Annotated in this window: 105 protein-coding genes, 16 tRNA genes, 2 rRNA genes and 3 pseudogenes (1 of these 126 only partly in view); 16 read left to right on the forward strand and 110 right to left on the reverse strand. The window is 40.5% G+C overall.

The window, feature by feature from the left end; translation table 11 throughout:
* The first annotated feature begins 1,340 nt into the window (after positions 1-1,340).
* The gene (locus tag NSS82_RS30310; RefSeq protein WP_218641936.1) at positions 1,341-3,344 is read left to right on the forward strand and encodes a hypothetical protein; all 2,004 of its coding nucleotides are present in this window, start codon (positions 1,341-1,343) and stop codon (positions 3,342-3,344) included.
* Positions 3,341-4,642 carry an HNH endonuclease domain-containing protein gene (locus tag NSS82_RS30315; RefSeq protein ID WP_076272296.1) on the forward strand — a complete coding sequence of 434 codons (1,302 nt, stop codon included), beginning with the start codon at positions 3,341-3,343 and terminating at the stop codon, positions 4,640-4,642. The genes NSS82_RS30310 and NSS82_RS30315 overlap by 4 nt, the downstream gene beginning before the upstream one ends.
* Positions 4,643-4,705: 63 nt before the next feature.
* On the opposite strand, the gene NSS82_RS30320 is transcribed toward NSS82_RS30315, so the two are convergent.
* Both NSS82_RS30320 and NSS82_RS30325 read right to left on the reverse strand, forming a co-directional pair.
* Positions 4,706-4,903: a hypothetical protein gene (locus tag NSS82_RS30320; RefSeq protein WP_178944185.1), complete on the reverse strand. Its 198-nt coding sequence runs from the start codon at positions 4,901-4,903 to the stop codon at positions 4,706-4,708.
* 656 nt (positions 4,904-5,559) lie between these two features.
* Positions 5,560-5,919 carry a hypothetical protein gene (locus tag NSS82_RS30325; RefSeq protein ID WP_076272295.1) on the reverse strand — a complete coding sequence of 120 codons (360 nt, stop codon included), beginning with the start codon at positions 5,917-5,919 and terminating at the stop codon, positions 5,560-5,562.
* Positions 5,920-6,331: 412 nt separating this feature from the next.
* Between NSS82_RS30325 and NSS82_RS32760 the strand changes: the two genes are divergently transcribed.
* Complete coding sequence (locus NSS82_RS32760; protein WP_076272308.1) at positions 6,332-6,415, forward strand: IS3 family transposase; 84 nt, start codon at positions 6,332-6,334, stop codon at positions 6,413-6,415.
* A gap of 194 nt (positions 6,416-6,609) precedes the next feature.
* Here NSS82_RS32760 and NSS82_RS30330 read toward each other — a convergent pair whose 3' ends face one another.
* On the reverse strand, positions 6,610-8,313 hold the full coding sequence (locus NSS82_RS30330) for a pentapeptide repeat-containing protein (RefSeq protein WP_076272294.1): 1,704 nt from the start codon (positions 8,311-8,313) through the stop codon (positions 6,610-6,612).
* Positions 8,294-9,061, reverse strand: coding sequence for a TnsA endonuclease N-terminal domain-containing protein (locus NSS82_RS30335; protein WP_076272293.1), 768 nt, complete (start codon positions 9,059-9,061; stop codon positions 8,294-8,296). Before NSS82_RS30335 ends, NSS82_RS30330 begins: the two co-directional genes overlap by 20 nt.
* A 375-nt stretch (positions 9,062-9,436) precedes the next feature.
* Between NSS82_RS30335 and NSS82_RS30340 the strand changes: the two genes are divergently transcribed.
* Positions 9,437-9,946, forward strand: coding sequence for a helix-turn-helix domain-containing protein (locus NSS82_RS30340; RefSeq protein WP_076272292.1), 510 nt, complete (start codon positions 9,437-9,439; stop codon positions 9,944-9,946).
* 337 nt (positions 9,947-10,283) lie between these two features.
* Here the strand turns inward: NSS82_RS30340 and NSS82_RS30345 are convergent, their stop codons facing one another.
* From NSS82_RS30345 to NSS82_RS30390, 10 genes are all read right to left on the reverse strand, one after another.
* A complete protein-coding gene (locus tag NSS82_RS30345; RefSeq protein ID WP_178944184.1) occupies positions 10,284-12,059 on the reverse strand; it encodes a TniQ family protein in 1,776 nt (591 codons plus the stop codon).
* 526 nt (positions 12,060-12,585) lie between these two features.
* Positions 12,586-12,840 carry a hypothetical protein gene (locus NSS82_RS30350; RefSeq protein WP_178944183.1) on the reverse strand — a complete coding sequence of 85 codons (255 nt, stop codon included), beginning with the start codon at positions 12,838-12,840 and terminating at the stop codon, positions 12,586-12,588.
* Positions 12,841-13,170: 330 nt separating this feature from the next.
* Positions 13,171-14,280, reverse strand: a complete 1,110-nt coding sequence (locus NSS82_RS30355) for a hypothetical protein (protein WP_076272288.1) — start codon at positions 14,278-14,280, stop codon at positions 13,171-13,173.
* Positions 14,281-14,694: 414 nt separating this feature from the next.
* On the reverse strand, positions 14,695-15,234 hold the full coding sequence (locus tag NSS82_RS30360) for a hypothetical protein (RefSeq protein WP_076272287.1): 540 nt from the start codon (positions 15,232-15,234) through the stop codon (positions 14,695-14,697).
* Positions 15,227-15,442: a hypothetical protein gene (locus NSS82_RS30365; RefSeq protein ID WP_178944182.1), complete on the reverse strand. Its 216-nt coding sequence runs from the start codon at positions 15,440-15,442 to the stop codon at positions 15,227-15,229. Before NSS82_RS30365 ends, NSS82_RS30360 begins: the two co-directional genes overlap by 8 nt.
* A 174-nt stretch (positions 15,443-15,616) precedes the next feature.
* A complete protein-coding gene (locus tag NSS82_RS30370; RefSeq protein WP_340961272.1) occupies positions 15,617-16,048 on the reverse strand; it encodes a tyrosine-type recombinase/integrase in 432 nt (143 codons plus the stop codon).
* Complete coding sequence (locus NSS82_RS30375; protein WP_256718392.1) at positions 16,033-16,431, reverse strand: tyrosine-type recombinase/integrase; 399 nt, start codon at positions 16,429-16,431, stop codon at positions 16,033-16,035. The genes NSS82_RS30370 and NSS82_RS30375 overlap by 16 nt, the downstream gene beginning before the upstream one ends.
* A gap of 231 nt (positions 16,432-16,662) precedes the next feature.
* A complete protein-coding gene (locus tag NSS82_RS30380) occupies positions 16,663-17,463 on the reverse strand; it encodes a hypothetical protein (RefSeq protein ID WP_076272285.1) in 801 nt (266 codons plus the stop codon).
* A gap of 350 nt (positions 17,464-17,813) precedes the next feature.
* A complete protein-coding gene (locus tag NSS82_RS30385; RefSeq protein ID WP_076272284.1) occupies positions 17,814-18,386 on the reverse strand; it encodes a hypothetical protein in 573 nt (190 codons plus the stop codon).
* Positions 18,387-19,030: 644 nt separating this feature from the next.
* Positions 19,031-20,947: a carbamoyltransferase C-terminal domain-containing protein gene (locus NSS82_RS30390; protein ID WP_076272282.1), complete on the reverse strand. Its 1,917-nt coding sequence runs from the start codon at positions 20,945-20,947 to the stop codon at positions 19,031-19,033.
* A 255-nt stretch (positions 20,948-21,202) separates the two neighbouring features.
* Between NSS82_RS30390 and NSS82_RS30395 the strand changes: the two are divergent.
* Positions 21,203-22,554, forward strand: a pseudogene (locus NSS82_RS30395) (IS4 family transposase).
* Here NSS82_RS30395 and NSS82_RS30400 read toward each other — a convergent pair.
* The 28 genes and pseudogenes from NSS82_RS30400 to NSS82_RS30530 form a co-directional block, all read right to left on the reverse strand.
* A complete protein-coding gene (locus tag NSS82_RS30400) occupies positions 22,512-23,591 on the reverse strand; it encodes a BtrH N-terminal domain-containing protein (protein WP_076272281.1) in 1,080 nt (359 codons plus the stop codon). The pseudogene NSS82_RS30395 and the gene NSS82_RS30400 sit on opposite strands and share 43 nt — an antisense overlap.
* A gap of 29 nt (positions 23,592-23,620) precedes the next feature.
* Positions 23,621-23,863 carry a phosphopantetheine-binding protein gene (locus NSS82_RS30405; protein WP_076272280.1) on the reverse strand — a complete coding sequence of 81 codons (243 nt, stop codon included), beginning with the start codon at positions 23,861-23,863 and terminating at the stop codon, positions 23,621-23,623.
* Positions 23,847-24,977: a hypothetical protein gene (locus NSS82_RS30410; RefSeq protein WP_076272279.1), complete on the reverse strand. Its 1,131-nt coding sequence runs from the start codon at positions 24,975-24,977 to the stop codon at positions 23,847-23,849. The genes NSS82_RS30405 and NSS82_RS30410 overlap by 17 nt, the downstream gene beginning before the upstream one ends.
* 2 nt (positions 24,978-24,979) lie before the next feature.
* Positions 24,980-26,032: a nucleotidyltransferase family protein gene (locus NSS82_RS30415; protein WP_076272278.1), complete on the reverse strand. Its 1,053-nt coding sequence runs from the start codon at positions 26,030-26,032 to the stop codon at positions 24,980-24,982.
* Positions 26,033-26,128: 96 nt separating this feature from the next.
* Complete coding sequence (locus NSS82_RS30420) at positions 26,129-26,389, reverse strand: phosphopantetheine-binding protein (protein ID WP_081386562.1); 261 nt, start codon at positions 26,387-26,389, stop codon at positions 26,129-26,131.
* Positions 26,389-27,588, reverse strand: a complete 1,200-nt coding sequence (locus NSS82_RS30425) for a hypothetical protein (RefSeq protein WP_076272277.1) — start codon at positions 27,586-27,588, stop codon at positions 26,389-26,391. Before NSS82_RS30425 ends, NSS82_RS30420 begins: the two co-directional genes overlap by 1 nt.
* Positions 27,589-27,626: 38 nt before the next feature.
* Positions 27,627-28,760 carry a hypothetical protein gene (locus tag NSS82_RS30430; protein WP_076272276.1) on the reverse strand — a complete coding sequence of 378 codons (1,134 nt, stop codon included), beginning with the start codon at positions 28,758-28,760 and terminating at the stop codon, positions 27,627-27,629.
* 95 nt (positions 28,761-28,855) lie between these two features.
* On the reverse strand, positions 28,856-30,778 hold the full coding sequence (locus NSS82_RS30435) for an alpha-amylase family glycosyl hydrolase (protein ID WP_081386561.1): 1,923 nt from the start codon (positions 30,776-30,778) through the stop codon (positions 28,856-28,858).
* Complete coding sequence (locus NSS82_RS30440) at positions 30,762-31,418, reverse strand: D-sedoheptulose-7-phosphate isomerase (RefSeq protein WP_076272275.1); 657 nt, start codon at positions 31,416-31,418, stop codon at positions 30,762-30,764. Before NSS82_RS30440 ends, NSS82_RS30435 begins: the two co-directional genes overlap by 17 nt.
* A 38-nt stretch (positions 31,419-31,456) precedes the next feature.
* The gene (locus NSS82_RS30445) at positions 31,457-32,059 is read right to left on the reverse strand and encodes a D-glycero-alpha-D-manno-heptose-1,7-bisphosphate 7-phosphatase (protein ID WP_076272274.1); all 603 of its coding nucleotides are present in this window, start codon (positions 32,057-32,059) and stop codon (positions 31,457-31,459) included.
* 483 nt (positions 32,060-32,542) lie between these two features.
* Positions 32,543-33,010 (reverse strand): annotated as a pseudogene (locus NSS82_RS30450) (ATP-binding protein).
* Positions 33,011-33,102: 92 nt separating this feature from the next.
* On the reverse strand, positions 33,103-33,315 hold the full coding sequence (locus tag NSS82_RS32765) for an ATP-binding protein (RefSeq protein ID WP_370511301.1): 213 nt from the start codon (positions 33,313-33,315) through the stop codon (positions 33,103-33,105).
* Between the two features lie 76 nt (positions 33,316-33,391).
* Positions 33,392-33,529 carry a hypothetical protein gene (locus NSS82_RS30455; RefSeq protein ID WP_178944181.1) on the reverse strand — a complete coding sequence of 46 codons (138 nt, stop codon included), beginning with the start codon at positions 33,527-33,529 and terminating at the stop codon, positions 33,392-33,394.
* A gap of 396 nt (positions 33,530-33,925) precedes the next feature.
* Entirely contained in the window at positions 33,926-34,729 is an 804-nt protein-coding gene (locus NSS82_RS30460; RefSeq protein ID WP_143761238.1) for an ABC transporter permease, read from the reverse strand.
* A 4-nt stretch (positions 34,730-34,733) separates the two neighbouring features.
* Complete coding sequence (locus NSS82_RS30465; protein WP_076272269.1) at positions 34,734-35,522, reverse strand: ABC transporter permease; 789 nt, start codon at positions 35,520-35,522, stop codon at positions 34,734-34,736.
* 5 nt (positions 35,523-35,527) lie between these two features.
* Positions 35,528-36,505 carry an ABC transporter ATP-binding protein gene (locus NSS82_RS30470; RefSeq protein WP_076272268.1) on the reverse strand — a complete coding sequence of 326 codons (978 nt, stop codon included), beginning with the start codon at positions 36,503-36,505 and terminating at the stop codon, positions 35,528-35,530.
* Positions 36,506-36,596: 91 nt separating this feature from the next.
* Positions 36,597-37,070 carry an NUDIX hydrolase gene (locus NSS82_RS30475; protein WP_340961224.1) on the reverse strand — a complete coding sequence of 158 codons (474 nt, stop codon included), beginning with the start codon at positions 37,068-37,070 and terminating at the stop codon, positions 36,597-36,599.
* Positions 37,071-37,098: 28 nt separating this feature from the next.
* Positions 37,099-37,830, reverse strand: a complete 732-nt coding sequence (locus NSS82_RS30480) for an SDR family oxidoreductase (RefSeq protein WP_178944180.1) — start codon at positions 37,828-37,830, stop codon at positions 37,099-37,101.
* Between the two features lie 20 nt (positions 37,831-37,850).
* On the reverse strand, positions 37,851-38,915 hold the full coding sequence (locus NSS82_RS30485; protein WP_076272265.1) for a hypothetical protein: 1,065 nt from the start codon (positions 38,913-38,915) through the stop codon (positions 37,851-37,853).
* A complete protein-coding gene (locus NSS82_RS30490; RefSeq protein WP_076272264.1) occupies positions 38,902-39,447 on the reverse strand; it encodes an AAA family ATPase in 546 nt (181 codons plus the stop codon). The genes NSS82_RS30485 and NSS82_RS30490 overlap by 14 nt, the downstream gene beginning before the upstream one ends.
* Positions 39,444-40,466 (reverse strand): hypothetical protein, encoded by a 1,023-nt coding sequence (locus NSS82_RS30495; RefSeq protein WP_076272263.1) that lies wholly within the window; start codon positions 40,464-40,466, stop codon positions 39,444-39,446. Before NSS82_RS30495 ends, NSS82_RS30490 begins: the two co-directional genes overlap by 4 nt.
* A gap of 3 nt (positions 40,467-40,469) precedes the next feature.
* Positions 40,470-41,435 carry a phosphotransferase gene (locus NSS82_RS30500; RefSeq protein ID WP_076272262.1) on the reverse strand — a complete coding sequence of 322 codons (966 nt, stop codon included), beginning with the start codon at positions 41,433-41,435 and terminating at the stop codon, positions 40,470-40,472.
* 12 nt (positions 41,436-41,447) lie between these two features.
* The gene (locus NSS82_RS30505; RefSeq protein ID WP_076272261.1) at positions 41,448-42,227 is read right to left on the reverse strand and encodes an SDR family NAD(P)-dependent oxidoreductase; all 780 of its coding nucleotides are present in this window, start codon (positions 42,225-42,227) and stop codon (positions 41,448-41,450) included.
* 1 nt (position 42,228) lies between these two features.
* Positions 42,229-43,515: a DegT/DnrJ/EryC1/StrS family aminotransferase gene (locus tag NSS82_RS30510; protein ID WP_081386558.1), complete on the reverse strand. Its 1,287-nt coding sequence runs from the start codon at positions 43,513-43,515 to the stop codon at positions 42,229-42,231.
* 402 nt (positions 43,516-43,917) lie between these two features.
* Positions 43,918-45,212: pseudogene (locus NSS82_RS30515) on the reverse strand (IS110 family transposase).
* 213 nt (positions 45,213-45,425) lie between these two features.
* Positions 45,426-46,247 (reverse strand): HAD hydrolase family protein, encoded by an 822-nt coding sequence (locus NSS82_RS30520; protein WP_076272260.1) that lies wholly within the window; start codon positions 46,245-46,247, stop codon positions 45,426-45,428.
* A gap of 8 nt (positions 46,248-46,255) precedes the next feature.
* Positions 46,256-47,467 carry a methionine adenosyltransferase gene (locus tag NSS82_RS30525; protein WP_076272259.1) on the reverse strand — a complete coding sequence of 404 codons (1,212 nt, stop codon included), beginning with the start codon at positions 47,465-47,467 and terminating at the stop codon, positions 46,256-46,258.
* 36 nt (positions 47,468-47,503) lie between these two features.
* On the reverse strand, positions 47,504-48,568 hold the full coding sequence (locus NSS82_RS30530) for an inositol-3-phosphate synthase (protein ID WP_076272258.1): 1,065 nt from the start codon (positions 48,566-48,568) through the stop codon (positions 47,504-47,506).
* Positions 48,569-49,052: 484 nt separating this feature from the next.
* Here NSS82_RS30530 and NSS82_RS30535 point away from each other — a divergent pair, with 484 nt between their 5' ends.
* The gene (locus NSS82_RS30535) at positions 49,053-49,787 is read left to right on the forward strand and encodes a helix-turn-helix domain-containing protein (protein WP_076272257.1); all 735 of its coding nucleotides are present in this window, start codon (positions 49,053-49,055) and stop codon (positions 49,785-49,787) included.
* A gap of 323 nt (positions 49,788-50,110) precedes the next feature.
* Here the strand turns inward: NSS82_RS30535 and NSS82_RS30540 are convergent, their stop codons facing one another.
* From NSS82_RS30540 to NSS82_RS30555, 4 genes are all read right to left on the reverse strand, one after another.
* Positions 50,111-50,899, reverse strand: coding sequence for a Shedu anti-phage system protein SduA domain-containing protein (locus NSS82_RS30540; RefSeq protein WP_076272255.1), 789 nt, complete (start codon positions 50,897-50,899; stop codon positions 50,111-50,113).
* A gap of 157 nt (positions 50,900-51,056) precedes the next feature.
* Positions 51,057-51,407 (reverse strand): helix-turn-helix domain-containing protein, encoded by a 351-nt coding sequence (locus tag NSS82_RS30545; protein ID WP_076272254.1) that lies wholly within the window; start codon positions 51,405-51,407, stop codon positions 51,057-51,059.
* Positions 51,408-51,663: 256 nt separating this feature from the next.
* Positions 51,664-52,449: a TrmH family RNA methyltransferase gene (locus NSS82_RS30550; protein ID WP_076104864.1), complete on the reverse strand. Its 786-nt coding sequence runs from the start codon at positions 52,447-52,449 to the stop codon at positions 51,664-51,666.
* A 41-nt stretch (positions 52,450-52,490) separates the two neighbouring features.
* Positions 52,491-53,150, reverse strand: a complete 660-nt coding sequence (locus NSS82_RS30555; RefSeq protein WP_036685517.1) for a potassium channel family protein — start codon at positions 53,148-53,150, stop codon at positions 52,491-52,493.
* 235 nt (positions 53,151-53,385) lie between these two features.
* On the opposite strand from NSS82_RS30555, the gene NSS82_RS30560 reads away from it, so the two are divergent.
* Positions 53,386-53,622, forward strand: a complete 237-nt coding sequence (locus NSS82_RS30560; protein ID WP_036685520.1) for a small acid-soluble spore protein SspI — start codon at positions 53,386-53,388, stop codon at positions 53,620-53,622.
* Between the two features lie 100 nt (positions 53,623-53,722).
* On the opposite strand, the gene NSS82_RS30565 is transcribed toward NSS82_RS30560, so the two are convergent.
* From NSS82_RS30565 to NSS82_RS30610, 10 genes are all read right to left on the reverse strand, one after another.
* Positions 53,723-55,321, reverse strand: coding sequence for a peptide chain release factor 3 (locus tag NSS82_RS30565; RefSeq protein WP_036685523.1), 1,599 nt, complete (start codon positions 55,319-55,321; stop codon positions 53,723-53,725).
* A 556-nt stretch (positions 55,322-55,877) separates the two neighbouring features.
* Positions 55,878-57,428 carry a glucose-6-phosphate dehydrogenase gene (zwf, locus tag NSS82_RS30570; RefSeq protein ID WP_076272253.1) on the reverse strand — a complete coding sequence of 517 codons (1,551 nt, stop codon included), beginning with the start codon at positions 57,426-57,428 and terminating at the stop codon, positions 55,878-55,880.
* Positions 57,429-57,633: 205 nt separating this feature from the next.
* Positions 57,634-58,449, reverse strand: coding sequence for a YwmB family TATA-box binding protein (locus NSS82_RS30575; protein WP_076272252.1), 816 nt, complete (start codon positions 58,447-58,449; stop codon positions 57,634-57,636).
* Positions 58,450-58,641: 192 nt separating this feature from the next.
* Positions 58,642-59,295: a response regulator gene (locus NSS82_RS30580; protein ID WP_036685532.1), complete on the reverse strand. Its 654-nt coding sequence runs from the start codon at positions 59,293-59,295 to the stop codon at positions 58,642-58,644.
* 18 nt (positions 59,296-59,313) lie between these two features.
* On the reverse strand, positions 59,314-60,348 hold the full coding sequence (locus tag NSS82_RS30585; RefSeq protein ID WP_036685535.1) for a sensor histidine kinase: 1,035 nt from the start codon (positions 60,346-60,348) through the stop codon (positions 59,314-59,316).
* 30 nt (positions 60,349-60,378) lie between these two features.
* Complete coding sequence (gene liaF, locus NSS82_RS30590) at positions 60,379-61,026, reverse strand: cell wall-active antibiotics response protein LiaF (protein WP_036685537.1); 648 nt, start codon at positions 61,024-61,026, stop codon at positions 60,379-60,381.
* 194 nt (positions 61,027-61,220) lie between these two features.
* A complete protein-coding gene (locus tag NSS82_RS30595; protein WP_036685540.1) occupies positions 61,221-61,925 on the reverse strand; it encodes a PspA/IM30 family protein in 705 nt (234 codons plus the stop codon).
* A gap of 3 nt (positions 61,926-61,928) precedes the next feature.
* Positions 61,929-62,396, reverse strand: coding sequence for a PspC domain-containing protein (locus NSS82_RS30600; RefSeq protein ID WP_036685653.1), 468 nt, complete (start codon positions 62,394-62,396; stop codon positions 61,929-61,931).
* Positions 62,397-62,400: 4 nt separating this feature from the next.
* Positions 62,401-63,078, reverse strand: coding sequence for a PspA/IM30 family protein (locus NSS82_RS30605; RefSeq protein WP_036685541.1), 678 nt, complete (start codon positions 63,076-63,078; stop codon positions 62,401-62,403).
* 44 nt (positions 63,079-63,122) lie between these two features.
* Positions 63,123-63,428: a LiaF transmembrane domain-containing protein gene (locus NSS82_RS30610; protein WP_036685544.1), complete on the reverse strand. Its 306-nt coding sequence runs from the start codon at positions 63,426-63,428 to the stop codon at positions 63,123-63,125.
* 417 nt (positions 63,429-63,845) lie between these two features.
* On the opposite strand from NSS82_RS30610, the gene NSS82_RS30615 reads away from it, so the two are divergent.
* The 5 genes from NSS82_RS30615 to NSS82_RS30635 all read left to right on the forward strand — a co-directional run bounded on the left by NSS82_RS30615 (position 63,846) and on the right by NSS82_RS30635 (position 68,900).
* Positions 63,846-64,529 carry a response regulator transcription factor gene (locus tag NSS82_RS30615; RefSeq protein ID WP_076272251.1) on the forward strand — a complete coding sequence of 228 codons (684 nt, stop codon included), beginning with the start codon at positions 63,846-63,848 and terminating at the stop codon, positions 64,527-64,529.
* Positions 64,526-64,999 carry a hypothetical protein gene (locus tag NSS82_RS30620; protein ID WP_256718388.1) on the forward strand — a complete coding sequence of 158 codons (474 nt, stop codon included), beginning with the start codon at positions 64,526-64,528 and terminating at the stop codon, positions 64,997-64,999. The genes NSS82_RS30615 and NSS82_RS30620 overlap by 4 nt, the downstream gene beginning before the upstream one ends.
* The gene (locus NSS82_RS30625; RefSeq protein WP_256718387.1) at positions 64,960-65,568 is read left to right on the forward strand and encodes a sensor histidine kinase; all 609 of its coding nucleotides are present in this window, start codon (positions 64,960-64,962) and stop codon (positions 65,566-65,568) included. Before NSS82_RS30620 ends, NSS82_RS30625 begins: the two co-directional genes overlap by 40 nt.
* 102 nt (positions 65,569-65,670) lie before the next feature.
* On the forward strand, positions 65,671-66,369 hold the full coding sequence (locus tag NSS82_RS30630; protein ID WP_036685550.1) for an ABC transporter ATP-binding protein: 699 nt from the start codon (positions 65,671-65,673) through the stop codon (positions 66,367-66,369).
* A complete protein-coding gene (locus tag NSS82_RS30635) occupies positions 66,366-68,900 on the forward strand; it encodes an ABC transporter permease (RefSeq protein WP_076272250.1) in 2,535 nt (844 codons plus the stop codon). Before NSS82_RS30630 ends, NSS82_RS30635 begins: the two co-directional genes overlap by 4 nt.
* Positions 68,901-68,989: 89 nt before the next feature.
* Here the strand turns inward: NSS82_RS30635 and NSS82_RS30640 are convergent, their stop codons facing one another.
* The 9 genes from NSS82_RS30640 to NSS82_RS30680 form a co-directional block, all read right to left on the reverse strand.
* On the reverse strand, positions 68,990-69,820 hold the full coding sequence (locus NSS82_RS30640; RefSeq protein WP_036685556.1) for a MetQ/NlpA family ABC transporter substrate-binding protein: 831 nt from the start codon (positions 69,818-69,820) through the stop codon (positions 68,990-68,992).
* A 42-nt stretch (positions 69,821-69,862) separates the two neighbouring features.
* The gene (locus NSS82_RS30645) at positions 69,863-70,525 is read right to left on the reverse strand and encodes a methionine ABC transporter permease (RefSeq protein WP_036685560.1); all 663 of its coding nucleotides are present in this window, start codon (positions 70,523-70,525) and stop codon (positions 69,863-69,865) included.
* Positions 70,518-71,279 carry a methionine ABC transporter ATP-binding protein gene (locus NSS82_RS30650; RefSeq protein WP_081386567.1) on the reverse strand — a complete coding sequence of 254 codons (762 nt, stop codon included), beginning with the start codon at positions 71,277-71,279 and terminating at the stop codon, positions 70,518-70,520. Before NSS82_RS30650 ends, NSS82_RS30645 begins: the two co-directional genes overlap by 8 nt.
* Before the next feature lie 486 nt (positions 71,280-71,765).
* Positions 71,766-73,163, reverse strand: coding sequence for an ADP-ribosylglycohydrolase family protein (locus NSS82_RS30655; RefSeq protein WP_076272249.1), 1,398 nt, complete (start codon positions 73,161-73,163; stop codon positions 71,766-71,768).
* Between the two features lie 3 nt (positions 73,164-73,166).
* Positions 73,167-74,123 (reverse strand): nucleoside hydrolase, encoded by a 957-nt coding sequence (locus tag NSS82_RS30660; protein WP_076272248.1) that lies wholly within the window; start codon positions 74,121-74,123, stop codon positions 73,167-73,169.
* A 40-nt stretch (positions 74,124-74,163) separates the two neighbouring features.
* The gene (locus tag NSS82_RS30665) at positions 74,164-75,102 is read right to left on the reverse strand and encodes an ABC transporter permease (protein ID WP_036685567.1); all 939 of its coding nucleotides are present in this window, start codon (positions 75,100-75,102) and stop codon (positions 74,164-74,166) included.
* Complete coding sequence (locus tag NSS82_RS30670) at positions 75,099-76,145, reverse strand: ABC transporter permease (protein WP_076272247.1); 1,047 nt, start codon at positions 76,143-76,145, stop codon at positions 75,099-75,101. The genes NSS82_RS30665 and NSS82_RS30670 overlap by 4 nt, the downstream gene beginning before the upstream one ends.
* Complete coding sequence (locus NSS82_RS30675) at positions 76,138-77,700, reverse strand: ABC transporter ATP-binding protein (RefSeq protein ID WP_036685571.1); 1,563 nt, start codon at positions 77,698-77,700, stop codon at positions 76,138-76,140. The genes NSS82_RS30670 and NSS82_RS30675 overlap by 8 nt, the downstream gene beginning before the upstream one ends.
* A 117-nt stretch (positions 77,701-77,817) precedes the next feature.
* Positions 77,818-78,957, reverse strand: a complete 1,140-nt coding sequence (locus tag NSS82_RS30680) for a BMP family ABC transporter substrate-binding protein (protein ID WP_076272246.1) — start codon at positions 78,955-78,957, stop codon at positions 77,818-77,820.
* A gap of 329 nt (positions 78,958-79,286) precedes the next feature.
* Here NSS82_RS30680 and NSS82_RS30685 point away from each other — a divergent pair, with 329 nt between their 5' ends.
* The gene (locus NSS82_RS30685; protein WP_076220078.1) at positions 79,287-80,042 is read left to right on the forward strand and encodes an AraC family transcriptional regulator; all 756 of its coding nucleotides are present in this window, start codon (positions 79,287-79,289) and stop codon (positions 80,040-80,042) included.
* 137 nt (positions 80,043-80,179) lie between these two features.
* On the opposite strand, the gene NSS82_RS30690 is transcribed toward NSS82_RS30685, so the two are convergent.
* The 19 genes from NSS82_RS30690 to NSS82_RS30780 form a co-directional block, all read right to left on the reverse strand.
* Positions 80,180-80,258 (reverse strand) — tRNA-Leu (locus tag NSS82_RS30690).
* Positions 80,259-80,272: 14 nt separating this feature from the next.
* Positions 80,273-80,346 (reverse strand) — tRNA-Cys (locus tag NSS82_RS30695).
* A gap of 10 nt (positions 80,347-80,356) precedes the next feature.
* Positions 80,357-80,431 (reverse strand) — tRNA-Gly (locus NSS82_RS30700).
* A 6-nt stretch (positions 80,432-80,437) separates the two neighbouring features.
* Positions 80,438-80,512: transfer RNA gene (locus NSS82_RS30705), tRNA-Gln, on the reverse strand.
* 19 nt (positions 80,513-80,531) lie between these two features.
* Positions 80,532-80,607: transfer RNA gene (locus NSS82_RS30710), tRNA-His, on the reverse strand.
* A 43-nt stretch (positions 80,608-80,650) separates the two neighbouring features.
* A tRNA-His gene (locus NSS82_RS30715) sits at positions 80,651-80,726 on the reverse strand.
* A gap of 23 nt (positions 80,727-80,749) precedes the next feature.
* Positions 80,750-80,823, reverse strand: a tRNA-Trp gene (locus NSS82_RS30720).
* A 6-nt stretch (positions 80,824-80,829) separates the two neighbouring features.
* Positions 80,830-80,915, reverse strand: a tRNA-Tyr gene (locus tag NSS82_RS30725).
* A gap of 5 nt (positions 80,916-80,920) precedes the next feature.
* A tRNA-Thr gene (locus tag NSS82_RS30730) sits at positions 80,921-80,996 on the reverse strand.
* 28 nt (positions 80,997-81,024) lie between these two features.
* Positions 81,025-81,100, reverse strand: a tRNA-Phe gene (locus NSS82_RS30735).
* A gap of 10 nt (positions 81,101-81,110) precedes the next feature.
* A tRNA-Asp gene (locus NSS82_RS30740) sits at positions 81,111-81,188 on the reverse strand.
* 25 nt (positions 81,189-81,213) lie between these two features.
* Positions 81,214-81,290 (reverse strand) — tRNA-Met (locus NSS82_RS30745).
* Positions 81,291-81,306: 16 nt separating this feature from the next.
* Positions 81,307-81,382, reverse strand: a tRNA-Val gene (locus NSS82_RS30750).
* 55 nt (positions 81,383-81,437) lie between these two features.
* Positions 81,438-81,512, reverse strand: a tRNA-Glu gene (locus tag NSS82_RS30755).
* A gap of 18 nt (positions 81,513-81,530) precedes the next feature.
* Positions 81,531-81,623, reverse strand: a tRNA-Ser gene (locus tag NSS82_RS30760).
* A 3-nt stretch (positions 81,624-81,626) separates the two neighbouring features.
* Positions 81,627-81,702, reverse strand: a tRNA-Asn gene (locus NSS82_RS30765).
* A 61-nt stretch (positions 81,703-81,763) separates the two neighbouring features.
* Positions 81,764-84,690, reverse strand: a 23S ribosomal RNA gene (locus NSS82_RS30770).
* Positions 84,691-84,953: 263 nt separating this feature from the next.
* Positions 84,954-86,511, reverse strand: a 16S ribosomal RNA gene (locus NSS82_RS30775).
* Together the 16S and 23S rRNA genes with 16 tRNA genes alongside form the textbook arrangement of a ribosomal RNA operon.
* 426 nt (positions 86,512-86,937) lie before the next feature.
* Entirely contained in the window at positions 86,938-87,816 is an 879-nt protein-coding gene (locus NSS82_RS30780; RefSeq protein WP_036680149.1) for a nucleotidyltransferase-like protein, read from the reverse strand.
* A gap of 127 nt (positions 87,817-87,943) precedes the next feature.
* Here NSS82_RS30780 and NSS82_RS30785 point away from each other — a divergent pair, with 127 nt between their 5' ends.
* Entirely contained in the window at positions 87,944-88,309 is a 366-nt protein-coding gene (locus tag NSS82_RS30785; protein WP_036680151.1) for a DUF2614 family zinc ribbon-containing protein, read from the forward strand.
* A gap of 117 nt (positions 88,310-88,426) precedes the next feature.
* Here NSS82_RS30785 and NSS82_RS30790 read toward each other — a convergent pair whose 3' ends face one another.
* From NSS82_RS30790 to NSS82_RS30885, 20 genes are all read right to left on the reverse strand, one after another.
* Positions 88,427-90,148 carry a glycosyl hydrolase family 18 protein gene (locus tag NSS82_RS30790; RefSeq protein ID WP_076273600.1) on the reverse strand — a complete coding sequence of 574 codons (1,722 nt, stop codon included), beginning with the start codon at positions 90,146-90,148 and terminating at the stop codon, positions 88,427-88,429.
* A 210-nt stretch (positions 90,149-90,358) separates the two neighbouring features.
* Positions 90,359-90,790: a peroxide-responsive transcriptional repressor PerR gene (perR, locus tag NSS82_RS30795; protein ID WP_036680160.1), complete on the reverse strand. Its 432-nt coding sequence runs from the start codon at positions 90,788-90,790 to the stop codon at positions 90,359-90,361.
* A gap of 126 nt (positions 90,791-90,916) precedes the next feature.
* The gene (locus NSS82_RS30800) at positions 90,917-92,818 is read right to left on the reverse strand and encodes a DUF4097 family beta strand repeat-containing protein (protein ID WP_256718587.1); all 1,902 of its coding nucleotides are present in this window, start codon (positions 92,816-92,818) and stop codon (positions 90,917-90,919) included.
* A gap of 45 nt (positions 92,819-92,863) precedes the next feature.
* On the reverse strand, positions 92,864-93,334 hold the full coding sequence (locus tag NSS82_RS30805; protein ID WP_076136940.1) for a GNAT family N-acetyltransferase: 471 nt from the start codon (positions 93,332-93,334) through the stop codon (positions 92,864-92,866).
* A gap of 122 nt (positions 93,335-93,456) precedes the next feature.
* Positions 93,457-94,902 (reverse strand): Asp-tRNA(Asn)/Glu-tRNA(Gln) amidotransferase subunit GatB, encoded by a 1,446-nt coding sequence (gatB, locus tag NSS82_RS30810; RefSeq protein ID WP_036680163.1) that lies wholly within the window; start codon positions 94,900-94,902, stop codon positions 93,457-93,459.
* An 11-nt stretch (positions 94,903-94,913) separates the two neighbouring features.
* Positions 94,914-96,371 (reverse strand): Asp-tRNA(Asn)/Glu-tRNA(Gln) amidotransferase subunit GatA, encoded by a 1,458-nt coding sequence (gene gatA / locus NSS82_RS30815; RefSeq protein ID WP_076273601.1) that lies wholly within the window; start codon positions 96,369-96,371, stop codon positions 94,914-94,916.
* Positions 96,372-96,398: 27 nt separating this feature from the next.
* Positions 96,399-96,686: an Asp-tRNA(Asn)/Glu-tRNA(Gln) amidotransferase subunit GatC gene (gene gatC / locus NSS82_RS30820; RefSeq protein WP_036680166.1), complete on the reverse strand. Its 288-nt coding sequence runs from the start codon at positions 96,684-96,686 to the stop codon at positions 96,399-96,401.
* Positions 96,687-96,842: 156 nt separating this feature from the next.
* Positions 96,843-98,015, reverse strand: a complete 1,173-nt coding sequence (locus tag NSS82_RS30825) for a DUF4179 domain-containing protein (protein WP_076273602.1) — start codon at positions 98,013-98,015, stop codon at positions 96,843-96,845.
* A gap of 24 nt (positions 98,016-98,039) precedes the next feature.
* A complete protein-coding gene (locus tag NSS82_RS30830) occupies positions 98,040-98,537 on the reverse strand; it encodes a sigma-70 family RNA polymerase sigma factor (protein WP_036680329.1) in 498 nt (165 codons plus the stop codon).
* Between the two features lie 256 nt (positions 98,538-98,793).
* On the reverse strand, positions 98,794-99,177 hold the full coding sequence (locus tag NSS82_RS30835) for a hypothetical protein (RefSeq protein WP_036680170.1): 384 nt from the start codon (positions 99,175-99,177) through the stop codon (positions 98,794-98,796).
* Positions 99,178-99,324: 147 nt separating this feature from the next.
* Positions 99,325-100,095 (reverse strand): ABC transporter permease subunit, encoded by a 771-nt coding sequence (locus NSS82_RS30840; protein WP_076104199.1) that lies wholly within the window; start codon positions 100,093-100,095, stop codon positions 99,325-99,327.
* Positions 100,092-100,988, reverse strand: coding sequence for an ABC transporter ATP-binding protein (locus tag NSS82_RS30845; protein WP_256718588.1), 897 nt, complete (start codon positions 100,986-100,988; stop codon positions 100,092-100,094). Before NSS82_RS30845 ends, NSS82_RS30840 begins: the two co-directional genes overlap by 4 nt.
* Positions 100,989-101,005: 17 nt before the next feature.
* The gene (locus tag NSS82_RS30850) at positions 101,006-101,197 is read right to left on the reverse strand and encodes a PLDc N-terminal domain-containing protein (protein WP_036680175.1); all 192 of its coding nucleotides are present in this window, start codon (positions 101,195-101,197) and stop codon (positions 101,006-101,008) included.
* Between the two features lie 52 nt (positions 101,198-101,249).
* Positions 101,250-101,465 carry a hypothetical protein gene (locus NSS82_RS30855; RefSeq protein WP_036680176.1) on the reverse strand — a complete coding sequence of 72 codons (216 nt, stop codon included), beginning with the start codon at positions 101,463-101,465 and terminating at the stop codon, positions 101,250-101,252.
* Positions 101,462-101,791, reverse strand: a complete 330-nt coding sequence (locus tag NSS82_RS30860; RefSeq protein WP_036680177.1) for a YxlC family protein — start codon at positions 101,789-101,791, stop codon at positions 101,462-101,464. Before NSS82_RS30860 ends, NSS82_RS30855 begins: the two co-directional genes overlap by 4 nt.
* Positions 101,778-102,323, reverse strand: coding sequence for an RNA polymerase sigma factor SigY (gene sigY / locus NSS82_RS30865; RefSeq protein WP_076273604.1), 546 nt, complete (start codon positions 102,321-102,323; stop codon positions 101,778-101,780). The genes NSS82_RS30860 and sigY overlap by 14 nt, the downstream gene beginning before the upstream one ends.
* A gap of 545 nt (positions 102,324-102,868) precedes the next feature.
* A complete protein-coding gene (locus tag NSS82_RS30870; protein WP_076100951.1) occupies positions 102,869-103,498 on the reverse strand; it encodes an MBL fold metallo-hydrolase in 630 nt (209 codons plus the stop codon).
* A 4-nt stretch (positions 103,499-103,502) separates the two neighbouring features.
* A complete protein-coding gene (locus NSS82_RS30875; protein ID WP_038573311.1) occupies positions 103,503-104,069 on the reverse strand; it encodes a thioredoxin family protein in 567 nt (188 codons plus the stop codon).
* Complete coding sequence (locus NSS82_RS30880; RefSeq protein ID WP_036680184.1) at positions 104,066-104,680, reverse strand: DedA family protein; 615 nt, start codon at positions 104,678-104,680, stop codon at positions 104,066-104,068. Before NSS82_RS30880 ends, NSS82_RS30875 begins: the two co-directional genes overlap by 4 nt.
* Before the next feature lie 350 nt (positions 104,681-105,030).
* Positions 105,031-105,789, reverse strand: a complete 759-nt coding sequence (locus NSS82_RS30885; RefSeq protein ID WP_076100948.1) for a glucose 1-dehydrogenase — start codon at positions 105,787-105,789, stop codon at positions 105,031-105,033.
* 216 nt (positions 105,790-106,005) lie between these two features.
* Here NSS82_RS30885 and NSS82_RS30890 point away from each other — a divergent pair, with 216 nt between their 5' ends.
* Positions 106,006-106,344: an autorepressor SdpR family transcription factor gene (locus NSS82_RS30890; RefSeq protein WP_051491108.1), complete on the forward strand. Its 339-nt coding sequence runs from the start codon at positions 106,006-106,008 to the stop codon at positions 106,342-106,344.
* Positions 106,344-107,000, forward strand: coding sequence for an SdpI family protein (locus NSS82_RS30895; protein ID WP_076104198.1), 657 nt, complete (start codon positions 106,344-106,346; stop codon positions 106,998-107,000). The genes NSS82_RS30890 and NSS82_RS30895 overlap by 1 nt, the downstream gene beginning before the upstream one ends.
* Here the strand turns inward: NSS82_RS30895 and NSS82_RS30900 are convergent.
* The 6 genes from NSS82_RS30900 to yyaC form a co-directional block, all read right to left on the reverse strand.
* On the reverse strand, positions 106,989-109,589 hold the full coding sequence (locus NSS82_RS30900; protein WP_076273605.1) for an O-antigen ligase family protein: 2,601 nt from the start codon (positions 109,587-109,589) through the stop codon (positions 106,989-106,991). The genes NSS82_RS30895 and NSS82_RS30900 overlap by 12 nt on opposite strands.
* 1,851 nt (positions 109,590-111,440) lie before the next feature.
* Entirely contained in the window at positions 111,441-112,631 is a 1,191-nt protein-coding gene (locus NSS82_RS30905) for a class I SAM-dependent methyltransferase (protein ID WP_081386663.1), read from the reverse strand.
* A gap of 88 nt (positions 112,632-112,719) precedes the next feature.
* Entirely contained in the window at positions 112,720-113,580 is an 861-nt protein-coding gene (locus NSS82_RS30910) for a PhzF family phenazine biosynthesis protein (protein WP_235219441.1), read from the reverse strand.
* Positions 113,538-114,209: a DUF6483 family protein gene (locus tag NSS82_RS30915; protein WP_036680197.1), complete on the reverse strand. Its 672-nt coding sequence runs from the start codon at positions 114,207-114,209 to the stop codon at positions 113,538-113,540. Before NSS82_RS30915 ends, NSS82_RS30910 begins: the two co-directional genes overlap by 43 nt.
* A gap of 194 nt (positions 114,210-114,403) precedes the next feature.
* A complete protein-coding gene (locus tag NSS82_RS30920) occupies positions 114,404-115,210 on the reverse strand; it encodes an alpha/beta fold hydrolase (RefSeq protein ID WP_036680199.1) in 807 nt (268 codons plus the stop codon).
* A 108-nt stretch (positions 115,211-115,318) separates the two neighbouring features.
* Positions 115,319-115,343, reverse strand: partial view of a spore protease YyaC gene (gene yyaC, locus NSS82_RS30925; RefSeq protein WP_036680201.1) — the 3' end only. It continues 500 nt past the right edge of the window; the window shows 25 of its 525 coding nt (coding positions 501-525); its start codon lies off the right edge, out of view — the gene reads right to left on this strand; its stop codon occupies positions 115,319-115,321.

Consider the following 115,343-nt stretch of genomic DNA (forward strand, 5'->3'; position numbering starts at 1 on the left):
TACTGTGAAAAACTACTGTGAGTTGTAATTCATCTTGGCACAAAAAGAGCTTGTTTTCAGCGTATTTGTAACGAAATTTTGGCATAGGTTGTAATGACCTCTGACACAAACTGTAGATTCCTGTACTGTCAATTGACATATATCGTTTTAAAATATCCAGTAATTTTTTATTAGAGTTATTTTTATTTCTTTTTCTTTACAGTTTTAAAATATGCATTTCCAAGCTTATATATATTGTTCAATATACCTATCGTTCATAGGAATTTTATCATCAAATTTAGTCTCATAATCAAATACCTTTATTTGTTATTTTCTTGTATCAATAACTTTATACATTTCTCCCTCTCCGAACGTATATGTTTTAATATAATATGATTTTTACTCTTCTAGCTATACATTGCTTAGAGACAATAGATATTAAAATAAAACAGGGAAGACCCTTAAGGAGAAATATAGACTCACCATTTCTGATAAAAACAAAACCCAAGAGAGAATGGGCTCACTCTTGGGCTTTGTTCCATACTTTTCTACCTCAGCACATCTGCAGATACCTTAACAAGATATCGCACCCTAGGCTCCATCTAGGGACCTCTTCGATGCGTGCCATGACTTTAGCTGTTATGGTCCAGCTTTTTGCGAATCTCCCTCGCACATGACAAAAGATTATCTGTTCTGAGGAACAGGGAAGATCAAAAAGTGGGACATATGTTCCACTCTCCTCCCCCTATGGGATGCTTTAATTGTATCATATTTCCAGATGTGTATCACCAGAAAAATTATAAATTCAACCTTGCTCATTAATAAAACGAATCATTTGAACTCTCGCATTTTGTCCAATCGATATGGTGTTTCTTCTTTCACAGTGCCCGCACTTCAATGTTAAGCTCCTAATTACGGATCACCAGAAGCCTCACACGCCCATTGTACAGTCCGCTTATTTTTCCTAAAATCTATATTGAGCAATAATTATAATTACAGGTATTTACATGGTCTTATGGATCTACCGAAACAGATATTTTCCTCCCAGGAGGTATACATCCAACAGAGTAAGATTCACTCCTCCTGCTTCACCCGTTGCAATTCTCTATGTTCGTCCTAGGTAAGCATGATAGTACACAGTTCATTTAGTGTAATATCTTCAGTTCAACGAACTCGCCAGATACTTCTCATCTTCGATTAAAACTATCTTGTTCATAGTTATCCTTTTCGCTTCCTATTCATAAATTCTTCTATTTCTTAAGCAGTATGTTTAGTCCACCTGCTGGTTATTAAAAATATATTAAATACTTGTTTACATTAAAACTGGAAAATTCGATAATGTAATATATTCCATCAAAAATATGGAGGTTAAAAAAATTATGGAGTTACTCTATTTCTGGATAAAAAACTACGGCAATTTCCAAAAAGCTGAATTTCATTTTCAAGATACGTATCAATTTAGGTATTACCCTGACATTTCCAACTTGCAAATAAAAATAAAGGGAAACGCTGGGCTCCCAGAACATTTTTTCGGCAAAAAAATAACGAATTTAAGCATGATTGTCGGGGATAATGGATCAGGTAAAACAACACTTTTGAGGATGATTATAGATTGTCTTTCACACGAATATAATTCGACTCCTTTTATCGCAGCGTTCTTTGATCAGGCCAAAAAGAAAGTCATGATCTATGAAAAAGAACTACATCTTACGCATGATACACATAATGAAATATCTGTAGGCTTTTTAACCGATCTAAATGATTGGCTTAAACAAACGAAACTTATTTATATAAGTAATACGCTGGATATTTATGACTATATGTATAAGAAAAAGGGAACCGTACATGATCTTTCTATCGGAGGACTCCTTAGGAACGATTTTTCAAACGGGATAGAAAATCATCATATTCAGCATGGAAGTAACCTTATACATCAATTTTTTAATAATGAAGTTTACAGGACACTTAATTTCTTATATAGTTCCACAACACAAGAATCCACTAAAACTTTATTTCATATGGTAAATGAACTTCAGATCAAGATAGTTGACAATAATTGGAATCGCGAATCACTTTACAAGTCGATCGAAAAACAAACGAAAAGACCTGCCTCAGATTCGCTTTCACTAGAACTATCTGAAGCGTTACTAAATGCTCAATTTCAGGAAGTGCTTACCTTAATATCTACCTCCTTCCCTTCCGACCATTCCAAAAATATATGGGAATTTCATTTAGCAGATCACTTGATCATCAATGCAATTAAGGACACAGGGGAATCCGTTACATCAGCAGAATATCGACTAAAAGAATTGGGTTGTCTTTGGAAAGTTTATAATTCATACGATAAAACCCTAATAGAAGATGATGTATTTATTTATGGAATGTTTTTTTTGGAAAAGTATAGGGAAGAATTGGTTTCATTTGATTCCTATTATTTTTCCCGCCTTAACCCCTACATCGCCTTCCTGGATTGGTTGTCAAAAAACAGGGAGCCATTTGAAGAAGCCGTTAATGTATGGCCGACAATCATCGGGATTAACTTGAAGAATAATTCAAAAAATTGGTTTAAAGATTTTTTCACTCATTATAATCGCACATGTTACATCTATCCTTACTTGAATTTCTCCTGGGGATTAAGTACAGGCGAACATAATCTGCTAAGTTTTTATTCCAGACTTCACTCTGTATTGGCATTGGATCCAAACGGCGGACAAAGCAATAAGGTTATTAACCATACGATAGAGGGGGATATCGTTTGCACCAGTGTGTTGCTCCTCATTGATGAAGCTGATTTATCATATCATCCCAAATGGCAGATTGGGTATGTGCAACGGTTGTTGCATATGCTGAATACCATCTTTAAATCTTGCAATGTGCAGGTTGTTATGACCTCCCATTCACCCATACTACTCTCAGATATTCCGAAGAGTAACGTTATTTATCTCAAAAAAGGCAACAATGATCAGACGGGTAATCACGCGGAAACATTCGGACAGAATATACATACCTTGTTCAACGATGCTTTCTTTGTTCATCAAACCATTGGTGAGTTTTCTAATCAGATTATTAAAAAAAACATAGAAGAACTTAACAATCTGGAGCAATCCATTAAAAACAATAAAAATAACCTTGATTTAAAAAACGAGGAATATATGGTTTTAGAGAAATATGAGCTTATTGCAAGCATCATTGGCGAACCGGTAATTAAGAAGTCATTTGAGAGTAAACTTCAGGGACTTAAAGAGCATTATCAAACAGAGACTCTCCAAAATGCAATCAGTGTTTATGATAATTTGTCTCCGAAAGATCGTGAACGGTTGATTGATCATATCATTAAAGCTAATCAAGAGGACGATAATCTATGAGAAGAATCCAACTTTCCACTGATACTGTACAAGCTCATGAAACGTATTTCTACAAGAAAATTGTCCCTTCTTTAGAGGAAGCACAAAGAAGACCCGCGCACCCTCTTACATCAGAAATATTACATTCAATGAAGCTGAAGTTGGCACTGCATGTACATGAGAACAGAATTCAAAAAGAATTTTCAAGGCAACACCGAAACTTTTTCAGTTTTGTAATGAAACGCTATAGCACCTTTGCAACGGGAAATTTGAACGAATTAGAAGCATTGCATGCTTCGATCCAGCAGAAGTTCCCTTTAGTTTATGAATTAATTCACCATGGTGATTATAAGTACCATTCCAATGATTCTTACGCTAATTATCTGAATGGTGTATTTGGGTATAGCAAGTTTAAGGTTAAAGATTTTTTTTATTATATTAAAAAAAAATCTTGCGATGAACTAAACAAAAACCATTACTCTCTCGATGTACAAAATAAAATAGTGGACATTCTTATATCCAACTTTCCTAAACTAAGTAAAGAAATTAATGCTTGTCTCGGCTCTAGGCCACTCAATGTCACGGAGTGCGAGAAAGGGTTTCGAACATTAAAGCGACTAAATATCACCATGGATAATTTTAAACAGCTTGATATATTTCAAAAGGAGTGGAATGATTATAGGTTCGTCATGGAAAGCGGCATACGGGTATGTCCGTATTGCAATCGCCAGTATATTACCCCTGTCCTTTCGGATAATGGAAAGATGAGATCCGATATTGACCACTTCCTTCCCAAATGTGACTATCCTTATTTCTCCATGTCGCTATACAATTTAGTTCCAGTCTGCAAGTCATGTAATCAATCTTTAAAAGGAGAGAGGAAGTTCACCTTCGCCAGCATCAGTCCTTATGAAGATCACATTGGAGATTATTTCCGATTTGAAACAGATGTTTTGACGAATGAAATATCAACCGTAACTAAAAATAGCCGGGATGCTATTGTAAGGCATCTTGATGTTTTCAAAATTGAATGTTTATACAACTACCATCAAAATCAAGCTGCGGAACTGATTAAGAAAAGAATCGCCTATCCAGATGATTATATTCACCGTTTATACGAGGAAAACAAAACGTTATTTAACAGCAAATTCGAAGTGAAGCAACAGATTGTAGGTTTTATTGATGATGAAGATAGGCTTAATGAAGAAGCTTTCCTGAAATTTAGGAGGGATCTTGCCGAGCAGCTTGGTTTTCTAGGAAGTGGTAACCGCTTGAGGATTGAAGCACTGAAGAAGATCGTTGAAAAATCGAAATCGTAGACAATTACTTAAAAAAACAAGAAAAGGATAGTTACCAGAAGAAAATAAATTTCAAGACTACCGCTATTTTATTGAGCTAACGTTTCCCGTTAATTGAATAAACTTACCGCTACGAATTTCTTTAACGATGATAACTTTCTGACGAATCGGTATATTGTTCTGATGGATTCGAATCTGGGTTTGTTCGACTGATTCGGTAACCAGAATATATAAAGCTGGCAAAGGTTTCAGAAAAATCATTTGAACATTCCGCTTCTTCAACCCGAGAGACGTAAGTCGTATAGTCGTCTCGAAAAAGATTATAGACAGATTGCATCGTCATTAACTTTAAATAAGTATTGGTAAATTCACAATTTTCGAAGTAAGGTCTAACTTTATGTTAAATCTTGAAACTGATTAGTCGATAAAACCAAATAAAAAACATACTATCTGGCCAAGCGTTCTCAATAGTTATGTCCTTCTATTTAAATCTCGCTTAATATTTGCAATTTCTATTAATTCAATAAAATTACTAAGGTTAATTTCTCTAACAATCTGCACTATTTCAGTTATTGCGGGAATTAATTCTACTTGTGCCAAACTACGTTCCAAACGGTGTCAAATTGAATATGAGTTGTAAGTCACTTTGGCACTTAAAAGACTTGATTCAGGCGTTTCTTTAAACATATTTTAGCATCTTCTGTAATAACATTGCATAAATCATTATTTTCTGTAATGATCATTGACATAATGATTACAAATAGAATTATACATTTAGTATAAGGTACCAATCAGAGTAAGCTATCACTGTATCCACTACTATATAAAGATTTTTTATTTTCAATCTTAAGCTCCTTAAGTGGCTTTTCAATCACGCATGACTTAATATATTCTCATCAAGATCTCCAAGGGTGCTGCGCATTCTTTAAAACGTCCTCTTACTTTAAGTAAAGAGAGTAAATCTCGAGTACGCTATCCAAACCATCCAGCAATTCTTTAACTTTTGGACTCCTCTCTGAACCAGCAACATAACCTGAGTAAGTATAAGTTGTTGGAGTTATAGAAACGAGAGAGGTTATGAAATAGTTATCTGGCAGATCAAATGTTTTATTAATCTTATCTATTTGCTCATTATATTGTGTAGAGCTCAGCCCTTCACCTTCAATGATCCGGTCAACGGTGGCTCGTGAAATGTTAGATAGTTTAGAGAAAGATAATTTTGAATAACCTCTCAACCGAAGAAATGCAACCAATTCCCTGGAAATTATTTCACGGTGATCGAAAAAATTCAAGCTCATGTTATTACACCTCTTTACTCACATAATTTAGTTATATTTAAAAAGCGATAATAGTCATAAAATTTATATTAACAAAATGCAAAAAAAAATATATGTTTACTATTTGGCGTTAAAACTAATAATTCAACATCATTCTTATTACATGTCTTCTTCATGCTAACGTTGATGGCAGATGACATCATCATAGTTGGGCCAAAACATCTAATACTTATTGTATAGCTCCAATACATCTTCAAAGTATCTTCAGCTTTCGACGAAGATCAATAGTCAATGTTTAAAACCTAATAAATACAATTTGATCCCATAACCCTGATTACTTCATGAGCTATATAATTTCCCCATGCAGTACCGAAGTACTCTATCTTTATGATATACGAAGTATTAATGAGGCACAAAGTATTTTGAGGAATATATACATCTTTATAACGAAGACAGAGCACAACAAAAAATAAACAAGCTGACTTCTGTTGAGTACAGGAGTCAGCTTGTATCCTAGATCTTTTTTTATGTCTACTAAATGGGGACATGATCAGGTATAACCATATGTAAGCTCTTTTATAATTAATTGATCTCATACCATATACTTATATAACATATGCATCCTTTTTTTTATAATTAATCCATTTATACGAAGTGCAAATTCATCTTTTAAACAATAAAGTATTAACAATTATTATACATAATTATCAATTAGTAAGGTTCGATAAACTGCATCTTTTTATAATTTAAACCTTTCTTTAACTGATCTATATAAAGATCATAATCGTATTTATAGATTTTTGTTTCGTTTAGAATGGTACCGTGAAAGTTAACACCAGTTAATATTGAACCACATAAATTTGCAGAAGTTAAGTCTGCATTCCTAAAAGAAGTATTTGATAGATTACATTTGTAAAAATCGACCTTTTGTAAAGAGCTATTCACAAAATTCCCTTTAAGTAAACGACGATTTTTAAAAAGAGTAACACTATTCATATTACAGTTATCAAACACAACATTACCTAGACCAACGTGATCAAAATTAGCCCCTTCAAAATTAACTAGATGAAAATAGGAGTCCCTAAAATTCGCATAAGATAAATTTGAAAATCTCAAATCTACGCTGTTTATTCTTGATTTTAATAATTCCACCTTATTCAAATTAGCATTGATCATAGTGCAATCTTCAAAATAGGCTGCATGTAATCTGCACTTAGTCATATTAATCATGTCTAAATTACATTCAATGAATTCCGAATTATTCAGAATTGATACAGTTAGATCCATTGATTTAAGAATGCTGTTTCTGTACTTTGTAAATGAGAGTTGTGCATTACTTAAATTCAAGCCAAGAGCTTGTCTGACTTTATTCGCCGAAGGAGGTTCAAAGGAGACATCCATGCACCATACCATCCGGCTGAACACATCAATCCCAAGGGTTATCCAGGGTCTCCCGATAACGTATCCGGACTTTTCATCCAACACATCAATATCCAATTCTGTGTGATCAATCTCTACAATATGTAACGGAAACATTGCCTCTTTATTAGAATATCCTCGGTCAACTTCGTTGTATGTTTCGTCTCCTTTTTTCCCTTCCCTCATTCGTGAGCGAATTTCGGGGCTTAGTCTCTTTAATATTTTATATACCGTGTCGTAAATAGGAGGCTCAATTTCTTGTTTACCGCATTTAGCTTCAATTGATTCAAATACGGATGTAGGAGTATCCTTCCTTAGAGTTAGATACTCTTTCTCAATCACTTCTTTAATGACCGGAAGTACCTCGTCAGGTAACCTAACCCGTATAGTATCAAGGACTAGATCAGGCTTTTTGGGGTGACATATCTCTAAGACTTTACAATCTTTTCGATTAAAATTTTGTTTAAATACTTTAGGTATTAATCCTTCCTTACCTTGATTAGGAAGCGAAGACTCTTCTTTTCGATATTCTGTAAGCCTACGTTTTATCGTTCGTTTGGAGGTATTATACACTTCGGACACCAGCTCAATTAACCGTTCTTGTGACATTTCGGCGATTGTCTTCTGCTTAAAGTAATGACCGTATATACTTTTAAGTCTAGTTGATGCTCGAACATCCCCATTTTTCGCTTTTTCCAACAACAAAATCGGTTCAATTAAATCAAAGCGATCCTGAACTACTTTTTGTTGTTCATCTTCTAATGTGTCGAGTATAGAAACATACTTTTTCCCCTCTCTTTGTTGAAATGCTTTATCAATCAAGGTATCAACCGAATAAAATGTGGATTGATTAACAAGATCGAAATAGTTAAATACTACTTCCTCAATAGTTCCTGTAGCCACAGCAAACACTTTCGGCGGATCGATCTCAGTCACCCTATATCTGATTCCTTCTAATTGAAACTCCATATTCTCCTTAAAGCTGTGTAACTTCATCCAGATAACCTCCTGTCCGAAAAGCTTGCTCAAAAGGATTCATTACATTACCTACTGAAAATGTACTTTGTTCTGAAACTTTTTCGAGAATATTAGTCCCTAACTTTCCGTTCGCTATAAGATGGTAGATCATCGGTAGAATAATGCGAAAGTCTGTTAATCCAGAAAAACTTAAGGCTAGCTCAATAATACTAGCACCCTCTAAATAACCCGCTTTATTCATCACCTGATCAATCCATTGTTTATAATATTCCCGGGATTTTCGGAATTGGGATAAGAATTTAAGGTTTATTAACACCTTGTCTGGAAGAGTCTTTGGATAAATCACCACATACTTCCACCCTTCCCTTTCAGCATGTAATGAACATGCTCGATTACATCGCAAAAAAGTTTTAGTTTGTTCATCAGGTGATTCTTTAATTTGTACAAGCAGAGGAATTTGATTTTGCCGAAAAACAAGGGTATCTGGTACATGCATCCAACTTTTCTCTTGTCCTTCAGAATCAAGATGCTTAATTGCTATTTCTACAGGTTGAACATAGTATCGAATAACTCCCGGATCAAGCTCAAGTAAATAGTAGAACAATCGCTCATTTAAGGAATGATACTCCACATCTCGTTCTTCCATTTTGGTACTGATAATAGAACCAATAATATGTGGCCTTTGCCAACTAATCTTATTATCTATGCGTCTCTTCGGGTAATAGAGCTGATCTTCCAAAACCCAATTATTTTGTGTCCAGTCCATATTTCACCACCTTTCATTTTTGAACAAATCAATTTTCTAATACCTTCTTGATTATTTTCTTACTTGTAACTACAAGCGATATTGCTGTAAAGATACAACCTTCGTTATCTCTCGCAATTGTTCCCCATAGTCATAAAGCTTCAAATTGACCGTTACTATTCTCTGTTTCAAAAAATCAAATAGTGTGGAATCAATATCGATATTAAATTGACCTTCAATTTCAAAAAAACTCGTAATTCGTTACTTTTTAAAATAATTAAAACATTTCGTTACTAGGATTATTATTCAAAATACTTTTTTTGTCAACAAAAACTACACAATCCCGTTAATTCGTGTTAGTATTGATAAAAAGTAACGGGAGAAGGACACAAGATTATGAATGTTACGGGTGATCGAATACGTAATTTAAGAAAAAGAAATAACTTGAAACAGCGGCAGCTTGGGGATTTAATTGGTGTATCACCTCAAGTTATTTCTAATTGGGAACGCGGCTATAGCCCTCCAGATAATGAGAATATTGCTAAATTAGCCGAAGCATTAAATACATCAACAGATTATCTGCTTGGTCGCCTAGATGATATTTTCAGCGATGATTTAAGTATGTCAACTCGTCTGGAAATTATCGCAGATCAGAAGCAAGAGTTTTTATCAAGCTTGCACAAAGATCAAGTCACTTTTGACCTGATAAAACTTCTCAGCTCCTCCTATGGGATTGTTGTAAATGATCAATTACTCACCCGGTTAGAGAGGGAGTTATTGATTAAGACCATAATTAATGAAATTGCTTCAGTAAAATCTATAAAACAAGACCTATTGGATCAAGTGGAAGATGAATCTAATATTTGTTTTTTCTTAAGTGCAGACGGAAGTATATTCCGCAGGTAAGATGTTCTTTTGAACCTATGCGTATTACTTAGTCAGCAAATATGTTTTGAAATCTATCACTCTCCTCTTCTATTCTTAAAAGCAGTATATCCCTATATATATATTTTTATAACTATTCGGATAATTTTTAATTAGGACTTTTCTCTCATCGATTTATACCTTTATGATATTTTTGAATTTATTGAATAACTAAAAATAACCATGAATAGGATCGTTTCTCGATCTTTTCATGGTTATTCGTATTGATATCTATAAAATACACGGACTTATACACTGCAATTTATGGTTTAAAATCAACCAGCTTATCGGCCCTCATCTAAATCACTACCGATAAAACTCACGCTCGTTTTCTAGCATATCTGATCTGATTAATTAAATGCGGTGTGTACCTTCTAATTAAGTTATAGTCTGTATGGGTAACAGTATAGAGATCTTTCATTGATACTTTCTCGCCATCATGTTCTTCTAGGTATCTCGAGACCCTCTGTTCTATCTCTATGATGATTTTTTCACGTTTAATTTTGATTTGCTTGTTTCTATAAAGTTCCACTATGTCTGAACAGCCTTTGTTTCTAATTGTTGTGGCAGAAGTCCCCCGTGCTTTTGCAACCGCCGGTAGATTTATGGTAGTACCACGGTTTAAAAGTTCCCTGCAAGTATTTTTAATATTGCTTTTAAAGATTGGAGCACTGCCTTGTATTTTTGGCTCTGTGTACGATTTAAACAATGCTTCAACGACCTGAGGGTGATATCGATGCATTAAGAAATGGTCATAGTTAATCCACTCATTCCAAACACGAATCTCTGCTAAATCTATTCCTTCATCAAGTTTCCGAACAAACTCCCCTAACAACTTCTCATTGACGCTTAACTTTATATTATCATCCAGTTCAAATACATTACGGATCTGAAAGTATGCCAGCACACGCTGAATGCGTCCTCGCTTTAGCCCCATAACCTTTACTTTCTCTGTCCATGTAAGTTTGCTGATATTTCGAATGGATAAGATCTCATACGCCTTAATAAAATAGGAACGCTCTACAAGATGGTTATTATCGTCTAAGGCATACTCACATCCACAAGAAAGACAGACCATGCAATAAGATAAGGCTTTTCCGTCTTTTTTGCTTTGAAAAATCCCTGTCGAAACTAAATTCCCTTTTACTCCATACTGTTTACACCAGGGGGCTGCGCAGGCAGTATCCGCGGCAATCTCTCCTTTACTTTTTTCATGAAGAGATTGTAGGAAACCCTCAGATACATACGATTCAAAGAAATCTCGAATATGCAAATCTGCTATATAAAGTACGAAAAACAGTAATGTCATATGTACTGCGCATTTTTGAGATAATGTTCCTCGGGCACATTGAATTAAATGTTCCAGACATCCGGGATATCGACTATTCCGTATCAATGCTTTATTATAGTGATCTTGTCGTTCATTCAATATATATACCATTCTAGTTGCAATTTCTGATGGAGTGAAACTTCGACCAGAATACTCAATTAGATATTTCCAGTTATCAATTAACCATACTTGTTGTTTTACAATACTCTGATCTATTATCTCTTTGCTATCTTTAACGTTGGATAGATACCCGCTACAGTAAGGACATCTGTTGATGACTCGGATATCTTTATACAAAATAGAGCAATGACAGTATTCACACTTATTCATGAGATACTTATTATGTTCCGCACAGACATCCACACCGATTAATTTCCAATGTAAAGATATAGAGTTCGTGTGTGAAATACACTCAGGACAATAATATAGTTCCTCACGTAACATTCCCTCTAAAACTTTACTCTTCTCACCTTTATCAGAGTCTGTAAAACCCCTAATCAAATTAGTATAGCTGCTTCTGTTCACATCAACTCTCGTTAAACCTGTAATCTCACAAAGCTTATCAATATTTAACATACTCGATGGAAAGTAATCAATGCGTTTTAAATCTCCAGAATGAAGCCGATAGTTCTCGTTTTGCTTAACCATTTCAAGCAAACGTACAATATCTCTTCCGTTTGCCTCAGCTAATCTCGTTAGATAGCTAGACAGCGATTCGCATTCAACTAATTTTCTACGGATTGTAAACCGTTTAATTATATTCACCCCTAACAAAATGAGGATCTCGTTACTTACTCTGAGACATTAAAATATTCTTTAGAACACCACTTTATTTGCTCCTTTCTACTCTTTTCATGAAGGATAACTAACTGATTCAAGACAAAGATCTTTTGAACGATATCTTGGGTAAAAAAGTATTGTCGCTTGTAAAAATTGATCTCCTGTTGATAAGGACTTGAAGAATTCCTATTTTTCTCGTAGATTGAAAGTAATTGCACATGAAGGTCGAAAATCTCTTTATATGACAATCAAATCCCTCCATCAAACTTTAGATATTAAATAAAACTTTTAACATTATCTACTGTTGAAATTAAAAGTATACTTGCCTAACAAAAAAAGCAGGCTATTACTCAAAATGAGTATAGCCTGCTTATAGCAGCAACTTTTAAACATATGTTTTTCATAATGGTTTCTGAGTTCACTTACTAAACATCCGTTAATGTCTAGCTTCAATTCATAGAATCCACTATACCTCCTGGCGCACTACGCAAACTGATTTCTAGATTGAGCCTCATTTTTTTGATTTTAACCGGCTTTTCAAATGACCTATGAAGATCTGATTAGAGTCAGAAGAATCGAAATCTCGATTTACAGCTTTATGAAGATAATCAATTTCCTTTGCAAAATCATAAGCATTCGGTTCAAAACCACAGCTTCTCTTTAACGGCCTATAATATTTGATTAAAATTTCTTTAGCTCGATGATCTTCATACCCCATATGTTTAAGTTCACAAATAACATCTCTAATATAGGGTTTGTTCATCATGTGTCTGACATTCGATTTAATCATGGAACTATCACCCGCCCCCTGAATTAACTTATATCTTTGATTCAGATCCACGTCTACTCTATAGTATCATTTTAATTACACTATTTGATCCCCACAAGAAACATTTGGCTTCAGTTGATAATATAATTATGACGGAGCCTAGCGATATGACAATTCGAAATGTAGATGGAATAAAGACATTTCATTAATAAGTTTACGGATTATAGATATTAAATAACGAAATTAAAGACTAAATGAAGTTCTAGACTGTCCCTTAGTAATTGAACAAACGTTCCTCGTTAGTGGAATGCTTTAATGTATTATTTCTTAAAAATCACCATATTTTATATGTGTCCGCTCCCGTTCTCCAATCCAAAAATTCTCCCATCTAAGGCCATAGCTATTTATATTTTCAACGAATTTATTAACTTCAAAAGCACATGTTATACAAGAAACATGACTCTCATAAGCATACGGAATTCTTAATGATGTATAACCACCATGACCATATATTTCATCAAAGTCGTAATCAAATTTGTTACAATTTAAAAGGGTCTTTTCATTACATACTGGACATTGTTTTATATCATTTATATATCCTTCTTCAATAGCAAGTCTTAACTCAACTTCATCATTACTCTTCAAATAGTAATCAGAATATTGTATTCTTCCAATCTCCTTTAATAAAGCTACTTTAGATAAATCACTTTTACCCCTTAACTCATCGAATTCATTAATTAGTTCAGTTATAATATCAAGATGTAGTTCATTTCCCGTTTGATACTTCCATACTTTTTCGTATCCTGAAAATATAGGTAATTCCAAAAACAGGGACACTAAAGGTAGTATATACCTGCAAATATATTCATCAAGTGCATGATATCTCAACAGAAACATTCCTTTGTGCCACATACGGTTTCTAAATCCATTTAAAGATTTTAGTATATTATAATGTTCTCTAATGAAAGTGTACGAATCATTTAAACGTTTATTTCTTATTAATTCATTGATTGTATTTAATGCATCACTAAACTCAATTGAAAATAGACTCTCATACTCCTCTGCAGTTATCTTTTCTTTATTAAGTAATTTATGAAAAATTACAGGTTTAGTATTTGCTCTTACTGCAAGAAGTGGATGCTCATTTTCAAGAATTTGTTTAATAAAAAGTTCAAAACAATGTTGAAAATGGATGATCGTCTTGAAGCAAAGAACACAGTAATCGTGACTGTGTGTAATAGTATCTAAATTAGCTTTCTTAATAGCATACATCTTCTCAATAACCAACTCATTTTTCATAGCTTTATATGTAGATAGATAACTTTCAATCGCTGTTCTTAATGAAAAAAAACCAACATTCTTCAGATCATTATCTATATCATTAAAATAAAAGCTATTTCTTTCTTCTGAGAATTCACTTATTAGATCCTTTGTCATTATGTTGCCCCCTAGATACATTACATCTTTTTTCTATATTTAATACTTTCATCAGATGAAAACGTTAGCTCTTCCGTATTACATTTCCAATCAAAAAAGTCATTAAGTCGCTTATAAGCCTTTGTATAAGTATCCTGAAGCTCGATTAATCATTAATTGAATAAATTTAGCCTTCTCAAAACATCTTCAGAAGGCACAATTCTATTTACAACTGCTGTAGTTGATATTATTAATTTTTTTCTTATTTTGTTTCTTTCTCCTATTTGAAAAGAATTAAATAATATATGTATAATCGATGTTTGAACAAAGTATCCTGCCCGTTAAAAGATACCGAAGCACCTACTCATTAATGTGTCATTCAACTATCGTGTCCCATTAGTTTAATGACCTATTTAGATCGTGAAATTTAGAAACTTAGGAAGGCTTCGGATGAATTCTTTTCTGAACTACCCCTTTTATCTTACCTAACAATGTTTTTTCTACCTGAGCATCCGCCGGCAAAACTAAGAGATAATCTTTTATAGATATCAATAATTCAGTGTATTTGGGTTTTAATAGTAAATAATCATATTCTCTATCTGATTCTTCGTGCTTTATTGTGAGAGTACTATCTATAGCTAAATAATTTATTCTTTCTGCATCTTCAGCGCAGGATTCAATCTTTTTATACCATATTCTTGGATATGCTTCGTTTTTTTCATATTTTAAAATAAATAATGAGCTTTCAAATATCAATTCCCACATTCGAACATGTTGTTTTTTCATCTCTTCAAGTACTTCATTTGAATATTGATCATTTTTAATGATCTTATTTAAATCTGCTAAAGCAATGTTCTTTATTTCTGCTGCAGAATTAATATCAGGTATAAAACGACTTATGAGATTGCTATCAAATAAATCATTAATCTTATTAACATTTTTTTGATAAGCAGGTCCAAAATTACTTTCATGCACTTCTTAATGACGTTAGATCTCTAATTTTTTTCATGTCTTCAAGGTTTGTATCTTTTATTTTTTGAAGTATATTAATTTCATCATAATCCACGGTATTATTTTCAACTATTTCAATAGCCTTCTTAAAGTCAAAACCACAACTGTGACAATAATTGGCGTTATTGTAACGTTTCTCACTACAGTTAGGACAAAATTTCATAAGAGCCACCCTTTATTTTTTATTAATATCCACAATTTGGTTATTAGTAACAATATACATAGAGTTGGTTTAAATATGCAGTTAAATCAATTATAAGAGAAGTGATAGATAGTTCAAGATAAACTATCCTGCCCTTTAGCTAAATAGCGACGGATTCTAAAGCCGATCCGTCGCCATTACAAACTAAAAGTATCGTCGATAAAGTTCTCTCCTACGTTCGCCGCGGATTTGTGCGTAGATTTGAGTGGTCGATGTCTTCTCATGACCGAGCATTCCTTGAATGAAGTCCAAGGGAGCACCATTATCAAGGAGTTGGCATACATAAGTATGTCGAAAGCGATGCGGGTACACGTTCACTCCAAGTTCTCCCCTATCAGCAAGCCGTTTTATTGCCCACCTAATCGTAGGTATAGCCATGCGTTTTGTTGGATGCGTACCGGTAACAAATAATGCTTTACAGGAATCCTCACGGCCAGCCAGGTACTTCTTTAACCATACTTTGCACTCTGTCGTAAAGTAAACTTCTCTTTGCTTCGATCCCTTGCCATTTACGATTGCTGAGCAGTTCTCCCAGTTTAGATCTTCGATGTTGATCTTTTCTACCTCCCCAACCAGCCGGTACTGTAGAGAAACTCAAGCAATGCTCTTTCCCTGAGGGACTGACATGAGATTTTCAAGTGTATGACGTCTTCCTCAATCAAAAACTTAGGAATACGCTTATCTAATTTGGGTTCTCTCAATTTTAGAGAAGGATTTGAAGTCAGATATGTCTCTTCATAAGCATAGCGAAAAAGAGAACGAACAAAACGAATTCGATGACCAAGACTGTTTGACTTCAAACGAACTGCTTGTTTTGCCAAGTACTCCTTCAGTGTGGTTAACGTTACCTCTGTGACATCGCGATTGCCTAGCTCCATCACTAACATCTTGTGCTGTAAGGCATATGCTTTTAATGTTTTTGGACTGAATCCTTGAATGCGTTTGTCAGCCTCATACAAACTTACAACTCATTTAAGTTCATGACAAAACCTCCCTTTAGAAACTATTAAGTCTAGTTTGCTTCTAAAGAGAGGTTTTAATCGCCTGCTGTATTAAACTAGCGTTACCCATTAGCGCAATGATCTTAAGTGACCGAAGGGAACAGCCGCGATGCGGTTAGGGAGTGGAGGGTTGTCCGCCTGGTTCCTCTTCCTTGAGAACAATCGGGCGGCCGCAGAGTGAAAGTGGTGTTATGCGATCGAATCTGTGGAAGCAACCAACTCACTTCCCAATATCATAGAAACCAATAGAGCAAATTTATTAATCTCATTATCTGGAATCGCAGAGACTAACTCCTTAAAACTATCTTTTGCCATCTCTAGATTTTCTGATATAGGTAATAATCTAATATTACGCATTAACAGTTCCATATCATCATTAAGTAATTCTGCTTCCTCTCTAGAAATCAAATTATCACTATAACTTCTTTCTATAACCTGAAAGCACTCATTGTTTTGACCATTCTTCAAGTATGCCATTGTTAGCTTTCTTATAACTAAGTATGATTTATCATATTCTAAATATTTATTCAGTATTTGTATTCGATATTTAGGTGGTAATACACTTAATATTGTTGGCGCCCATTTACTTGGTCCATTATTATGAAAACCATATACTTTGAAATATGATACGAACATCTCCACTGAGAAATTCGATACAGCCTCTAATGAAAACTCAATATTATTTTCAGTAATATTGGCTTCCGAACCTTCATGAGCACCCATATTTCCAATTTTCTTTGCATCAATTAGGTCTGATACAACTTTGTTATCGAGAAACTCTTTGGCCATCAATAACTTTTTATGTAACGTATATCCATTCCATTTCTCTTTAATATCTGACGCAACAAATTCATATATCATCGAATCAGCAATTCTCTCAAGACATAATCTAATATCTATAGTTCTATAATACAAATCATTTTGTGAATTCATCGCCTTTTTAAAATAACTTGCTGCAATGGGTACGATTAGTGGTATCTCTTTATTCATTATATTTCCTCCATTATTATCCTTTAGAATTCCCCTATTATACTAATAGATTCTTTCACTGTACAATGACACAAAGTTGCCTACATAAATGACACAAAGTTACCTACATAAATATAAATGATCATCCCTCCCTACAATGTTAACAAAAAATCTGATCTTCAACAAAATCACTTTCTTCAAGAGTTCTATTGGGTATTTAATTCGGACTTAAAAAGGCCATCTCCATTAGGAAATAGCCTTCGCTTTTAAATGCTTTCTTCTTCTCATTTCTTTTGAAATAACTTATTTCATTGGAATTCAGACTACAGTGTTTGGTCAATATACGCCCTACGGTTATTGAGCAGAGTTGATCATCTAATCGTCGTGAGGATTGTCAGTCTCTGTAAGTATCTTTCAGCTGCTTTCTTCTCTTCACTCATACCTTTTGACATCGCCAACCGCATGGGAAGATAAGAAATCTCTTCAGGATCGAAATTAGGTTTGCTTTCGTAAGGACAATGGTTGGTAATAAAAACTGTTTCATTATTGGTATGTTTTATAATTTTATCCTTATTTAATTTAAACAAGATTAGTGTGTCAGTTTCTTTGTATGAGGTATCAATTTGAGGCCTAATCTGTAATTTGGCATACTGAGTAGCGATTGTTACCCATTTATTAAAATGCGTATTTGCTACTTCCCATAATAAGTGATTTAATAGCCAAGTCATCATCCGATAATCACTGCGATTAAAGACCATCAATAGCTCTTTAAAGTCTTCTTCAAAACAATAAAAAGGAAGATCAAAAGGTTTTATATTTTTATGACTAAATCTCTTCCCCTCATCTACAAAAGGGTAGATCCGGTACATGCTTTCCTTCCAGAACACGTAAGCATACGCATAGGGACAAATAGGTGGGAACCCTTCTTTACTTCTCTTGTACATGCCAACAAATCTCTTTATACAGTGCTGATGTTCTTTTAAGTTAGAACAAAAAAGGTGTCTTGGGACTCATTTGTCCCGCCGAAGTCACTGAGCATTAACCTAGTTCCAAGAATATGCATCTCCGCGTGTATGACGAATTTTTCAGGATCTTTTTGAGTATCATACATAATTGAATCAGTTTCGGTTCTAAAGGTTTTTTTATAAAGTTCGATTGCGTCAGAACAAGCGCCATTCAAATAAAGCTGTGGTACTAACTTAGCTCCACTCCCTTTGAAATCAATTGATTTTTTAAACAAAAGAAAATGTATACCGACATAATCTACCATATGTGCAAAAATAGGACTACATAATTGGGCAATGAATTAAGAACAGTTTCTGAACTATCCTGTTCGTTATGCAGCGTAAGCGCCGCATCTTGAGAATATCCTACTATTTGTTAGCGCGTGAAGAAATGTATGTGGATCTAGGCGAAGGATGGCTTAATCCTGAAAAAATCAGTCAGGCAATAACCGAAAATAAATGAACTTCTTAACTTACATATTCTGAAGATTCGCGACAACTTGTTTGACAACTATCGGCCTGCTGAATTTCTTATACTCACCAAAACCCACGATTAATAAAATATCCATACATCTAAATACCTGTTATATATCAAATAACAGGTATTTTTCAGCTGTTTTTGCGTAAAGATTCAAGTGACGTACTGCTTCTTCATTCATAATATTAAATTTCGTTTGCAACTCTGGTCTCCAATAATAAAATTTTAGACTTTTCCTTGAAACATTCCAGGGATTTAGTTTCTTTAACAACTCTTTCTTCTCTTCTTCATTAATATCGAAAGTTAAATATCTCTTTAAAGGTTCCTTAACATCATAATCTTTATGGTTTTGCAACTCTATGCGATTTCCGTTAAAGTAAATCACCTTAATTTCTTTCCTAATCGCAAAATTTAAAGCCCCTGTTAAAGAATCTATAATAGGTTCTTCATTATCATTTAGAGATGTATTACATATTATCGGAATACCTGTTTCTTCTTTGAATTCTTTTATTAAATTATATAGAATTGGTTCAGCACCTTCCGTAATAGTTTGTAGTCTCGCGGAGTTATCTAAATGGAGTATTGCTGGAACAATATCTTTTTTTTCAGATTTTATATGTAATGCATGTAACATAAATGGTGATGCATAAGCACATTCAAACCACTCATTAACATTTTCCATTAATATAATAGGTGCCACAGGGCGCCACCATTGTCGTTTTTTTATAATGTTCAATTTATCTTTAGCCAGATTAGTCCGTGGATCTGCTATAATACTTCTATGACCTAAAGCCCGTGGACCGATTTCAGCTCTTCCCTCAAACCAAACGATCGGTGATTCTTGAATATCTAATACAGCTTGTTTAATATCAAATTTAGTGATTCCCTTTATAAATTTATTATATTTAAACATATCATCATTATCACATACAGTGATATCTTGATTATCCGCATTACCGAAGTATGCGTTATTAAATCTAAAGTTAAATTTAGCTGCTTTTTTAAAAAATGCAAAAAGAGCAATTCCGAGAGATTGTCCTGAATCACTTATACACGGTGGGGCAATGAATCCCTTAAATCTATATTTTTGCATTAAATAAGTATTAGTAGGGCAATTTAGAGCATACCCTCCCGATAAAGCTAAGTAAGTAGTAGATGTATCAATATTATATTCATGTATAATTAAATCTAAGTTCTCTTCCATTATTCTAATTGAGATCTTTTGTATCTCTTTCATAACCATACTTATTTCATTTTCCTCTTTGGTAAATCTATTGTCATATCCATTAAACAGTATACCAATATCTTTTTCATCTAGGCTTTCTACCATATCTGCAATCTTATTAACGCATTCAAAAGCTTTATGCATTTGACTTGCACTATCAACAAGAACTAAGGTTTCATTACTGTTTAATAGTTCACTTTTTGAGGCACTTGCTATTGCCATTAAGGTACCTTCTCTAAGTTTAAATCTCCTTCTTGCAAATGTCCAAAGTAAGCCAGGGGAATAAACTGGAAAAGTCTCGACTTCTCCTTTTTTCGAAACACATCCGGAATAGTATTTTTTTTTATGTAAGTTAGGATCCATAACAATATCGGGAGCACCATCTACAGCTAACCCGATTATATCTTCGGTATAAAATAAATCTGTATCAAGCAATATAGATGAGAATAAGTGAGAGATACTATGGTATGAAAGATCTTTATATTCATCTAAAGAATGGTAATCGTCACATGTTTGTAATTGGGGAGTACCCCAAACTTCTTTCATATCATCAATTGTTAGATTATACTCCTCTAAAAGCACATTAATGAATTCCATTGCCTGCTCTTTACTATAGAATGACTTTTTGTGCCCTTTTTTCCCCGTAATACGTTCAAGTTCCCAATAATGTATCAGTTTAATATTATTGTTTTCTTTTTTCCATAATGAAACATTTTGGTCATGCCTTAAATTTATGTTCATTAGATGTGCCAGTTCATCTATATTTAAATATGTCGAAAGATAGTATCCATTATCCATATACTTTCACCTCATAATAAAATATTAAATTGCATGATGAATTTATATTCTTGTTACGAACGTTAGCTCATTTGACGCAACCTCACTTCTAGTCATAAATAATAACTCAACTTTCGCAGCTGGAAAATCGACTTAACCCGTTGAGGGCGTAAGAAGAATTCGAAACATTTACTCGTATTGACAAAAAACACCTCACTTGTTTGGTATCATGGAAGAGTCGAATCAACCATGCGAACAAGAAAGGTGCGTAATCCTATGTTACAACAACATTCCCTGTCTGAACAGTCTTGCTTTTCCAAAATATTCGCTACTCTCCGCATCGGAAAAGCCTTACGGCACGCGGGTATTTCTAAATCCTTTGGTCTTTCGAGCCTAGCGGTTTTTCAAATCGTTTTCTCTTTGATCTTCGAAGTAAAGAACTGGTTTCGACTGCTGGAATGTGACCGTGGAGCGGATCTTCCCGGCAAAAATGTCATCTATCGATTCTTGAATCAACCTTCTTTTGCTTGGCGGCGCTTTTTGCAGACTCTAAGTCTTCGCATCGTACAGGATTTCGAATCGCTTATTTCCTCTACTCGTGTACGAGTGTTCATCATTGACGGTTCCGTTTTGAGCAGAAACCGGAGCAAAAAGCAGAGTTACTGGCACGAGTCTTTGACCATTTCACGGGCAAATTCACTAAAGGTTACACCATGCCTTACTCTGGGCTGGTCGGACGGTTTTAGTTTTGCTCCGCTTGACTTTGTCATGCTTTCTTCAGCCAAGCTGGCCAATCGGCTGTGCGAAATGGCTTCGAATCTTCTAAACGTAGCAATGGATACAAACGTCGAATGGAGGCCTTTTCTCGGAAGCCGGACGCGGTCGTTACCTTGCTGGAACGGGCTTTGCGTGCAGGATTCACCGCTGACTACGTACTTATGGGTAGCTGGTTTACGCAAGCTCCACTCCTTCGACAGCTTAGCGAAAAAGGTCTTCCCGTGATTGGCATGGTGAAAGAGATAAAGCAGCACCATCTGGTTCAAGGAAGGCGAATGACACTGCGCGAAGTCTTTCAAAGCCTTTCCCCATCGCAGGACAAAGATATCAAAGGCTCCGCCATCGTACACACTGCCTGAGGTTCGCCCGTAAAGCTTATTTTTGTCCGCAACCGGAATAAAAAACGCGAATGGCTAGCGATTTTGAGTACAGACGTCAAACTGGATGCTGCTGAAATCGTACGAATCTACGGCATGCGCTGGAGTATTGAAACCTTTTTCAAAGTCACCAAAAGCTATTGGAAATTAGGAACGGAATTTCAAGGACGCTCTTTTGACCAATTGATTAGCCATACCACGTTTGTGTTCAGTCGTTATTTGGCGATGGAATACGAACGGCGTCAACCGAGTGATGATCGGACACTGGGAGGACTCTTTTTTCTATTTGCTGATGAAGTCCGAGATCTGGATTTCCAGACTGCACTTCAGCAGCTCATGAGTTTGTTTCTCGAAATGTCAAAGGCCAAAACCAAGAAGAACAAAACAGCATTTTTTTGTCAACTACAGGGGTGGATCTCTAGTTTACCCAGCTATATCAAGGGTTTATTTGGAGATTTGAGCTGCGAAAGTTGAGTAATAACAAATTCATTATAAAGTTTTAATATTTTATTCCCAAGTTGAGTTTCCTCTCCAATTACTGTTTTCATATTAATTATTATTTTATTTCTTGTTTTATTCGAATTAACAAAACTTGCCTTTAAAAATAGAGCCAATATCGTATCCCATCTATCGATAATGTTATCTAGCAACAATATTAATTCTGAAAGACTATCATTACTTATATAACTTTGTGCAATTTCAATATATTGTCTAAAAAGTTTATGTCGCTTTAAGGCAATATACATTTTCCCATGTAAATCCTTGAAAACTTTTAATACTGACTCGCATAGACTATAGCTAACAGCTTCAATATTATCTACAAGGTTATTTAATGCATTTAATCCAGTATCCTTTCCCTCAGCACAAAAATATTGGTCTAAGGTTAATTTGAAAGTCATAATCAACAAATCTTCTACCGATGTTTTGCACCACTGAGTTATATCTATTTCAGCCCAATTATTTAGAATTTGCGATCCACTATAAATACTTCCATCATTTGGACAATCAGAATTTCTAGCAAGAAAAAAATCTTGAAGAGGAATGGTCCCTTTAAAAAACCACGGTTCGTACCAGTCCACAATATAAACTAAATCATTTACTTCTGAATAACCACATAGAACAAGTGTATGTTTGGCATGATTTTTTTGATAATATGGTGTATAAGGTAAATAAAAAACATCAACTCCAACAATAATAGGTGAAAATTGTTCCTCAATCCGCTTAATATTTTGTGCAAAAATTTCTATAACATCATCATCTGTATTGCAATAGTATCTTTTCACATTATCAGAGAATACAGGTAAAAGATTCCTTGCATTCTTAGGTTGACTAAAAACAAACTCACCTTCATTAGGCTTAATATCAATAATTAAGCCTAATGAAGAATTAATATATAATAGTGCATTTGGTATATTATTCGCTTCCAATACTAATCTAAGACAGTTTTGATAACAAAATGATTCAAATCCGCTATAATATTCTTTGTCTGTATTGAAGAAATCTAACACCATAAACAATAATCACCCAAACCTTAAATTAATTATATTTTTTCTATTGTGCTTACTACTTCTCTAAACGTCTTACACTTTCTAATCTCTCTTAATTTGTCATCGAGTTCAATATCTAGTTCTTCTTCAAGCAACATAACAAATTCCACTATCCCAAGAGAATCAATACCAGTCTCCGATCCAATTTGATTATCTAAGCTAGGTTGCATATCTATATTCGCTTTCTTTAATAATTCCTCATGGCACATTAATACTACATCAACTATATTTTTCATTATCAAATTCCCCCCTAATTTTTTGAGGCCAGTTGTTTACTTCAAGGCCATATTGACACATAAAAGCAAGTACCCATCTTTCTATTCCGTATCCTACACAACCAGTAACAGTTTCACCGCATCCTTTGACTTCAATATTGAAGGGATGTGAGAAACTCGTACCATGTAAATTAAAAGATGTACAAGATAACTGCTCATCTTTTGAATAATTTAGACGCAACTCTAATTTACTAGATTCTTGATGTTGTAATTTCTTATATTTTTGCATTTTCGGAAGTATAAAAGGATCAGAAGCTATTGAAATGCTACTAGATAATTCTAAATCCTCTAAAATACTTATGGTTTCATTAAGTATTTTTGTTCTCATCTCAACTACAAAATCATCCGATCCGATACAGACTATCTCTCTCACATGGTAATCTTTAAGTCTACCAAATCCCCCCCAATTAAACCTACCTTCATTTCGAAATACATTCTGATTAAATGTATACACACTTGGCGCTTGCAAGTCAGAATTCATTAATTCCAAATAAGTATGAAAACAAGCTGCCGGTGATAACACTTCACGAGGTTGCTTTAACTTATAATTATTATCAGATGAGGATAAATAAAGAAGTTCATTGACATCCTCATAAAAAGAACAACAAAACATTGAATATTGAGGAGAGGTCTTTAAGTAACCTGTTTTTTCATACCCGTCTAAAGGTAACAATACTGGATATAATTTCTCCACTGCATTAATGGAAAGAGCAATCCGTTTAAACCTATTATCAAAATATCTAAACAAAAATACAGCTTTTTCACTTAATCCAAGCAAACCAAAACCAAATTCATGTATTAAATGTGAATTTAATACATTTGAAATACTAATATATTTTTTTTTAATTTCCTTCTGATATATTATTTCTTCTGTCCCATTAAAACTAAGATATTCTCTAATTAATAATTTTGCATTACATAATATACTTTCTTCATTTGCATCATCATCCACATATAAAATCAGTTTGGAATCTTTTACTTCATAATTTTGTACTTTTTCAGAAATGAAGCTAACAAGTTTTTTCAACTCATTGACGTCTATATTACTCTGCAAAGGATAATGTACAACTCTCATATTTAGCCCCTTTGACGAATATGGTTAAAAGCACTTTCCAAAAAACTTTCCGTCCTTTTAATAACTCTATTCTCACCTTCAACCGTTATATCATCTAAAAATGATATATCTTCAGGTCTTAATGCACTCTCAATGTAATTAACAATAGGATCATCATAAAATTGATTTAGAATATAAAAAGTATAATAGCACTTATCTTGAAGGTTTAATTTTGTAATTATATCAATCCAATCATCTGCAACCAATTCTTCTCTATGAAACCTTATGCAATTCATAATATCTACAACTTTATATAAAGCAACATCTCTGTTATATTTTGTCCATATAGTATTTGTCGCTTCTCTGAAGAAATGCACACATAAATGAGCAAGATTAGTATACAGTGGCAACCCTCTTACAGAATAATAACTACCATTATATATAACCGTACCATGATTAAATATTTCTTCATCTATAACATTATTTTTAGTATCAAATAGGAAATTAATATCAATCGCAACTTTTCCCCACTCAGTTTTCTTTACATATTTTATCAAATCGTGATAGTTCATACGTTGAATTAGTTTTTCTTTCTTTGTAGCCTCTCTAAGTTCATTGTTTGTAATGTATCCTTGAGTGTATCCAAATTGTCTTAATATATTGTCTACCTTAGAAATATCTTCTTCATAAACCAATAGATCTATATCGTTAGAACGACGAGATCCTAGTTCGTAAAAATCAGCATTGTACATCAATCCTTTTAACCCTGCGTATCTAACGTTTGATTCCTCAAGAGAAATTAAAAGTGGTCTAATATCATCAATAGTTCTTTCCATTTCATACTTTTGAGCAACAACCAACAATCTTAATGCCCCATTCAGTTCTTTCGGAATTTTCCTTTGTTGCTCATATGATAAATTATGGTAAAAATAACCTCCCAATCGATGATTAAACAATTGACCTGCAATTTCAAACCAATCTAAATCTTCAGATAAAAAGTCATTAATCATATCAATCTCACTATCTGTCTTGTTTACTAACATTGCATTTAGTAAAAATCGATACTCTTTCCTCATAATTTTGCCCACATCCCTCTTAATATTTTTTTATAACCACTAATATTTCGGTGTAAATTAAGTATCAATTTCTTTTTTTATATAAAAAATTAATGATTAACATTGTTGAACACCATATTTTCCCGTGAGTAAAGAACAAATTTTACTAATTGATAAGAAATTATCAATAACTAAATCTTTATCATCAAATTCTATATCAAATTCAACTTCGAGGTTAACAATTAACTCTATTGTCTTTATGGAGTCTAAACCTTGATTCCTTAAATCAGCATCAACAGTATCTTGAATTTCTCTATTTAACAGTTCATTAAGCTTCTTAATAATTGAATTCTCCAAAGAGGATACTTTTTGTATCATCAAAGTGATATCCCCTTTCTAACATTTAACTCAGCCAATTTTTTAAAATCACATCCATGAATATCTTTAAACGCTTCTTTCCATCTATCAATTCCAAATGCAACACAACCAGAATGCAATGCGACCTCATTATGATCATTTATCTCATATTTAGAACAAAGCATATCTTGGCAATAATTGAAGGAAGCAATAGAAACTTTTTTCCCACTTAATGTTGAAACTATCAATTCATATTTAGCATTGCTCATCATTTGATAGGTTCCTTTTGTTTTTAGATCCTGACTAAAGAAAAATGGATCTTTTGCTGTTGTAATTTCTCCCTTTAGGCCAACTGACTCAAATAAATTCCATACGTCTTCCATTATCCTGTTTCGAGTTTCTCGCACCCATTCCTCTCTTCCTATAAATACAATTTCTCGCATCGTAAACTCACTTCGCCTGAAGTTATCCTTTCTCCATTCAATTTCATGACGAAAACATTTACCTTTTGCAGTAAGCGTTATTCCATCTGAAAGAACTTTCCCTTGCAATTCTTCATAGCAGTGATAGCATATACAAGGCTGTAGTATATCACCTTGAAATAAAAGCGAATCATCATAAGACTCAGCAATAGCCTTCTCACGAAACCTATTTATAGATTTGAAATTATGTGCCACTGAAGCAACACCATATATATTCTGTGGAAAATGGATATGATATTGATTTCGAAGAATATTGCTTTTACTCAAGATAGATGAATATTCTCTTAATTCTGTACCATGCTTTCGGGCTATTTCTAAAAACTCCTTATCCAATTGTTCGATTATTTTAATATCTGTCTCGAACATGTATGGCGAAGGAGATATATTATCCTCATTTTCATTTTTAATTAATAGGTTATTATTTACGTCTAGATTACTTTTTACAATGCGCTCTTTAATAACACGAGTATTTTCAAGACTCTTACAAAGATCTTCGTAATATTGTTTTAGTTCAACAATTAGAGCTGCATTTTGATCAGACTCATTAACAGTTAAGTTAACAACCTTATCTGTTTTGTTATAGGACACTCCTACTACTATTTCTGATAGATACGGAATTCTATCCAACAAAATATCAATATTATCGTTAAGTTTATGAGGTACATTCAAGGAAATAACCATTAAATAAAAACCCCTTTTTATTATTAATGAATTAATAAGGGTGTTAATAACAATCATTCAAGTCCCCTTGCTAGACCATTAAAACTTACCCTTATTTAGGTATTATTACTTTGTTGTTTCTTTTTTAGAACTGTGACTTGTGATAATTTAGTATTTATTTCATTGAATAATTTATTATCCCTTGACTCTATCTCGGAGAGTTTTAAAGCAAACTCGTTTAAGGAAACGGAGAGATTAGCATTTTTTCTTGTCATTTTAATTAGTAAGGTATTTAATGACAATTCAAGCATCCTAATAGTTTCCAATAAATAATCAATAATATTCAAATCGATAGATTCCAAAATTTCAGAATGTTCTAATAAAAGATCTTTGAAGAAATATTTCCCAAATTTCATTTCGAATAGAAACCTGTAATAAAACAATTCAAAGGTTTTTTTATCCATTCCGGTTTCCATTGCATTTTGTATTCTTTCAAAAATTTTTTTGTAAAACGACTTTCCAAAATAATACGAATTATCAATAACTTCACCTTGTAAAAACTCTACAGATAAGGTTTTTAATAATTTTAAAAACAGCTCATTGATTTCCGATTCATTCATTGGTTCTCGCAATTTATCAATAGACGCTTGTCCCATAACAAGTAAAGATTGAGTTAGATCTTTATCCAAATGTTCAACATAACTATCACCTTTCCAAAAACGCCCAAAATCTTCTATCTTAATTTTATCCATAAATTTCCACGGCTTAGGATCATAAATATATACATAATCATTTTCTAACCCATATACCCCTAAAAAATGATTTCTTGCACCCAAAATCGGGTGATTCAAAGACTCCTTATAACTTTCACTTAGATAATCTGTTGAGTAAGGAAGATAATAAGTTGTTCCTGAGGCTATAAAGACGTTACCTTGATTAAGAGTTTCATTTATCAGCTCTAACCCAGATTCGAAAGATGAACTCTCTTGGATATTCACTTTAACACCTAGGTAACTGTATTCATCATAATAACCCAATACATCTGATGCCCATAGCACAGTCTTATTAACTTGACTTCTATCATGATTACTCACGTAAACACAAGGAAGAGCCGACAACCTTAAGTTCATTAGCAAACTTAACTTGCTAGGAATATGTAATATTTTTAATTGTTCATGAATAGGCGGATACAAACAAGGCATATAGTATGGCAAGTCCATCGTTGCACTAAAATCTTTTATAGTAACCATTAGATTCCCCTAATATAAATTAATATTCCACTACGCTTTTATCCTATTTTCATCGTTTACTTAATAACGCAGTTTATTTCAACTCTTTAAGTGAATTATCTGCTCTGAAAATCGATCAACCAAATTACCTCATAAGATTGAAGAGTTATTTTCCGACTATCTAAATTTACCGTCTGATTATTTAATATATTGCATACACTACCGACAAGACCAATGTCATTCAATTCGCTATTTTGAACGTCTTGACTTCTACCTGAAAAGTTACATAACACTAGTAAATTTTCTGAATTGTTTTTTTTATAAAATCCAATTACACTATTATTTCCTGTATCAAAAAAAGTGGATTTTTGCTCAGAACTAAATATTTTATACTTTTTTCTCAGTTCAATCATAAATTTCAAACCTTGAAATATTTGTCCCTCAACTGCTTCAACCTGTTTTCTTCTTTCCGCTTTTGTCCAATCAAAATGTACTCGATGAAGCCATCTACTGTCATCCGCTTTATTCGAGTCATACTTATAAGATAAATCATTAAACATTCCGATCTCATCCCCACCATAGATCATGGGGATTCCCTCATATGAAAGAATAAAACTATGCAATAGTAAAATTTTCTTAATAGCTAAATCTATTTGAAATTTGTTATGTTCCTCTACTGCTCTTTCTAAGCCACATAATGACGCTACAGTTCCTGATGTTTTCCTCCCTTCTTTCGCATTTTTGTCAAATTTTTTAGATTCTCCTTTCGAAAAACTTTCCGGAATATTCCCTATGTAATATTCTTTTATATATTCTGTATGAGAATCATAATCAATTCCGAGCGATTTCATAATATCTTTATCAAGGTCCCAAGCAATATCATCATGAGATCTTATGTAATTTATAAAACATCTTTTATTTTGAAAATCATTCAATTTACTAAGTGAAATTTTCATTTCTCTGACATCTTCAGAAACAAGTGCATTCCATAAACTCACACTAAGAGGGAAATTGTACATTAAACTACAACCCTTAAACTGCTCACCAAAAAAATCCATAATGATCTCTGTACTACCTATAGCTTCACCTTTAAACAACGAGCCAGGTGCTACCATATTAACTATGATATTTAACATGGTCAAAATATCATGGACCTGAGGTAAATTAAAACAATCCGTGCCCATTTCCTTCCAAATATGAGGCAAAGCATCTAATCGAAGTATATCTACTCCCCTGTTTAACAAAAACAACATGCTTTCAACAATATGATTGAATAATATTGGATTCTTGTAATTTAAATCCCACTGATAGTCATAAAAAATCGAAAATATCCACTTATCAATTTCATTTGAATAAATAAAATTTTGCTGTGAAACTTCTGGGAAGATTAGTGGAAGACTTTTTTCGAATTCCTTAGGAATATCATCTGAATCATACATGTAATACATATTTTGATATTTTTCTTCTCCATTTACAGCTTTAACAGCCCAATCATGTTCCTTAGCAGTGTGATTTAATACAAAATCAATACAAGTGACAATACCTTCTTCCCTTAATGCATCTACCAGTTTTTCAAACTGATCCATCGTTCCAAGTTTGCGATTAATTTCTTTGTAACTTGACACTGCAAAGCCACCATCATCTTTTTCACCTCTCGTTTTTAATATAGGCATAAAATGTATGTATGTAATACCAAGCTCTTTAAAATAACTTATTTTATCCTTCACACCAATAAGATTATCTGCAAACAAATCAACATATATGGAAATCCCTATCATTCTTTCGTCCATATACCAATCAAGATTTTGCCCTCTATTCCTATCACACACTTTTAAATCATCTTTTCTATTGCCATAGGCTTCTTTTATTACACCTACCAATTGCTCATAGTGTTCATCGCATTTTCCATAGAGTGAAATGAATTTTTCATAGAGTAACCCTGAATTCTGCTGTAATCTTTGCTCGAACAATTCATCCAATGATTTTTGCATAATACGCATTCCTTTCTCGCTGTTATATTTTTTATAACTGCTCTTCAACTAAGTCTTTAACAGTTTTTTCTTCGAATGCCGTCATACTATATTGCAACCACACCGATACCAAATGACCAATAATTAAATGTAAATCCTCTACAGGTCCATAATCATTCTTAGGGGAATCTATATTAATTGAAATATCACTCAATTCTCTCAATCTCCCCCCATCAAATCCAGTTAGACCAATAACCACCCCATTATTTTTCTTCCCCCATTCCACAGCGTCAATAATATTTCTTGAGTTTCCACTAGCTGAAATAGCTATTAGTACATCCCCTTTTTTAAAGTAAAGAATTAACTGCTTTAAGAAAACGCTCTCAAAACTTTCATCATTTGAGATAGCAGTTATAACAGATATATTATCTGTAAGTGAAATCACTCTGAGTGGTTTGTTGATTTTAGATTTCCTATAAATACCAATACCGAGATCATTTGCCAAATGAGAAGCAGTAGATGCTGATCCTCCATTCCCTATTATAAAAATGGTTTGGTCATTTTTATGTGCACGTTCTAATTCATTAATAAATAAACTAATTGCATGGATATCTACCGTGTCAAACAAATGTTTTAAATATGAAAAGTATCCCTTACTGAATTGCATTACATTTGAAGATTGCGAGTATAAATTTTCAAGATTATTCATAACTTACACCTCTTTTTATAAAAATAAGATCTACCTATTTATGTAGTTACACCCAAATCATTTCTAATAATATTTGCCGCTTCTAATAAATTTTCAGCTATAAAATTAGGTTTCTCTATAGTTCGATACCATTTATTAAAAAATTGACCTGTTTTAATAAGTATAGTCTTACATCCTGCACTATTTCCCGCTACTATATCTGTCAAACGATCCCCTACCATATAACTGCTATTCAAATCTATACTAAAATCTTTTACTGCTTCAAGTAACATTCCAGTTAAAGGTTTTGAGCATGTACACATATCAATATTTTTTGGTATATTCTTACTTTCGAAATGTGGACAATAATAAAAAGCATCAATGCGTCCATTCTTTTCATTTATTCGTCTTCTTAATTCATTATTAAAATTAGACATTTGTTCAGTGGTGTAAAATCCAAGCGCAATCCCCCCCTGATTAGAAACAACTATAATATCTAATGGCATTGATGAAAATAACTCCATTCCCTCTGCTGCACTCGGTAATAATATTAAATCATCTATTTTATGAGGATAATGTGTATCTTTGTTGATAGTCCCATCTCTATCAAGAAATATCGCTCTTTTATTACGAAATACTGGTTTAGATGGATATTCTCTCAAACTGATCCCTCTATTCTATTCTATTTAATTGCATATACTAGTTTGAAATCAATCTAATAGATACTGATGTTTGTAAAGTTTGATCTATTTTAAAAATTACTAAGGAACAATTTCAAAGCAAACGATTGCACAAACTAATAATACCACTAATTTGATTACTTGTAAATATATTGCTTTAAATTTATGGAAATGTATGTGTTTATTCTCAATATGAATTTATGATATGGTTCCAATAAAAAAATCCGAACCATCCAATCGAGTAGGAGGCTTCCCATTAGTTGAGTAGACGACCTCCCACACCACCATACGTAAGTTTGTGTAATTGTCAATCAAAAAGTTGACCACCCCGACGGAAAAAATGGGCACCCAAAGGTGCCGGTGTTGGAGTGAAACTCAAGCGTTGAGGAGCATGTTAAATATCAATACGAGTGAGCTCATGGTAAAGAGCTAGATTGCCGACTTTCAGAACATCGCGTACCTTTGTTAGTTGCTGAATTTCCTCCCGAAGGTGTTCACTGCTTCCATCTCTGCGATGCCTTCACGTAATTGCTTAGCCTTGTGCATACCATACATAATCTCCTTTCCTTGAACTTCCATGATCTGCCGGAGACGGTAGGAGTCGCCGTCAAACAGAAGGATATGAGAGTGGTGGGTAAGTCGATCAAGTAATGCTGTGGTGAGCGCAGGATCTCCAAATACATCCACCTACCTAGAAAACTCCAAATTGGAGGTGATGATCAGACTGCCTTTTTCGTAACGCTGGGAGATGAATTGAAATAAGAGCTTTCCGCCTTCGCCAAGAGGAACGTTACCAAGCTCATCTAGAATGACGAGATCGTATTTATTCCAGCTCTTAAGATATCGGGGTAAGCGGTACTCGGACTCCGCTAATTGCAGTTCCTGAATAAATTGCATGACCGGTATGAACCGGACGCGATGTCCTTCGAGCATTGCCCCATCCCAATTGCAGTTGCAATATGACTCATCCCAGTTCCGGGTCTACCAAGGCATAAGATGCTCTCATGCCTTGGTATGAACGCGCCCTAAGCGAGTTGCTCAATCTTCATCTTTGGCAATTTCGTGATTTGCGTAAAGTCGAATCCCTGCAGTGTTTTCGGTCTAGGGAACTTTGCTGGACGAAGCAGATAATCTTGCCTTTGTTTCTGTTTTTTCAGCACTTCATGGTCGAGGCAAGAAGCCAAGAAGTGAAGGTGATCGACTTCTGCTCTAACGCATCGCGCAGCAAATTGGGATATTGCTAAAGCAACCCGGCATGCGAAGCTCCCCGCATGCGATCTCGATTCGTGCCTCTATTAAACTACCGGATGACATTTATCCCACCTCCTGTAGAAGTAGATCGTACTGTGATGCATGGTCGACCGTAGTCACAACTTCCGCCACTCTAATGACTGCTTCAGGCAGAGCTAAGCGTTGCCTCAATGCAGCCGCCGTGACAGAGGCGACATCCATTGTCTCGAGTACCGAGGTAACATCGGTCAGGGCGAACTCCCGCAGGAGAAGAAGTACAGCTAAAAAATCCTAGACCATATCCCTGGTATGCTGATTAGATGTCAGCGGCCAGGGGGAAAGGGAATGTATGCAATGGCAGATAAAGAATATGTTCGTAACGGCTAACGCCGTTTTTGTGTTGGTGGGTTTTCGCGGAATGTCAATACACAATGCAAAGCTGGGGGCAGGGCAGTCATATACTTCAAAGAAGTATATAACCTACTCTGACGCTTTCCGCTTTGCGGCAAAGTGTCCGGTTGGCTCTCCGAAGGGGAACGCCGCCTGCGGGCGGGTTCCGACCTGCCGGAAACGGTTTTGCTCCCGCAATCCCATTTCCAAAAGATGACAACAAACCTGCTAATTTCCTGCACTTGAGTATCTTTTTAAACTAAATCTCCAAAAAAACAACATGCTCACAAGCATAATAAGCGCGATAATTGGTGTAATATAAACGTATCCGGTCCAATACTGATTTAAATCAGGTTTTCTTAAAAAATATTGAGAAGGAAAATAATTAACAAATGCAAAAGGTACTATGAACATTAGAATTTTTTGAATGAATTTTGGGTAAATGCTAATTGGATAGCCTGCAAATTTTCTTGAATTATAATATAGCATGTTCATGAACTCATCTATTTTTAAAAACCAAAAGCTAGAACAAGCTAGCAATAAAAAGATCGATGCTTGGATTACGACGCCACTCGCTATTGTTATTAAATAGTATGAAATATTATTAAATGTCCAGCTAATCCCTACATGATCAGCACAAACAAGAAATAGTGAAATCCCCAAAATGCCATGACCTATTGCAGCGAACATATCGGCATTAGATGCCATTACTTGCATTAAAACTCCTCGCGGACGTAACAAAAAACGGTCAAGATCACCTGAAAGCACCAAATTGCCAAAATCACGTAATCCTGTACAAAATAAAATTAACAACCCGTAGGTAACAAATAAAACGGAAAATAAAAAGAGCAATTCGTACAAAGTCCATCCGTTGATATTTGTGAAAGACTGTAGGGTTAAATAAATAACAAATATCCCTGTAGCCTCGCGCATAAACACAGCAAAGGAGCGCAACACTGCATCTACTCTATATTGAAACCACGATTTAGAGATATACTTAATGTATTTTAAATATAATTTTATGGTATCCAAAGGTTCAGCCTCCTGCCACGACAAGCTTTTTAATCCCTCTTGTCCATAGGATTTGACCAAAAATAAACAATAATATAATCCAAACAAGCTGTTTACCGTAAACAAATAAAATTTCTTCTATCGTCAATTGCCCTAAATATATTTTGACTGGCGCAAAATAAATGACATCAAACGGAGTAAACCTTATTATTTGATTGATCCAATCAGGCATAAACCATAATGGAAGCATCGTTCCTGTCAACACACCTAAAAAAACATTTTTAATTGTAGCAATGCTCCAAATGTTAACAAACCAAAAGGACAATACCGAAACGATATAACTTATGTTGTAAAGAATTAAGAATCCGAAGAACACGGTTAACACAACATGGATGAGTATTAAGCCTGATGCAGGAGGAGAAATGCGAAAGAACAACAAGCAAATCAGTAAAGTGGGGATAAAGAAACAAATTATTCGAAATATATTATTTCCTAAGGTTTGAAACATCGACTGCATATTCACATTTAGAGGCTTTAGTAGATCCGTTGTAATTTCACCACTGTGCACTTTATTTGCGATCATAAAATCGTCTACATTAAGTGCATTGGATATAGATAAACCAATCACCGAATTTGTTATAACCATGGTAAAAGAAATTCCGTTAACCTCCACATTTCCGCCATATAAAGCATCCCATATGGAAACATTTACAAATATCATAATCAATGTATTTAATATTCCAAAATAATAATTCGCTCTAAATGACATATTGTTAGAAAAGCTCTTTTTCAAAATTTCTATGTAAGGTTTCATTCCAATTACCCCCTCCCATAGATTTCTCGAATAATTCCTTCTATTTCGGGTTCTTCAATTGTTAAGTCCATAATTGAATGTTTGGAAGAAATGTCAGAGATCAGCTCTGAAACATTTATTTCTTTCGTAAATACAAAAGATTGTTTATTAGGATTTTCAGTATCATTTATAATTCTTACGCCATTGTAGGCAATATCCTCGTCATACTTATCAGAAAATTCGATAACGAGCTTTCTTTCCTTCCCATATTTTTGTCTCATATCATGAAGGCTACCATCATAAATGAGCTTTCCCTCATCGATAACGATGATTCTTCTACATGTTTTTTCAATGTCTTGCATATCGTGCGTTGTAAATAGTAAAGTAGTGTTCCGTTCTTTGTTAATAGTAGCGATAAATTCACGTATTTTCTCTTTTACTACTACATCAAGACCAATAGTGGGCTCATCCAAAAACACAACTGAGGGATTATGCAAAAAAGCGGCAACAATGTCAGCGCGCATACGTTGTCCCAAACTTAATTGGCGCACCGATTGCTTTTCGAATTTATATAGCTCCATAATATCGTTAAACATGTCCATATTCCGTTTATACTCGTTATCCGGAATCTTATAGATATGCTTCAACAAATCAAACGTGTCCATAATTGAAAGGTCTCTCCAAAGCTGACTCTTCTGACCGAAAACGACCCCTATTTGGCTAACAAACTTTTTCCTATCAATATAAGGGATATAACCGTCTATATTTATTTCCCCAGAATCAGGGTGAAGTATTCCAGATAGCATCTTAACCGTCGTTGATTTACCTGCTCCATTCGGGCCAATAAAACCAACTGTTTCACCATCTTCAATAGTAAATGAAATGCCATTAACTGCTTTTTTAATCTCGTAATTTGGATAAAAGACGTTTTTAAAAGCTCCAGCCAGACCTTTAGAACGTTTAGCAATTTTAAAACTTCTTCTTACATCCTCAACTCTAATCATAAAATGCTCCTCTTAGAATTTTGATATTTGTGAGAATAAGATTTCAAAATAAATACTATTATCAGATCAACTATTGATAGCCATAAAAATACTATTCTATATCCAATGGTTGATTAGGAATGTTACCTTCAAGAATATCCTTTATAAGATCACCTAATTTGGGAGGGGCAAATACCTCGTTCGACTTAATTATCTCTTCTATATTCCACCAATAATATCCTTTTAATGTTCTTTTTTCCTTATCAGTCATATTCAATAATGTAACATCTGAATCGTTAATATTTATTAAATAGTATCTTTCATAACTTATAAAATCCTTTTTTACACCGTTAATAACAATGGATCTTGTCCAAACCCACGGACCTATCTCATCTATATTTGCTCCTATTTCTTCAAAAATCTCTCTTCGTAATGCCTCTTCAAATGACTCATTATCTTTAAGCCCTCCCCCAGGAGTCACCCAAAGTATTTTTTGATCCTTTACATCCTCGAACTTAAATTTGAACAACAAAACTTGCCCAGAATTATTCATAAGAATTGCACGAGCAGAATTTCTAATATCCATTGTTGCTATTCTCCCTTAGATAGATTAATTAAATAACGTGAAAACCACCATCAACAAAAATTTGTGTTCCTGTAATAAAACTAGCTTCATCCGAAATTAAAAACTGCACAACGTTACTGATCTCTTTTATATCACCCACGCGATTCATAATATTTTTACTTATTATATGTTTCGCTTCTTCCTTACTCTTTATTCCATATGATGTTTTAAATTTCTCCTCTAATCTTTCAGACCAAACAGTTCCACATGATATTAGATTCACACGAATTGTTGGTAACTCATATGCTAATTGTTTTACTAAAGAAATCATCGCTCCTTTCGAAACACTGTACGGATAGTACCTGCTTTCTGCAAATGAACCGGCAATTGAACCAATAAAGACAATTGAACATTTATCACTATTATGAAATAAATTAATCAATTGATTAATTAGTAAACAAGGAGAAATTAAATTAATCATTAAACTTCTCATCCATTCCTCAACCGTAGCCTCAAATCTTGGTCTCTTAGAATAATGAGCTGCACAATGAATAAATGCATTAATATTATCAAATTTATCCTTGACACATTTAACAGAATCATTAATTGCAACGATGTCTGATAAATCTGTATGAATATAATGATAATGAATCTGTTCCTGTTCGTTAATATTTTCAAAAGTAGATGAAAAGGAGATGTCAAGATTTATGACATTCCATCCCATTGATAAATATCTCTTTACTATACTTAAACCAATTCCATGTGAACCTCCAGTGATCATAATGTTTCTTTCGCAATTAATCATCTCAATTCCTCACAAGGAGATAATGAATTCGTTATGTTTTTTGCTATGGACAATACATCTAGTAATATTTGATCTGAATTTTTCCCTTCCATATAATCAAATAACATAGCGATTTCCTTTCCAGAATTAATAATCAGATTATTCCTTAAATTATATATAAATTGTTCAGCCAAACCACTTTCTAACATTTTTTTACTTAATAAAGTGTCTTGTAAACCAAATAATTTTAATGGATTATTCATATTTCGATAACGTAAGATTCCAAATAACCCCTCTAAAGGACTTGGGGAAATGTGGAATCCATTTAAAAGTATACTTATTTTGTTTAGTCCTAAGTTTTTTTCGTTTTTAAATAAATAATTTCTTAGCGAACCCTCGCTGGCATCCTGAGGATTAAAATTGCCGATAATTTTTTCGCATATTACTTTATAATCAGTATTAGATGTGCATTCTAATACTACCATTGAATTTTGCTCTCTACGAAAGTGTTCTACTTGTCTTGGATGGAACGCATTAATAACACCATACTTTACTCCCTCTTGTTCTATAGATAACAAATAAGTACCATTTCCTAGTTTAATTGAACCTACTTCGTGAGCAATTTTCTCCAAACTCTCTGCTGTAAAAAAGGTGAACCTCTGTAGAAAATCATATGCACCAACAATGATGTGATCACCATACAATTTCTTCACTCTATTTTGGTAAATGTGCGACATATGCGATAGCCCCAATCTAGAACCAATATTCAAGATTGAATATTGGTTCTCAACGATTGAATGAAGTCGAATATATTTATCGTTAAATACGTGTGCGGCATTAACCGATATGCCGTTTTCACTAAATGTTTTAAGAGTGTGCCAAATTATTTCCTCTGTCTTTATTCCCTCTCCGATCTCACATATTTCTGGCTTTAAAATAACAAGAAATTGGTTCATACAAGAATTTGAATCATTATCTTCTACAGTTCCCCAATGTATGAATTCACTAGCTACTACTTGTTCACTCTTACATTTTATTAATGCCGAAAATATATTTCTGGCTGATGTTTTACAATCGTACATGCTTTATTTCCTCTTCTCGTAATAAAGTAATTAAATAATTTACAAAATCATCCATATCTTTCTTTCCTTTAATCCTTACTACTTTCCGATACCCTTTATATGTTGAGAACTTTTTTTTAAATATAAAATATTGTTTTATAGTATATCTAATTAAACCATTTCTAGAAAAAACAAAAGAAAATGATTCTTGATTTCCTTGCCACAACTTCTCTTTTTTAACAATTCTTTTTAGGCTTCGTTTCATTACTCTAAATAACAATACACTTAGAGAAGATTCCAAATAAATTATTGTTTCCGAATTTTCTATCATAATGTCTTCAATTTGCCAATATGCTCCATCAATAATCCATTCTGGATCCAGTATTATTTTTTTTACATCATCTCTAAACTGTCCATCCGCCTTTCCAACCCAATTTTCTAGCCAATAAATTGAATCTAGCTCATACATTGGAGTTCCTAAAGCGTCATTTATTTTTACACTTAAAGTGGTCTTACCAACACCAGGAGGACCAATTATCCAAATTTTCTTCATTTTATAACCATTTCACTTTCTATTAGCTCATCTATTAAACGTATGCTTTCATTTAAATCCCAAAAATTCTGATTCAGTTTATATGCGAGAACTTTATTTGCAACATACTGAATATTCTGTTCAACTTTTTCTTCACTTATTTTATGAAAAAGATGTTCAAAGTCACGAAAATGTCTATTGATATCAACTTCGTAGTTTTCTCTTAACATGTCTACTATTTCTTTGTTACTTAACCTTGTTAAACTAGTCGTTTCATCTACAAATTCACTAAATATTATTAAATCAATCTCAGTAATTGGAAGTAGGTTTCCTCCAAACGTTTGCACAATTTCTTTAGGATAAAAAAAAGTATAATTATCCCTAAGCTTTATTGTATTAGAAGGGTGCGTCAGCTCAAGTGTATTTCTGTTGATATTAACATTTAATGCACGAAGTGCTTCAAATGAATCATTTCTAACTGAAACTGCTCTTGGCCATCCATAGCCAACAAGCTTCCCATCAATAAGCCTTAGAGATAAATCATCGTTAGAAATAAAATTAGCTTTTTGTGTTGTAAGCAAACTAAGTATTGTTGTAGTTTTACCTGATTTTTTCGACCCCATCACACATATTCCTTTATCTTTATATGTAAGTACAGCTGAATGGTAATAATTCATATCTTCTTGAATAAATTCATTCCTTACTATATCTCTAACCAGTCGTATTACTTGCTGAATCTTCCAAACTATTTCATTGGGCTCAATAATGATAATAGTTTTTTCACTTGATGATAATAAATACTTTCTGGTTGGTTCATTGGGATAATTAACTATAATTTCTTGCCAATCACTAAATTTTGCATGATCAATACTATTAATATCAAGTACAATTTTCCAAGAAGTATTTACTGGCTCATCTACATATTCAGAATAGTAATATGGTGAAATACTATCGACAATTTTGTCTAATAAATTCCTTGATCCGTATAAACTCACACAAATCCTCTCTCTGTATACCTTATACCAAATAAAATCAAACATTTTTCAAAAAACCTCCTTCATCTCGGTACACAATTGATTAACTCCATTAATAGACCAATTTAAATACCACTCCAACTTATCTGGAGCTAAATGAATATATTCTTTGATTTTTTTTATATTAGGTACCAAATAAAATATTATTGTCGGAAAAACACTCATTTTTTCTGCATGTGTTAACTGAAATTCACTTAAATAATTGAGAAATTGATTCTTACATAAATGGAAAGATCCTCTCTTTTTTCTCGAAAGAAATATAGCAGACATTGCGATATCATAGACCCTAGGACGTATGCTTAAACTATCCCAATCTATTAAACTAACTAATTTATTACGATTAAAAATCATGTTTTGGCCTTGTATCTCACCATGAGATGGTACCATTTTGAACTCATCATACTCTTGATCATCAATTCTTGAAACTATATAATCAATATTAGAAAGTAAAAGTTTAATAACTGAGCAATCAACATTTTGGGAATATTTTTTAATCGTCTCAGTAAATTCTAAATATTTCTCTGTCGTACATTTGTACCAATTATATATTTCGTTTTTATGACTTAAAACTTTTAAGTAGCCGTTTAAGCTGTTCGAACTCCAATCAATTTGTTGGAGTCTTTGAAGAAAACTTGCAACTTCTTTAAGTTGATCATTATTACCTAATTTAAAATTCTCTCCAACGATAAATGTAGACAGAGACCATAGTTCACTATTTTTTTGAGTAAAATAATTACCATTGATATTTGTAATCAATCCGTTGTTAATCTCATTATTATTTAAATTGGGAACTATCTCCCTTGTCCATTGAATCCAGTCTGAATCAAATTCTCTATTGATTTTCTTTAATACATAGTTACGCTTTCCATCCGATATTTTCCAGACGATATTCGTACTTCCTGATTGTAATATAGAGAATTCATTAACAGTTTTGATATCGTAGTAATCTCCTAATACTTCAAAAATATTATCCATTTAAGCCCCCGCTCATTGAGCCGTATAGCCACCATCAACAATAAGATTCTCGGCAGTAATAAAACTAGCGTCTTCCGAAGCCAAAAATAATACTGCTTTTGCAATTTCTTCTGGATCAGCTACTCGTTTCAACATATGTTTTCCACCAATATCCGGATGCTGGTTCGCCGCTTCACGATCAAGATCTTCACCATATTCTAACTTGGTGTAATATTCATTATTTTCAGTCCATACTGTACCCGGACAAACATTATTAACACGGATATTGTGAATAGCCAAATCCTGTGCCATGCAACGTGTCATATTTACTAAAGCACCCTTAGTTGTGTTATAAGTAAGATATCCGGGTTGAGCGATAAATCCAGAAATGGAAGCAATATTTACAATTGCCCCCTTACCAGCTTTAATCATCTCTGGTACTGTATATTGTGCACAAAGTGCATAACCAACTACATTAGTCATAAACATGTCTGTCCACTCATCCACAGTAGCTTCAATACCCTTAAAAATAAAGCATGCAGCGCAATTTACTAAAATATCAACAGAACCAAAATGCTTTATTGATAGATTAACCATTTCTTGAATTGACTCTTCCTTTGATACATTTGCGTAAACAAACAAAGCAATGAACCCACTATCTTGAATACTCTTTTCTAATTTTTTTCCTCTTTCTATGTCTATATCTGCTATTACTACATTTGCTCCTTCTTGTGCAAATTGAAGAGATACAGCTTTACCAATTCCTTGACTACCACCTGTTACAATTACAGTTAACTTTTCAAATCTTTTCATATTATTTTTCCATCCTTTTTTTTAGTTGATCAATATTGTTCTCAACTTTTTTGAAGGCATTAATAATAAGGTCTATATCACTGTCCGATATTTCAAAGTAAGGAGGCAATCTCAAAGCTCTATTAAAATAATCCTCACTATTTGGATACTCATCCGATTCATCTATAATGAATGCATCACTCTGAAAATTACGTAGTAGAAATTCCCTATTGTCCTTTTTAAATATGTATTCAATGTGTAATGGTCTTGTAATAGACTTAAAAATGGGCACTCCCTCTGCATTTAAAGCCTCAATAAATATAGAAATAGGTAAATTCCCCACTGTAGAAGGGCAATATAAAACTTTGAAACTATAAAATGAACTTTCGACAATATCCCCCTCTATTTCAGGCATTTTAATCGATTTTAATTCTTTCATTTTATTACTAAGTTTCAATAGTACCCTTCTTCTACTAGATAAATTCTGTTCCATTTTAGGAAATTGTGTGTTCGCTAAAGCAGCGGCAAGAGGATGTATCCTAAAATTAAATCCTAATCCAGTAGAAAAATAAGGTCTTAATTCAGAATCTGTAACATCTTTCTCTGATCTAATCACTAAATAACTAAGAAGAATGCACTTTTCGTATAGAGTTTTATTTTTAGTTACTAATATCCCCCCTTCTCCTCCTGTAACCAATTTTTTTTGTTGTAAACTAAAAATGCTCATATCTCCTACTGTTCCCGTTAATTTGCCTTTATAACTCGCTCCCAATGATTGGGCACAATCCTCAATAATATAACAATTGTATTTTGTTGCTAACTTTTCAATTCCAATTAGATTTGCCGCATAACCATCCATATGAGAAACTATGATTGCTTTTGTCTTATCGGTGACTTTCTGTTCAATAAGTTCCACTGTTGTTAGAGGTGAGTTAGCCCCAGAATCAACAAACACTGGTTTTACACCTAAATGCAATAATGGCATAATTGAAGCAGGGTAAGTATAAGTTGGCGCAATTACTTCATCACCAGCCTTTAGTCCGAGAGCCAAAAAAGCCAAAAATAATGCCGAGGTCCCCGAATTTAGTGCCAAACAATAAGGAACTTGCAAATACTCTCTAAAGTTTTCCTCAAGTTTATCTATTTCATCAGTTTGAACATTATAGGAAATTTCCCCTCTATTTAAGACTTCACTAATATATGCATTATCCTCAGGTGCTATCTTAGGCCATTCATACTTCAACTTATTCTGAATAGTTGATTGCCCACCGTATAGGGCTAGCTTATTATCGATGGATGACATAGCCATACTATCTCCTCCCACTATAAATTAATAATTCCTTTTGTTTACTCACTCGTTCTTAGATTTTCAACCATAGACTTTTCGAGAGCTGGAGAAGTCTTGTAAGGGTGACATTATTTTCTGGTGAAGCCGGTGGCGGGAATAGAGATTGGAGGAAGTTGCCCCCAACCCATGGATCGTTCCTGTGATCGCACTTTGGATATCCACACCTGACTCTTGACGGCTTACCCTCCCATGTCACGCGGGGTCAATGCCCTTACATTCCTTCGTTCTGTCTCTCAAGAGGTGGATGCCGTTTTTTGCTCCTTTACAGGGTCGTTGCCCTTATGGAATAGATTCCTGCCGCTTCTCCGTGCTTCCTTTGTCTTGGTTCTTTCATTCCGGTGAGAAACGTGAGTTCGGTTATTCTTAAGCTGCCAACTGTAACTGGGCCTGACGTCCCGGCCCAAAAAGGTCGTTTGCATCGTACGGAATTTGCTTGGTGCCTAGCGTATGCAGGACACGTATGAGTTTCCCGCACAAGGCCACGAGGGATTGCTTTTTCTTCAGTGGATTCTGACTTTGCTTCGTGAATACTGGTGCAGCGCCTTGAACTCCGCGTTCTTTGCTACCATGGGCATGACCGCCCGGAATAGCAGAGCCCTTAAGCGCGCGCGTCCACGTTTAGTAATGCTGGATTTGCCTTTTTTCTTTCCGGAACTGTTCTCTTTGAGGTTCAGTCCGGCCAGCCGAATAATCTGCTGTCCATGCTGATAACCGTTTAGATCCCCGACTTTTGCCAGAAATCCCGCCAGCGTCCCAACAACCACGCCCGGCACTGTAAGCATTTCTTTCGTACCTGGAATTTGCACGAGTAGACGTTCGACCTCAGTCAGAATTTCTTCAAGCTGCCTGGCGAACATTTCATACTGCTCCAGAAGCGTTTTAATCTCGATTTTGGCGGTAGGAAGTCCATTCTGTCAGACCGATGGAACGTCTCCCGTTTCCATAAGGTGCTGCGCTCGCTTAGCGCCTACAGCCCGGTTCACGTCTTTCTTCCACCGCTGAACAATAGCTTCTGTGCCTAGCTCTACGACTTCACCTGGTGTAGGAAACTCGCCCAGCGTAATAAGCGAGGCTTTGCCTTCCCAGTCTTTAAATAGCTCTGTGTATTCTGGAAAGAAGCGATCCAGCCAGTTCTGTACCCGCCTTTGCACCTGTCCGAGATTCACCATGATCTTCTCCCGAAGATTCATGAGAATCAGCAGATTTGCGTAGATACTCGTCGGTAGTTTGGGTTCACTGTATTTCCCGTTTCGTGCCAAGTCGGCTATGACTTTTGCATCTTTATAGTCGTTTTTCGTCGGTGAGTTATCTTCCAGTTCTTTGCTCTTGTGCACATGATGCGGATTGACAATGACTAAAGGAATACCTTGTTGTCCCAAATACTCCACCAGGGTGAACCAGTAGTGTCCAGTAGGCTAAATGCCAAAGAGGACGTCGCTCTTGGCATGCTCCCGCTGAAGCTCTTTCATCCACTGTACCAGCTGCTCCATTCCGGCACGGGTATTGGAGAACACGCAATTCTTTCCCAGTTCAATTTCCCGGAAGTCGATAGCTCGAGCAACGTGGATTTCCTTAGCGATGTCTGCGCCTACGACAAGGGTCTTGTCAGAAATTCGTGTAATTCGTTGATTCTGTTTCTTCGATTGTTTATACTTCATATTGAGCGTCCTCCTTTTAATTCGGGCAGTGAATGGACACCATTCCATGACCCAGCATACAGGAGGCGCTTTTTTTGTTCAAATCTCAAATTAATTCATTATAGGAATGGCTCCTTTTCATATTTGCATAATTACTGATTCACACTTTCTATTTTTGTATTTGTAATCGATTCATAGTAAACTAATTCACGATACTTTTTATTTGAAAATTAGTTACATTTGCAACAGAAACGAACCTACTGATTCCTTTAAATGATAATCAGCTATTTCTATTACCTGATCTACAGATTCACTAACTGCTATCCCAAATCCACTACCTTCAAGCAGACAAATATCATTTAAATAATCCCCAAATGAAACTGCGTTCTCAATTTTTTTTTCAATGGAATTGAGAAGGAAAGTTACACCTTTAGCTTTCGATTTATTATCAACTTCTATTTTTATACAGTCCAATAAATTCAATCGTTTCATTTCAACATCATTGTTCTTAAGTGACGAAATTATTAATACCTCAAGTTCCAAATCTCGGTTCTTTTTGGGAAAAACGTAAATTCCTGAAATATTTCCAGGACTTAAGCTCTGCAAAGGTAATACTTTAATACTTGATCGAGGTATCTCCTTAAATATCATACAATACTTAGTTGAAGATAATATTGTATTAGCATACAAATACCCATCCATTTCAATTACACAATCCGCAAAATCTTTTATATCCGTATATAATTCGTTAAAATAATTCGTATTTATTACATTAAGCACTTTATATTCTCTAGAATTTCTGTCAAATAAAGTATTACCATCATTACAAACAAATTTGGGATAGAAACACTTAAGAAAATCAATTTTATCCACCATAACTGTCATTGATGACAAACTTCTTCCTGTTGCAAGAATGCATACTATTCCTAGATTATTCAAGTGCTTCAAACCTAAACTTACATTTGAATACTCTTTTCCTTCACTATCAAGTAATGTACCGTCTAAATCGAATATAGCAATTTTGTGCTTTAGCATTAATTCTTGTATATATTTCATATTAATTATCACCACATAGTGATTCCGTCAAAAATCAATCTTTTCGTAATAGTTTCTATGGTATTTAACTTTTCCCTCACAATCTGTTCAATTAATTGAACATCTTCCACATTTTCTTCCCAACCCTGAACTCTGACAAGTATTTCATCTGGATTGGTAAGAGGAGATTCTTTGGCCGTAAATATATGAACCTCAACAGGCTTACTTAATATAGTATAGATTTTATCAGCGATATCTTGAGTCAACACACCATAAATTTTCCCGGTATGATCCATTGGATTCTTCCCCGCTGGTGCTTCAATACTCATAGAGCGCATTGGAGTAATTAATCCATTAAGACGATTACCTCTCCCGACTACACCAACATCTCCAGTGTCTGCAACGGATCCTAACGCAGTCAGATAAAACTTATTATTTCTATCTTGAGGATTAATCATTAATTCTGGTTTAATCCCTACCGTATTTTCAATAAATGTTAAAATATCCCTTTTAATTTCATCTTTCCGTTTATAATAATAACCTTCATCCTTTACATAACTTGCTATAAAAGGGATATTTGCAATGATTTTATATTCATCTCCATGTCGACTTCCAAACACCTTTACATCCCATCCTATGTCAGGATTAGCTTTTTTAAATTCCGTTCCATTAATATATTGTTCTCCATATAGAACCATCTTTTCTAAATTACTTAGTGGTGCATGTGCAGAAAGCAAGTTACAGTCATTCGATACCTCTGTTTTTGTATCTAAGTCTACAAGGTCATCGATAGTCATTGGTCTGTAACGAGAATTCGCTCTTCCTGCCCCATGATAATCAACTATTTCAATAGAAAGCTCCACATGTTCTTCAGGAATAAATCCTGTAAGTACTTCTTTTAACACATCTGAAGCTGCTTCATAAAAAATATCGTATATTGGAATTTTATTTTCCCCAAAATAATGGGCACCTTTACCCGCAAAGATTAATTTATATGGCTTCGTTATTTTTCCATACCCGAAACTAATATCCGCTTCCCCACCAATTAACATAACTTTATCAAACCAATGATGCGCCACACGTCCGAAATTTTTATAACAATACTGAGAATAATACATCGATGCTCTTTCGGCTATCGCATCACAAATGGTGTCCGGATGACCAACACCTTTCCTTTCTACCAATTCGAAAGGTAGATTTTCCACGCTCGTTTCTTTTTTTGATGAAATATGTAAAGTCATCTCACTTCACCTCTTATTTTTATAGATTTAAAATTTTTATTTTGAAACTATGAATTCATTAATTAACTTGTATGCAGTAGATTCATTTGCCCCATACCTTGGACTTTTGAATAACATTGGGCAGACATCATCAATTACTCCGAAAAGGCCCCGATCAATCGATAACTTAGCTAGTCTAACGGCACTTATGATAACTCCCGCAGAGTTAGGACTATCCTCGACCTGTAATCTTATTTCAGTTGAAATTTGCGACCCTAATACAGAACTCCCCTCTATTCTTAGGTAGCACACCTTCGTATCACCAAGATACTCCACATATCCATTAGGGCCTGCTGCAACCTTACTAGCATCAATCCCTGCAGAATTTAATGCATTACGCTTAGATTTTTGTTTGCTAGCAGAACGAGTTGGTGAAGATAGATTTAAAAAGTCAGCATTTCCACCGAAATTTAACTGATAGGTATTTACAACTTTCACTCCACGGGAATGCAACAGCTCTATTAATGCCGTGTGTAATGTTGTTGAACCTAAGTGACTACGGATATCATCTCCTAATAAAGGAACTCTATTAATCATAAATAAATTCTGCAATTCCGCATCCTGTGCTACTGGCTCTGGCGTTGCATTTATAAAAGCAACTTTTGCATAAGCAGCAGCACGAGCATAATTTCGTACTGCCTCATATGAGCCTGTCGGCAAATAACAAACTAAAACGTCCGCCTCTACTTCTCTTAATCTTTTCACTACATCATCCATGCCAATTTCTTTTGTCCTAGAATCCGCAGTGATAATTTCAGACAAATTTCCTGATATACCATCCAAGAGAGGTCCTGGTTCAACAACAACATTACAATAAGGAACACTAACATGTTTTATAGCTACATTAGGAGAAGTAAAGATTGCTTCAGAAAGATCCTTGCCAATTTTATTGACGTCCACATCAAACGCACAGACAAATTCAATATCATTAACCTTGTACCCACCTATATCTCCATACATAACTCCATGAAACTTTGAATCATCCTCATTTAAAGAAGCCATTTGAACTAGACTCGAAGCACAAGACCCAACACCAGCAATTGCAACTTTTACTTTTTTCATCGATTTAAACTTCCTTCCAATTAAATTATTATTTTTCTTTTGTAATGCCTACTAACATAACTTCAAAACCTGTCTGTATTCTTCTAAACCATAGAATAGAACCAAATAATCGAATCTAAACATAAATTACATTTTCATTTGAGGTATCTAGTATTTGCTTTATTTAACACAATAATATAGGTATTTTCTTTTGTTGAATCGCTTTCAAATTATAATTTATAAAGCAATTCGCCAACTAGAAATAGATTTAAACATATCCATTATAATAATGGCATCACTTCCTTTATCTTTAAATAATTCTTCCTTAGTTAGATATGTATTACCTTAAACTTAATCAAAAGCACCACTACACATATTCTTCTCGCAGTGTTATAATTTTACAACATACTAAATTTATCAATTATACATAACATAAACAATATATTCTGTGTAATATTAATAGATGTAAATTATGAATATTCATGAGGTGCATGGGGGGAAGAGTGTGAAAGTTAAAACAATCATGAAAGGAATAATTTTATTTCCAGGAGAATTTGAAAAATGGACTACTCTAAAAAATGACTTTATTTATATTAAATCTGAGGGTAAAATTGATTTTTTTTTCAACCGATATCATACTGAAATATTAGAAAATATGTCTGGGCTATTTCAGTGTTGTTATGGATCTTTTACCATTCAAAACGTTAGTAAATCCCCCGTCTATTTACAAGGAATTAAATTTTCTTGTGAAACTAAATTACACAAGGATTTTTTTGCCACTGTGTTTGATGAATCCCCGTTTCAATCTATAATAGTTAATGACCAGTCATGCGAAAAAAACAGTGCTCACATCATAAAAATTTTAGAAAACTTTCAAAAACCGCCACATTTTCAAAAGAACGTGTACCAAATTGATCCAAGATTAATTCAAGTTAACAGATTTATTAGAAAAAATTATGATTCAAAAATATCCCTTCAAAACTTAGCTGATCTTGCAGAAGTACACCCTACATATTTAAGTAATACTTATTCCAAGGTATTTAAAACATCCCCGATTTATTTTGTTAACCAATTGCGTATGAAAAAGGCTAAGGAGCTGCTAAAACAACCTGATTTGACAATAAAAGAAATCGCATTAATTATTGGTTACAATAGTTTGCCACAATTCAGTTTGATTTTTAAAAGATTTTATTCAAAATCTCCAACCCAATATAGAGAGGAAATATTAAAAAAAACGTAACTACTCAGCACTCTAAAAGATTTCCAACATATCGGAAAATTATTCAACTTCACAAGTCGGACAAATAGTTGGAATAGTATCAGATAACTCCACAAATTTCACTTTGAAGTTTGACCTATTTCTGTTTTAATGCATAGCAATAAGTCTTCAGTGTGTTGTTGCTTTTACCTGTCTGATCGAGGTATTTTAAATACTTCATAACAGGACCAACTGGAACACCTACCTCATCCAACAGCAAATATCTCTTTTTATTACCATTAAGAATTAATTTAAAGGTTGCTTATAACACTCAGACCGAAAATTTAATCTATATACCTTATTAGTTAATAGTATTTTTCGATAACCCTATAGCTATTTTCCAAAAGATTTTCGTAATGTAATATTTTTGTATTTTGATTTGATTCGAAATCACGTTTTAACCTATATGTATACTCATTAAAGTCCTTACGAAGTCCTGCAACTACAGCATAGTGTATTCTGGTTGAGTCGTAGTCACGAAATTCTTTAGGCAAGTCCTTACCAGGACATACATATTTATTTAAGATTTCCTGGAGTGAACGGAAATTAGCCTCCATATAAGTTACCCAATCATTAATTTGAGTCAAACCATCACGAAAAGCCTTTCCTAATTGCCCCTCAGCTAATGTGATTTGTTTATTTGGATGTTCAAGTTCCACAAACATAAACTCATAACCCCCAGATCGCTTTCCGATGAGAAGGTAATCAACCTCGTACAAGGTGCCTAGTTTAAACTCTGGGATAATGAAAGCCTCGTGATGTCCAAAATTGGTTTCTTTCAGTATTGAAGCAATAATAAAATGTGCGTTATTAGTTCTTATCCAATTTGCAATTTTTGATTCTGTAGCATCTATTTTATGAATCTCATTCTTATATTCTTCCAATAGCGCTTCAAGTCGTGATCTATCCAGCAAGTCTTCCCAATCTAAGTAATTATTAGGGAATAGAGTTTCAAAATGCCTAATTGCCTTGTTTTGCGCTGGTATTTCATCTATAAACTTAGCTCTCATTACAATTTGTGACTCCATAATTAGTCTATGTTGCATTGAATCTTCTTCACTTAATTTCGTATAATCAGTCTGGTAAAGTCTCATTCCGATGTTTCCTCCTTATTAAGGATATCTAATTCTAATCTTCAAGTTCATATGTAAAACGAACACAATGTTTTATTCTGTATTAAATTGACATTCTCCTGCCCGTTAGCTTAATGAAGCCATGAGGGTCTAATACTCTATTTCCTACAAATTATCCTTAAGAAGGTTCGTTGTTGTATTTATTATGTAGTTGTTTTTGCTTGAACTTTGCAACTGTTAATAATTCAAGTTGATCACTATTGTTTAATTCTTTAACAATCTGCATTAATTCACTTATTGTATTATTCAAATTCCCAGTAGTAGAATATTCCCTCCCAGTCAAGAACCATTCATACGAACAACCAAAAACAGTACAAATTGAAATAACTGTCTCTATAGCTGGCCTGCTTTTTCCAGACTCCAGATCACTAAGGCTGCCTTGAGAAACACCGATTTTATTAGCGAAATCCGTTTGATTTAGATCATGAATTTTACGTAACCGTTTAATATTTGTCCCGATAGTGTTCATTTTAACCGCCTCCATACTACGTTATGTGCCAAACATTATTCCATGAGTTTTCAAACCCAAAATCAGTTTCAGCCATTTAGAGCACCTTTGATAATGCTAAAGAAGAATCATAAAAAAGTCCTGATAAATCAAGGGTTTCTTGACCATCAGGACTGAGATACTTGTGCCAAAAATTATTACAAACCTGTGCCAAACTACGTTCCAAACGGTGACAAGATGACTTACAACTCACAACTACGTTCCAAACGGTGATAATTTATCCCCGCTGTCTCATTCCCTCAAACAGCAAAATCGTCGCCGCCATTGCGGCGTTCAGCGATTCCGCGCGGCCTGCCATCGGGATGATGATACTCTTGTCCACGAGACGCGCCGTTTCCGGTGAGATGCCTTTACCCTCGCTGCCAATCAGCAGCCACTGGGTGCCGTGGAAATCGTGCTCATAGCACGATTCTTCGCCCTGCAGCGAAGTGCTCACCAGCAGCGCCCCATTTTCCCGGGCCTGTGGCAAAATCTCACTTAACTCTCCCTCCACCACCGGAAGATGGAACATCGAGCCCATCGTGGACCGGATGGTCTTTGGATTATAGAGGTCGGCACAGCCTTGTCCGAGGATCACGCCGTCTGCTCCCGCTGCATCCGCGCTGCGGATAATGGTGCCGACATTGCCGGGATCCTGCACGCCGTCCAGCACAACCACAAAACTGTCCTTCTTCGCTAGGATAGCTTCTACAGCCTGCTGTTCCTTCCGCACGATGGCAAACACAGGCTGCGGCGTATTGGTGCTGCTGCATTTTGAGATGATCGCCGCCGAGACACCAATCACTTCCATTCCCTGAACAGCCTGAAGCAGCCCCTTAAGTTCAGCTGGCATTCCCTTGTCGAGGTCATAAGCAAGGCATTCCACATCTGCTTCAGCCAGCAGTGCTTCCTGAACCAGGTGAACGCCCTCTACGATATATTTACGAGCCTTGTCACGATGCTTTTTCTCCTGCAGCCCGGCCCACTCTTTAACCCGCGTATTTTGCGGAGACATGATTTCCATAAAGTCTTCCTTTCTTCTGCCTTGCCATTTATTCTTTGTTCCTACTGATACGCCATCTCCAGCTTCGTCAAGTTATCCTTATGCCCAACAATAACAAGGATATCTCCATCGATCAGGCGATCTTCTGCACGGGGAGAGATGTTCATCTCTTCACCTTGGCGGATGGCCATTACGTTGCAGCCAAATCTTGCGCGGATGTCGAGCTCCTGTAGATTTTTTCCGAGCATCGGTCCGGATACCTTCATATCCAGAATACTGTAGTCCGGCGACAGCTCAATATAATCCAATATATTAGGCGAAGCAAGATGATGCGCAACCCGCATTCCCATATCCCGTTCAGGATAAATCACCTTGTCCGCACCAATTTTGCTTAATACTTTGCCGTGCAGTTCACCTTTGGCTTTTGCCAGAATTGCAGGCACACCCAGGTCTTTTAGAATAAGTGTTGTCAGGATGCTAGCTTGAATGTCCTCGCCAATGGCTACAACCACCACATCAAAATTGCGAATACCAAGGGCACGCAGCGCCTCCTCATCCGTGGAATCTGCAGATACGGCATGAGTTACAATACTTGAAATCTCCTGTGTTCGCTGCTCGTCAGCATCAATCGCAAGTACATCAAACCCCATGCCGCTGAGCGCCTTAGCAACACTAGATCCGAAACGCCCCATACCGATGACGGCATATTGTTTTTTGGCCATGTCTATGTACCTCCCGTAGCATTCTATATCTCAAACAGTATAGCATAAGCCAAGAAGAAACGTCATTGCCGTCCTTTATGGATGACAACCGTTTCTCGTAGAAATATAAGGATGATATATATGTGTCAAACTTATACTATCTTATATTTGGACAAAAACTTGAATTTCCAGCTCCTTTGCAGGGCACATTATAACGAGGTCAATATCACTATATTTTCAAAAAAGGAGGTACATTATGCCCGTTACCATTGACTTGCGCCAGGCGATTCTTCATAAAGTGCACGGTCAATCTGAAGAGGATTTACGTCACATGATTGAAGGCTCTGTGGACGGTCCGGAGGCAGCACTCCCGGGACTTGGCGCCGTGTTCGAAATGATCTGGAAGGATTTAGACCCCGCTAAGCAAGATAGGTTGGTTACCATGCTACATGATCACCTGGAGACCATTACCCCTGGGAATATCACATCGTAAACTGACCGCAACTAGTCAAAAACCTCCGCTCACCATGGTGTAACTTCACCTATGGAGGCGGAGGTTTTATTTTAACATTCAGCAAGTTATAGCGTCCTAATTATAGTAATGCTTTTGGAGCCATTTCCAGGAATTTAGCTGTCGGGTTCTTATCCATCGCTGTCCGCATAGCATATTCGTTCTCGAACAACACGACAAAATTGCCCTTCTTATCCGTCACCAACGTTGAGTTGATTCTGAATTTGCTCGCATCCGGCTTAGTATCATCTACGATCCAACGTGCAAACTGGTATGGCATTCTCTGCAACTGAACATCCACACCATATTCACCCTTCATGCGATACTCAAACACTTCAAACTGCAGTTGTCCAACTACACCAAGCAAAATATCGTCAAAGTTGACCGTGCGGAACACCTGGATCATGCCCTCTTCAGTCAGCTGATCGACACCCTTCTGGAACTGCTTCGATTTCAACGCATTTTTAATACTCACTTTAGCAAAAATCTCTGGTGAGAACGTTGGCAGCTCATCGAATTCCATATCTCCTGCTTGGCTCAATGTATCACCAATTCTAAAAATACCTGGATCAAACAGACCGATGATATCTCCCGGATAAGCTTCCTCTACGATATCGCGGTCTTGCGCCAAAAATTGCTGCGGTTGCGCCAGCTTGATATCTTTACCGGCACGTACATGCTTCACGCTCATACCCCGTTCGAATTTCCCGGACACAATACGCAGAAAAGCAATCCGGTCACGGTGAGCCGGGTTCATATTCGCTTGAATTTTGAACACATAACCAGTGAATTTCTCATTCGTTGGTTCTACTACCCCTGTAGTACTGCGGCGTGGCTCAGGCTTCGGTGCCAGATCCAAGAAATTATCAAGGAAAGTCTGAACGCCAAAATTGTTGATCGCACTGCCAAAGAACACAGGTGTGAGTTCACCACTTAATACTTTTTCATAGTCAAAAGCATCGCCTGCTACATCCAGCAGCTCCAGATCCTGACACAGTTGATCATGCAGATACTCTCCAGCCATTTCGCGAATGATTGGATCACGGTATCCGTCAACTTTTTGAACCTTGATTATGGAGTGATCGTCACCTTGGAACAGCTCTACCTGATTTTTCATCCGGTCATATACGCCGCATAGCTCACGTCCACTACCGATCGGCCAGTTCATTGGCACAGAACGAATACCAAGAACCTGCTCCAGCTCTTCCATCAGATCAAACGGGCTACGTCCTTCACGGTCCAGCTTGTTAATAAAGGTGAAAATCGGAATGCCCCGTTTAGCACATACCTGAAACAGTTTGGTAGTTTGGGCTTCCACACCTTTTGCCACGTCAATAAGCATGACCGCACTATCCGCTGCAGTTAGGGTACGATAGGTGTCCTCACTGAAGTCTTGGTGACCCGGTGTATCCAAAATGTTCACGCGATGATTCAAATAATCAAACTGCATTACGGAAGACGTTACAGAAATCCCCCGCTGCTTCTCAATTTCCATCCAGTCACTCGTCGCATGTTTATTCGCTTTACGGGCCTTAACCGTTCCCGCCAGACGGATCGCGCCACCGAATAACAGCAGTTTCTCCGTTAAAGTTGTTTTACCCGCATCCGGGTGGGAAATGATCGCAAAGGTTCTGCGTCTATCCACTTCCTTTTGCAGCTTCTGATCTATTGCTTTGTTCATTACACATATCCCTTCATATATAAAATTCCTGCTTCTGCTTCAATTACACTGGGGTTCATCAAATCGGTGCTCTGCTCATTGTTCATACCCCTTCATTTCTGAATGAATAGCTCTTAGGTCTAGCTCCAGTCCGCTTCAAGTGAAAGCATCCTCTAAAGTATATCAAAATCCGGCAGACATTATCTACTAAAAAGCACGTGCCGCAAAATATCTCCCGAATGGTCTGGATTATGATCCCCACATATCATTGCTCAAAAAAATAGATGTATTTCCTACACTTACTTGAAGTATTAGCATTTTCATTAGCCTTTAGTTGCATTTGATGCAATTAAAATTAAGTTGTGCACGCTTTTCTGCCTTATCCGGTGATTATAGTTGCAGAAAATACATCTAAAAGACTAATCACAACGAGATAAGCGATTTTAATTGTACAAAGTGCAGTTATTAGAAAAGTGCCCAGATCCCCCAAACACCGTCTGAAGTCCAATCTTTTAGATCTTAGCATTACAAAAAATCTCCCTGCATCCTCTGCAGGGAGATAGCATTAACTCAAGGTTTAGTTATTCTTCAGCCAAACCACATTATCTTCATCTTGGCCGTTTACAGGCCACCAATGGAAACCTTCTTTAGCAAGCAGTTCATCTGCTTCCACTGGACCCCAAGAGCCAGCAGGATAAGAAGATAAGTCGCTAGACTCTTCGCTCCATGCTTTCGCAATACGATCCACGAACGACCATGCCGAGGATACCTCATCCCAACGAGTGAAATAAGTTGAATCTCCGCGTGCCGCATCATGTAGCAAGCGCTCATATGCTTCCGGAGAATTGATTCCAACCAGGCAGCTCTGACAGAAGTCCATAGCCAGCGGTTGAATCTCAGACTCGGAACCCGGTTTCTTGGCATTAATCTTTACGTAAATGCCTTCCATTGGGTTCACACGGATTACAAGGAGGTTAGGCTCAAGTTTATGCTTTTGTCCCAAATAAACGTTGGTTGGCATACCTTTGAACTCAACTACCACTTCCGTCGTCTTCACCGGGAGACGTTTACCTGTACGGATGTAGAAAGGAACTCCAGCCCAGCGGAAGTTATCTACAAATACACGGGCAGCAAAATACGTCTCTGTATTCGACTCAGGATCAACCTTATCTTCCTGACGGTAAGCAGGAAGGGTTTTGCCTTGGTGTAAGCCTTGAGTATATTGTGCTCTTACGACATTCTCACGAACCTCATCAGATGTCGCATAAGGACGAAGGGAACGAAGTACCTTCACTTTCTCATCACGAATATCTTCTGCGAGCAGACGGCTTGGTGGTTCCATAGCAATCATAGTCAGCAGTTGCAGTATATGATTCTGGCCCATGTCCCGTAAGGCTCCCGCATGGTCATAGTAACCACCGCGTTCTTCTACACCTACGGTTTCGCCAAGTGTAATTTGAATATTGGCAATATGTTTATTATTCCAGAGCGGTTCGAAAAAAGCATTAGCAAAACGAATCACTTCGATATTCTGTACCATTTCTTTACCAAGATAGTGGTCAATCCGGTAAATTTCCTCTTCTTTGAAGACCTGACGAATCTGTTCGTTCAGCTGTTCAGCCGACTCCAGATTATAGCCAAAAGGCTTCTCAATTACGAGGCGATTCCAACCCGTACTATCCAGCATCCCGCCAGCTTTAAGGTTGAAGGAGACACTGCCGAATAATTCAGGCGCCAGCGCAAGATAGAACATCCGATTGCCCGGAATACTGAATTTCTCTTCAAGAACTTCAGTTTGTGCTCTTAGCTCGCGGAAACCATCAATATTGTTTATGTCCAGAGATTTGTATTCGAAATGCTGTACAAATTCATTCCATTCGCTCTCTTCTCCCGCTTTGTAACGGCAGAATTCAAGGATGGATTCCTTCACATCACTTCTAAATTCTTCCTGAGTACGCGGGCGCCGCGCCACGCCAATTACCGCAAAATCTTGTGCCAGCTTACCTTCACGGTACAAGCTGTAAATCGCCGGGAAAAGCTTACGCCGGGCTAAGTCTCCGGTTGCCCCAAAGATAAAAAAGACAGCACCGGGTGTGTGCAGTGCATCAAGGGTTTGATTTTCAGCCATGGCTCCTCATCTTTCTGTATGTAATATAGTTTATTGACATGCTCAGCGTCGATACTAACATAAGGTGAATAACGACGTTATGTCATTTTAGCATATTCCTAAAAAGGATGCTATCACATTCCTGACAAATACTCTCGGGATTTCGCAAATTTCAATTAATATTTCTTATTATTAACTATATCTGCGCTTATATAAGAGAAAAATGTCAATATTCGATGGTTATTAAAGGAAAGCCTATAGTTACGCGGTTTGTCCCCTTCTGATCTTCATGATGCACTGCGATTTGGGCAGAAACTGACTGATTTCCACTCATCACAGAGCGATTCAAATTAGGAATCGAATACGTACGGCTAACCGTTGAGATATCCTTGTAGCTTTCTCCTCCGGTCACAGCTTCAAACCGGTCATGCATCAATGACTCCGTCTGTGCTAGAACTTTTTCAGGTGCTCCCTGTTCTTGCGCGCTTCCTTGAAGGGATACATTCCATTCGGCCTTAATTTTATTCTGTTCAAGAATCATACTTACTTCACGAGCAGCCGCTTGAAAGCCAGCTTCATTTTGCAGATCAGCCGTATCTAACGTTACAATCACATAACTGTTTCCTGCACTAAGCTCACTCCAAAATAAGGAGAGCCGCGATTCATATGGTTTTACAGCTTCTGTACGATAAGTCATATGTCCATCTTCCTCAGTACCTGACGGTACATTCAATCCGAGACTTGTGCTTAACTTAGCAACTTCGGCAGACAGATCCGCGTAATTGCTGCTTTCTCCCTGCCACTTTAACACTAGACGCAGCGGTGAACCAGAAACCGTCGTTTCTTTTCCAAGATCTATTAAACTCCCAAGAGCATGATTTAGTTCGGCTCCTGTTGAAGCTTGGTTAACGCCCTCATCAAGAACGGTTGAATTCGCTTTAACACTTTGCAGATTAACTAGCAGAGCCGCAGCGCAGCACACGATTATCATTATAAAAAAAGTCCCTTTTTTTGTTCCGTTGTTCAGCTTCATCTTCCGCATATGTCATTCTCCCTTCGAACCTCTCTAGCAATCTACTAGACAGTATGTTCGAATTAGGAGATTCTATACCTGAAATATTCCCACAAAGAGAGGGATTTGTTTCAATGCGTACTCAGATACTTTGCGGAGGCCCCAAAACTACTTTCTTATATTATAAAAAAAGACTGAAGCAGAGGCTTCAGTCCTTTGTTGTTATTCAGCTAGTCCATTTTTATATGCATAAATTGCTGCTTGGGTCCGGTCTTCCACGCCCAGCTTCGCGAGAATATTCGTTACATGAAATTTCACAGTTTTGATTCCAATAATTAGTTGATCAGCAATATCCTGATTCGATTTACCCTGCGCCAACAGACGTAATACTTCCATCTCGCGCTCCGTAAGCTCTTTATAAGCAGGTGATTCTCCTTTTGCATTGTTTCGAAAACGGTTCATCATTTTAGAGGCCACCTGTGACTCGAGCACGGACTGTCCTCTTGCCGCAGCGCGGATCGCATCCGCCACTTCACTAGCCCGCGAAGTCTTCAGCAGATAACTAAAGGCACCCGCTTCAATAACAGGATACATCTTTTCATCATCCAAATAGCTTGTAAGAACAATAACTTTGATCTCTGGGTATTGCTTCATCAGCTGTTTAGTCGTTTCTATGCCATCCATCCCATCCATTACGAGATCCATTAAGACCACATCGGGATTGTACTCTTGAGCCAGCCGAATACCTTCTTCTCCACTTCCAGCCTCACCTACGACCTCAATTCCATCCTCGGTACCTAAAACAGCTGCTAGCCCGATCCGTACCATCTCATGATCATCTACGAGTAGTACTTTAATTGCTTCCTCCATCTCCATGGTTACTCTTTCCTCCTATTATTCATTGACTAACGGAACGGTAATTTCAATACGCATCCCTTTACCCGGAGCGGTAATGAACTGAATGGAGCCTCCGATTTCATTAATCCGCTCCTGCATGTTCGACAAACCATAGGAAGCTTGTTTGGTGTCGTCCATCTCAAAGCCGATCCCATCATCACGCAACGTCAAGCGAACTGTATCTCCCCGTCTATGCAGCCGGATTTCTATTTTTTCTGCTTTCGCATGACGAAGTGTATTAGAAATCGCCTCTTGGACGATACGGAACAAGTGATTCTCTACCCCTTTTAACAGCTGCACATCAGGGTCCATCTCAAATACAATTTCGATTGGAACCTTGACCTTAAGCTCCTTGATCAATTCCTGCAGACCTTGTTCGAGTCCCTTTCCTTCCAAATAAACAGGTCTCAAATGCAACAGCAACGCCCTCATCTCCGATTGGGCTACGGCAGACATTTCTTCTATAAGCGCAATTTGCCGCTGGGCTTTATCGAAATCTTTCTCCAACGTCCGGCCTACCGCCGTGGCAGTCATGGAGATTGCAAATAGCTGCTGGGAAACAGCGTCGTGCAGTTCACGCGCAAGCCGCTGCCGTTCCTCCATAATAGCAGATACCCGCGCCTGCTCCGCAAGCTTCGCGTTATTCGTGGACAACCGCTGCAGCGTCGTCACTTGATTCTCCCATTTGCCGCTAATCCGGCCAAGCTGTTCTCCGAGCCTTCCCAGCTCATCATCACCTAGATCCGGCATGGACAGCGTCAAATTTCCCTTTTCCCATAATACGAGGGTCTGCCTAAGACGTTCCAACTGTCGCTTCACACGGAAGCTCTGATAAAAGCCATAACCAATCCCAAAACCCATAGGCAGAAGAATTAGGGTGACGGCTGTCCGCACGCCAAATTTCCAGCTTTCAAAAGGCTTCAAATAGCCATATGTATACATGACATACATTATCACAAGCAGCATGACAAAAGAGAACAGAGCCCCCTCACCCATGCTGCGTGATATCATGTTTTTGTTCTTTTTTTCCATACGGGGACTCTCCCTTCTCTATCAAGCTTATCAGGATAAACGTACATCTAGATCTCCCATTAAATAAGAAACACTAAATTTCACTTTGTATTCACTGCTGTCATAATTGGCTGATTTCCAATTCAGACGGTTTAACATTCCTGTATCCCGCTGGTTGCCGAATTCAATGGACCCAAAGAGCACAAAAGCTTCAATTTCCACGCCGTAATCATCGGACAGGTTAATGTCCATATCGCCAAAAATCCCTTGAAACAGCATGACCGTTTCCTTATGATCCGCCATAGCTAATGAAAGATCCACATCGGCCTCACCCAGTACATGCCAAGAGCTAAGGCTGTGCATCACCCAAGGTGAGCGGTCCCAGTCAAATCTGGATGAAAAGTTCTGCTTCTGCATAAACCCTTCCTTGCGCTGCACTCTTTTGGATTTGGTGAAAAACATCCCAAGTGAGATTAAGCAAATCCCCAGCACGAGCACCAAATGGTCCAGCAAAAGCAATACAGCACCTATCCCGAGCAGTTTATAGCCCTGCTTTACTTTGCCTGATGTCGTACGGTAGACGCCCAGCAGCAGGAACAGAAGCGCGACAATGGAGAAAAAGCCGAGCCATCTACCAAAAATCATCATGCAGCCAACAGCAATCAGTCCGATGGCAATCAAACGGTTTCGTTTATCCATTCCGCACCTCCTAAAAGTTTTGCGAAGCAAAACTCATTTTATAATATCGGATAGATATCCGTCACTATGAGGAATATTATCACCGTTAAATATTATAGCTAGCCGCTATAAAAGCCATATCGGTATGGAGATCCATACCGTATGGCTTCTTCTTGTCCAGCATATCATATCCGTCCAAGTTTTAGGAACAGGATTTATTGTTCTTTTTTGTTTAGAGAAGGAGCCGCAGGTGTATCGTTCAGCTTGTTTTTCAGTAGCGCCAATTGCTCATCCACTTTCAGTTGCTTCTCAACATCAACGGGTTTGCTATAAGCAGCAGATGGGCTGTAAGGTGCACGCATTACATCTGCTTCAGCCTCAAGCTGCATAATTTTCTCTTCCATCCGGTGGAATCCGAGTGATGCACTGCCACTTTCAATGGAATGTACACTGCTGATTTGCGACATTTGTTTTTTGGCTTTAGCCATTTGAGCACGGGATACAAGCTCGTTACGTTTGTTGCGCAGCTTGTAGAACTCATCCTTCATGTCATGCAGTTGTTGCACCAATTCCTTAGCGTGTACTTCAGCTTGTGCGTGAAGATCACTGTATTCCACTTGCTTTTGGTCAAAGTAGATTTTTTCTTCCAACAGCTTGCGAGTTACTTCTTCTTGGCCATTTTTCAGTGCCAGTTCAGCTTGTGATCCACGTTGTGCAGACATTTTTGCTGCTTCTTCCACACGTTGCTTCATACGGCGTTCGTTAGCCATTTGTTTAGCAACTGTTACTTCCGCTTCGTGAATCTCAGCCTCCATATCGCGCAGATATTGGTTAAGCATTACGATTGGGTCCTCTACCTTATCCAACAAGTCATTTACCGACGCTTTAGTCATATCTTTAATTCTTTGAAATACTCCCATGATTTACAATTCCCCTTTCTCATATTTAGACAGTTTTTGTTTGAGTTCTTCTACTTCTTTTTGCAAAGCCTTCTTCTCAATATCCTTCATCATCGCATCCAAACCGGAGTCCGGTGCCGAATAAGCGTTGTTCTTCTCAAAATTAGGATTGTAATTTGGCTGGCGTCCATAAGGTCCATATCCGCCAGTAGCTTGTGGTCCGTGTCCATGTTCCGGTCTGCCTGAGTAGGGTCCGCCGTATGGGCCACCCGGTGCCCCAGGCCCTGGTCCAAAAGGATTATAATGCGTCGGTTCCTTAGGAATGACCATTGCTGCAATGAAGTATACCGGAATCACCGCACCACCTGTGAACGGAATGCTGACCAGTAATAGAATCCGGAATAACGTGGAATCAATACCGAGTGTCTCAGATAATCCACCTGCAAGACCCGTCATCACTTTATCTCTAGTTGAACGATACAATCGACTCATAGCGTTACTCCTTTCCACCATTGTTCAGTTTCTCCTTTAGGCGAGCCATTTCTCTTTCGAGTACGGTCGCTACGGTCTCACCCGCTTGCACCGCATATTCCTGTCCCATGCGCCGCAAATCACGCAAGCTCTTTGCTTCTAATTCCCAATCCGACATCTGATCCTCCAGACGTCCGAACATTTTGGGAACATCACCACCATTGCCATAAGCACTGGCTCTTTGATTCATGCGTTGCTGCAATCGCAGCGACTCCATTCGTGCCGAATAATACTGACGTTTGCTGTACACCGTTTGATACTCTATTTTCAGCTCATTCAGCTGTGCTTCAAGTTCAAACAAGGATTGCTTGCTCTGTTCTAACAGCCCGCTGTATTGCTCCAGTTTTTCCTCGTGAATGATCTTTTCTTGTAAAGCCAGCTTCGCGAGATGATCCTCGCCTGCTTTCAGTGCCAACAACGCCTGTTCTTCACGTTTGTTTCTCATGGCAGTTGCTTGGTTCACTTGCTGCTGCAATTGCTTCGTGTGGGAAGCATATTGCTGGTACAGCCTTTCAGCTTCACTGATTTCCTCACGGGTTGAATGTAGAAATTGATCAATTAGTTTCACGGGATCTTGGCTTTGCTCCAGACGTTCGTTTAGATTAGCTACAGTAATATCCCTCATGCGACGAAAAACACTCATGATCTCCTGCTCCCTCCCTGCTTCTTGTTTAAGTACATTGCTTCTTAATAAGTACCATTATTACTTCTGCCCTTTAATGCTGATACGCCCCAGACGATCAACGCCACTCCTAGAAGTGGTCCAATGATCCAGGAAAGCTTCGCGATCAGGGACATCACACCAATGAACATCAGTACCCAACCGATAATCTTGCGTCCGCTCTTAATCCCGTAGTACCCGAGAACAACCAGCAATACCGGGAAAAGTAATCTGAACATTCCGTGGATCAGAGGAAGCGCAATGCCGAGCAGCATAACCGCACCAATCACAATCAGTACAACCGCTAATCCGTTTCCTTGTCTTCTTTGCATTTTTTCTCACCGCCTTTCGTTGTCCTTAACCTTATAGCCTTATTCTAGGGTAAATCGCAGACTTTCAAAACAGACCAACGACGGTTTTTCGTACTGGACCTTAGTCGAGGTAGCTGTACGACTACAGACCACTGTTGGGCTAGTTGTAGGTCATAACCAACCTTTTCACATATAAAAAGGGGATGCGCCCCCATCGAAAATTGAAAGGACACCACCCTACATAGGTGATGTCCTTTTGAACTTTCCTTTATGGTTTAACTATGTGGCTCTTTATCAAAAAACCTCGCTCCGTAATCTTTCAATAATAGTCTTCTTAGATATGAAGCCCACTTTCAAGTGCCTACTAAATAAAAATCTCGCTTTCGAATAAATCCCGAGAATGTATAATGATCAAATAAGAAACAAAGGAGAATTACTATGAACATACTGATCGTTGAGGACGACCGTAGTTTAAATAAAGGGATCGCTCTCACTCTTTCTCAAAACAATGTTGTGATCCATCAAGCCTACGATATTGCCGCGGCGGAGCATATCTTCGCAGTTAACCCTATTGATCTCATCATTCTGGACATCAATCTGCCAGACGGCAGTGGGCTGGATTATTGCGAGCAACTTCGCAAGACCTCACGCGTACCCATTATTTTCCTCACCGCCAATGATATGGAGTCCGACATTATCACCGGTTTTGCATTGGGGGGCGATGACTATATCACCAAACCATTCAGCCTAATGGTGCTTCGCGCCAGAGTAATGGCAGTACTCAGAAGAACGGAATCGCAAGGGACTGGAAAAATAACATTGGGTCCGTTAGAACTCGATTTTGAGAAACTGGAGTACAACAAAAACAAACAATCGCTCCAGCTGAGCAAAACTGAGCAAAAGCTGCTGCGGCTGCTGGTGACGAATACGGGCAATATTTTGACCCGAGAACAGCTGATAGACAAGATCTGGAGCAAGGATGCCGAATTTGTGGATGAAAACGCATTGACAGTAGCCATCAAACGGCTGCGTGCTAAACTTGAGGATGACCCGGCAGCGCCTAAATATATCAAGACCATTTACGGACTTGGATACATGTGGACTGAAGGGCAAAAACCATGAAAACCAATAGCCCACCTGCTAATTTCAAGCAAATTCATAGGCTCTTTTTACTGATCATCCTTATACTAGTGGCCTGTTTTATCGGCAGTATAATGTTTCTGTACGGGTTCGACCCCACTCTGCTCCAACTGACTTCTCTATTCATCATCTGTCTATTAGCAACAGGAGCCGTATGGGTCTGGTTATGGAACCGCCAGATCGCAAACTATATACAGACCTTGGATACAGCGATTGAGCGGGCAATACATGACCAGCCGCCACTCACTAACTATGAAGAAACCGCTCTGTCTTCGATGGAACATAAACTAAAGCGGTATATAGGGATGGCTAAGGCGAATGAACTAAATATTCAAACAGAGAAAAACAAAATAAAAGAGCTGATCTCGGATATCTCCCATCAAACCAAGACCCCCCTCTCTAATATCATGGTATGGTATTCAGTCAGTTGCTGGAAGAGATGCCCGGACTAAATGAGAATGTCCGGCACTACATACAGCATATTAAAGCGCAGTCAGATAAGTTGGATTGGCTAATCCAGTCTCTAATCAAATTATCACGTTTGGAAACAGGAATGATCTCCCTACAGCAGATTGAGGCGAAACCGCTCATACAAACTCTGACGCAGGCTTTATCCCAGATTTATGCACAAGCGGAAAACAAACAAATTACGATCAATATTGACTGCGGGACACACATCTTAGCCTGCCACGATGTCAAATGGACAAGTGAAGCGCTATTCAACCTGCTCGAGAATGCTGTGAAGTACACGCCGCATAGCGGACAAATCTCCGTTCTTGCTGAAAGCAATGAGATGTTCACCTGTATTCACCTTACCGATACTGGGCTTGGAATCCCCAACGAAGAAATCCCTCACATCTTTAAGCGGTTTTACCGAGGGAAGCAAGCGCGTGAATTCGAAGGGGTCGGCATCGGGTTGTTTTTGTCCAGAGAGATTATCACGGCGCAAGGCGGCCATATCAACGTCATTTCTGAAACTGGAAAAGGTACAACTTTCTCTGTTTACCTGCCCCAGCGCTGAAATAGAATGTGTCATTATGGTCAGAATTCAGACACTCTCCTGTCAGATTGATTTGCTACCCTTAAATTATGGACAAACAGATCTCATTGGAGGGGAAGAGTTATGCCGATTCTACAGACTGAAAATTTAAAAAAACACTATGGAAAGGTGGGCTCAAGCGTTAAGGCTTTGGACGGCATATCACTGTCAGTGGAAAAAGGGGAGTTTGTCGCCATTGTCGGCACTAGCGGCAGCGGCAAAAGCACCCTTCTTCATATGCTTGGCGGATTAGATCGGGCAACAGAGGGCAAGGTTTACGTGGACGGGAATGATATTTTTGCGATGAGTGATGAGAAGCTGACCATTTTTCGGCGCAGATCGGTTGGGTTTGTTTTTCAGAACTATAATTTGGTACCCATACTAAATGTGCGGGAGAATATTGTGCTGCCTATTGAACTGGACGGTGGCAAAGTTGACGAAACTTATCTTGATCTGATCATCCGCACTTTAGGCTTGCAGGAAAAGATGAATACTCTACCTTCTAATCTGTCTGGCGGACAGCAGCAACGGGTGGCAATAGCCAGAGCATTGGCGACCAAACCTTCAATCATCTTAGCAGATGAACCTACAGGTAATCTGGACAGCAAAACAAGCCAAGAAGTGCTGATTTTACTTAAACAGATGAGCGAAAAATTCAACCAAACCATTGTGATGATCACACACAATGAACAAATCGCTCAAACTGCTGACCGTATTATCCGTATTGAAGATGGCATCATTTTCACTGGACAACCCCGTAGCTCCGGAGTGAGCCAGCCATGATCAGCACGAATAACCATAAGACTATTGCTACTTTAGCCAAAAAAAGCCTCAAAGCCAACCGTGCTCGCAATTTCACTATCATCTGTGCCATCGTACTGACTACGCTTTTGATCACCACCGTGTTTACCTTGGCGCTCAGTATTAACAAATCGATGCAACGCGCACAAATGCAGACTACTGGCAGCGATTATCATGGAAGCTTCAAATATCTGAATCCTGCCGAGTTGGAGAAGCTGAAGAATCACCCATCCATCAAAGAGTATGGCGTTTTTCTTAAGGTTGGCGATATAAGCACCAGTCTGTTCAAGAATAACCGGGTAGAGGTCCTTCGAATTGACGAGAATTATGCCAAACACGGATTTATCAACTTTATAGCTGGCGGACTGCCCTCCCAAGAGAATGAAATCGTCCTAAATACTTGGGCGCTTGACTTGCTTGGAGCAAAACATGAGTTAGGCCAGACTGTGAAGCTGGATATAGACATTGGTGAAAAAGTCATAAGCCAAGACTTTAAGCTCTCCGGGTATTACGAAACCGATCAAAATTTGGCGATGTCAGGATTAGCTTTTGTATCCGAAGCATTTACACAGAAGAACATTTCCCATATTGACCCGGATATCTCTGAGGCAACGGGTTCTTATGTAAACACCGCAGGTCTAGGGGTGATGTTTAACAATTCTTATAATATTGAACAGAAGGTACAAAAGATTTTGACGGACACCGGCCTGGATGTACCTTATGGTGTCAATCCGGCTTATACAAGTGTGTCTCTCTCCGATAATCTAATGAATATCATTCCTTATGCAGTTGTCATTCTTATCACCATGCTGAGCGGCTATTTACTAATCTACAATATCTTTTTTATTTCCGTCGTGCGGGATGTCAAATTTTATGGCCTGCTAAAGACCATCGGTACCACACCCCGACAACTAAAAAAGATCATCTCCATTCAGGCCCGCTCACTTTATCTAGTCGCATTGCCTTTTGGATTGGGGTTGGGATATCTGCTAGGTCTGCTGATTCTCCCTATGACCTCCTCATTTTTAAACGGTTCTACTGATAATGTCTATTCTGCTAGCCCGTGGATATTTATTGGTGCAGCAGCATTCTCGTTTATGACCGTATGGATCGCCGCAAGCAAACCGGGCCGGATGGCTTCGCGAACCTCGCCGGTAGAGGCTGTAAAATTTGCCGGAGTCAGCAGCGGCGGAAAACGGAACGCCAAAAAATCAAAACATGGCGCAAAACTTCACAACATGGCGTTCTCCAACCTGTTCAGAAGCAAAAAGAAGCTGATCCTGATGCTCTCTTCACTCTCCTTGAGTATCATCTTGTTCAGTACCATTTTCACAGTAATTTCCTCACTGGATGTGAACAAATATCTGGCTTCCTTTATCTCCGGTGATTTTTTGGTTCAGAATGAAGTGTTAGTCAGTATTACAGGGCCTCGAGACGGTGATCCATACAAGCTTTCAGAGGATTTCGCCAACAATCTAAGTAAAATTGACGGTGTAGAAAGTGTTGATAAGGTTTACCACAGATATGTTCCATCTCCTGTCGATGATGCTGTCCGGGCTATTTTGGAGCCAATGGCAGCTGCTGATCCACATCCCTATCTTCTCTCCACTTTAGATAAGAGGGGGGTGATCTACAATAATTTATATGGATTAGATCCGGGCTGGTTTGATCTTGTGGACAAGGATATTATTGAAGGGGAGTTTAACAGGCAGAAGTTTGCTTCAGGAAAATATGCGGTCATAGCTGAGGCCATGTTTATAGAAGAAGATAGCTACCGCGCCTATTATCATCCTGGAGATACAGTCACTTTCGAGAAGTCGGGTAAATCTTATGAAGTGATGGCAGTAGTAAAAAATGATGCAGTATATGCTGCCACAACAAAATCTTTCTCTTTGTTAGGGTACAACGTCTTCCTCCCTGCTTCGGAGCTGCAGAAGGAAATGCCGCAAGGTACAGATCGAGCCAATATTGTTTCAGCCACACTACATGTCGATCCAGCTAAAATGGATTTAGTAGAACATGCAGCCAAGGCTCTAACAGATTCGACAAATGAATTATCCTTGAAATCTAGGGAGGATTATAAAGATGAGCTCGGTGGATTCATTCGCATTTTTCAAACCGTGGGGTATGGGCTTAGCCTGGTCATTGCTCTAATCGGGGTGCTGAATTATATCAACACTGTACTCACCGGGGTAGTCTCACGCCGCAGTGAATTTGCCATGCTGGAGAGTATTGGCATGACCAAAAAGCAGCTAAAACGTATGCTGATCCTTGAAGGATTATACACCGTTTTGCTAACCGTCCTCATAACCTCAACATTAGGTGTATTGCTGACCTATAACCTTTCCAAAAGCATCACGGAAAATATGGCCTTTATGGTATTTCAGATGAGTTGGCTGCCGTTTATCCTCACCGTTCCTATTTTGTTAATTCTCGCTTACACAGTGACACTGAGAGCCTATAAAACGTTATCCCAAGCATCCATAGTGGAACGGCTGAGAGAAGCCGAGTAATGTAAGACACACCTAAATAGTCCTATTACAAAAAGGGCAGCCCGGTAAATATCGCCGGGCTGCCCTTTTTTTATAGATCCATATTCAGCTTATTTAAACGCAGGCAACGCAATATCCGCGTAATTATCCTCAAGGAACTTCTTCACTTCAGGACCGCTGATCCGTTTAGCCAGCTTTTGAATGGCGTCAGAATCCTTGTTGTCTTCACGTGCCACCAAAGTAATTGTGAATTCGGAATCTTCGCCTTCCGTAATCAGCGCATCTTTCTTCGGTGTCAATCCTAGTGGGCTCGCATAAGCCGGAGTCATGGCTACTAAATCGCCATCATCAAGCATACGGGCCAGCATTAGGAGATCGACTTCTTCAAACTTGAATTTTTTTGGATTCTCAGTAATGTCTGCTTGTGTGGCTTGAATGCCTACGCCTTCTTTTAGCTTAATAAGATCAGCTGCAGCGAACATTTGCAATGAACGACCGATGTTAGATGGATCATTAGCCATTACAAGCGTAGCCCCTTCAGGAAGATCAGCTATAGTCTTGTAACGTTTGGAGTATCCGCCATAAATAGCGTCATAGACAGGCTGTACCTCTACCAGATTAGAGCCTTTGCTTTCATTATATTGCTTCATATAAGGAACGTGTTGGAAAAAGTTAGCGTCTACCTCTTTATTAGCTAAAGCCTCATTAGGCTGCACATTGTCAGAGAGAACAACGATCTCCAGATCAATGCCATCTTCCTTAAGGAGCGGCTTCACAATATCCAGAATTTCTGTCATAGGTGGGATCAGTGTAGCGATCTTTAATTTGGTTAACTCATCATTACTACCTTTTGCAGCATTATTCTCGGCTGCTTTATTAGAGCCACAACCCGCTACGACCAATACCATTAATGTAAGCACAAGTATCATTGATTTTTTCATTAGTACTACTAACCCCCAGTTTATATATTGAACTATTTTGTATTAACGCTTATCCAACAGCCTTGCGATAGTCCCCCCAGTGAACTGAACCAATTGGACCAATACAATCATCACTAGAATGGCATAGATCATCACTTCCGTCTCAAAACGCTGATAACCATAACGGATAGCGAAATCACCAACCCCTCCCCCACCAACAACTCCCATCACGGTCGAGAAGGAGATAAAACTAATTGTAGAAGTAGTAAGTCCAAGGACTAGACCCGAACGAGCTTCCACGTACAAAAATTTAAAGATCAAGCCCAGCTTCGAGGCTCCCATCGATAATGCTGCTTCAATGACCCCTTTAGGAACCTCCAGCAACGACTGCTCCACTAACCGAGCATAATAGGCAATAGCGATTATAGATAATGGAACCGCTGCTGCAATCGTCCCAATGGCGGTCCCGACCAGGAAACGAGTGACTGGAATTAGCGCAACGACCAGCAGCAGGAACGGAAACGAGCGGATAATATTAACGATACTGTTGAGCACCAGAGACAACGTTGTATTCTCATAAAGCTGCCCTTTTCGGAAAAAAAACAACAAGGTGCCCAGCGGAAGCCCCAGCAGTACTGCCGCCCCAACAGAAATACCAACCATCACAAAGGTTTCACCGATCGAATCCCACATCTGTGCCTGATATTGAAGTACACTGTCAAACATGACCTTCCCCCGCTTTACCAAGAATCTGATCGCGGTATGTCCCGGTGCTGGCTGCTGCTGGACGGAATTCACCGTCTTCACGAGAGAATGAATCTACAATGCGCCCTTTTTCCATCACCGATACATGAGTACATATGCTTTTGACAACATCCATCTCATGCGTAACAATCACAACCGTTACTCCAAGACTTGAATTCACATGCTTCAGCACGTTCAAGACATCAGTAGTGGTTCCTGGGTCCAGAGAGGACGTTGGCTCGTCACATAGCAATATTCCCGGACTGTTCACTAGCGCGCGGGCAATCGCAACACGCTGACGTTGTCCTCCGCTGAGCTGTGCCGGATATTGTTTTGCCTTATCTGCCAGTCCAACAAAATCCAGACACTCCTTCACACGTTTCATTCGTTCATGCTTTGGGACATCTGCCAGCTCCAGCGGGATCGAAACATTCCGCTCTACTGTGACGTTATAAACAAGATTAAATTGTTGAAAGATCATTCCAATCTTTTGCCTTGCTTTACGCAGTGCTTTACTAGGCATTTCGGTCAGGTTGTGGCCATCTACAGTAACCGTTCCCTGATCCGGCTGTTCCAGAAGATTCATCAGTCGCAGCAGCGTAGATTTCCCCGCACCACTCTCACCAATGATCCCGTGAATGGATCCCTGCTTTATCTCCAGCGATACCTCATCCACAGCCTGATAGATGCCTTCCTTAAGCTTGAACCCTTTACTTACCCGACTCAGCGACAGTATTAGAAGCTCCCCCTTCCTTTCCCTTATATAATGAACCTCCATGAAGTGAGACATTGTATTACAATTTTCTAAAATCTGTTTTATTAAAAATCTCCTTAAATAATAAGACATTTCTTCTGCTGTGTCATCATTTTTATTTAAATGATATACCAGGAAGTTTGATAAAAACCTAAAAACCCTTTATACCGGGCTCTTTTTACACATTTATTAACAAAATAAAAAGGGTTAGCAAAGGTAATCCTTCCCTCTTGAAATCATGATTCTCCTATTGCCCCACCACAAAACGCTCCACTGTTAATATAGCCATATTTAGTTTTTTTAAGTGTATGAAATGCAGTTAAAGCTACATTTGGTTCGTTGGAGTGTGATTTAAAGACCTGCTGTTACGCAAAAAAGGATGTCTAAGCCGGTAGCTTAAGACATCCCATAATTCATATAGTAATCCCTGAATCCCTGATCTATCGAGTCCCATACTCGCTAAATCTTTTATCCCTTTTCGCCAAGCTCTCCGCGAATCTTCAAGAACACTTGGTAGCTGCGTTCCGCACATTCCGAAATCGCTATCGGATGAAATCCGGGCAGATCCGCATATAACGTATCGTGAAGCGGTTCAATCCACGAAGCCGGCAACTTACTTGCTCCAAGCTTCGCTCCCATAATTGAGCCCACAGTTGCCCCGTTACAGTCTGTATCCATTCCACCGTATACGGAAGTGACGACTGTTTTTTCAAAATCATTCCCGCCATAAACAAGCGACGCGGCTACAAGAGCAGCATTATTATTTGTATGGACCGCATCATAGTGGCTAAAAGTATCCCAAATGTTACGAACCAAGTCCCGCTCGCTTTTGGCCTTCTGCGCAATATCTATCCCCCGCAAAACATCACTGGCAAGACGACTGGTACGCGGAATCTCGCTAAGGCCAATCTCTAGGATCCGTTCATTATCCTTCTCTGCAAAAGCTGCCGATATCATCGCCGCATTAAACATCTCACCGTAGATGCCATTTTTCACATGTGAAAATGAAGCATCACGCCAGCCTAATTCTGCCGCAAGCTCAGGATAACCTGCTGCACCATAAGCCAGTCCATCTGCGCGTATAGCGGCACCAATCCACTCGCGGTAAGGGTTTAAGTGCATCCGCACTCTTTCCTGCCGCACCAGCCAATCCGCAGGCTTCTCGCCATGCAGATGAGAGGTCTCCTGCGCAAAATTCATATATGACTGTGTCTCCGCCGTGCACACCTGACTATATGTTAAATGTGTATGCCACAGCTTTCCGATATCCCAAGAATCCCAGTTCAGACCTTTCTGTTCCAGCAGCATAAGACCCAGGACAGTGTAACGAATATCGTCATCGCTTTCCATATACTTGATCGTCTCGCGGGTACTGGCATGTGTCCATTCGCTTAAGCCAAGACCATATTCAGCCTCTGCCCGTGAATGCCCAGGCGTATAGCCAGTAATTGGCCAGGCGTCCGCACCCTGAAACCATAGCTCAATATTCTCCCAGCCCGGACGGCCATCTTTCCCATAGAGATAGTCCCAATACTCCAGCGGTTTCCCGAGTGCGCAGCCGACACTTCTACCGAGCCAGGCTCCATAGAACTTATCTCTCCATTCCGCTTCGCTCCAGTCCGCCTCAAGCTTACGTGGGCCTTCTGGACGTAGTTGACGAATCTCCTCCAGAGAGGATGGCTCTTGATACGGAAAATCCTCACTGATCGTAAGCTCCATTAGCTCATTGTATACCTGCATCAGCTTGAGCTCATCAGCACCAGCAGCCGCTAGCTTATCCGCGAACCCATCAATCTCGCAACCTTCTTCTCCACGCTGAGCAATTTCAAACTGCACGGTCTCTTGAAGTCTCTCCCATCCTGCCATAGGCTACTTCCCTTCAGCCGCTAGCAGCAGCTCTTGATCAAGCTTTTCCAGTGAATCAAAGATCAGCTTCATAAATGCTTCCCGGTCAACTCCCACCAATACTTGCACATTCGCTGGACGATCCGTCTTCTTCCGTCTGTCTGCAACTGTCATTCCCCGCGTCAGCTTGCCTTCTGTCTCCACCGTTACATATAGATGCTCAAATTCAAATAGTTCCGGATGCAGCAGCCAGGCAACAGCACATGGATCATGCAGCGCACTGCCGACATAGCCCATTTTTTTACCGTAAATCGAATAGAAATCCAGCAATTCTCCGACCATTGTAGACACTGGTCCCCGCTCTTTCAATGCTAGGATCTCATCTTCAAAAATAGCAGCCTTATCGGTCACATCCAGACCACTCATTATGATCGGAATCCCCGACTCAAACACAATACGGGCTGCTTCAGGATCTACATAGATATTAAACTCCGCAGTAGAGGTGACATTCCCATAAGAGATACCTCCGCCCATTAGTGAGATTTTTTCAATTCTGTCTTTAATCTCTGGATAAGCCGTGATTAGCAGTGCGATATTTGTTAAAGGAGCCATCGGCACAAGCGTAATCTTCTCCTCTGAAGAACGGATGATATTCAGCATAAACTCCACAGCACCCTGCTCTACAGGGCGGAATTTACTTGGGGGCAAAAGCGGCCCATCCATGCCCGATTCACCATGCGCTTCCTCACCTGTAACAAGCTTGCCGAACAGTGGGCCAGCAGCCCCCTTAGCTACAGGAATGTCAGCATTCACGAAGCTGATCACCTTCAGGGCGTTTTCCGTGATTTTATCTAAAATTTGGTTTCCACCAACCGTTGTAATCCCGCGCAGATCTAACTTCTCCGAATTTGCTATGGCAAGCAGTATCGCTATTGCGTCATCATGCCCTGGATCGCAGTCAATAATAATAGGTGTTGGCATAGTTACTCACTCCTTGTCTGTGTATCAATCATTTCAATCGCTATTTAACTAGCGGGCTTTTAAGTTTTTTATTCTTTTTTCGTGTCTCAGATACTGCGTAGATCACAAGTCCAATTACTGTGGCTACATAAGGAAGAGTAGCGATTAGCTCCGCAGGAATCTTCAACACCTGTAGAGCATTCGACAATGCATCTGCAGTACCAAATAATAAAGAGGTCAGCGCCGTGCCTACGGTCGTACTTCTTCCCATCGACTCAGCGGCAATGGCAATCCAGCCCCGGCCAGCGATCATATCGCGGGTAAACAGTGACAAATACCCCATCGACATATAAGCACCGCCTAAACCGGCAAAAAATCCGCTAAGCAGCAAAGCCATATACTGTATTTTCACAACACTTACACCCACGGATTGAGCCGCATGTGGATTTTCGCCCACTGAACGAATGCGCAGTCCAAGCGGTGTACGATTTAATAGATAGTAGACAACAAACACAGCCAATATAGAAACATACGTCAGAATGTGATGCCCCGATAAAATAGGTCCAAGCACCGGGATATCCTTCAACAAAGGAATCTGGACACTAGGCAAAACTTTACTCGCCAGAGAAGTGGAAGAACCCTTGTCGCCACTAAGCAGATAGAGGATAAACACAGTTCCTCCCGAAGCGAACATATTAATGGCCACACCCCCGAGAATGATATGTGTTTTGAATTTCAGGGTGAAAAAAGCTAATATTCCAGCGATCAATGTTCCAGACAGCACCGCCCCAAGCAGACCTACCCACGCGCTATGCGTATAGCTGCTTATGATTACACCCGCTAAAGCGGCAACAAGCATGATACCCTCCATCCCAATGTTAATGATCCCTGCACGGTTGGAGATGAGTGCGCCGAGCGCGGCGAACAGAATCGGGGTCGTCACGCGAAGGACAGAGAACGCAAAGTCAGTTGTAAAAATTACATCAAACAAACTGTTCACGCTTCCTTCGCCTCCTTCAAGAGCATCCGATTTTTCCAGAACTTCAGAAATTGCTCAGCCGAAATCAGAAGAATGATAATTGCCTGTATAATTGAGATCATCTCTGAAGGTACATCAGACAGTCGCGACATCATGTCAGCCCCAATTCGAATGTACGCTAGGAACAATGCAGAGCCGATTACGGACAGCGGATTATTTTTGGCTAACATCGCTACAAGGGCACCATCCAAACCATAACCAGGCAGTGACGTCCATTGGAAACGGTTATACATCCCCAGCACTTCTACGGAACCCCCCATACCTGCGATAAAACCTGCAATCAAGTGAACGAGAATAATAACCTTGGCTGTCTTCATACCGGAATAACGGGCAAAGTCCCGGTTGATGCCTGTCATGCGCAGCTCATATCCCCATTTCGTTTTGTATAGGAATAGATGAGCTGCAATAATAAGCACGATAACGATAATAAGACCGGTATGAATCCGGGTGCCCGAGACCATTTTACTCAGCAGTGCCGTTTTCTCGAATTTGTAGGATACATTGGCAAAAGCTTTAGCATCACGTAGATGATAGTTCAGTAGGTATAGCCCTACTCCGAACAAAATATTATTGAACATTAAGGATGTAACCAACTCATTAGCATTCCATTTTGCCTTCAGAATACCAGGTATTGTTGAGAGCAACGCTCCTACAATTGAACCTGCAGCAATAGCTACCATCGGATGCAGCCAGCCGTCCAACGTTAAATGAATAGCCAATACGGAAGTTACAACACCGGAGAAATAGAAAATCCCTTCAGCTCCCAGGTTGAACATATTGGCTCGAAACAACAAGGATACTGCCAACCCAGTGAACATGAGCGGAATCGCCATCTCAATCACATTACCAATATGACCTTTACTGGATAACGGCTCTAATAGGAATATACCAATCGTCTTCACAGGCTGATTACTGACCAAAGAGATGATCAGAAAGGCAATAGCGAGTGCAATAACGATTACCGCCGATGTCCGAATGTACTCAAAATATTTAACTTTAAACATGATTTACGGCCCTCCCGATGTGCTCCTCGTCCTGTCGATGAATCCCCAGCATATAAAGACCTAATTCTTCCTCACTAACCTTAGAGGGCTCCTCGAAAAAGGCAACAATCTTACCCTCGTACATTACTAGCAGACTATCGCTGATCTCCAAGATCTCATTCAAATCTGCCGACACTAGCAAAATCGCGCAATCGTCTGAACGTAATTCCAACAACTTTTGATGTATGAACTGGGCTGCGCCTATATCCACACCCCGTGTCGGCTGTTCTGCAATAAGCAGCTGCGGTTCAGTCGAACACTCTCTAGCTACGACTACCTTCTGCATGTTACCACCTGACAACATTCCTATGGGCTGAGAAGGTCCTGAACAGCGGACTTTAAATTCCTCTACAAGGGATACTGCTAGCTTGGCAATTCGTGAGCCATTCAAAAAAAGACCTTTATTCATTGCTTTTGTACGATACTGAGTAGATAGCAGATTATCAGCTATACTTGCCTCACTAGCGATCCCTTGCCGCATCCGATCCTCCGGTATATAGGAAACGCCTAGCTTACGAATATCCAAAATATCCGATTCACGGATATCCTTTCCCTTCACTAGTACAGAGCCCTGACTTGAGACACCTCTCAAGCTACCTGTAAGAGCTTCAATGAGCTGTGTCTGCCCGTTGCCTTCTACACCAGCAATCCCAACGATCTGCCCACCACGTACCGCAAAATTGATATCCGACAATAATGCTTTGCCATCTGCATCATTCACACTGAGTCCCTGCACCGTTAGTACTGGCTCACTAACAGCCAGAATCTCTTTGTCATATTTCAGCACGACGTCTCTGCCGACCATTAGTCGCGAGATTTCCTGTTCTGTCACATCCTGTGTTTGAAAAACACCTTCACTACGGCCGCTGCGCATAATCGTAATTCTGTCGCAAATCGCTTTGACTTCCTTTAATTTGTGCGAAATAAAAACTATCGTATGACCCTGTTCCCTTAATTGCTTAAGCTCGCGGAACAATTCCTCTGTTTCCTGTGGAGTCAACACCGCAGTCGGCTCATCAAGCACCAGAATTTTCGCACCACGCAGCAGCGCCTTAAGAATCTCAACCTTTTGCTTCATCCCAACTGTAAGATCCTCTACTTTTGCTTTAGGATCCACGGCCAGATTGTATTTCCTTGCGGTCTCTTCCGTCATGCGCACAGCCTCGGCATAATTAATGCCAACTCCTCTGCGCGGCTCCATACCCAGCACCATATTCTCTGCCACCGTAAACGAAGGTACCAACATGAAATGCTGGTGGACCATGCCGATGCCTCTATCAATGGCGTCCTGAGCGGATTGCAGCTTCACTTTTTCACCCTTGATATAGATCTCGCCTTCACTTGGCTCTTCCATGCCGAACATAATTTTCATTAAAGTCGATTTACCAGCACCGTTCTCACCTGCAATCGCATGTATTTCTCCCTCACGTAAAGAAAAATGCACGTCTTTATTTGCAACGACGCCATTGGGATATACCTTGGTAATTCCCCGCATTTCCAGCAGAGCTTTGTACATAGGTCTCAACGCCTTTCAACTTGGAGGTCTGCAAAAATATACAGCTGGAATTCCCCTGACTAGAAGAATCTCCAACTGTAGGTTTATCTCTATAGAGCTGATCTTAAGATTTAAAGCTTAAGGCTTAACTGCGTTACGAATAGCTTCTACCTCTGCAGTTTCCATCCCCATCGCATTATCCACTTTAATTTCTTTATTGATCAGCTTTTGCTTCACTTCTTCAACCTTGGCCTGAAGATCAGCCGGGAATACATTTTTATAAATATCATTCTCAGCAATACCTACACCATCATCTACAAAGCTCAACACATCACGTTTGCCCATTTCTAGCGTTCCCTCTTGCAATCTCTTCACTGCACCTAGAATAGCCGTATCAATCTTTTTAATAGATGAAGTAACGATTAGATTTGCTTTTTCACTATCCGTATCGTTAATCAACATTGCCTGATCGGAGTCTACACCGATTGCATATTTTTTCTTCTCTTTAGCTGCGTCAAAGATCCCAAGACCTGTACCCCCAGCCACGTTAAAAATAACATCCACACCGGAGTTATATTGAATTAGAGACAGCTCCTTACCTTTTGCCGGGTTAACAAAATCACCAGCGTACGACACAGCCACTTTTACATCAGGATCAACGTACTGAGCACCTTGAATGTAGCCGACCAAGAAAGCATTAATCCCCGGAATATCCATACCGCCCACAAACCCAATCACATTCTCAGGGGTAGCATTCGGCATATCCGATTGTGTAGCTAATGCTGCTACGGCACCTGCCAAGAAAGATACTTCATTTGTCGCATAAGACATGTTGTACATGTTATCTGGTGCTTCATCGATGTCGGTATCATAATTAATGAATTTTTTGTCTGGATACAATTCTGCCGTTGCATTAAACATCTCTGTAATTTCAGAACCGCCAGAAATAATTACATCCCAATCCTCGGAAGCGATATCGTTAAATGTAGGCTCCCATTTCGTTTTATCAACGCCCATTTCAACAACCTTTGTTACTGCACCTAGTTCATTCTTAACCTTTTGCAAGCCGTTATTAGCGGAATCAAAAAATGATTTATCCCCAAGTGTCCCCGGAATCAGCAATACAACCTTGAGTTTATCCCCTGAACCTGTTTCTCCACCCTCAGCAGCGTTTGATCCAGTATTCGCAGAAGAACCGTTATTGGACGTGTTATTCCCACATGCTGTGACCAGAACCATCACCATTAATAACAACAAAGAAAGAACTTTTTTATTCATTACTCTATTCCACCCCTAATTTTAGTTGGTTAGTAATCCGGCAGAATCCCCATCTTCACCCATTGTATAATTCACGGTTCAAATGGAAATTCTCTTTTTTCCAAATAAAGTATCATTAAAAGTAATAAATTTAACGTTTAGGCTCAAAAATAGCAATAAAAATACCATTATTATTAATAATCCGCTTTATTTCCGAACGAGATGGCCAGTCAGGTTGCGAACTTTCGGATTTATTGATACGATCATAACAAATATTATTAAAAATAATTATATGATTTCGGTCATAGTTTTGTACGATTCGGCTAAAACATAAGTATTGGAGGATCATCATGGATCGTGTTCTATATATTGTAAGTGCCACACATGAGCTAAATACTTATATCCCTCCACACCAGCATGAATGCTACGAACTAGTCTATTATTTACAGGGGGTAGGGACAACCAATGTTGGCCCCCGAAGTTACCATTTTCGCTCCTCTTCTTTCGCGCTTGTGCCACCCAATCATAAACATGACGAGCACCACCGTGAGGATGCAAATGTATTATTTGTAGGCTTCCACTCGGAACACCCTAATATGAGTAATCTGCTCGGCGTATATGAAGATGATAAAGATCAGACCGTTCTTCAAATCCTGCTGCGAATGAAAGCAGAGTTTACACGCAAGCAAGACGGATTCTCTGAGCTTCTAAACCTACAAATGAGCGAGATTACCGTCCATCTTATGAGGCTTCTTAGTGCCTCTGGATATCAATCCCCAACAGAAGACCGAGTACAATATGTCCTTAATTATATGAATGAGCATTATCGCCATAAATTGTCCGTCGAAACACTATCAGAAATGTCCGGATATAGCTACGATCGTTTTCGCCATCTATTTAAAGAACGGTTCGGGTCTTCACCCCTGCGGTATTTGCTGTTAAAACGCCTGGATTATGCAAAATCTCTATTACGTCATACTCAGATGCAAATCTCTGAAGTATCTGCTGCTGCAGGTTTTGTGAACGATGCCCAATTCTGCAATATGTTTAAACGAGAAATAGGTCATACCCCGCGAGCATTCCGCATTAATAATCAATCAGGTTAATCACTAATCAGATTAAAAAAAGCCGTTGAAATAGAGAAACTCCTCTATTCAACGGCTTAATCCTGTAAAACTAAGAACATAAAGAAAAAAGGTTAGTAAGATTGCTTATAAAAGCATTCTTACTAACCTTTTTAAGATACCGGCGAGAGGACTCGAACCTCCACGGTTTCCCACTCGATTTTGAGTCGAGCGCGTCTGCCATTCCGCCACGCCGGCACATATGAACTAAATGGAGGCGCCACCCAGATTTGAACTGGGGATAAAGCTTTTGCAGAGCTTTGCCTTACCACTTGGCTATGGCGCCATGTAAATTTTGGAGCGGACGACGGGAATCGAACCCGCGACCCTCGCCTTGGCAAGGCGATGCTCTACCGCTGAGCCACGTCCGCATAAAATGGCTGGGGATATAGGATTCGAACCTATGAGTGACGGAGTCAAAGTCCGTTGCCTTACCGCTTGGCTAATCCCCAATAACATTTTAAAGTAAAATGGGGCGACTGATGGGTCTCGAACCCACGAATGCCGGAACCACAATCCGGTGCGTTAACCCCTTCGCCACAGTCGCCATATTAAGTTGATATTGTTGCCATTATTCATTTTAAAGAAAATGGGGCGGCCGATGGGTCTCGAACCCACGAATGCCGGAACCACAATCCGGTGCGTTAACCCCTTCGCCACGGCCGCCATATTAAACTTTAGAAAGAACTTGGCAGGGGCAGCAGGAATTGAACCCACACCAACGGTTTTGGAGACCGTTGTTCTACCTTTAAACTATGCCCCTAAAAACTGGTGGAGGATGATGGATTCGAACCACCGAACACTTACGTGAGCAGATTTACAGTCTGATGCGTTTGGCCACTTCGCTAATCCTCCAAGGATGGTGCCGGCGAGAGGACTTGAACCCCCAACCTACTGATTACAAGTCAGTTGCTCTACCAATTGAGCTACACCGGCATGGCACTCATTCTTTTGTGATGATAAATGGTGGCTCGGGACGGAATCGAACCGCCGACACGAGGATTTTCAGTCCTCTGCTCTACCGACTGAGCTACCGAGCCATGATGAAAATGGCGGAACCGACGGGATTCGAACCCGCGATCTCCTGCGTGACAGGCAGGCATGTTAGGCCAACTACACCACGGTTCCAAAAGATATAATTGCTTAAGTTAATTGGTTGCGGGGGCAGGATTTGAACCTGCGGCCTTCGGGTTATGAGCCCGACGAGCTACCGGGCTGCTCCACCCCGCGCCAGTAAAATATGTTATGGTGGAGGCTGAGGGGATCGAACCCCCGACCCTCTGCTTGTAAGGCAGATGCTCTCCCAGCTGAGCTAAGCCTCCATAAACAACAATTGTTATTGTACCAAAGTCCACTAGGATAAATCAAGTGAAAATTTGGTGACCCGTATGGGATTCGAACCCATGTTACCTCCGTGAAAGGGAGGTGTCTTAACCCCTTGACCAACGGGCCATACTAATTAAAAATTTGTGGCGGAGAGAGAGGGATTCGAACCCTCGAGACGCTTGTGGCGCCTACACGATTTCCAATCGTGCTCCTTCGGCCAAACTCGGACACCTCTCCATATGGCTCCCCGAACAGGACTCGAACCTGTGACAACTCGATTAACAGTCGAGTGCTCTACCAACTGAGCTATCAGGGAATATTCATACCAGGCTTAATCGCCTGAAAACTGAATCCGAAACGAATCTGCATTCTAAGTATAGGATAAGCCCTCGACCGATTAGTATTGGTCAGCTCCATGCATTGCTGCACTTCCACCTCCAACCTATCTACCTCGTCGTCTTCAAGGGGTCTTACTAATTGGGAAATCTCATCTTGAGGGGGGCTTCACGCTTAGATGCTTTCAGCGCTTATCCCGTCCGTACGTAGCTACCCAGCCATGCTCCTGGCGGAACAACTGGTGCACCAGCGGTACGTCCATCCCGGTCCTCTCGTACTAAGGACAGCTCCTCTCAAATTTCCTGCGCCCACGACAGATAGGGACCGAACTGTCTCACGACGTTCTGAACCCAGCTCGCGTACCGCTTTAATGGGCGAACAGCCCAACCCTTGGGACCTACTTCAGCCCCAGGATGCGATGAGCCGACATCGAGGTGCCAAACCTCCCCGTCGATGTGGACTCTTGGGGGAGATAAGCCTGTTATCCCCAGGGTAGCTTTTATCCGTTGAGCGATGGCCCTTCCATGCGGTACCACCGGATCACTAAGTCCGACTTTCGTCCCTGCTCGACTTGTAGGTCTCGCAGTCAAGCTCCCTTATGCCTTTGCACTCTGCGAATGATTTCCAACCATTCTGAGGGAACCTTGGAACGCCTCCGTTACTCTTTAGGAGGCGACCGCCCCAGTCAAACTGCCCGCCTGACACGGTCCCCGTACCCGATTAGGGTACTAGGTTAGAACCTAGATACGATCAGGGTGGTATCCCAACGGCGCCTCCACCGAAGCTTGCGCTCCGATTTCTACGGCTCCCACCTATCCTGTACAGATCGTACCCAAATTCAATATCAAGCTGCAGTAAAGCTCCATGGGGTCTTTCCGTCTTGTCGCGGGTAACCTGCATCTTCACAGGTATTAAAATTTCACCGGATCTCTCGTTGAGACAGCGCCCAAGTCGTTACGCCATTCGTGCGGGTCAGAATTTACCTGACAAGGAATTTCGCTACCTTAGGACCGTTATAGTTACGGCCGCCGTTTACTGGGGCTTCGGTTCATAGCTTCGGGTTACCCCTAACCACTCCCCTTAACCTTCCAGCACCGGGCAGGCGTCAGCCCGTATACTTCGCCTTGCGGCTTCGCACAGACCTGTGTTTTTGCTAAACAGTCGCTTGGGCCTTTTCACTGCGGCCCCCTCGTGCTATTCACACTACCGGGGCACCCCTTCTCCCGAAGTTACGGGGTCATTTTGCCGAGTTCCTTAACGAGAGTTCTTCCGCGCGCCTTAGAATTCTCTTCTCGCCTACCTGTGTCGGTTTGCGGTACGGGCACCTTCTCCTGGCTAGAGGCTTTTCTTGGCAGTGTGAGATCATGACCTTCGCTACTATAATTTTCGCTCCCCATCACAGCCCAGCCTTAACGATGTGCGGATTTGCCTACACATCAGCCTCACTGCTTAGACGGACATCCATCAGTCCGCGTCACTACCCTCCTGCGTCACCCCATCGCTCATAGCGGATTACGGTGGTACAGTAATTTCAAACTGTTGTCCTTCGACTACGCCTTTCGGCCTCGCCTTAGGTCCCGACTTACCCTGAGCGGACGAGCCTTCCTCAGGAAACCTTGGGCTTTCGGCGGATCAGATTCTCACTGATCTTTTCGTTACTCATACCGGCATTCTCACTTGTGTAGTGTCCAGCGCTCTTTTCAGTACACCTTCAACCCCTACACAACGCTCCCCTACCCCAGATACATACGTATCTAGCCATAGCTTCGGTGGTGTGTTTAGCCCCGTTACATTTTCGGCGCAGAGTCACTCGACCAGTGAGCTATTACGCACTCTTTCAATGGTGGCTGCTTCTAAGCCAACATCCTGGTTGTCTGTGCAACTCCACATCCTTTCCCACTTAACACACACTTGGGGACCTTAGCTGATGGTCTGGGCTGTTTCCCTTTTGACAATGGATCTTAGCACTCACTGTCTGACTCCCGGCAATAAGTATATGGCATTCGGAGTTTGACTGAGCTTGGTAATCCTTGCGGACCCCGCACCCAATCAGTGCTCTACCTCCACTACTCTTATACCGAGGCTAGCCCTAAAGCTATTTCGGGGAGAACCAGCTATCTCCGAGTTCGATTGGAATTTCTCCGCTACCCCCACCTCATCCCCGCACTTTTCAACGTACGTGGGTTCGGGCCTCCAGTGCGTGTTACCGCACCTTCACCCTGGACAGGGGTAGATCACACGGTTTCGGGTCTACGTCCACATACTCATTCGCCCTATTCAGACTCGCTTTCGCTGCGGCTCCACCTTCTCGGCTTAACCTTGCATGTTAAACGTAACTCGCCGGTTCATTCTACAAAAGGCACGCCATCACCCATAGATCGGGCTCTGACTTTTTGTAAGCACACGGTTTCAGGTTCTATTTCACTCCCCTTCCGGGGTGCTTTTCACCTTTCCCTCACGGTACTGTTTCACTATCGGTCGCCAGGTAGTATTTAGCCTTAGCAGATGGTCCTGCTGGATTCATACGGGGTTTCACGTGCCCCGCACTACTCGGGATCCGTCTCGGAGAGAATACAGTTTAGGTTACAGGGCTTTTACCTCTATCGCGGGCCTTTCCAGACCTCTTCACCTACCATATTCCTTTGTAACTCCATGTGAGACGTCCCACAACCCCTAAGAGCAAGCTCTTAGGTTTAGGCTGTTCCGCGTTCGCTCGCCGCTACTGACGGAATCACTATTGTTTTCTCTTCCTCAGGGTACTTAGATGTTTCAGTTCCCCTGGTCTGCCTCTACACACCCTATGTATTCAGGTATGAGTAACTGCGAATTACCACAGCTGGGTTTCCCCATTCGGACACCCCCGGATCAAAGCTTGCTTACAGCTCCCCGAGGCAGTTTCGTTGTTCGCCACGTCCTTCGTCGGCTCCTGGCGCCTAGGCATCCTCCGTGTGCTCTTATTAGCTTAACCTTGATTTTTCCGCAGGAAAATATCATACGATGACATTCTCTTTTGGAATCATCTCACTAATAACATTTACTTGTTTGCACAAGTTGCTAAAAGATGTTCTAAAACGCAAATTCATTTCGGTATCCAGTTTTCAAGGATCAAGTCTTACTTGAGAGCTTAAACTCTCAAAACTGAGCAACGAGTGAGTAACAGGCCTAAACCTGAGTTTTGGAAGCTGAGCTTCCGATTTGAATGTCTTCATTGCAGAAGACGATTCTCCATAGAAAGGAGGTGATCCAGCCGCACCTTCCGATACGGCTACCTTGTTACGACTTCACCCCAATCATCTACCCCACCTTCGGCGGCTGGCTCCCTTGCGGGTTACCCCACCGACTTCGGGTGTTGTAAACTCTCGTGGTGTGACGGGCGGTGTGTACAAGACCCGGGAACGTATTCACCGCGGCATGCTGATCCGCGATTACTAGCAATTCCGACTTCATGCAGGCGAGTTGCAGCCTGCAATCCGAACTGAGACCGGCTTTGATGGGATTGGCTCCACCTCGCGGCTTCGCTTCCCGTTGTACCGGCCATTGTAGTACGTGTGTAGCCCAGGTCATAAGGGGCATGATGATTTGACGTCATCCCCACCTTCCTCCGGTTTGTCACCGGCAGTCACTCTAGAGTGCCCAGCATTACCTGCTGGCAACTAAAGTTAAGGGTTGCGCTCGTTGCGGGACTTAACCCAACATCTCACGACACGAGCTGACGACAACCATGCACCACCTGTCTCCTCTGTCCCGAAGGCCGCTGCTATCTCTAGCAGATTCAGAGGGATGTCAAGACCTGGTAAGGTTCTTCGCGTTGCTTCGAATTAAACCACATACTCCACTGCTTGTGCGGGTCCCCGTCAATTCCTTTGAGTTTCAGTCTTGCGACCGTACTCCCCAGGCGGAGTGCTTACTGTGTTAACTTCGGCACCAAGGGTATCGAAACCCCTAACACCTAGCACTCATCGTTTACGGCGTGGACTACCAGGGTATCTAATCCTGTTTGCTCCCCACGCTTTCGCGCCTCAGCGTCAGTTACAGCCCAGAAAGTCGCCTTCGCCACTGGTGTTCCTCCACATATCTACGCATTTCACCGCTACACGTGGAATTCCACTTTCCTCTTCTGTACTCAAGCCACCCAGTTTCCAGTGCGACCTCAGGTTGAGCCCAAGGTTTAAACACCAGACTTAAATAGCCGCCTGCGCGCGCTTTACGCCCAATAATTCCGGACAACGCTTGCCCCCTACGTATTACCGCGGCTGCTGGCACGTAGTTAGCCGGGGCTTTCTTCTCAGGTACCGTCACTCCGGTAGCAGTTACTCTACCGGACGTTCTTCCCTGGCAACAGAGCTTTACGATCCGAAAACCTTCATCACTCACGCGGCGTTGCTCCGTCAGGCTTTCGCCCATTGCGGAAGATTCCCTACTGCTGCCTCCCGTAGGAGTCTGGGCCGTGTCTCAGTCCCAGTGTGGCCGTTCACCCTCTCAGGTCGGCTACGCATCGTCGCCTTGGTGGGCCGTTACCCCACCAACTAGCTAATGCGCCGCAGGCCCATCCCTCAGTGACAGATTGCTCCGTCTTTCATTCTTCTCTCAGGAGAAAAAAGAAATTATCCGGTATTAGCTACCGTTTCCGGTAGTTATCCCAGTCTGAAGGGCAGGTTGCCTACGTGTTACTCACCCGTCCGCCGCTAAGTTACTTTGAAAGCAAGCTTTCAAAGTAACTCCGCTCGACTTGCATGTATTAGGCACGCCGCCAGCGTTCGTCCTGAGCCAGGATCAAACTCTCCAATTAGTATTGAAAAGAGCGATATGCTCATTTTGAAACATCTGACGAGAAAATTAATTCTCTAATTTTGGATTTCACTTACGTGATTTCCTACTCACTCGTTGTTCAGTTTTCAAAGATCAAGCCGTTTATTTCGTCGATGTGTTGTTCAGCAGCGACCTTTATAATATATCACAGCACCCTCGTTTTAGTCAACCTTTTTTTTAATTTCTTTTTTCGGTTGTCTTTCGAATGTTTTCGAAAGCACATCTCTGTGTCAGAGGGACGAGTTATAATTTAACACATGAACAAGGAAAGAGTCAACCATTAATTTTTCTGAATAAATATGAGCGTTTCATATTAGTAAACAAATAAAAAAGAGAGTGCTCAGCCTCTCCCTATCCTTGCTCATCTCTCTATAATTAAACATCTTCTACTGTATCTAATTCATCTCTATAATGTATAGCGGATCGCATGCCCTTCTCCCTCGTGAACATCAGCCCAAGATGTAATCTCTCGGATTAGCGAACGAGAAACCAGCTTTCGTAAAACAAGGGGTAGTTCAGACTCTAATTGACTCAGACCTGAATGCTGCAGTAATTCTTTAATGCTCCATGCTTCCTTACGGCTATTCAAAATATTAAAGAGCAATAGACAACAGTCCGTCATTTTGGACATAATCCCAAATTCACATGCAAGAAGCACAAGCTCCACACGTTGCTCTAAGGTCTCAGTACTGACCGTTAACTCCTCATAAAGTTTATGAACAGAGGTATTCATGCTTTTAACCTGCTCCCAAATAGCTGGCTCGGGGAAAGCACCCACTTCACTCACTTCTATTCTTGCCCAATGATATAAGGCTATCAATACACAGTTGTAAGCATCCATAATAAAGCCAGCCTCTATATAGCGCTTGGATTTCACATACATATGCAAAAAGCGGGCAAACTCCATAAATGCGACCCGTTCCTTGATCGGTCCTTCAAATTGCAATATCTCGCTGCGCATTTCCTCGAGTATTCCCTTGGGGTCCCAGATCACTTCCCCCCTCATCAAACTGATAAGAAGTTCGTTATTATCCCCTGCCATAACAGCCTGCTCCAAAGCAAATAGGCCGATATGGACTGACTGGGTCCGTTGGTCACCGGCAATGGTATGGCGAACAATATGCTCTCTATCCTGTTCTTCATGCAATACTAACACTATCATATCAAAATCTTGAAGAAGTGCGCTTTGAAACGGAATATCCCCATTCTGCCGCAAAACGACCGCTCCTAAAACATTCTCATCAAACGTTTCTCCACTCAACAAAGTTACATTGGACAGTTCCATGCTTCCCTCCATTAAATTTGGCGATTTTGCGTCCAGTCAGTTATAATTCAGTTATAATTATTATTCTACATATGAAAGACAGTTCCTTCTGGACAACCCAACTATATTTAGTTAGGAGCAAACACTCATGAAGTTTAAAACGGCTAAGATCAACGCTTTTCGCACATGGGGATTACTGCTCACAATGCTCGGAATGGGACTTATGGTTTTGGGTACAGCGGGCATCGTGTTTTGGGGCTCAACTGGAAAAGTATTCGCTGGAATCGGTCTTGTAATCGGTTTAATCTCAATGATGGCAAGTCTTGCAATCTATTTCTGGGCTGGGATGCTGTCAACTAGCGCAGTCCAACTGGAATGCCCTGAATGTCACAAGCTGACCAAAATGCTGGGCAAAACAGACCGCTGTATGTTCTGCCATACCATCCTTACTATGGATCCAGCTGAGGCCAATATTACTGCGGAACAACTTAAGAGTCAGCAGCTTAATCAATAAAACACATCTTACAGAAGCTTATTACTAGCGATTTATAATGCAATCAAACATTTGCTTAATACAACAAAGGGGCCCCTATATTGGGAGCCCCTTTGTTTATTATGAATGAAATAATAATTACTTATGAATCCCTTGTAATGCCTCCCACGCAGACAGATTACTAAAGCTGCGATTCCATGAACCGATGCCACCAAGCCCTAAAGACTTAGCAAGCTCAACTCTAGCTTTTAAAGAAACTTTGTCTTCGATCCATATTTTTTTAAGAGCGCCATCTTCCTTATACTCAACGTAATTCTGCCCAGCTGCCTTATCAAAGGTTGGGGTTAGCTTCTTCTCTTTAATAATTTTTTCAACGGCATTCATACTAACCGATTTAGAGCTTACTTTGGTCTTGCCATCCACCTGGGCCTCAGTCCAAATTCTAGTATACAGTGGAATCCCTAGAATCAGCTTCTCAGGCGGTACATCGTCTTCCTCTATGATCCGGCTTAACGAGCTTTCTACCCACGGCAGAGACGCAACAGAGCCCGCGATAGGACTTGCAGCCCAATGCTCGTCATAAGCCATAACAATAAGATAATCCACTACTGAATTAAGAGCCTTACGATCAAGGAAAGCTGACCACATCTCACTGTTGGATTTAGGCGTTACGTCTATGGAGACGATTAAGTTTTTGGCTTGAGCCATAGGTTTTAGCTCTCGCATAAATTGTGTAACATTCTCCCCGTCTTTCGTATATACATTCTCAAAGTCAATATTAATTCCATCCAGCTTGTATAAATCTGAATACTCGAGGATCTGTACGATCGCGTTCATCCGCTTCTCATAGCTCGATAATGCCTCAGTGGTTATGTCTGGATCAAAACTATTGCTGAGCAGCCCCCATACTTCCAACCCGCGCTCATGTGCCCACTGCACATACGCACTGTCAGCCTGACTTCGCACATTCCCATCACCATCTATGATACTGAACCAAGTCGGGCTAGCCACGTTAACACCTGGAAGCTCACCAAATGTACTTGGATCAGGTTTGCGTTGATAAACAGCTTCCCAATACAGATTTACTGACTTCCCTTTCCAGCTTCGTTCTGCCCGTGAGGGAGTGGTGCTTTTGGGTTCCACTGTCTTTTGACCGTCCGAGATAATATCACTAGCCTTGGCATAACCCGCGTAACCGCTGCTTAACTGCACATACAGCCAGTCCTCATTTTCCTTATTCCAAATACTAACACTGGCTCCCGGGGACATATCCGCCACGATGGGTGCGTGAATCGACGCTTCGTTGCGAAGAGCGACTGTCTTATCTTCGGCTTCACCTTTCACTTTTCCCAGCGGTACAGTCTCCCCTGCTGTCATTAACAGCACAGCCCCGGTAGTCGTATCCTCTTGAATCTCAAACCCATACAGATCTTCTAAAACATCCGCAGGAAGATAAGTTATCTTTTCCTTAACTTCAGGTGCCAGTCGCAGCTGCAGCGGACGATTGTTCAAACTGGCATCGGTTTTATCCTCTTGCATATATAGAAGTTCACTTTCCGTTGATAGGATGACCGATTTAGTCTTTTCTTCATAACGAATAGATGAGTCCACATGTTCCTGCAGTAATGGTAGAGGTAAAAGCATGCTATCACCGGTTCCTGAGGCGGAATATCCTGTTAGCTCTCCTTTTACGAAGATAGGATGTTCTAGGCCTTTCCAGTCTGGATCGATGTGCTGGCGATTTGGCATTACAAAAAACACAACCCAATAAGCTGCTGCCGCAATGAGCAAAAGTCCAAAAAAGCGTCGGAAAAGACCTCCGCGCTTTTTGACGCGTTTCTGTCTATATCTTCTGTCCAAAATATATCCTCCAAATACTAGATAATTTTAAGTTAAGTCTAACAATACGATTATAACATCCACTTGGTTCCGGATAACCAGTATAAGTTAGTCATTTTCACTATATTTTGTTATTTTGAAAAAAATAAAAACGTGAGTCCTCCGCTTTCGGATTTCACACGTTTATTGTGTAGCTTGGCTATACGCCCTTGAGTACAGTAGTATTCTGTCTTATTGTTGCTTCTCTCTGCAACATTTGCAAACTCCATGCAATTCCATACGCAAACCCGTAATTTTGAAGCCCGTTTCCTGCTCTGCATGTATCTCTACATCATGAAGCGAAGGATAACTAAAATCTTCAATCTTACCGCATAGCTGACAGATGACATGATAATGATCAGATACATTGGCATCAAAACGACTGGAACTATCCCCGTAGGTCAACTCGCGAACCATGCCGGCTTCCATAAACATCTTGAGATTATTATATACAGTTGCTACGCTCATGCTCGGAAATTTCGGCTCTAGCGCCCGGTATATATCGTCAGCTGTAGGATGATTCATTGCTTCCATCAAATACGTAAGAATCGCATGACGCTGGGGCGTTATACGGACACCTGTTGTCTTTAATTGTTCCAGTGCATGTTGTACTCCACTCCCCATTACTGTCACCGCCTTTTGAATTTAAAAATAAAAGAAATACTTCTTAAGATTGTAAGACCGATTTTTCAATATTGTCAACGAAGTCTATACATTATATTTATTATTATATAAGAAAAATTACTTTTTTCAATATTTCCTAACATTTAGATTGCTATTTCCTTCAACATGAAGCTTGAACTCGCCGGTCCCCACTTCACCTGATACTTTTTTCTTATCAATTGTAAGTTCAGGCAAATCTGAAGTAATATCACCATATCCACTGGAACCATTCACTGTATAGTTGCTTAACATCGGCAAATACAATTGGATGTCACCAACTGCGCTATAAATATCCCAGTCTCCAGCAACATCAGAAGAGCGAACATCAATGGTACCATTTAGAGATTCGGCATGTAGCTTGGATCTGGCTCCATCAACCTCTAAATTACCGTTTTTGGTAGTAATATCGATATCATTGCTATTTCCGATCGCACTAATATTGCCGACAGCCGTCGATAATTTCAAAGCACCGGTAACATCCCAAGCATTCATATTGCCTCCGCTCGTTGTTAAATCAACGCTGCCTTGAACAGATCTGGCACGGACAGCTCCATTCAGTGTTTTTCCCTTAACATTACCAAAGATACGATGAAGGATCAGCTCTCCATTCCCCGTTTCCAGAGAAATGTCTTCAATGGCTTCTACATTCTGCAACGTGATCCCGCCATTCATAGTGCGAACATCGAGGTTAAAACGGCGATCCTCCGGCAAGTAAATGTCTAAATCCATGCGTGGCTGGCGTTTACCGGATTCACCATAGGCCTTGCTATTCGAGGTGATTTTGATGTTGGGCCCTTCAACAACGTCCACAAAGGACTGTTCTGATATAGCTTCAGCCATCGGTCCATCCAACTGATCTACCCAAACTGTCGTCGTAATTTGAATATCGTCCACTGGAGCACGGTGTAATAAAATATCACCATTAATACTATCAATAGATATTTTGGCTGTATTTAACTCCACCGGAACAATTAGTGGGGCTTTCTGATATTTGCTGCCTTTAGCCTCACCATAGTCCACTGCTGCTGCCGTCAGATTAAGACTGACATTTTTCCATAGGTATAAATAATGTTCTTGCTCTGCAACAATAAATACACTCGCAGCTAGTAATATAGCAGATAAAAGCCCACGTAAATCCAATCTGATTTTGGTTCCCTTGGCTGAACGGTTAGAGAAGATAAACATCAGCAGGAACTCAATCCCCCACAACACCGGGATGACAGGCCACCACTTCAAGAGCAGGAGCATAAAGTCAGTTCCCTCTTTCCAATCCAAAAACAAAGGAACAGAAATAGCTATCAGTAATAGAGAAGCCGTATATCTTCCCACGCGCCGCTTGCGAGGTTCATTGTCTTTACGCTGCACAACTGCTCTGGCAATTTCTCTAGCTCCTATAAATAAGCCACCGCATACTAAAATGACAGACACGGCCATTTCGGCATAATGTTCAATAAAGAACTGGAGCCATATTGGTTTTTGCCGGAACAGAATAAGCAGGGCGCCCCCTAAGAGCAATAAGAGTCCAAAGGATATCCCAGGCTCGCTGACGATACTACGACGCTTAGGAGCCTCGTTTGCTTTGATCACAGGAATAGCAAGATCATGATCCTCTGGGAAGCGAAGAAGCCTGTCTGCTGATTGCAATACGTCATACACGTTATAAAAATAGATCGCTGGAATAATGAGCGCAAGTAAAATAAGCAGTGGAACATTGATCTGCATCCCGATGGATGAGAAATACAATAAGGCTGAGATATCCAAAAGAATTAGAAAGATGAAGGTGATCCCTTTTCGGAGAAGCCCAAAATACAAATGCCCCGTCCCAGGGATGAGAGCTGCCAGCAGTCCAGCGATAAATTTACGTTTGCGGTGGCGCCTTTTCGGACGCGGAGGAATAATCCTCTTCTGTATCTCATTCTCCTTAGTCTCTATATCAACAGAACCTTGCAGTTCTTCCTGCTCTGGGAGCATTGCAGAGTCATGTTTCATTTTGGACTCCTCCTTTCGTAAATAGTTGTCTATGAATATCTTTTTTCAAAGAGAACCACTCCGATGAAATTCAATCAATTCAACTCCTGGAGCGACTTCCTCCACACCGGTAGGCAGAAAACCATGTTTACTGTACAACGAAACGGCGGGTGTATTCTTTTTGCCTGTCGACACAATGAATTGCTCCATCCCTGCAAAATGCTCAAATACATATTCCAAAAGATGGCTAGCGATACCTCTACGAAAATAGTCCGGCCCCACCATCATTCGTGTAATCGTCAATTTGCCAGGAGATTCTTCCTCTACAGCAACAGCACCCATTAGTTCCTCATCTTTATCGAAGCAGCCATAAAAATCCTCTTTAGAGCTGCTGAGCATTTCTCTCGTCTCTATCAGAGGTGGTATTTCACGAAAGCCTATAAGTTCAGCTTCCAGTCTATAGGCCTTATGCTGAAGACTCCATAATTCATTAACGGTGCTTTCATCCTGCAGATTTAGCTTGTTAATTGTATTCATCCTAACCAGTCCCCTTATATGCCGCTAAGGGCCTGCCGTTGCCGACAAGCCCTTAGCTTATTACATAAGTATATTACCCCAATTATAAACGCCTTCGGCGTCCTTTTATGGACGACAAGCGTTTAGCTGCTCAATACCTCGATGAGAAGTTTATTAGCAAGACCCGGATTCGCCTTACCTTTACTTTCTTTCATGACTTGTCCGACCAGGAAGCCGATTGCTTTCTGTTTACCTGCTTTATAATCTTCCACTGATTGCGGATTGGCGGCTACCACTGCTTCCACAATCCCTTTAATGGCACCTTCATCGCTGATCTGCACCAGACCTTTTTCCTCAACGATAACAGCTGGCAGTTTACCGCTCTCTAGCATTTCTTTAAATACTGTTTTAGCGATTTTGCTGCTGATGGTTCCGGCTGCAATCAGCCCGATCATCTCGCCTAGCCCTTGTGGTGTAATTTGCACCTGCGACAACTCCAGATTATTACCATTCAAATAGGCAAGCAAGTCACCCATAATCCAGTTAGCTACAGCCTTGGCATCCTGCGTATAGGCAAGACATCCTTCGAAAAAGTCCGCTAACAGTTTAGAGGATGTAATGACGCCTGCATCATAAGCTGTCAGGCCCAGTTCCTCGCTATAACGTGCTTTCCGAGCATCCGGAAGTTCTGGAATCGTTGAACGAATGGATTCTTTCCAAGCATCATCAATATGCAGAACGATCAAGTCCGGGTCCGGGAAGTAACGATAATCATGCGCTTCTTCTTTCCCGCGCATCGATAATGTTTTCCCTTGTGCTTCATCCCAGCGTCGGGTCTCTTGCACAACAACTCCACCATCATCCAGGATCTCAGCCTGACGATATTGTTCATACTCCAGTCCACGCAATACACCGCGGAAGGAGTTCATGTTCTTAAGCTCTGCTCTAATGCCGAATTCCTCTTGTCCTTCTGGGCGTAGACTGATGTTCGCGTCACAGCGCATCGATCCTTCTTCCATCTTGACATCGGATACGTCACAATACTGCATAATCGCACGGATTTTCTCCAGATAAGCACGAGCTTCCTCAGGGGAGCGCAGATCAGGTTCGGATACGATTTCGATAAGCGGTGTTCCCACCCGGTTAAAATCGACAAGCGAGGCAAAACCGCCATCTACGTGCGTAAGCTTACCTGCATCCTCTTCCAAATGAAGACGAGTAATGCCGATCCGTTTGGTCTCTCCGTTAACTTCAATGTCGATCCAACCGTTCAGGCCGATAGGCTGATCAAATTGTGAAATCTGATAAGCTTTTGGTGAATCCGGGTAAAAATAGTTCTTGCGGTCGAATTTGCTAACATCACCAATGGTGCAATTCAGCGCCATCGCTGCTTTCATAGCGTATTCTACCGCTTGTTTGTTGAGCACTGGCAATACGCCGGGGTGACCCAAGCAGACAGGACAGGTATGAGTGTTAGGTGGGGCTCCAAATTCAGTGGAGCATCCGCAAAAGATTTTGGAGTTGGTATGAAGCTCTACGTGAACTTCCAAGCCGATGACCGTTTCGTATTTAGACATAAGTAATCCCATTCCCTCCTTTACTACAGCTGTGGACGCTGCTTGTGATGATCTGTATTTTGTTCAAAAGCATGAGCGACACGCAGAATTGTGCTCTCGTCAAATTCCTTACCGATAATTTGCAGACCTACAGGCATGCCTTCCGCAAAACCACAAGGAACACTCACGGCCGGAATACCCGCCAAGCTTACAGGAATCGTGAGAATATCGTTCAGATACATGGTCAGCGGATCTTCAGTCTGTGAACCCAATTTGAATGCTGTCGTTGGCGCTGTTGGGCCGATGACCACATCATATTTTTTAAAGATGTCATCAAAGTCCTGTTTAATCAAAGTACGCACCTTCTGTGCTTTTAAATAGTAAGCATCGTAATACCCGGAGCTGAGTGCATAAGTACCCAACATAATACGACGTTTGACCTCAGGTCCAAAGCCGCGGCTGCGGGAATTAAGATATAGATCAAGCAATCCTCCGCCTTCATCTACACGTGCGCCATAACGCACACCGTCAAAACGCGCGAGGTTAGATGAAGCTTCCGAAGAGGACAGCAAATAATAAGCTGCTACTGCGTATTCCGTATGTGGTAATGAAACTTCCTCCCAGACAGCACCCATTCCTTCTAACACTTTAAGTGCAGACAAAACTGTCTCACGCACAGAAGCATCAACACCTGCTCCCAGGTATTCCTTAGGAACAGCAATGCGAAGTCCGGAAACATCACCAGTAAGTGAACTCAAATAATCAGGAATTTCTACTTTAGCCGAAGTAGAGTCTTGGGCATCATAACCGGCAATTGCTTGAAGCACATAGGCAGAATCCTCTACATTACGTGTTAATGGTCCAATCTGATCTAGTGAGGAAGCAAAGGCTACCAGCCCGTAACGTGATACAAGACCATAAGTAGGTTTGAGACCTACAACACCACAATAGGAAGCTGGCTGGCGGATGGAACCCCCAGTATCCGAACCTAGTGAGAAGAACACTTCGCCCGTAGCTACTGCTGCAGCAGATCCGCCACTGGAACCGCCGGGCACACGCTCTAAATCCCAAGGATTGCGTACAGGACCAAAGCTTGAGTTCTCATTAGATCCGCCCATTGCGAATTCATCCATATTTAATTTACCGATCGTTACGGCATCTGCCTGCTGCAGTTTAGAAGCTACAGTAGCGTTATAAATCGGCTGGAAATCGCTCAAAAATTGGCTGGCACAGGTCGTGCGCAGGCCTTTAGTTACAATATTATCCTTAATTCCGGCAGGAAGACCAAACAGCAACCCACGTGCTGCTCCGGATGCCAGTTTGTCGTCCAAAGCGCGTGCTGTCGCGCGTGCGCCCTCCTCGTTCAAGGTCAAAAATGCATTTACGTTCTTATCCCGCTCAGCGATAATCGCCAGCGATTCTTCAGTCAGTTCACTGACCGATACTTCTTTAGCAGTTAACATGCGGTGTACTTCAGGCAATCGATTTTGAAACAGGCTCAAGATTCTTCCCCCTCTCTAATTATGTAGTTATTCCAAAACAGCTGGAACCTTGAAATGTCCGTCTTCATCATCTGGAGCGTTAAGAAGTGCTTCCTCTTGCGTAAGGCTATCCTTCACAACATCCTCCCGCATTACATTGCTGACTTGCAGCACATGCGTGGTCGGCTTTACATTCTCCGTATCTAGCTCATTTAATTTCTCGGCATATTGTAAAATAGCATTCATTTGTTCTGTAAAGGTTGCCTCTTCTTCCGGGCTCAGCTGCAGACGAGCCAGCTTGGCCACATGCTGCACATCTTTAACGGTAATGCTCATAAGAAAAATCCCTCCTGTTTAAAGGGCTAAAGCGCCCGGATAACGTTTTTAATTATATTGTAGAAGCTTGGACAATTCAATGATGGGCTGTAAAACAAACGCTCCTTTATCAAAGTGAAGGAGATTCCTACACATTTTAAAGGAGCGTATCGTTCATCAATATATAGGGATTGTCATTTCCAGCTGCGGAATATATTCGACTGCCGGGTATCCATTATTGTCTAGCAAATTTCGTTTTCCACTACCCTCTCCAGTATATTTGTAGAAAAAGGTTTTGATTGTCAGTGCTTTTACATCCTTGGGCAGCGGTACAATATTAACATCCTCTTTAAGACTATAATGGATTGTGTCATCTATCTTTTTCGAATCCGACCAACCATTGCTGCCGTTTACATATTGCAACAGGTTACCTTTATCATCATAGACTTCATAATTTAATGCCAGGTTATTGGTATCTGTCAGATAAGTATAAGGAATACCCTCGAGGGCTACAGCACTCATCCGTATTTGTGTAGTTGCCGGAGTCTGTGTAATCTTCTCCACTGTGGTCGTTACATCATTGTAAGTTTGACTGATTCCGGGTTGCTGAACAATATTATGACTCGTATCCTTTTTTACAGGAATTTCAATTTGAAAATCATCATCGATTCCGGACAGACGACCTTTTACTGTCATTTGGAACTGCTCTGGTAAAGTAATGCCTCCCTCATCATAGGATTTCTCTGAAAATTGCAAAATCAACGATTGTTCATCTACTCCCGGAGAAAGGATAAGGCCAATATTGTGTTTAAAAGAATCCTCTTCTTCCTCCCCAGCAGCGTTTAAAGGCTGTCCATCAATAAATACCTGCAAATCCTGAATGTCTCCACTGAATACTCCCTCTTCATCTTCACCTTCAAGTTTCAACGCTACAGAAAGCCGTGTGCCGTCATATATAACTTCATTAGCACGGATAATAACATCTTGAACCTGATCACTGGTATCAACTGCAGTCGTTAAGCCTTGGCGACTCGCCGCTTGAAGTCCCATATCACCTGCGAGCTCAAAAATACTATTGACTAACGGAATACGTTCCAGCGACCTAGCCAATGCGGGAGAAGTAAAGCCGCCTCCAAGCACGATAACCCCCAAAACAAGAGCTGCCCCGAAGCCAAGCGCTGTCCTCTTAACATTACGAAATTCGTGCGTGGATCTCTTTATCTTCACATGATCCAGCATTGTATACGTATCCTCTTGACGTTGGCGAATCATAGAGGGAAGCTCATTTGCCGGGAGGATGTCCATATCTTTCAAAAGCAATTCAAGCTCTTGCGCTGTTCTCTTCTTCATCTGTTCCATCCTTTCTAAATATCATTAGAATCCATTCAATAAGTTTTTTCTTGCTCTGTAGAGGCGCGATTTGACTGCCGTTTCGGAAATATTCAGAAGATCGGCAATTTGCTTAACGGGCATGTCCTGAAAATAATGCAGCGATATCACGGTCTGGAGCGAAGTATCCAATCGTTCTACTGCTTCCCGCAGCTCAATTTTCTCATATTCTGCACCGGAGGAATGGCATTCCAAAGCAGTAAGGGGATCTCCAAACTCCACAATATTTGTCCGCTTGCGTTGGAGCTTATGACATTCGTTTATAAGGATGCGAAGCATCCATGTCTTGAAAAATTCTGGTTGCCGCAATCCATGGATAGACCGGTAAGCCTTTAGGGTGGCTTCCTGCATGGCATCTGCACATTCCTCGTCCCTGCCCAAAATAGATCGGGCCATGCCGTACATTTCAGGTTCAATCTGCCGGCATAGCTGGATAAACGCTTCTTTATCGCCATTTCTCGCTTTTTGAACAGCGGTTATCATCTTCACTTGAGGTTCTCCTTTATTTAAGTTAAAACGCCTATACCGCAGATCTGCATTCTCGTATTCGGCTCTCAATAATTTAGATACATAAAACAGGAGATTGGTTGTATACCAAAAAAATAAAAAACAAACTTTCGAAAACTATAAAGAAGGAATAAAAGAAAAGATTTTGAAAATGATGTGTAAATTCAGAGGATTAATGTGGGGGAAATACTTTTTATGACAAAACAAAAAAGCCGGCTTGCGCCGGCCTTCCTTAAATCCAAGCTCTAAGATTCACTTGTTTGATGAAATCCGCTTGGGACATGCTTTCGCTTGACGTTGATTCCGTCTCTTCTATATCCATATCTTCACCGTTCATCAAATGATGGAACAGCTTCTCATTGTACGTGGACAAAGCGTAATCAATCAACGCTTCATGCGTTGCTCTTTCAGCCTCAGCTACTAATAAATGTTCTTCCGCCTCAATGTCCTCAGCCGGAACATAAAAGTTCCTATTCGCCTCTGGTACACGAATAACATAGTCAAACGCATTATCGGGATTGCGGTCGTAAGCAATTAGGTAGCCGTATTCCCCGATAGGAAGACTCTGCTCGAAAGCGTCCGCAACAATGACAATCTTCTCTCCTAAACGCAGCATCGCCCTACCTCCTAACCCCAAAATCTTTCAAGATTTTGCTTGTTTCAACAGTCTACTAAAAAAAGATAGAACTGTCTAGTTGAAGGCTGGCCGATCCTACAAATTCTATGAAAATATACTATATTTAATAAAAACATAACTTAAGTTTCAAGCGGTTAAGTTATTCTTCCTTGTCAAAAGTGCAGCACCCACTAAACAAATCAAGATCAAAATAGCTGCTGAAAGATAGGGTCCAACCCTGAATCCTTCTCCAGCCATAAGGATTTCAGCCGACAACCCGGCAAGCCCCGCAGGTGCCCATTCAAACCATGAAGGCAATAAGCTTTGGCCTAATGATAATGCTGCCATTAGCACCAATGCTAAAAAAGCGGCAACTGGGGATTTTAAAAACCCACTAAACAACAACGTAGCTGATACAGCACATAACAGCCACAATCCATATACTCCAGCAGCTGCGATGACATCTCCCCAAGATAGTGAACCAATCAACTGCTCCGTGTAGTAAGCAGCGCCCGCTGCACCTAATCCTAGAGCAACGATCAACAGGGTCAGCTGTGCTGCCCATTTAGCGAACACTATTGCGGCTGGAGAAACCGGCCTTACCAGAATTAATTCCATAGTTCCGCTATAGCGCTCACCAGCTAAAACATTCATCGCGCCAAGCGCCAATACTAACATTCCGATCGTTCCGTACTGTCCCAAAGATTGCGCCATCACAGCTGCGGCACTCGGTATTTCATACCCCTCTAGGAGACCTGGAGGAACATCACCTGAAGCTTTTAATATTTCCGGCAAATAATAAGTAGTTAACGGCTGCATAATGCCTAATAGGATAAAAACGACAGGTATCCAGATTAACTTATAACTGCGAGCCATTTCGAGCATTTCTTTGCGATAAAGGACCCAGGCGCTTCTCATACTCCCACCACCTTCATAAATAAATCCTCTAACGTGGAAGAACCCGCTTCAAATTGCAGTAATGGAATTTCGAGCTGCACCGCTTCTTGCAGAATCGTCCAACGGGCCATGTCTACATCGTTGACATTAAAAATGGCATGATCTCCGAACAACTGAGTCTCCAGTACAAACGGTTTGGCAGCAAGAGACTCCAGCCACTGAATAGCTTTTTCTTGCTTCTCCGTACGTAAACGAATAACAGGAAGGCTGTATTGTGAACGAAGCTGTGATAAAGATCCCTTCTCAGCAATCAAGCCTTGATTCATTAAAATAATATCATCGCAAATTTCTTCTGCATCATGCAGCACATGTGTAGAGAAAACTACAGTTGTCTCCTCACGTATTTCCCGCACCAGTCCCATTACTTCTCTGCGGCCAATCGGATCAAGTGCAGATACAGGCTCATCAAGCAATAACAGACGAGGCCGATGCACAAGCGCCTGAGCCAGACCCAGCCGCTGTTTCATCCCGCCGGAGTATCCACCAATCCGGCGACGAGCATCACCTTTAAGCCCTACACGCTCGAGCGATTCCAATGCCCTGCTGGTTGCGTCTTTAGTTCCCATTCCACTAAGCTTTGCAGCGAAAACAACATACTCATGTCCAGTCATCCACCCATAAAAAGCTGGAGACTGTGGCACATATCCTAATCCTCTGCGATATTCGGCTCCAGGACGGCTCCCCTCAAATGAAATCATGCCAGAGGTGGGTTCAAGCAGCCCTGCCAGCATACGAAGTGTGGTCGTTTTCCCAGCACCGTTAGGCCCCAATAAAGCGACGCACCGTCCTTTCTCAATTTCAAAACTTATATCATTTACGGAAATATGCGCCCCATAGCTTTTGCGCAAATTCATAACTTGAAGGAGTGACATCAGACATCTTTCCTTCCTATTGTGAAATAAGCTACGCTACCTAATATATTTCCGCAAATAATGATAATAATCCACATCCATTTTGGGCCACGAACGTTATCCGCTTTGGCCAGTGATATCAGTCCAATAATTGCAAGCAAAGCCTGAAGAATAATTAACGGCATGATTAAACCCCATTTTACCTCTTCCATGAAGTACCACTCCTTGTAATAGGATGAAAGGAACGAGCTTCTTACTAAAGCTTTACAACTGCTTCTTCCTTCTACGTCGGTCAGGAAGTATGACAACGAGTAAGTAGACTAATGCTGGGGACGGAACTGTAGTAATCGCCCACAATCCCCAGAACCAAGCTTTTTTTCCGCGCCGTCTTGCATCCCGGAACAGTAAGGTCCCTTGCAGCATTAATGCTACTGCTATGCCAAACCACAACCAAAGAGGCACATCTTGTAGCTCATTCATTCTTGTACACCTTCTCTATTTCTTCTGATCCTGGCGATCCCTAAGCCACCCAGTCCTACAACAGGAATGATCGCCTGAATAATCCAATAGATCATGGGTGCAGAAGTGAGAATGGATAGAAATGCGCAGATCAGGATCAATGAGACCCCCCAGAATAACAGTAGTTCTTTACGTTCCCTTCTCTTTCTGTGCACAGCTGCATCAGCCATTAACCACTCCAGTTCCTGTAACGAAGGTGGGGTGATATCATCATATTGCGCATCCAAACGCTCAAGCTCTTCAGTAAGCTTGTGCAAATACAGTTCTGGCTCCTTATCCTTCTCCATCCTCCTTCAGCTCCTTTCGCAATTGGTTAAGACCAAGGGATACACGCGATTTGACCGTGCCTGAAGGAATTTGCATGATCACACCGATTTCTTCATAGCTATAGCCATAATAATGCTTCAGCAGCACAGCTACCCTCTGAGCAGAGGGTAGCTTGGAGATGGAATCGAGTACTTCACTCCATTCTTCCCCCCTGCTTTCAAACCGCCAACGAATCGAACGGGTGCCCTGGGCCTGTTGTTCCCGTTTCTTCCAATCTGCCTCACGTTTCCAGCGCCGCTTTCGATCGATGAATATTCTGGTAGCTATGGTGATTAACCAAGAGGAGAACGAAGAAGAACCGTTATAGGTATTGATTTTTTCCATACATCTGACCATCGTGTCCTGTACAAGATCCTCTGCCAGTAACGGGTCCATAGTCACTTTAAGTAAATATTTGAACAAAAAAGTATAATGTTCTCGCAGCAGTGAAGACAGTGCTGAAGTATCTCCCTGCTGTGCCTGCCTGATTTTCTCCAGCGCCTGATCGCTCATCTGCCCCTCCATTCAGGATTAGTTCTTATTTGTAATACGATTATGTATAGTGATTCGTTCATTCCGTTTTAATATTATTTTTTGAGCTCCCAGAGCTTACGCCGCCATGGCTGAAGCAATCCTGCTTCTGCTGGAAAATGCCAAAAAAGAGGCGTTCTTCTGGGCTCGCCTCCTGAAACCACTGGTATTCTCCCATCCTTATTCTCAGATTGTATGTCCCTGCGTTCTATGGAAGTACAAAAACCTCCCCTTCCAGAACATTCTGAAAAACATTGGCATTTACTGCTGCAAAAACTAGTCCATTTCTCCTTGGAGTCATACCATCCGTAATCCAACGGGTAATACATATTCTTCTCCAATCTATTTCCCCCCATGCTTTTAAACCTATATGTAGACAAAAAAAAGAACGCAAACCGGGATTAATTCCGCAGTCTGCGTGCTTCGCGAGGTTAATGTTACATTTAATTAACAATAGTGTAGTCCTTTTGTATCCCTTTGTCTATCAAAAATTCCCCGATTCTTGTCAGTTCTACTAGAATGACTGTTTATTGAGGAATATAAGGGTTACGAACTTTTTCAAAACCGATAGTTGTTCGTGAGCCGTGACCTGGATAAACCTTCACTTCATCATCCATTTTGTACAGCTTGCCACGAATAGAATCGAACAAATCACGTTCTCTGCCACCAGGCAAATCGGTGCGCCCAACTCCCATCTTAAACAGTACATCTCCAGAGAATAAATCATTCCCGCATAGGAAGCTGACACTGCCCGGAGAGTGCCCAGGTGTGTGGTACACCCGGAAGGTATGTCCGATGAATTGCAGAACTTGTCCTTCTGCCAGATCATACTCTGCAGGATCTGTAGTCAGAGGAGGCGAAATATCAGTCCACATCAATGAACCATTCAGCTTAGGGCTGCTGAGCCATTCACTTTCTAGTGGATGTAAATAAACAGGACATTTCTTAGCTTTACGAATTTCGTCTACGCCGCCCATATGGTCAAAGTGCGCATGCGTTAGCAAAATAGCCTCGATCTCCATCCCTTCGATACTCCGCACTAATGCCGCAGGATTCATGCCGGGATCAATAATGATTCCCTTCGTTGGATCCGCACCTGTCAGCAAGTATGCATTGGTCTGAAGCGGACCTAAATTAAACGAACGTATATTTAGCATCGGTCTAGAATCCGGAAATCAGACTACGCAGCTCTTTTGCGATAACTGCCTGTGATTCCGTTCCTTCCCCATAAGCATGCCCCATAGCCTTACGTACTTCTGCGATTTTGCTGTCGTAATCAGCAGCCTCACGATCAGGATTCTCACGTTTGAACTCTCTCATTAGGCTCTGCACATGCTCTGGACGAGGACCCCAATGTCCAAGCACGTATCCGCCGGTATCCGCAAAGATCACAATCGGAACAGATCTTCCGCCCATGGTCAAGAATTCATCCATAAGCTCCTGATTCTCTTCCAAAATGAATACCTCTGTCTTCATTCCGGCAGTCTCCAAAATACGGAAAACCGCAGGGACATTACGTACTACATCTCCACACCAATCAGCGGCAAGGATAAGTACCCGCAAATCGTCACGATGGTTCAGACTTTCGAAATATTCCTTGTCGCTCTCATCTTCCCAAGAAAACTTCTCATACCAGGATTCAAAAGCCTGCTGGTTCTTCGTCATGCTTTCTACAAATTGGCGCGGTGTAAGACCTTTTCCAAATTTATGAGCTACATTCGGTTTCATTTTGCAGTCCCTCTCTTCTTGGATTTAAACCACTTATACACAAAATAAATGATGATTAGTGCTAACGCTACAAGAATAATTTCGTTGGTGTACTTAGCTGCTACTTCGTCAATATCTTCCCACTTATTCCCCAATGTCATACCGAGATATACAAACAAAGCACTCCATGGAATAACAGCAAGTGTAGTCAATAAAGTGAACTTACCTAAAGGCATACGAGAAATCCCCGCTGGAACGGAAATGGCATGGCGAACAACGGGAATAAAGCGTGCCGTAAAGATTACGCCTGTCCCATATTTATTGAACCACTCTTCCGAATGATCAATATGCTTCTTTTGGATAAGAATATATTTCCCGTATTTCTCCAGTACAGGCCTGCCCCCATAACGGCCAATCCAATATACAAAGATCTGGGCAATCACTCCGCCTATCGTACCAAACAATACTGCGCCGAAAAAATTAATATCTCCACTCCATACCAAGAAACCACCGAAAGCCAATACAATTTCACTCGGAATAACTTCAATCATCAGTCCGATCATAATCCCAAAATAACCAAGACTCTGAATCCATTCAAATAATGTCGAGATCAGATCAGAAATAAAATGCAAACGTGCTCCTCCTCCCTTTTCCGCAGAATATGGCTACATGTATCAAGCTAATCGCCTTTGGCATCTTTATAAGACGCTAAGCGTTTAAGCGAGTGAAATATAAGAACATAAAAGCATAGATACTAATCTTATACTTTCTTATATTTTTAAAAGCTTTGCCGCTCTGCTATATTTTCCAGTTTCTCTTAGCCTATTCTAGCACAAGCAACCTTATCACTTCTACTTACGTGGCAAGCAGCTTCCATCTTCCAATCCACACTTAAAAAGAGTTTGAGTAACAGGCATAAACAAAAAAGGTGAACAAATTCCACCAATAAAGGGAAAATGAACACCTTTTTATCTGCGCTCAATTAATAAGCCATCCAACCGGCATCAGCCGTTATCACCGACCCATTCAAAAAGCTTGCAGCATCTGAAGCCAAAAATAAGGCTACCGAAGCAATCTCACTGCTTTCCCCTGTCCGTGGCATCGACGCCATTCCTTCGCCCGCTTTTTGACTCCCAAAAGGGCTTGGATCAGACAGATCAATATTTGTCTTTACCCCGCCCGGCGCTATGGCATTACAGCGAATTCCAAGCTTAGCGTATTGAAATCCTATATTTTTGGTCATCCCGATTACAGCATGTTTAGAGGAAGTATAAGCCACTCCCGCACGCGAGCCCGCTAAGCCGCCAATAGAGGCTACATTGATGATACATCCGCTTTCCTGTGCCATAAAAATCGGCAAAACCTTACGAATGGCTCTCATCGGACCGGTTACGTTGACCGCAAGCACCTGCTCCCACATGTCATCAGTGATCTCGTGCGCTGGCGTCATTTTATCCATAATACCGGCATTGTTAACAAGGATATGAAGGCCTCCAAACTGTGTGGTTGCGGCATCAATCATTCGCTGTGTGTCCTCTTCCTTCGAGACATCTGCCTTTACGGGATAGATAACTCCGTGTCCCTCACCCGTTTCTGCCTTTTTGGCCACCGCTTCTACATTGTCCAGATGGATATCCGCAGCAATCACTTTAGCCCCCTGTTGGGCAAAAAGAAGAGCAATCGCTTCTCCAATCCCCGATCCTGCACCTGTAACAATTGCGACTTTATTGGTTAGTATCATATATCTGCTCCTCTGCATCGTATGTTCGGTGCATCAAGGAATGCATGCCCATCGTTAGTATTAACAGGAGTCGGCTTTGGACGGCAGTTAATTTTAAAGATTCGGTGACACTTTTACACACGCTATTGCTAAGTGAATACTGCATTGACAGCTATGAAAGTGAAGAGCTATTATATATTTAGATAATTATTTAAATATCGAAAGGCAGGGTGGAATATGAATGAATCCTTTAAAGCACTAGCTGATCCTACCCGTCGCCAAATCATTCGGTTACTAAGGGAGAAAGATCGAACCGCAGGTGAAATCGCAGATTTTTTCAACATGTCTAAGCCAAGCATTTCTCACCATCTGAATGCGCTGAAGCATGCCGATCTGGTACAGGATGAGCGAAAAGGACAATTTATTATGTACTCGCTAAACACCACAGTCCTCGAAGAGGTTCTCGGTTGGTTATTGGAGCTCACTGGTACAGGTAAGCAAACGGAGACGGAGAGTAAATCGCTGGACGGAAAGCAGCAACGTCAGGATATCGATTCCAAAAAGGAGGCGGATTAATGATGAAAGATTTCAAATGGAGATGGCAGGATACCCTCATCGTAATATTAGGTTTAGCTACATTAGCCTACGCTCTGATCAATTACAGCAAGCTGCCGCAGGAGTTACCAGCACAGTTTGGAATTACGGGTAAGGTCAACAGATACTGGGACAAAAATATTGCTATTTTTGTGTTCGGAATCTTAGGGATTGTGCTCCCGCTAATCATGCAGTTCACACGCAGCATCGATCCTAAGCGGGAAAATTACAAAAAATTCGAAAACGCCTATGCCATGAGCAGACTTGCTATTGGGGTGCTTTTTAATCTAATGCTGGTGCTGTCGATTGCTTACGGTCTAGGTAAAGATATAAACGTTGGGAAGATCGCCATAGGAGCTGTCGGAATAATGTTTATTGCTCTCGGCAACTACATGCCACAGGTAAAAGATAATTACTTGTTTGGGGTTCGTACAGCCTGGACGCTCGCCAACCCCGAGGTATGGCGAAAAACACATCGCCTATCCGGGATAATGTGGATGATCGGTGGCCTACTTATTTTTGCAGGAGCCTTTTTGAGCGGAGCCTTGTCTCAGCTTCTTATTATTACGGCACTCGTACTTGCAATTATCGTGCCCATTCTCTACTCCTGGATGATTTCACGTCCGCTAAAATCGTAAAGCAAACATACTAAGCCGTCGACTCAAGTCGTCGGCTTGTTCTGTCATTCGGAACTCGCGGTCATTATGTTGCCCTCCTTTATTAGCCTCCTCTTCTGCCAACCTTCTATATTTCAAAAGAAGTTCATTCCCAGAGGCGACACAGATTAGGCCTTCCTTTCGATTTCCTTCTGCAAGCTTCTTTTGCCCCATAAGAAGCATCCCTTCAATCGCCTTCACCCACTTGGCATTGTTGTACTTATCCAGCCTAAGGCTCTGGCCTATCCAATATAACGCTGCCCCCGGATGGTCGCTGCTCATCCATCGTTCAGCCAGCTCCCAGCTTAAGCTGGCATTCTCGGGAGAATACAACAAACTCTGCCGAAGCAGACTTACGCTCTGTTCACCCGAGAGCAGCCTAGATAATACTATAGCCGTTCGAGGTGACTGGGGATTCCACGCCAGCGATTGCTCTAGCAACTCTACCTTCACCGAAGGACTCACCGATATAATCGCTTGTCGATAGAACTTCTCTCCTTGAGCGGCGTGAAAAGATAGCACCCCCAGCATAAGCGAAAAACAACATGCCGCAGTTCCGATTAGTCGGCGAAGACGGATTTGGGGCGGATTCTTGGATGTAGGGTAAACTATTAGCGGATTCGCTGGTGTAGTGACGTTGGTGAGCAGGTTCGTAGATGTAGAGTGAGCGATTAGCGGATTCACAGGTGTAGTGACATTGGTAAGGGGGGTCGTAGATATAGAGTTAGCGATTAGTGGATTCGCAGGTGCAGAGACATTGGTGAGCGGGTTCGTAGATGCGGATTGAACGATTAGTGGATTCGCAGGTGTAGTGACATTGGTGAGCGGGTTCGTGGATGTGGAGTGAGCGATTAGTGGATTCGCTGGTGTAGTGACATTGGTGAGCGGGTTCGTGGATGTGGAGTGAGTTGGCAGCTTGGTCTCAGACTGAGGGTGGGTTGGCGCAGATTGATGTTTCTGCTTATGCTCAGCCAGAGCAATCGCTGGCAGCCAGAATAGCAGCAGCCAAAATAATCCATAGCTCCAATCAAAATCGACGACGCTGTGCAAGACGATGACCAGAAACGGCGGCAGCAACCGCAGCGATTTAGTAGCCAGCAGCCAGCCTGCTGCCAACAGCATAAGGAGTATGGCTGCAAGACCAACGAATCCTAAGTTCAACAGGATGTCGAGGTATCCATTATGCACCTGGCTGCCTACATAAGGGCGAGATTGGGCGGCAAGGTATGAATGCCGCCAAGTCTCACCCCCACGTCCCAGCCAAGGTGCCTCTACCGCTAGCCGCCAGGCGTCGCGGTAGAACAGCCCGCGCGCGGATACCGTCGATGACGGTCCGGTGATCCGCTCGCGCACGTGCAGGAGGACGGCGATCCCCGCCGCCGTCCAACCTGCCGCCGCCAATGCCAGCATGGCGGCTCGGGCAGTGCCCGCCGCGCCGCGCTGGCATTGGCGGCGGCACAGCCATAGGCCGGCTAGCAGCGCGCCGGCCCAAAGCCCGGCCAGCAACAGCAGGCCGGGCACTGGCTCTACCGCCAACCCGGCACGGGCCAGTTGGCGGTAGAGTAGCGCCGCGGCGGCCACGGGCGCGGCGCCAGCAGCAAGAAGCGGCGCGATTAGCTGCCGCTTCCAGAGCAAGACGGCGGCGCAGGCGCAAGCCGCCGTCAGCCATGCGCCGCGCGACTCGGTGAGGAGCAGCGCGGCGGTGTACGGGAACAGCGGCAGCAAGCGCAGCAGCGCGGCGGTCGTGCTTCCCGCTTTTCCCTGCTCCGCTTCTACGCCTTCTTCCCCTCTGCTCCTCCGTTCCGCATCTGCGCACTCCATCCCCAGCCCAACACTTCTTGCCCCCAACATATTCGCGCTCTTTTTTGGATCCCCATAATAAACAGCAACAGCAAATAGCCGTTCCAGCAGAAAAACAGCCATCACAGCACCAAAAGCATTCGGATATTCCATCAATCCTGCTAATCTAACCCCTGTGGCGCTCACTTCTGCTGAATTACTGTAGGCCACAGCGAAAGGCAACTTTACCACTCCACACACAGCCAATAAAGCGCTCAGGCATAAAGTCATACCCAGCATAGACCAAGTTACATTTAAAATCCGGCGTCCCACCAGGTTCACCGCACAAAAACAAACCAATATTGCAAAGCTAGCATACAAGCCCCACCGCAGCATTTCATTCATAGTTCCCTGGGAAGAAAGTGGCCCGCACAACCAATGAATCACATAAAGCGATAGAATAATTAAAGGGACGCTTAATAATATTCTTAACGCCCTATTTTCTCCACTAACTTGACTAACTTCACTAACTTCACTAACCCCATTGACTCCCGTAAAACCTCTTACTGCACCTACTCCTCCCCCACTTTTTCTCCATGCACCAACCCCAACAAGATAATAAAGCGAGCACGCACAACACAGCACAAACCATAAGGTTAGAAAGGGATACATCTCATCAGTAAAAAACAATCCCCGCAACAAACAAGCACCCACCCCAGCCGCTATCACTAAGCCTCCACAAATATATGCAATTGATGATTCCAGACTCCAGTCTTTTTTAAAACGCCACATTTAGATACCCCTGTATTCGTTAATTTATCTCTATCCTTTCCACATTTCCCTTATACAAGACTAGAACGCAAAAAGACGATACCTCTCCACAAAGGAGCCGTACCGTCCTAACCATTAGATCGCACTAGCTGTACTATCCGAATTCTCATTCAAAAAAGCTATATAGTTGTAAAAAGTGCAACTACTCCCGTGCTTTCGCTGCTTACTTCCACTTTAATTGTACTTTCTGCAACTGTTTTTCGAGAATCCCGCCATATGCGGAGTATTGTTCGTTTTTAAGTGTACAAAGTGCAACTAAATCACTAAAACGCAGCTTCTGAGCATATTTAGTTGCACAAAGTACAACTAAACCAACTCGCCATTAGATCGCACTCGCTGTACCGTCCTCACCATTTGATCGCATTAGCCGTACCGTCCTCACCATTTGATCGCATTAGCTGCCTATCCGAATTCCCATTCAAAAAGGCTATATAGTTGTAAAAAGTACAACTAATCCCGTGCTTTCGCTGCTTACTTCCACTTTAATTGTACTTTCTGCAACTGTTTTTCGAGAATCCCGCTATATGGGGAGTATTGTTCGTTTTTAAGTGTACAAAGTGCAACTAAATCACTAAAACGCAGCTTCTGAGCATATTTAGTTGCACAAAGTACAACTAAACCAACTCGCCATTAGATCGCACTAGCTGCACCGTCCTCACCATTTGATCGCATTAGCCGTACCGTCCTCACCATTTGATCGCATTAGCCGTACCGTCCTCACCATTTGATCGCATTAGCTGCCTATCCGAATTTCCATCCAAAAAAGCTATATAGTTGTAAAAAGTGCAACTAATCCCGTGCTTTCGCTGCTTACTTCCACTTTAATTGTACTTTGTGCAACTGTTTTTCGAGAATCCCGCCATATGCAGAGTATTGTTCGTTTTTAAGTGCACAAAGTGCAACTAAATCACTAAAACGCAGCTTCTGAGCATATTTAGTTGCACAAAGTACAACTAAACCAACTCGCCATTAGATCGCACTCGCTGTACCGTCCTCACCATTTGATCGCATTAGCCGTACCGTCCTCACCATTTGATCGCATTAGCTGCCTATCCGAATTTCCATCCAAAAAAGCTATATAGTTGTAAAAAGTGCAACTACTCCCGTGCTTTCGCTGCTTACTTCCACTTTAATTGTACTTTGTGCAACTGTTTTTCGAGAATCCCGCCATATGCGGAGTATTGTTCGTTTTTAAGTGTACAAAGTACAACTAAATCACTAAAACGCAGCTTCTGAGCATATTTAGTTGCACAAAGTACAACTAAACCAACTCGCCATTAGATCGCACTAGCTGCATCGTCCTAACCATTTGATCACACTAACTGGAACGTCCTAACCATTTGATCGCATTAGCTGCCTATCCGAATTCCCATTCAAAAAGGCTATATAGTTGTAAAAAGTACAACTAATCCCGTGCTTTCGCTGCTTACTTCCACTTTAATTGTACTTTCTGCAACTGTTTTTCGAGAATCCCGCCATATGCGGAGTATTGTTCGTTTTTAAGTGTACAAAGTGCAACTAAATCACTAAAACGCAGCTTCTGAGCATATTTAGTTGCACAAAGTACAACTAAACCAACTCGCCATTAGATCACACTAGCCGTACCGTCCTAACCATTTGATCGCACTAGCTGTACCGTCCTAACCATTTGATCGCACTAGCTGTACTATCCAATTTCCCATTAAAAAAGCTATATAGTTGTAAAAAGTACAACTGATCGAATTAGCCTGCACCTATAAGTGCCCATTCTACAGTCCTACCGTTCTACCATTCTACAGTCCTACCGTTCTACGCTCTCTACCTTAATATCCTCTACCCTTCTACCGAACTCCCAGTGGGAAGCAGATCAGCGCATACGCGTTCGAGGTAGGGTTTTGCTCCCAGAAAATCGCGGAATGCGGTGTATTCGCGCCATTTGACGGAGTTGTCCCCGGCTGAACTCTTAACGGCACGAATCAAAATGTTCTTCGGCGTATTCTCCAGATCGATGAATTCCAGCAGCTGGCTGCTATAGCCCATCATGTCGAGCAATTTGGCGCGAATGGCATCTGTAGCCAAGGCAGAAAAACGCTCTTTCAGTATGCCATGCGAAAGCATAGGGCTCATTACTTCATTTTCGATTTGTGCGAATAATTCATGCTGGCAGCAAGGCACGGACAAAATAACAGACGCTCCCCAACGTACCGCTTTTTCAAGGGCAGCATCGGTAGCTGTGTCGCAAGCATGAAGTGTGATCACCATGTCTACTTGCTCCAGCTCATTGTACTCAGCAATGTCACCCACGAAGAACTTCAAGTGATCATAACCGATTTTGGCAGCAAGTTCGTTACAATGCTCAATCACATCTGCTTTTAAATCTAATCCAATGATATTAAGCTCCCGCTTCTTGCGAACGGTCAGATAGTGATACAGTGCAAAGGTCAAATATGATTTTCCACAACCAAAATCCACAATCGTCAAGGGTCGGCCGGTTGGCAGATCGGCAAGCACGTCCTCTACCATCTCCAGAAAACGATTGATCTGCCGAAATTTATCATATCTTTTGGCCAGCACTTTGCCTTCTTTGTTCATGATGCCAAGCTCCACCAGAAATGGCACAGGCTCTCCATCCTTCAGCACATAACGTTTGCGGCGATTGTGAGCTAGATCCGGCTCTTCTTTTTTACTTGGAGACTTAGTTAGGATTGATACTTTGAATTTTTTGCTAATAAGCACCTGATAATCGGCTTCTACTGTACACAACAAGCCTTGCCGATATGTTTCTCTAAATAAAAGAGATATCTCTTCCGCCGCCAATTCTGCGGGTACGTTGCGATGTTCTACCTTTGTACCAATATAGGACGCAAACTGATAATGCAGCTTACCCTTTAGTTCAACAGGTTTAACCTGCACCTTGGTACAATTTTCGCCTTTATAACGCACTTGACTTAGGGTAGCCGTAATCAAAGTACGGTCGTTAATTAGTTGTTCAATTAGAGCTGTTAAAGATTCCACAACGCACATCTCACTTTCGGGATTAAAAATGGAGAATCTATGTCTCCTAACCATCATCGTTCATTATATCACGTGTTAACAAGGGTCGTTCCTTGTTCTAGCAGGGCTTAACATGCAGCTCTCCACTAACTATAGTTAATGCTCGCCCAGACATCTTAATCTGGTCTTTACTTACCTCTAACTGAAGCAAACCTCCACGTTTCGAAGCTTGATAAGCGGTCAACTGCGTACGATTGAGTCTATCCGCCCAAAAAGGTGCCAGTGCAGTATGCGCTGAGCCTGTTACCGGATCCTCATTCACTCCTACCTTCGGCGCAAAAAAACGTGATACACAATCAATACCTTCGATAGAGCTTTCTGCGGTAACCGCGAAGCCTCTCCCTTCAAGCCCGGATAAAGCTCCGAAGTCAGGGCTGAGTTCGCGAACCCGTGCTTCCTGATCCAGTCGTACAAGCACATTGTCAGCATATCGCATAGTTTCCACCACATTCGCTTCTGCAATACCAAGCGCTGCTGCGAGACCTGAAATTACAGGAGAGGGTTGAAGCTGATAAGGCGGGAAGTACAGTGAGATCAAATCTCCTGAACGAGAAGCTCTGAGCAACCCACTGCGTGTATAGAACCTTGCTTCCATATCAGGAGCTAGCAGTCCCCTCTCCCATAATACATGTGCACTTGCTAGAGTCCCATGACCACATAGCTTGACCTCAACTTTAGGTGTAAACCAGCGCAGGCGATATCCATCTTCCTCTGGCCAGAGAAAAGCTGTCTCTGACAAGTTCATTTCCGCTGCTGTCTTCTGCATATAACCTTCATCGACGGGATGCTCCAGTAAACATACCGCCGCAGGGTTGCCTGAATAAGCCTGTTCTGCAAAAGCATCGATAATATATAAAGGGATATTCATCGTATTCATCAGGTTCCTGATTCCTTTCGTATCGCTGTTATCCTGCCCCACTCTTTTAACCCCTGCTCTACTTCCTCCAGAGGAAGAGTACCTTGTTCCAATTCTGCAGATGATTTGAGCAGCAGTCGATTGTATAGCTTATCCCCTTCTATTACAACATTTTCTCCCTGCTCCCACAGCCGGTAGAGGCTGTCCTCCGCTTTACTATATCGCCCTACCGACTCCATATACTCCATCAGTAGCCGCTCCGTTTTAGCCGGGAGCCGATAGGCCTGCACATCCTGCAAGAGTTCATCCATTTCCTGAGTCATATGCAGCAGCTCCCGGTCTGCACCGTGAAGATCCGCGTACAAATATAAATGTAAGGCTCTCATACTTCTAAATAATGCTGCATCCTTATCGCCATTTGCGGCATAAATACTGCCTTCTTCCTTCAGCAGTTTGGCCAGACCTTGAAGCTTATCGGACTCAACCACACCGCCAAAACGAAACATATCTATGATATCTTCTACAGATAGTGAATTTAAAAGACGTGAATTCAGCGGAAAATGCCGGTTCAACAGCTCATCGATTTCCCATAAAGCTTCTGTCGTCTTCCGTTCCTGCTTTAGAGTAAGTACCTTGGCAACCATCGCCGTCATATCTTCGATCATCCGGACAATATAGTCTCTTCGAAACATGCACATCCTCCTTTTCCGTACTGTGGTAGCAAAAACTGCAGGACTCATACCACTTAAATTATTCTATTGATTTATCTTAAACCATTGCCGAATTCTATGCCAGTTAAGGAGAATACCAGATAATTAGATAGCCCTAAAAGAAAGAGGCAGCACACGCCAGAATGGCGCCGTGCTGCCTCTTTGTAGAAGATTTTTTATACGCGGCTATTATCTAAAACGGAAGCCTGGACAAAATCCTTAATGATCTCGGCTAACCGTTCAGGAGCTTCAAAAAGACTCATGTGGCCTGCACCCGATATCGTTGCTTGCGTTACATTTGGCTTATCCGCAGTAAAGGTTCGTTCAGCAGGAATCAATCCATCCTGCTCGCCAGCAACAAGCAATACCGGCAACGTAGTGGCCGTAATTACATCCCGTCGATCTGGACGCTCACGCATCGCCAGTGCAGCTCCTGCCGCTCCTTGTGGAGGCGTTTTGTAGCCGATTTCTTTAGCGCGCTCCAGCAGCTGTGGGGATGCAGAAGCGGTTGCTTCAGCAAACAAGCCTGGTACGAAGCTGTCTACGAAAGGAGTAATCCCTTCATTTTGAATCGCGCTGACACTCTTCAGTCGTTTTTCCTTAGCTTCTTCACTATCTGGATAAGCAGTAGAATGAATTAATCCAAAGCCTTTCAATCGAGAAGCATAACGCTGAGCAAACGATAGCGTAATATATCCGCCAAGCGAATGACCAAGCATGATGCATTCAGCAATCTCCAGCGAATCTAACAGACCCAGAACATCATCTGCCATTTGTTCAATACTATAAGGTCCTAGTGGAGCTTCCGAAGCTCCGTGACCACGTAAATCGGGAGCAATCACTCGGTAGCCGCTGCTTAAGACAGGAATGACTTGTTCCCAATATTCAGCGCTTCCACAAAAGCCATGCAGCAATACAATAACTTCGCCTTTCCCCTGATCACTGTAGCATATATTGCTTCCGTCACAACGAACTCTTTCCATGGCTGCTTCCCTCTTTCTAGAATACTAAGATAATGTGTCTAATATCTATTATTAAGCAAAACAGCCCGCCTTGAAACGGACAGCTTATTTTTAAGTGCCCAATGGGTACTACTGGAGTCCGAATCCTTTTGCT

The organism is Paenibacillus sp. FSL H7-0735 (genome assembly GCF_038008505.1).
GTDB lineage: Bacteria > Bacillota > Bacilli > Paenibacillales > Paenibacillaceae > Paenibacillus_AQ > Paenibacillus_AQ odorifer.

Bases quoted from the DNA above. Each gene is read 5' to 3' on its own strand.
- NSS82_RS30310 (WP_218641936.1), top strand. From the start codon at position 1,341: ATGGAGGTTAAAAAAATTATGGAGTTACTCTATTTCTGGATAAAAAAC.
- NSS82_RS30675 (WP_036685571.1), bottom strand. From the start codon at position 77,700: ATGTACAAAGCTCTGCTGGAAATGCGGGGAATTACCAAGGTATATCCC.
- NSS82_RS30680 (WP_076272246.1), bottom strand. From the start codon at position 78,957: ATGAATAAAAAAGTTCTTTCTTTGTTGTTATTAATGGTGATGGTTCTG.
- NSS82_RS30490 (WP_076272264.1), bottom strand. From the start codon at position 39,447: ATGAAGAAAATTTGGATAATTGGTCCTCCTGGTGTTGGTAAGACCACT.
- NSS82_RS30835 (WP_036680170.1), bottom strand. From the start codon at position 99,177: ATGCTGCGTTTAGGAGAGAAGATTGTCATTGTTGCGGACGCTTTCGAG.
- NSS82_RS30610 (WP_036685544.1), bottom strand. From the start codon at position 63,428: ATGCAAAGAAGACAAGGAAACGGATTAGCGGTTGTACTGATTGTGATT.
- NSS82_RS30475 (WP_340961224.1), bottom strand. From the start codon at position 37,070: ATGGATATTAGAAATTCTGCTCGTGCAATTCTTATGAATAATTCTGGG.
- NSS82_RS30870 (WP_076100951.1), bottom strand. From the start codon at position 103,498: ATGCTAAATATACGTTCGTTTAATTTAGGTCCGCTTCAGACCAATGCA.
- NSS82_RS30670 (WP_076272247.1), bottom strand. From the start codon at position 76,145: ATGTTTAAAGTTAAATATTTTGAGTACATTCGGACATCGGCGGTAATC.
- NSS82_RS30380 (WP_076272285.1), bottom strand. From the start codon at position 17,463: ATGAATAAAGAGATACCACTAATCGTACCCATTGCAGCAAGTTATTTT.
- NSS82_RS30485 (WP_076272265.1), bottom strand. From the start codon at position 38,915: ATGTACGATTGTAAAACATCAGCCAGAAATATATTTTCGGCATTAATA.
- NSS82_RS30645 (WP_036685560.1), bottom strand. From the start codon at position 70,525: ATGTTTGACAGTGTACTTCAATATCAGGCACAGATGTGGGATTCGATC.
- NSS82_RS30685 (WP_076220078.1), top strand. From the start codon at position 79,287: ATGGATCGTGTTCTATATATTGTAAGTGCCACACATGAGCTAAATACT.
- NSS82_RS30455 (WP_178944181.1), bottom strand. From the start codon at position 33,529: ATGGATGTCGCCTCTGTCACGGCGGCTGCATTGAGGCAACGCTTAGCT.
- NSS82_RS30580 (WP_036685532.1), bottom strand. From the start codon at position 59,295: ATGGAGATGGAGGAAGCAATTAAAGTACTACTCGTAGATGATCATGAG.
- perR (WP_036680160.1), bottom strand. From the start codon at position 90,790: ATGGGGAGTGGAGTACAACATGCACTGGAACAATTAAAGACAACAGGT.
- NSS82_RS30890 (WP_051491108.1), top strand. From the start codon at position 106,006: ATGAATGAATCCTTTAAAGCACTAGCTGATCCTACCCGTCGCCAAATC.
- NSS82_RS30525 (WP_076272259.1), bottom strand. From the start codon at position 47,467: ATGACTTTACATATTTCATCAAAAAAAGAAACGAGCGTGGAAAATCTA.
- NSS82_RS30640 (WP_036685556.1), bottom strand. From the start codon at position 69,820: ATGAAAAAATCAATGATACTTGTGCTTACATTAATGGTATTGGTCGTA.
- NSS82_RS30615 (WP_076272251.1), top strand. From the start codon at position 63,846: ATGAACATACTGATCGTTGAGGACGACCGTAGTTTAAATAAAGGGATC.
- NSS82_RS30470 (WP_076272268.1), bottom strand. From the start codon at position 36,505: ATGATTAGAGTTGAGGATGTAAGAAGAAGTTTTAAAATTGCTAAACGT.
- NSS82_RS30625 (WP_256718387.1), top strand. From the start codon at position 64,960: ATGGTATTCAGTCAGTTGCTGGAAGAGATGCCCGGACTAAATGAGAAT.
- NSS82_RS30555 (WP_036685517.1), bottom strand. From the start codon at position 53,150: ATGGCCAAAAAACAATATGCCGTCATCGGTATGGGGCGTTTCGGATCT.
- NSS82_RS30780 (WP_036680149.1), bottom strand. From the start codon at position 87,816: ATGGAACTGTCCAATGTAACTTTGTTGAGTGGAGAAACGTTTGATGAG.
- NSS82_RS30390 (WP_076272282.1), bottom strand. From the start codon at position 20,947: ATGGATAATGGATACTATCTTTCGACATATTTAAATATAGATGAACTG.
- NSS82_RS30785 (WP_036680151.1), top strand. From the start codon at position 87,944: ATGAAGTTTAAAACGGCTAAGATCAACGCTTTTCGCACATGGGGATTA.
- NSS82_RS30565 (WP_036685523.1), bottom strand. From the start codon at position 55,321: ATGAACAAAGCAATAGATCAGAAGCTGCAAAAGGAAGTGGATAGACGC.
- NSS82_RS30635 (WP_076272250.1), top strand. From the start codon at position 66,366: ATGATCAGCACGAATAACCATAAGACTATTGCTACTTTAGCCAAAAAA.
- NSS82_RS30605 (WP_036685541.1), bottom strand. From the start codon at position 63,078: ATGAGTGTTTTTCGTCGCATGAGGGATATTACTGTAGCTAATCTAAAC.
- NSS82_RS30335 (WP_076272293.1), bottom strand. From the start codon at position 9,061: ATGGACTGGACACAAAATAATTGGGTTTTGGAAGATCAGCTCTATTAC.
- NSS82_RS30340 (WP_076272292.1), top strand. From the start codon at position 9,437: ATGAATGTTACGGGTGATCGAATACGTAATTTAAGAAAAAGAAATAAC.
- NSS82_RS30545 (WP_076272254.1), bottom strand. From the start codon at position 51,407: ATGAACACTATCGGGACAAATATTAAACGGTTACGTAAAATTCATGAT.
- NSS82_RS30400 (WP_076272281.1), bottom strand. From the start codon at position 23,591: ATGGTGTTAGATTTCTTCAATACAGACAAAGAATATTATAGCGGATTT.
- NSS82_RS30660 (WP_076272248.1), bottom strand. From the start codon at position 74,123: ATGCCAACACCTATTATTATTGACTGCGATCCAGGGCATGATGACGCA.
- NSS82_RS30600 (WP_036685653.1), bottom strand. From the start codon at position 62,396: ATGAGTCGATTGTATCGTTCAACTAGAGATAAAGTGATGACGGGTCTT.
- NSS82_RS30325 (WP_076272295.1), bottom strand. From the start codon at position 5,919: ATGAGCTTGAATTTTTTCGATCACCGTGAAATAATTTCCAGGGAATTG.
- NSS82_RS30575 (WP_076272252.1), bottom strand. From the start codon at position 58,449: ATGCGGAAGATGAAGCTGAACAACGGAACAAAAAAAGGGACTTTTTTT.
- NSS82_RS30425 (WP_076272277.1), bottom strand. From the start codon at position 27,588: ATGATTGTTATTAACACCCTTATTAATTCATTAATAATAAAAAGGGGT.
- NSS82_RS30330 (WP_076272294.1), bottom strand. From the start codon at position 8,313: ATGAAGTTACACAGCTTTAAGGAGAATATGGAGTTTCAATTAGAAGGA.
- NSS82_RS30855 (WP_036680176.1), bottom strand. From the start codon at position 101,465: ATGAATGAGCTACAAGATGTGCCTCTTTGGTTGTGGTTTGGCATAGCA.
- NSS82_RS30895 (WP_076104198.1), top strand. From the start codon at position 106,344: ATGATGAAAGATTTCAAATGGAGATGGCAGGATACCCTCATCGTAATA.
- gatB (WP_036680163.1), bottom strand. From the start codon at position 94,902: ATGGGATTACTTATGTCTAAATACGAAACGGTCATCGGCTTGGAAGTT.
- NSS82_RS30465 (WP_076272269.1), bottom strand. From the start codon at position 35,522: ATGAAACCTTACATAGAAATTTTGAAAAAGAGCTTTTCTAACAATATG.
- NSS82_RS30850 (WP_036680175.1), bottom strand. From the start codon at position 101,197: ATGGAAGAGGTAAAATGGGGTTTAATCATGCCGTTAATTATTCTTCAG.
- NSS82_RS30480 (WP_178944180.1), bottom strand. From the start codon at position 37,830: ATGATCACTGGAGGTTCACATGGAATTGGTTTAAGTATAGTAAAGAGA.
- NSS82_RS30875 (WP_038573311.1), bottom strand. From the start codon at position 104,069: ATGAAACCGAATGTAGCTCATAAATTTGGAAAAGGTCTTACACCGCGC.
- NSS82_RS30430 (WP_076272276.1), bottom strand. From the start codon at position 28,760: ATGGTTACTATAAAAGATTTTAGTGCAACGATGGACTTGCCATACTAT.
- NSS82_RS30560 (WP_036685520.1), top strand. From the start codon at position 53,386: ATGCCCGTTACCATTGACTTGCGCCAGGCGATTCTTCATAAAGTGCAC.
- NSS82_RS30550 (WP_076104864.1), bottom strand. From the start codon at position 52,449: ATGGAAATCATGTCTCCGCAAAATACGCGGGTTAAAGAGTGGGCCGGG.
- NSS82_RS30520 (WP_076272260.1), bottom strand. From the start codon at position 46,247: ATGAAATATATACAAGAATTAATGCTAAAGCACAAAATTGCTATATTC.
- NSS82_RS30355 (WP_076272288.1), bottom strand. From the start codon at position 14,280: ATGACAAAGGATCTAATAAGTGAATTCTCAGAAGAAAGAAATAGCTTT.
- gatC (WP_036680166.1), bottom strand. From the start codon at position 96,686: ATGAGCATTACCGTTAAAGATGTGCAGCATGTGGCCAAGCTGGCTCGT.
- NSS82_RS30530 (WP_076272258.1), bottom strand. From the start codon at position 48,568: ATGAAAAAAGTAAAAGTTGCAATTGCTGGTGTTGGGTCTTGTGCTTCG.
- NSS82_RS30885 (WP_076100948.1), bottom strand. From the start codon at position 105,789: ATGATACTAACCAATAAAGTCGCAATTGTTACAGGTGCAGGATCGGGG.
- NSS82_RS30655 (WP_076272249.1), bottom strand. From the start codon at position 73,163: ATGGCAGGATGGGAGAGACTTCAAGAGACCGTGCAGTTTGAAATTGCT.
- NSS82_RS30510 (WP_081386558.1), bottom strand. From the start codon at position 43,515: ATGGCTATGTCATCCATCGATAATAAGCTAGCCCTATACGGTGGGCAA.
- NSS82_RS30860 (WP_036680177.1), bottom strand. From the start codon at position 101,791: ATGGAGAAGGATAAGGAGCCAGAACTGTATTTGCACAAGCTTACTGAA.
- NSS82_RS30845 (WP_256718588.1), bottom strand. From the start codon at position 100,988: ATGAATTTGCGCAAAAGCTATGGGGCGCATATTTCCGTAAATGATATA.
- NSS82_RS30630 (WP_036685550.1), top strand. From the start codon at position 65,671: ATGCCGATTCTACAGACTGAAAATTTAAAAAAACACTATGGAAAGGTG.
- NSS82_RS30920 (WP_036680199.1), bottom strand. From the start codon at position 115,210: ATGGAAAGAGTTCGTTGTGACGGAAGCAATATATGCTACAGTGATCAG.
- NSS82_RS30385 (WP_076272284.1), bottom strand. From the start codon at position 18,386: ATGTACAAGAGAAGTAAAGAAGGGTTCCCACCTATTTGTCCCTATGCG.
- NSS82_RS30620 (WP_256718388.1), top strand. From the start codon at position 64,526: ATGAAAACCAATAGCCCACCTGCTAATTTCAAGCAAATTCATAGGCTC.
- NSS82_RS30420 (WP_081386562.1), bottom strand. From the start codon at position 26,389: ATGATACAAAAAGTATCCTCTTTGGAGAATTCAATTATTAAGAAGCTT.
- NSS82_RS30540 (WP_076272255.1), bottom strand. From the start codon at position 50,899: ATGAGACTTTACCAGACTGATTATACGAAATTAAGTGAAGAAGATTCA.
- NSS82_RS30415 (WP_076272278.1), bottom strand. From the start codon at position 26,032: ATGAGGAAAGAGTATCGATTTTTACTAAATGCAATGTTAGTAAACAAG.
- NSS82_RS30840 (WP_076104199.1), bottom strand. From the start codon at position 100,095: ATGAGAAGCGCCTGGGTCCTTTATCGCAAAGAAATGCTCGAAATGGCT.
- NSS82_RS30405 (WP_076272280.1), bottom strand. From the start codon at position 23,863: ATGAAAAATATAGTTGATGTAGTATTAATGTGCCATGAGGAATTATTA.
- NSS82_RS30315 (WP_076272296.1), top strand. From the start codon at position 3,341: ATGAGAAGAATCCAACTTTCCACTGATACTGTACAAGCTCATGAAACG.
- NSS82_RS30800 (WP_256718587.1), bottom strand. From the start codon at position 92,818: ATGAAACATGACTCTGCAATGCTCCCAGAGCAGGAAGAACTGCAAGGT.
- NSS82_RS30500 (WP_076272262.1), bottom strand. From the start codon at position 41,435: ATGGATAATATTTTTGAAGTATTAGGAGATTACTACGATATCAAAACT.
- liaF (WP_036685537.1), bottom strand. From the start codon at position 61,026: ATGGATAAACGAAACCGTTTGATTGCCATCGGACTGATTGCTGTTGGC.
- zwf (WP_076272253.1), bottom strand. From the start codon at position 57,428: ATGGCTGAAAATCAAACCCTTGATGCACTGCACACACCCGGTGCTGTC.
- NSS82_RS30495 (WP_076272263.1), bottom strand. From the start codon at position 40,466: ATGTTTGATTTTATTTGGTATAAGGTATACAGAGAGAGGATTTGTGTG.
- NSS82_RS30595 (WP_036685540.1), bottom strand. From the start codon at position 61,925: ATGGGAGTATTTCAAAGAATTAAAGATATGACTAAAGCGTCGGTAAAT.
- NSS82_RS30825 (WP_076273602.1), bottom strand. From the start codon at position 98,015: ATGAAGAAGAGAACAGCGCAAGAGCTTGAATTGCTTTTGAAAGATATG.
- NSS82_RS30830 (WP_036680329.1), bottom strand. From the start codon at position 98,537: ATGATAACCGCTGTTCAAAAAGCGAGAAATGGCGATAAAGAAGCGTTT.
- NSS82_RS30805 (WP_076136940.1), bottom strand. From the start codon at position 93,334: ATGAATACAATTAACAAGCTAAATCTGCAGGATGAAAGCACCGTTAAT.
- sigY (WP_076273604.1), bottom strand. From the start codon at position 102,323: ATGAGCGATCAGGCGCTGGAGAAAATCAGGCAGGCACAGCAGGGAGAT.
- NSS82_RS30350 (WP_178944183.1), bottom strand. From the start codon at position 12,840: ATGATGAACAAACCCTATATTAGAGATGTTATTTGTGAACTTAAACAT.
- NSS82_RS30410 (WP_076272279.1), bottom strand. From the start codon at position 24,977: ATGAGAGTTGTACATTATCCTTTGCAGAGTAATATAGACGTCAATGAG.
- NSS82_RS30915 (WP_036680197.1), bottom strand. From the start codon at position 114,209: ATGTTTCGAAGAGACTATATTGTCCGGATGATCGAAGATATGACGGCG.
- NSS82_RS30440 (WP_076272275.1), bottom strand. From the start codon at position 31,418: ATGAATAATCTTGAAAATTTATACTCGCAATCTTCAAATGTAATGCAA.
- NSS82_RS30905 (WP_081386663.1), bottom strand. From the start codon at position 112,631: ATGTGCGTTGTGGAATCTTTAACAGCTCTAATTGAACAACTAATTAAC.
- NSS82_RS30585 (WP_036685535.1), bottom strand. From the start codon at position 60,348: ATGGAAAAAAAGAACAAAAACATGATATCACGCAGCATGGGTGAGGGG.
- NSS82_RS30505 (WP_076272261.1), bottom strand. From the start codon at position 42,227: ATGAAAAGATTTGAAAAGTTAACTGTAATTGTAACAGGTGGTAGTCAA.
- NSS82_RS30900 (WP_076273605.1), bottom strand. From the start codon at position 109,589: ATGTGGCGTTTTAAAAAAGACTGGAGTCTGGAATCATCAATTGCATAT.